Origin of the sequence: Ornithinibacillus jepli (genome assembly GCF_047228935.1) — a bacterium.
Lineage (GTDB): Bacteria > Bacillota > Bacilli > Bacillales > Amphibacillaceae > Ornithinibacillus.
Window position 1 is genome coordinate 576528 of record NZ_JBFEGG010000002.1, and the last position, 115343, is coordinate 691870.

Consider the following 115343-nt stretch of genomic DNA (forward strand, 5'->3'; position numbering starts at 1 on the left):
TTAGACATTTTGCATCACCTTCTCACGTTCATCTCCAACATACTCACGCCTGGTTTTATCTAAACCAAAGATACCACCAGTATGTAGTAAACCATTTGCTAATTCTTTATATCTTTTTAATTTGGGCTCAATTAACTCAACGGAACGTAACCTTCCGGATTTTTTGTATACTCCAATATCAGCTTCCATTTTAGATATCTGTTCTTGGTAATAGTCGAGAAACGTCTTGTCAACGTGAAAACTTCGGCAGTTGTTTTTAATACAGGGTGGTTCTAATGTCTGTTCAAGAAAATCACAATGAAGTTTAGGGCTTTTTACACAAAACCCATGATCTAAACGAATGGAGTCCATGTTATGACGTATCCATTCCAGTTCAACTCCGTTTTCTTCAGCCTGTTGAGCTAAATTAGCGACAATAACTTCTCCATGTGTATCTAGTCTTACTGCGCCAATATCGCGAGCCTTTTCCCATTCATCACGGAGTGTTTGATCATGAATTTGGGCATAGACTAACGTCATTTCAGGACTGGCATGAGCCATCAGTTTTTGAACATGAAGAATATTCATTCCGTTATTAATCAAATTAACACCGTAACGGTGTCGGAACGCATGATTTTTAAACCAATAAATTTCTCCATCTTTGTCCTTAATATTACATCTGTTAGCTAGTTTATTAAGGTTCAACTTAATGGAATCTTGCGATATGGGATTACCCATCCTTTTCCCTTTAAGTGTTGGAAACAAATATTTCTTAGGGTTCGTGTCCAAAGTTGATCTCTTTTTTGTAAGTTCTTGCTGCGCTAGGACCACATTTGCAATTTCCTCTGAAATAGGAACTTTATGATTTTTATAACTTACTTTTCTTTGATCTCCGATAATCCACCAGCCATCTTCTTGATTTACTAAGCAGTCAATTTTAAGTGATAAAACGTCACTTATTCGAAAACCTGTAGCTTCCATTAGAAGAATTATAGGTATATGATCTGAGGAAAGTTGGTTAATATGGTAAATTAACTGTTCCCATACTTCATCCGGGATATATTTAATTTCACCAGCTTTTGCTCTTTTCTTTTTAGGGATATCTTCAATTGACAATAGTGAAATTACTGACTTTGTCGGAGCTTCTTCCCATTCGAATTTCTGTATGTATGAGATAAACGTTTTAAGGTCTATTAAAAAACGATTTACATAATTGTGATCTGGATTAATTAAATATTTTCCCTTTTTAATAGTGGAATGTCGCAAGTATTCAATGTACTCCTCAATATCCATTCTGGATAGCTGGTTTAATTCTTTCCACTCAGGATGTTTACCCTTCAAAAAGGTGAAGAAAAACGAAAGTCTATTTAAATAACATATTGCTGTAGAAAAGCTAATGGATTGCTGAACAACTAGGCGAGTCTTTATATATTTTTTAAATAATTGTCTATAAGGTTGTGGAACCTTCGAAAAGTCTAATGAATATCTACTAATTGTATTGTTATAATTAATATTCAATTTTCGTACATCCCAACAATCCTTGTCTGTTTCATCACGTTCATCATAAAGCTGATAATAAAATTCATAAACTTGAAGAAAGAGTCTAATATACAAAGATGGTTGGACTGTTGGTGACAACCATGGTGATGACTTTTTCCGGTGTACAATTTCAACTGATTTTCCATTCTCTACAAGAAATGTTCGATATTCTGTTAGAAACTTTTCCTTCTGTATATCAATAATAGAATCTAAATTGGCATAGTATCGAGAGATGAATTCTGTAAAAATTTTAAGACATGGAGAATAATGCATGAAAGCATAGGTAATCGAAATCCTTGTCTCCTTTAATCCCTTATAAAAATAGTATTTTAATTCATTTTTCAATCTAAGATTGTGTACCTTATCAAAAATCAATTTTCTATTCCAATCATAATGTTTATCCAGGATGGGACATTCTTGTACATTCCATACATCATTTGCCCAATATCCATGTAATGGTTCATTTATCTGTTCCAGATGGTGGGGAAGGGGTTTTATTTTCAATGTACTCTGTGTCATTATTTATCTCTTCTTCCTATTTTTTTGTTTGATTGAGCTTGTTCCCAGCTTCCACGTATGGTTTCATCGGATGCATGGATATAAGTCTGTATCGTTGTTTGAACGTGTGCATGCCCTAATAATCTCTGTATGATGGCAATATCTACTCCTGCTTCATGTAACTCTGTGGCATATGTATGCCGAAGCATATGAGGGGTAAAATCTATTCCTGTTTTTTTCTTCATCCGTTTAATTAAAGAACGTACAGAACCATCAGTCATTGGTTTACCACGATTTGGTCCAGTTAAGGTGATAAACACATAATTGCTATCAATTTCGTAAGAATGAAAGTCTATTAGATAATCTTGAAAGAGATTCATAGTCTCAATAGATACATAGACTTTTCGTTTTTCTCCATCGGATGTTTTGGATCTCCTAACCGAAATAGCATTTTTACCAATATCAAAATCCTCTACCCACAGAGAAAGGGCCTCTCCAATACGTAATCCACCTTCATATAAAATACGGAACAATAATTCATCCCGTATATTGCTGCAAGCATTATGAATTACTTGTAATTGGTTTTTATTTAACGTTTTAACTGTACGCTTTGGCTCCTTAACTTTTAAAATGTTTTTATCATAAGAATTCCCTTTTGTAATGTGATGGAGGAAGGGTTTAAACGTCCTAAAACGCCCTGGGGCCTGCTTTTTTAATTGATTATTTACATTTCCCACGTAATCCTCATTACGAGTCAAATAGTCATAGAATCCTATGACACAAGTTATGATGGTATTGACTGTTCTTTCTGATCGTTTAGCTAAGGTTTCTTCAAAGTAAATGACTTTTGTAGATTGATCGGGAATTCTCAGCCAACCGATGAATTGAGCCAAGATATCAAGGTTCACTTCTTGATATCTTAACCGACTTTCCTCTAGGAATTGAAAATAAAGCTTTAGATGGTAACAGTATGACTTTAGTGTATTTTCAGCTTTTCCAATGTTATCTAAATACTTTATATACTTTGCAACCGGTATGACCGGATAGCCTCTCTTATCAATTAACAGATATCTTTTCTTCTCTTGAATGAGAACTTCTTGTACTTTCAACATTCCACCCCCTAATTCGTAAGATACTATATATTCATAAATTTAATAGTACAAATAATAATTCTTTAATGAAATATAAAAGAAGTAGTTACTATCGCAAGATACGTTAATAACTACTTCTAATACTAGTACAATTAAGGCTGGTTATACGGATCAAGTATTCGGATTAACTAATTTGTTAGGATTTCGATTTGCCCCAAGACTACGAGACCTTGCAGATTCAAAACTTTATTCATTTGAAAAGCCAGACCAATATCCAGAAATGGAGAAGTTGCTTCGTGGAAGAATTAACACCAAGATCATTCAGGAAAATTATGATGATGTATTAAGGTTGGCACATTCCATTCGTAAAGGAACGGTCTCTGCTTCTCTCATTATGGGGAAATTAGGTTCTTATTCTCGTCAAAATAGCCTTGCTACTACATTAAGAGAGATGGGGCGCATAGATAAAACCTTGTTTATATTAGATTATATTTCTAGCGAAACATTGCGTCGACGAATTCAACGTGGATTAAATAAAGGAGAAGCTATGAATGCATTGGCGCGAGCTATTTTTTTGGGAAACATGGGGAACTTAGAGAAAGAGCATTACAAGATCAATTACAGCGTGCCAGCGCCTTAAACCTCATTATTAATGCTATTAGTATTTGGAATACCGTATATCTATCACAAGCAATTGAACATTTTAAAACTACAGGAAAGTATCAAGAGGAATTGCTCCCACACATATCACCATTAGGATGGGAACATATAAACTTTCTAGGAGAATATTCATTTATACCTGAGATTTTGAGCTCAATACATTCCCTACGTCCACTTAGGATATAAAAAGACCCTAATTTTTCTGCTTAGCGTAGAAAAATTAGGGTCATCATATCCAAAAAATGTCTTAGCGTATAATATCCGCGTTTTGTCGGCAGTACCCCTATTAGAAAATGTTGCAATATAAGTATTAAATTTCTTATTAACATCCTTGAATCTTGATACATAAAGAACACCGTTTGAGAACAAACGGTGTATAAACTTATTCATCAATAGTATCTGGATCTGTTGCGTCTTCAGGATCTTCAATTGATTCTTCTGTATCAGGGGTGACATTATGTTCATCAATAGTATCTGGATCTGTTGCGTCGATTGGATCTTCAATTGGTTCTTCTGTATCAGGGGTGACATTATGTTGATCAATAGTATCTGAATCTGTTGCGTCGATAGGATCTTCAATTGGTTCCTCTGTCCCTGGAGTTACATCCTCCGGTGGTGGATTATTATCGTCATCTCCATTATTACACCCTAATAACAAGAAAATTGAAAGAAAAACCGTTGATAAAAGTTTCATCCACTTAAGATTCATCTTACCGCCGCCCTTTCGATTGTTGTAAATTCTAAATTATTTTCTAAGTTGGTTAACAACTAACCAACCTTTTGTCTCGCATAACTATTGTTGTTTTACCTTGAGTTTATTCTTCTTGAACACGTGTTCTTTTATTGTATTACATTACCTCTATATGGATCTTGACTTTGCATGTAGTTAGAAAATTGCTGAACCGATTGTTGAATAGTTTGTTGAGTTTCTTTTTCCAAACCGTACCATCCGTTTTTAAACATTAAGTTATATATATTGCGGTGACAGTCTTCTGTTTCTTGGGAAACAGACGCTATTGTACGATACAACGATTCATGGCTAGCTTCTTTTAATGCAGTCGAGTATGAGGAAGATATATATTTTTCCGTAGTTAAGGCATCGTTTAGAAAATCTCTATCGTTCATTTGCGGCGTCTTAGGGACTGGTGTTTCAGGATTTTTAATCCTGTTTGGAGTATTATTTTCCACAATAGTTTCCTCCTTATTGATTCATATTTTGTGAAGGTTGAGTTACATACTGTTGCATCTGTTGAAGCAGCTGTTGATAGTGTCGATCATGCATTTGTCCAGCTTGTTCAAGTGCTGCTCTTACTTCGGGATTTTGGCATTGTTGAGCGAAAAAATGCATTTTCTTCATCGCAAGTAAATTCCAGCTTAACATATCGTTTACATAGAGATGATCCTTTGTTGACATTATTTCAGGCGGTTGTGTCATTAAAGCTTGTGCTTGTTGATTATTCATACCCGTCTGCATTTGTTGCATGATGTTTCCTCCTTGTTAACAATGTTGTAATCACATGGGTAGATTGCCACACAGTGGTCAAAAATATGCAGGTTTTTAGACTAGTTTTAAAGACCCCCCCACCTTTAGATAGTATTTGTGGCTAAACTAAATACTAATTTATTCTATTCCAGACCCTGTTTAAATCTAAGGGGACATAGACTTTATCACCATGAATTTCCTTATGTATGATAGGATTGGTAAAACTTTGATCTAAATAATTTTCAATTATTTTCTTATGTCTAGCTCGTGGTTTTGTTCCTAAAATATTTTCAGTATAGTCCTTGTACATTACTAATGTATACCTCGCTTTTTTTCACCATTTTCTTGTTTATTGAAAAAATATTAATAAGACAAACAAATTGTAAAATACTCCATTGACAAGTCCTTCACTGTGTTTGAAAAGGAATTCCCCTTTATTCGGATAAAATGCAATGTAACAATTTCCAAGACACCTAGTAACTACGAATAAATTTTCTGTATTTTAATCCGTTTATTTATAACTTAATTGTCCATTTTCACTATCCTCCTCTCATCGCTTTTTCTTACATGTGTTTCTTTTCCAAAAGCAGTGGAAAATTACATATCTAAATATTTAAATATTTAAAGTCTGATAAAATTCAATGAATAAAAATCTTTTTATACAGCAATATAATAAAGGTCAAAATAAAATATAGGAGGCGTTATTCATGACAGTGATCAGTGACGTTAAAACAGCTCTAGCAGGGTTAAAAAGTGCACAAGCTAGCTTTGAAACATTTGCTCTTAGTACAGATAATGAACAAGCGAAGCAACTCTATCAAGATGCGGCTAAACAAACTCAATCTGTAGTAGACAGCATTGCACCACGCGTTCAACAAATTGAACAAGAAGAACCTCAATACAAACAATAATCTTAATGCGACACAAAAGGATGGGTCGATATTGATCAACCTTTTGTGTGATTTTGAATGGATAAAATATGAGGTGATTTCATGAAAGGTAACATAACTAAATTAAAAATTTTGCTTTTATTACTAATCATCATCGGAATAGGTTCAGGATGTAACGAAAACCAGAATCAAATGGGTTATAACAATAAAGATTTGAGTATTTCACAAGTACATACAAGCAAGCCATTCGATCAATCTATCGCTAACCAGGCTAAAGAAAAGATGATTACTAAGGATGAAATTACGGATGTAAGGGCTGTGAATACAGATAAGGAGCTTTTAGTAGCGATAAAGGTAGAAAATTTCAATCGTTTTCGATTAAAAACTATCGAGAAGACAGTAAAATCTGACCTAGAAAAAATATATCCGAATCATAAAGTCGTCGTTTCGTCGGATAAAAAAATGTTCTGGGAACTCGAAAAAATAGAACAAAGACTGCAAAAAAACAATACGAATAAGAAAAGCTTAAAAAAGGATTTGAAAAAACTTAAAAGTCTTATAAAGGAAAAAACGTAAAGAAAGAGGAAGGATCGAGCTATGTCAAATAATCAAAAGAAACAGCTAACCCCAGTCCAACAGGAATACCAAGAATTACAAAAACAACGTGAAATAAAAAGACCGGTTGTAACAAATTGTATAAAAGCCTTTCTAACAGGTGGTCTCATCTGTCTTATTGGTCAGCTTATTCAAGACTTTTACATCTATTATTTTGATTTCACAGAGCAAACGGCCGGAAATCCGACGGTAGGTACTTTAATTTTTATTACGATGCTTCTTACCGGTTTTGGAGTATATGATCGAATGGCCCAATTTGGGGGAGCAGGGACAGCTGTACCCGTAACTGGTTTTGGTAATGCGGTCATATCACCTGCCATTGAACATCGAACCGAAGGATTTGTACTGGGCGTAGGCGGCAATATGTTTAAACTAGCCGGTTCTGTCATTTTATTTGGTGTGTTTTCTGCTTTTGTCATTGCCTTAATTAAAACAATTTTAATCAGATGGGGTGGTTTATAATGCTTGCAGGTCATCGTACATGGGTTTTCGAACAAAAGCCTGTGATTATTTCCACTGGAACAGTAGGTGGACCATTTGAAGCAGATGGAGCTATATCGGAAGATTTTGATCTTCTTCATGCCGATTTATGGCTCGGACAGGATTCCTATGAAAAAGCACATAAAGTTTTTTTTGAAGAAGCTTGTCAAAAGGCAATGGAAAAAGGAGAAATACAAAAGGAACAGGTTCAGTTTCTTCTCGCAGGGGACTTGATCAATCAGATTACTCCCACAAGTTTCGCTAGTCGAACCATTGGAGCTCCTTATTTTGGTTTATTTGGTGCTTGTTCTACCTCTATGGAAGGATTGGCTCTAGGTGCTTATATTATTAATACAAAGGGGGCTAAATATATATTAACAGGGGCTTCGAGTCATAACACAGCTGTTGAAAAACAGTTTCGTTATCCGACAGAATATGGAGGACAAAAACCACCTACTGCACAATGGACGGTTACTGGTGCTGGTGCGGCCCTTTTAAGTGATTCTGGGGATGGACCGAGTGTCACTTCTGCTACGATAGGCCGTGTGATTGATATGGGACTGACCGATCCATTTAATATGGGAGGGGCTATGGCACCAGCTGCTGTTGATACGATTGAAGCGCATTTAACGGAAAGAAACATTGATTCCTCTTATTATGATTTAATCGTCACTGGGGATCTTGGCAAGATAGGGCGTGAAGTTTCCCTTGATTTATTTAAAAAGCATGGAACTTCCATTAGTGAAGGACAATTCCAAGATTGTGGACTTATGATTTATCGGAAAGGACAACCAGTCCTCGCAGGGGCAAGTGGGGCGGGGTGTTCAGCAACAGTAGTCTATGGTCATTTATTAAATCGCATGAAAAAAGGCGAATTTAAAAGAATGTTAGTAGTGGCCACTGGTGCTTTATTATCACCTCTTTCTTTCCAGCAAAATGATACGATTCCTTGTATCGCTCATGCGGTATCGATTGAATACGGAGGTGAACAATCATTATGACCTACTTTTGGGCTTTTACCGTAGGTGGTTTGATTTGTGTCATTGGGCAAATTTTGTTTGATGTGTTTAAACTAACTCCGGGACATACGTTAAGTACCCTTGTAGTAGTGGGGGCCATTTTAGATGGGTTTGGATTATATGAACCCTTGATTGACTTTGCTGGTGCAGGAGCTACCGTACCCATTACAAGTTTTGGAAATTCCCTTGTACATGGGGCTATGCAAGAAGCCGAAAAACACGGGTTAGTTGGTGTACTCACAGGGATATTCGAAGTAACAAGTTCCGGTATTTCAGCTGCCATTATTTTTGGAATGCTGGGAGCTTTGATTTTTAAACCTAAGGGATAAGGAGGATGTAATATGACCGTAGGATCGGATGTAAAACAATGTCTTGCCAGTTTAAAAGGTGTGGAAGCTAGTCTATCCAGTTTAGCCATACGGACACAAGACAACGAATCCAAGAAAACTTTACATGAAACGATGATGGTAGTAAACGAACTAGTGACAGATTTGAAAAAAAGAGTTGGAGAATTGGAACGAGAAGAATTTCAGTACAAAGGTTTTTAAAAGATGTAATTTTTATAGGAGGTGTTAAGTAGTGCCTGAATGGTTAGATATTGCAGTACGTTCAATCTTCTTTGTTGTTGTTTTATTTTTAATTACAAAATTATTAGGAAAGAGACAAATATCTGAATTATCTTTCTTTGAATATGTCACCGGTATTTCCATTGGAAGTATAGGTGCTGAAGTTGCTATGGGACTTGAACGGAACATTTTTCACGGTATTATTGGAATTTTCATCTTTGCAGCAATACCCTTTTTATCTGGTTTGCTTTCCTTAAAAAGTAAAAAGTTCCATGATTTTGTAGAAGGAACAGGAACTGTCTTTATAAAAGATGGGAAAATCATGGAAGATAATTTAAAAAAGGAAAGATACACGACAGATGAATTATTAGAATTACTTCGTAAGAAGGATGTTTATCAGGTGTCTGATGTAGAATTCGCTGTATTAGAGGCAACAGGGGATTTATCCGTCATGTTAAAGAAAGAAAATCAACCATTAACAGCAAAGGATCTAAACTTGACGGTTGCTTCAATTAAAGAGCCTCAGACTGTCATTATGGATGGTGTGATCATGGATGAACCACTTGCGACGATTGGACGAAGCCGTGCTTGGTTACACACTGAATTAGAAAAACTTGGTGTAACGGTAGAAAATGTTTTTCTTGGACAAGTTAATTCCTATGGAGAGTTAACAGTTGACCTGTTTGACGATCAATTACAAGTCGCATCTCCTCAAGAAAGACCTTTAATTCTTTCGACAATGAAAAAATGCCAAGCAGACTTAGAGTTGTTTGCTCTTGGAACCGAATCAAAAGAAGCTAAGCAAATGTATAGTAAAAATAGTGAAAAACTACAAGAAGCTATTGATAAAGTGATGCCTATTTTAAAAGGATAATGGTTTATTTCGCTATCTTGGATGATCTTAAGACACATAACAAAAAAGTAGTACCATTTTTTTATATAATATCATTTAGTCGAATCTTGAAAATAAAATCTTTGGAAAAATATTTTTTTTAAATTGATTAGAGGGTGCTTAAAATATTAAAACATTACTGGTTAACTTTCTCTGTTAATTTTTGCCGTATAGTCAAAGAGATGAACATCCTTAGTCTGACTTCAGACTAAGGTGATTTTCCCTAAGAGATGTTAGAAGTGTCTAATTTTTTAGTTAAATTAATTTTTATATATATATTGTTTTTATTGTAGCCATAAAAATTTTAGGGAAATCAGCCCTAGCACAACTTACCCCTCACGATTTTGGAGCGATTCTATTTTTATCTTATTTAGCATTTGGGTCCATTAAAGTAAATGGAGTAACAGAGGGGATTATTGGAACCATTGTTATAACGGGCGTTCACTTAGTTATATCAAAATTAAGTTTATTAAATTGGTTAAACCCTTTTATTATAGGAAAACCGACTATTTTAGTTAAACATGGAAAAATTGTATATAAAAATTTAAGGAAAAATAGATATCCTTTATCTGAGCTGTTGTCAAGTTTAAGAACAGCAAGATATCCAGATATTCAAGATATTGAATATGCGATTTTGGAAGCAACAGGTGAAATCAGCATTTTACCAAGGAAAGAATTAGTTCCTGTTACTCCAAAGGATTTACATATGAAAGTAGAATACCATGGATTCCCAATAGCTGTTGTAATTGAAGGGAAAGTTCAGAAGCGTAATTTAAAATTAATCAACAAGAATGAAGAGTGGCTTAAGCAAGAACTAAAGGCAAAGGGATATCATCAAATTAAAGATATATTTTACGCTTCTGTTAGAATACCGACCATTCACTAAACATTAACACATTTGATATTAGCGACTAATCTTAAAACGATTTCCCCTCCCTATATTAATCCTAGATAAACGGTTTTAGATAAATATGGTTTTCTTAGTACAGTACCTTATCAAACTATCAAGTTCTAAGTATTTTTGAAGAAAGATGAGAAACCAAATGCATCATTATAACTTTTTCCATACTATGGGGATATAAAGAGTGAAACTTTGAGTGTGGTTGTTGTTTAATAATTAATTTTCTTTCCCGAAAAAACAGTCAAATGCCTAAAAGGCTAATGCTATAATAGAGTTTTCCATTAATCTAATAAAAATCAAATTGATCCGAAATAATTAAAAAGCCGATTTTTCCTTGACATAAAAGGAGAATCGGCTTTTTACTAGTTATCCCTATTACTCATCTTTATTATCCCTATCGCCTATATCTTCTGCATCTTCTATTGGATCTTCTGGATCTGGATCATTATCATTTTCATCATCTTTAAACATGTTATCATCTTCGTCAACACCGGGTGCATCTTCAAGATCTGCATTATCATCATTCGTATCACCGTTTTCAATAACATTATTGTTATCCTCTGGTGGTGGATTCTGATCATTATTGTTACAACCGACTATTAACATGGTAGATAAAATTGCAACGGCTAGTATAAGAAACCATTTTTTGTTCATGGATGTCCTCCTTTCATGATTTAGTATTATGTTTAAAACTATAAATAGTATCATTCCCTATAAATGTTAAATTATGATCGCTTTTAACAAGTAATTAGGCTAGAAAATTTAAGCATTACAGCCAATCGAATAGAGAAGTAGATAATTTCACTGAATTCATTTTTTCATGTCAAGCGTTTAGAAAAGGATATGGGTGATAAACCAATTTAGGCGAAATGTAGGTAAATACCTATCCCTATGACAATTGCGGAACATATTATGGTTTAAGTTTTTCAAAGAAGGAATTTAAGGGGATGTTTTTTTTGAAGAGGAACATGGGAATGTGTATTTCTTGTGAAGATTATTTCTGGAAAAGTCAACTTTCAATGTTACCAAGTGGTTCATTTCTTCTTAATAAATGGTACTGTCCACAATGTTATCCTAAAGCCTTAGAAGAATATACTAGAATTTATTGGGGTAACGCCTGAATCACTGATATGCCTCCTTAAAAATTTAGGGAAAATATCTAATTCCGAGACCATGGTTAAATTTATAGATGAAATTTATAAAAAGAATAAAAGTTAAAAGGAGAGTTGTTTCTTTTGAAAGTTAAAGGGAGATGTTCCTGTTGTAAAATTCTGTTGCAAAACGATCTGACGTGCCTTAACGAAAAATACTGTTCTAAATGCTTTATAGAATTCCTAAAAATATATTTCAAGCTAAAAAGGGAAGCTTAGAATAATGAAAATAAATGATATATGAAGACAAATTCAAAAAAACTGCCCATTTTCAAAATCGCTCTAAAGGGTCGCCAACTATCACAAATTTAACGCCAACTTAAATATAGATGACGAAAATTCCTCCCTAACACGTTCATAAAGGGAGGTTATTTTAATAATACTTTATCTTTTTATTTAAATTCAGCATGGAACTTTAGTTTTATAACTTCTAAAAGTCAAAAAATTAAACGAGATGCAGGACAAATCACTATTTGTAAAGAAGTCTATGAAAACGAACAAATACTTGGTGTAGTCTTTATGGTTTTATTGGAAGGATTATCTTGATCCTAATACAGAATATGCTTTTAACATTCAAATACAATAACTAAATCAAAAAAAGTTGATTTACTGAAATTACTTCTTATTTTTAAGTGAAATCTTAATTGCTATTGCACTACTTACCTCATTGAATTCAATTAAGAAAAGGTGCTTTTTTCGCACCCGATAGCACAATAGGTGATTGTTTTTTAGATCACCTTTTCACACATATTGAACAATCTATACATTCTATATATATAAACCAATCATTGCTGAAATGACGCCTACTGTAATAGAGGTAATGACATATATAGTGCTAATTTAATTTTGTTTGATTGTATTAGAGTTATAGTTTCGTACCCAAAAGTTGAGAATGTTGTAAATGCACCACAAAAACCTACACCAGCAAAAACTCATGTTTCTTCTAACATCCATCCTTGTTTGCGTTTCATCTCTATCCACACTCGTTCCGACATATCACCTCGTCTTTTAACGTTAAGCTCAATTCTGAATTAGAAATCTCTCTTTTCTTATTTTCAGTTGTTTCTTTTCCATAGACAGTGAACTTAAATTAAACAATGATAACACTATGACTGGAATTATATTAAAACGTTTCATCTGAATCTCCTCTGATTTTACAAAGGTTATTTTCCCCTACTATCACTGAATATGTTGGTTGTTAATTATTCAGACTTCTGCCCGTTAGTTTAGGAGTAATTCCTTCACATAGTAATTAAAAGAGGAGCAAGAAGACAGTTTTTCTAAATTCCTTTCAGAATTTGTTTATCACATTCCCTGTATTACAGGTTTTCTGTAAATTATGTATAACTGTAAATACAGGAGGAAGTTTTTATAATCATAAAATTAGTGCTTAGTGTTAGGGATTTTTCATCCTCATAGTTAGTTACAACTTTACCTCTGAGTTTTTGCTTTAAAATAAGACATTTCATTATCCGCCATCATAAATAATGACGAAGTATCTTTACAGTTATACCCACTTACGTTTTCAACTGTAATTATGTATAACTGTATGTACAGCTATACATAATTACATCTCTTGTATTTTAAATACTTCTTAATTGCCTTTTCCAACAATATCTATCATGGTAGTGCCGTTTATAGCAGCATGATTACAATCCCTTTTAAAAAGATCTGCATCCAATTCAAAAGTGACTTTTTTCCCATTTTATTTCTCTGTAGATACATCTTTCTGTAAACCTGTATTTATGAAATCATTATCGTTTTTTATACTTCTTAACTATATAAAGTTTTTAGCGATTCTATAGATCTGGTCTTATAATAAAAACAAAATCCTAATTCTTCTCTCACTAAAAACTCTGTGTACTGTACCCATTCATCTGGAGTTCTACCCAAAATAAGTTGATTGCCCGGGTTACCGCCTTATTCAGCAGCCATTGCATCTGCTTTTGTTTGATGTATCGTTCCAAATGGATGTTCTGGAGGTGCATAAATGCTAGACAACTTTAATGGCTCATTTCCAGTGTTTGTTAAATTATGCCACGTACCAGCAGGAACCATAATAGCATAATCTTCAGAAACCCTTCTTTCATAGTTCAAATTATTTTCTGTGATCCCCATTTGAACAAGACCCTGACCTTCTTCAATGCGTAGAAACTGATCCACATCTGGGTGAACTTCTAAACCAATGTCCTCCCCGACACCAATACTCATTAATGTAACCTGTAAATTATTTCCAGTCCATATCGCTGTGCGAAAGGTACGATTTCTTTCCGCAGCTTCTTTTATATTTATTACAAATGGCTGTTTCCCTAAGTCTTTAAATTCTATATTTTCTGCTCTTTCTCCTATGTGCATAGGTTGATACAAACTCTCCATATTTGTTGCTTGTGGATAGTTCCAATATATAGGATGTTGGCAAACATAGGGCATTGGAACATTTACAAAGTTATGCGGATACATATAGGGGGAATAATACATATTTCTCACTCCTAAATTATAGTTAAAGTATCCTATGCACAATACCCAAGAAATGTGCACATTAATAAAATAGAAGGGTATATTTTGGATTTTCCAACGATTCATACCAATTTCTGGGATGGTGTTATCGCTGTGCCTGCTATCATAATAATGACTCAATGTTTAAAAGTTTTCCCTATACCTCGTCAATATTTCCCTACAATAGCTAGTATTTTAGGTTTTCTAATATCGATTACCCTTAATAGCGTTGGCGTATATTTTCTAAGTGAATAAAATCGTTTTTGCAGTAAGTCTATATAATCAAAGTCGGCAGGGCGTGCAAGCTCCTGAGCTTCTTCGACCGAAGAGACAAAAGAATTCCATTCGATAACGGATTCTAAAACCTCAAAAACGTCTAATTTTTCCTTTTTTGCTTTGATTAAAGCTTGTCCGATGTTCGTAAAGTGTATAACTTTCTCATTCAGCTTTTTACCGTTTTGTTTCTGAATTTCCTCTTGAGCCTTACGGCCTTTTGATAACAGACTAAGTATTTGTCTATCATGAATTTCAAAAGCTTTATCCGTTAACTCTTGAGTAAGATGTAATAAATAGACAGTTAATATCGAATATCGCTTATTTTCTTGAAAGTCACGGAATGCATATGGCTCATATCTTGAGCCTAAGCGAGATAGTTGTAACAGGCGATTGCGATGCAAATGACTAATTTGTACCGTTTCTAATTCCATTCCTCGTATGTATTCGAGTCGTTCTATTACTTTTAGAAATGTTTCGGGTGAAGGATGACCCGGTGGTTCCTTTAACCAACCCAATATCGTTTTATTGGATTCGGATGGATGCTGCGAAGTAATGATCTCTTCAAGCTTTCCTTTTTGTTCATTTGTAAGAGATTGACTAACAGTATTAAACAGTTTCTTTTCAGCCATTGTCCTTGCCTCCCACACCATTCTTTCAAGTGTAGTAATAGCAGGCAGTATGATTTTGTTTTTTCTTAGAAAATCTATACATTCATGTAGTAGATGTATGGCATCGCCATTTTCAAAAGCTAATTGATGAAGATGCTTAAGTGCTATTCGATATTCTCTTAGAGTAAAAGTTACAAAGTCGTATTCACTTCGAAGTTCTTTCAAATGATCCCAAAGTGTATTTTCTCTTTGAGGATAAAGACTAATCGAAGATGGAGTGGCACCGATTTGTTTCGATATATAATGTATGACTGATTCCGGGATGCTTTTGATATGAGTGTATGGCCAACCGGGATACCGAAGAACAGCTAATTGAACAGCAAACCCTAAACGGTTTTCTTCTCTCCTTCGCTTATTAACTATTTCTAAATCCCGTTTGGAAAAAGTGAAGTAGGTCCCCAATATCCATTCATCTTCAGGGATTTGCATAAAATCCTGCCTCTGTTCCAGTGTAAGCAATTCTCTACCTCTCGCAATTTTCATTCAGTATCATCCCATTTCCATAATTATTCAGTTAATTAGTTCAATTATATATCAATAGAGTGTACTCTATTGATACAAGTATAGTAGACTGATAAAATCATAGTTAAGAGTGTCTCATAAGACTTGTCTCAAAAACGAGGTGAAATTTTGCAGAAAATCGGTTATGTACGCGTCAGTTCGACTAGCCAAGATCCTTCAAGGCAATTTTGGCAATTGAACGAAATTGGAATGGATATTATTTATGAAGAAAAAATTTCAGGAGCCACAAAAGATCGTGAACAACTTCAAAAAATGTTAGAGGATTTACAGGAAGGTGACATTATTTATGTTACAGATTTAACTCGGATCACTCGAAGTTCTCAAGATTTATTTGAATTGATTGATTTAATACGAAATAAAAAGGCAAGCTTAAAATCACTTAAGGATACATGGCTAGATTTATCAGAAGATAATCCATATAGCCCAATTCTTAATTACGGTAATGGCTGGTGTTAACCAATTAGAGCGAGACCTTATTCGTATGCGTCAGCGTGAAGGAATTGAGCTCGCAAAGAAAGAAGGGAAGTTTAAAGGACGGTTAAAGAAATATCATAAAAATCACGCAGGAATGAATTATGCAGTAAAGCTATATAAAGAAGGAAATATGACTGTTTTCACAAATTCATTAACCCCGATTACATTTGACTTGTAAAGTTTTTAACCAAAAACTATCCCCATAATAAGTTTATAGGATAGTTTAATAATGTTAACTAGAGTGTTTAAAATATTCAATATAACATGTTTGTTTATCCTTAGAAAAGGAGTGGTAAACAATGAACCTATCTACGAGGATTTTATGACTGCCTTTCCATTCTAGTATCTGCTCTTGTACTTGTACCAAGTGTCTGGATCTTATCCTCAATACGTTCTAATAACCTTAATTTATCGCAGGTTAAGGGGCAGTAAAAATCAGGAAACACCTATTTCATTTATAGAAAATGAGATTGTAAATAATAACTTATTTTATAAGAGAAACCACTTTAATTATCCAGCTCTTTCTTACTCAAACTATTGGCTCCCAATTAATGGGATCATGTCAACACCAATATTGCTTTCCATGGAGGACATTCTTCAATTACCTTCAAAAACAATACTAGCTGTCCTTGAATGTTCAGGGGATAAACGTAACCTTTTCGAACCTAAAGTATTTGGAGAACAATGGGAAAAGGTGCTATAAGCCAAGGCTATTGGAAGGGTGTACCGTTACGAACCCTGCTGGAACTTTCCGGGATAAGGGAAGGATCAAAAGAAATTGTCGTAGAAGGATATGATTTTGGAGAAAGAACCGATCTAAATGAGGTTTTTACCTACGCTAGAAGTCAGCCTATAGAGAAGGCTATCCATCCTGATACCATTATTGCCTATGAATATAATAACCAGCCAATTCCGTTTAAACATGGTTATCCACTAAGATTAATTGTTCCACAGTGGTATGCAATGGCGTCTGTTAAATGGATAAAGCAGATTAGTGTTATTGATTCTAATTTTAAAGGACCATTTCAAACAATCGATTATGTGTATTATCCTGATAAAGAAAATAATAAAGATGCCTACCCTGTTACTACAATAAATGTAAACTCGACGATTCAAAAGCCTTTAGATAAGGAGACTTTAAATAATGGTAAGCATTTGATTAAAGGGATTCCTTGGACAGGTAAAGGCTTTATTACAAAGTTGGAGATAAGTATCGACGGTGGATTACTTGGCTAAATGCAATGTTAGAGTCAGCTAAAAATGCTGGTTATGGGTGGCAATCTTGGTCTTATGAGTGGACTGTACTGGACAAAGGTGAATATAAGATTATGACAAAAGCTACTGATTCTTATGATAGAACTCAACCAACCCTACCTTTCTGGAATAGAAAAGGTTACGGTTATAATGCAATTGATGAAATTTAAGATTGAATAGAAAGCTAAATAAAGAAGAGAATGTTGTATAGAATACCTAGTCCAGACCTAAATGTAAATCATTCGGATAATGCGACTGTCTTAAGGTGTACAGCATGCACACTTGATTAACTTACCTTTATTTAAGGCAGAAAGAAAAACAAGCCATTGTAATTATGATTAATTACAGTGGCTCTTTATTAAAGTTTACATATTGCTTTTTAAACGTTTTAAAATACGATAGTAATCATCCAAATCAATCCCTGGAGCGAATTGCTCTGGAAGTTCTGGAAAATCGGGTACAGGCGCACCTTCAGGCATTCCGTCAATTACATGCAGCCTTTCACCTGTTTCTGGGTTTGCACCTTTCCATATTTGGTTGATATCACGATAATCCGCTTCTCCCCATGTATACAACACATTGTACAATCCTTGATCCATAAACTTTTTGGCATAATCAAACTTATTATTATCCAAACTTGGAACTGGAAGCATTTTACCCACATCCACACCTGTAGCTACTTCTAGTGCTTTTGCATAGGCAATAATATGAGTCCCACCTCTGACAAGCAAGTATCCGGTCATCTCTAAGGCAGTCGGATGGGTCGTCATTTCATACACACGCATTTTGTGGTTTCTAGCACCGATTTCCAATAAATAATTGGCGAGTAGATCTTCAACGAGCGTTCCACTGTTATTTACATACGACCCATTCCACGGTCTTCCCATCCCGTCACCTGGAAAAGCTGTTTGAGCAGTGGTTGTAAAATGTGTAGAATAACGGGCATCCTTTCCATTTTGCAGTGGGGCGGTATCAGGATTGCCAGGAATGGTATTGCCAATCGAAAGCAGATTAATTGCATTCGCTACTAATTCAACATGGCCAAATTCCTCCGCTGTAATACTTGCAATTAAATCATAAAAGGGCTTTAGCTTTTTTTTACCGCGGAAATTAAAGGATTGAAACATGTAATTGTTTAAGGTGGACATCTCACCGAATTTTCCACCCATTAATTCTTGTACAGCTGCAGCAGCATTCATATCGCCATGTTCTGGATATGGTAACTCAATGGCAATTTTATTCACGCGTTTCATCATAAGCTTTACACCTCCATCCGTAAACAATAATCATTTTCATCATATGTTGGATGGAGCTTGGCTTATTCTCACATCGTCGAATGAAACCAAATTATTTGTGCTGTACGTACATAGAATGGTGTCCCGCCCATCATGATGACGATATGATCAGGCATGACCTCTCGTAATACACCTCGTACAGAGCCGTGGGTCGTTTGAACAGCAAGGGATTGATTGTGAAGTCCCATTAAAGCTTGATAAACATATGGATCACTAAGTTTCCATTTTTCACTCATTTTCAACACACTCCTTTTCATGAAGCCCATAGCAGTATATGCAAGGAAGTAAAAATGTGCATTTGTCCAATTGGAATGTTGGTTTTCGGATTTATTCAGACATCCATTCTTTCATTAGAAAAATAAACCCAGATTCTGAATCCAAAATAAAAACACCTATGAAATAGTGTCAGGGCGTTTCAATCTTAATAATCACCAATTACTGTGTGGCTGGGGCTATAAACTTCCTGATTTGATACTCAATATCCTTCTTAAACTAACGGTGGCACCCGTTACTTTAAGTGTAACTGTTCACAAACTTACTTTATTATAGATTTTTCCAATTCATTTTTATGTGTTATAATCGTTATAATCGTTATAATCGTTATAATAATTATAATAAGGATGTGATCTTTTGGAGCAATTCGAAAGAAAAGTTACGAAGGTTGGAAATAGTTTTGGAATTACTCTTCCTCATGAGTTACTTAAACAAGTTGGCTTAGCACATGGTGACGATGTTCAGGTTGAAGTTAAGGATGGGAAAATTGTTTTGAGAAAAAAAGAGCAGGTAACACTTCCTAAAGGCGTTGATACAGAATTCATGGATATTTTAAATGATGTCATTAATGAGCATGACAAAGCGTTTAAAGGGTTAGTGAACAGATAATGAATGACGTCATCTATCTCAAAACGAACCAGGTGATTGCTATTAATACAGTACAAATTCGTCAGCCTTACATAAAAAACACAATATTTAACTCAATAAACGCAACCACTTGTTCAATAAGAAAAACTATTTTTTAATGCTTTTGTATATTAAAAACCCTACCCCAGAAATTACTGTAAAATTATCAAGATTAGTATCAATTCAGGTACTTCCACCATAATCACCCCCATTATCTAATTTTGAACTATGATAATTTTCACATATATTGTAGCTATATGAAGTGTGATAAATCACAAATCCTTACTTCACTAAAGCACCCCGTTAGTTGAACTATTAACCATCAAAGTTGTCTTCAAAGGATTCTTCCCACAAAATGATACCATTTTTATCAAGAGCTTCGATTTTTATCGTTTCAGGTTCATTAGAAGTCGATTCTTTCACAAATATACTATACCAAGCAGAATGGTTATCGTTGATTTTTAAAATATCAGCTTCATAAACTCTGTAACCCTGTTTTACCTGAACCTTTTCAATTTGATTATTAGTTATCGAACCACCAAATAAAATATAACTTGAATAACTAACTTGTTCCCAGTTAAATCCATCTTTAGGGTTCAATGAATTTAGCTTTATATTTCCATCAAAGCTCGGTTTCTTTGAGGATACCATTAAATGATTTCCTATCTCATCTTTATAAAAGACGGAGATTTTATTCTCTTCAAGCTTCTTATGAAGAATTTCCGTTGATTCGGGATGCGGAAGAAAATTACTTAGTAGGTTGGATTCAAGAATATTCTTTTTCATTTCGAACATTTCTTGCTTCAAGTTCTCGTTTTCATAGTGAATATTTAGGTAATCACTATGTAATTCGCTGTACATTTCTTCTAACATATTTAGTTCTTCTTCGTCTGATAAATCTGGAATTACATCTTCACTTTCAGCAGGTTCAATAAAATAAGTCGCTGAAACAAAGAAGGCAATAATGAAAATAATCAAAATCACATTTTTATTTATCCTCATTTCTTCTTCTCCTTAGTTAAAATCATAGTTCTCTCTAAATTGCTTGTGCTTGTTATTTAATATATTCAACAAAAAAGGTGCTTCTCCTTCTTTAAGAAAAGCACCCGATATTCATTTGTATCAATATGCCTTGTTGCACAATCCTGCCCCTTTAGTTTAAGAACATTTCTTCACAATCTATCCACATCTTACCACAGCATTTAGCAAATTTAGATTATTTGCTAGAAAATTTTAAATAAATAGCGAAGGGGGAATCAGCTCGAAAAAAATTAAACAGCACCCTATTGTCGCGCGCATGCAACAATAAGGTGCTGTTTCTATATTTGCTCCTCACACAGTCTTTTTCCTTAAAACAATGTTTAATTGCTCTGAACTTAACAACATCACCAAAATATACACAACCATAAAAATCGGGAAAATCATGATCGTTGTATGAGATGCAATCAAGCCAATAATAGGAGGCATAAACGTGCTACCGGTATATGCCACCGCCATTTGATACCCCATAATGTTTTGCGACTGCGCTTTACCAAAGCGAGTTGGTGTTTCATGTAACATACATGGAAAAATCGGTGCTAACCCAAATCCAATTATAATAAAACCGACTAGCGAGAATGTAGTTGGCAATGGTAACACTAGAAGTACAGCACCAACTAGAGCTATCATTTGTCCTAATCTAATCAGCATGCGGTTACTCAATTTAAACGTAACAAAACCAGTTAAAAATCTCCCCACCGTTAATCCTGCCCAATAGAAGGACACCCACTTTGCAGCAGTTGCCGCGGACAAGTCCTTTACATTGACGAGATAACTACTTCCCCAAAGCCCGACCGTTGCTTCCACCCCGCAATAAAATAGAAAGGACAACAGCGCTAGCTTCACGCCTTTTATTTTCAATGGCTTTACCTGCTTTGTTTTTGAAGTAGCTTCCTCATGGATTTCTTCCGTTCTTTCATTTATCCCACGCTTTTTCGCTACACTTTTCCAAAGTGGTATGGAGACTAACAAGATAGCCGCTAATGCGAACTGGATTCCTGCAATGGTGAAATAACCACTTCTCCATGCATCCTGTCCTACCATAAACTGGGCCATAATAATCGGACCAAAGGTTGCTCCTACACCCCAAAAACTATGTAACCAACTCATATGGTGTGCCTTATAATGTAACGCTACATAATTATTTAATGCAGAATCAACAGCCCCTCCGCCCAATCCAAGAGGGATGGAAAGTACAACCAACCAAACAATCGACGGTGCAAAATAAAACCCAAGTAAAGCACTAGCCGTCATGAGGACACTCACAAAGGTTACCTTTGCTGTTCCAAATCGTGTAATGACTCTGCCACTAACTAAACTAGAAATTATAGTACCACCCGAAATGGTCATAAAAAGTAATCCGGCTGTCTCAAGAGGAACCCCAAAGTCCGGTTGCATCACGGGCCAAGCTGCTCCTAATAGCGAATCCGGTAACCCTAAACTAATAAAAGCCAAATAAATAATAATTAAAAGTAATAGCGTCATGTTTAACTCTCCCCTTCACTTATTAAACATCTTTAATAAGTTGTTAAAAATAGCAGCATCCATATTTGTTGAATGCCTACGGTTATCTACTACTTTTCTCATCGATCATGACATCGATACAACGTGTTTGTAATCCAAATAAATAGTCTTGTTCCCAATCACTCATCTGAAACTCTGGAAGATGCTCGGATGGGATATACTTTGCACTTATCGCCTTAATTTTTTCTATTGTAGATTGGTTCACATCGTCTTTACAAAATATAAAAACATGAGGATTAATAATCGCAACAAACGACGCTACTAATCTACTAACCGCATCAATCTCATCATCCTCAACCATTTCTTTATTCCGTCGGTTCCCCTTATTTAACGCTTGTTGGAAGTTTCGATTATCATATTGCGGAATGTACTGAACTTCTCCCGAGAAAAACGTGCTTCCACGAACAACATCACCATTTAACATAATTCCCGCACCAGGTCCATTTTGGCCAGAATACAGGTATACAAGGGACTCTTCCTTCATTTTTCTATTATGGTAATATCCAAGAACAGCTGCATTCATATCGTTTTCCACTGCGACAGGAATCGAAAAATGCTCCTCATAGAAATGTTTCAGATCGATATTTTGAAACGCATCGTATCCCGGTATATGAAAAATCCGTCCACTATCAACGGCACCAGGTACCCCGATCGCCATAGCACTGATTTTAGGATTGGCAGCTACTAATGTCTCGATGTAATTCGTTAATGATTTCAAATCGCCATCTTCTAATACACTAGCAAATTTTCCTTGCTCCTTTATTTCTCCCAAACTATTAAAAATCGTATAACTTGTCTCGGACTTCTCTAAGAAAATGGCAAGGCCAAGCATATATTCAGGATTGTACCTATATCGCTTTGCTCTTCTGCCACCACTTGATTCATCTAGACCAACAGAAATAATTTCCCCGTCCTTCTCCATCTGAGCTAAGAACTTACTTATGGTTGGGAAACTAACATTCAATTTATCACTTAGTTCTACTTTGGTCGTACTTCCAAAATCTAAAAGAGTTGTACGGATACCTCGTAGAATTATATTTTTCATAGACTTTGGACTCGCCGAATTTTCATTCACTTAGCTCACCACCTAACCACTTATTAAATTACTTTAATAAGTTATGATGAAAATATACCATATTTAATTTTTCGTGCCAACAACAAGTTTTAACGCGAACATATATTCTTGTTTTTCTACTAGATTTAGTTTATAATCAATTATAGAAATTTCAGAAAAAGTGGTGTCATAATGAAATCTGTAAGTCATGAAGATATGTTATTTGAAGAATTGTATCAGGTTGTTCGTGCCCGCTTTCATGTTGAACTGCGTCATGTGGAACAGATAAAGCGTGGCTGGCTAAATAGGAAATGGAAAATAGAGACCCATGAAGGGACATATCTTCTCAAGCAGTATAATCAAGACCGGCTAAAAAAATATTCGATTGACGAGCTGCATCATGTGTTTTCGGAGCAAAACCGCCTACATAGTCTCGGCTTCCCTTGTCCAAAAATCTTTTCCGATGAAGATGAGGTTTTCTTTGAGACACTTAGTGGAGAACGATTTATTATGATGGAATTTTGCTCGGGTCAATTGATGAAGCCAGGGAAGCTAACGGATGAGCAGATGTTCCAGTTAGGATACTATACGGGGAAGATGCATGCCTTTTTGAATGATGGTAAGACTCCTACTAAAAAGAATCCGATGTTTGTGCCACCCTCGAAAGACGAGCGTATGGGTTATTGGAAAAAGGTATTGAACGAAGTGTCTCTTGCTGGGAAATATGAGTTGTCACCAATCATAGAAAAACAACTTCAGTTAATGGAAGTATTTCAGATGGATCAGCTGAACTTAAAAAGCGTTGGTTGGGCGCATCGTGACTTGTGGGTAGATAATATGTTATTCCAAGAAAATCAGCTATCGGCGATACTCGATTTTGACCGATTAAATTATGACCATCTCCTGTTAGACGTCGGGAGAGCGATTATTTCTGGTGCATTGGATGGCGACTCGCTGCATGTGAAAGGTATTAAATCCTTTGTCCAAGGTTATAGTCTTTTCCGTCCAACTGGTGAGAAATTTATCGCAGATGCATTAAAACTTTTATGGTATTTAGAAAGTGAATGGTGGTTGGATGTTCAAATGGATCAACGTAAAGGACCACCGATTCGGTTTGTTCAGGAAATGATTTGGCTGTCCGAGCATTTATTGGAGTTATGTTAGCAGGCACCTAGATTTTACATTTCCCGGGAAATATCGACAATATATTGTCGAATTAGGAGAGGAAGATTAATATGTACAAATTTTTTCAGTATAACTGGCAAGTACGAGATGAATGGTTGGCTTGGTGTGAGCAGCTCCCTAAGGAAGAATTGTTAAAGGAGCGAGTCGGGGGACAGAAAAATATTCTTCATACGTTATTACATATTATCGATGTGGAATATAGTTGGGTGCGGGCTATTCAGGGGAAAGAAGATATTCCTTTTGATTTCCGATCTTATACAGAATTGGAACGAGTGAAAGAAATATCTCGTGAGTATCGAGAAGAGATTCAGGAATTTCTTCAACGTAATGATGCGTCTTCTGGTGATTGGTCCGTTACGGCACCTTGGATGGAAGGAAGTAGGTTTACGAAGGACGAGATTCTCCATCATATTATTGCCCATGAGATACACCATATTGGGCAATTATCGATTTGGGCAAGAGAGTTAGGATTAGACCCAGTATCAGCTAACGTAATATTTAGGGGACTGTTTTAAGAGGGGGATTCATTTGATCATTACAACTAGTGATGGCGTAAACTTATTTATTGAAAAAGAGGGTTCTGGATTTCCTTGTATTTATTTACATGGCGGACCTGGATATTGGAGTAAGTCATTTCAGCATTTTGTAGGGAAGTCACTTGAGGAAGATTTAGAGATGATTTATTTAGATCAACGAGGATGTGGACGTTCTAGCTTAGCGGCTAATCGGGATTATTCGTTAGAACGACTACTTGAGGATTTGGAAGAAGTACGTGTGCAGCTTAAGATTAAAGAGTGGTATGTGATGGGGCATTCCTTTGGTGCTTTATTAGCAGTTAACTATGCCAATAGCCATCCGAAGAGTGTAAAAGGTTTAATGTTATCCAATGGTACATTAGATATGAAGGAATCTTTTACTCATCAGGTTTTGCAGGGTAGGAAACTGTTAGGAATGGATGAATTGGAGCCACCGGGCAATAACGTTCCGGAGCTTGTTGATTCTTTCTTTTTCACTGCTCTGCAATTAATGGAGAAAAATTTATTTTATCAGCTTCAATTTACATCACTTGCTGATAAGGAAAAGATGGATGCCATTGATGAGGAGTTAGAGTCACAGCCAGATTTTCAGCAGTATATTTTTTCAAACGAAGAATATTTTCAAGACTTCAGAAGTTTAACTTCTTCTATCACAAAACCTGTGTTAGTATTGTCCGGGAAATACGACGATGCGATTGGGCCTGATCATCAAGAAGCCTTTCATTTCGAGAATGCAACCTACATCCAACTTGATAGTGGGCATCATCCTTATGTAGATTGTTCATATGAATTTCAAAAGGCTGTTTTAGACTTTATTCGGGGATAATAAAAAAAGAAGATTTGCCACTAAAATAGCAAATCTTCTCCCCCTTAATGCATTTGTACCTTATGCAAATTCGCAAAGACACCATTTCTTCTAATTAATTCTTCATGTGTGCCTTCTTCTTCAATCCCTTTTTTCGTTACGACCATAATGCGATCCGCATTTCGAATCGTCGCAAGTCTATGGGCAATAACTAGTGTTGTTCTGTCTTTTGCCAAATCATTTAATGCTTCCTGAATAATCATTTCCGTCTCGGTATCTAATGCAGAAGTTGCTTCATCTAGAATGAGAATTGGCGGGTTCTTTAAGAACATACGCGCAATCGCAATCCGTTGCTTTTGTCCACCGGATAATTTCAGCCCACGTTCTCCAACCTGTGTTTCATACCCGTCCGGCAATTCATTAATAAACTCTTCTAAATGGGCTCTTCTCGCTGCTTGTCTGATTTCTTCTTCTGTTGCATCTAACTTACCATAAGCGATATTTTCTCGAAGTGTTCCGGTAAATAGGAATACATCCTGCTGTACAATACCAATATTTTCCCGTAAAGAACGCTTCGTCATATCGCGAATATCCATACCATCAATCGTAATTTGTCCACTATCCACATCATAGAAGCGTGGAATTAGTGATGAAATGGTCGTTTTCCCAGCACCAGATGGACCAACAAAAGCTACCGTCTCTCCAGCATTAATATTGAAGCTCATCGCTTTTACGACTGGACCTTGCGTTTTTTCATATCCAAACGTTACTTTATGGAAAGAAATATAGCCTTGTAATTTGTTAACCGGCTTTGCATCTTTTCTATCCTGTACATCTGGCTCTGTATCGAGAATTTCTGTAAATCGCTTAAATCCAGCCATTCCCTTCGGATACAATTCTAATAGCGCACTAATTTTATTAATCGGATTAAACAAGACATTAGTAAATAGGATAAAACTTACTAACTCCCCATGTGTCATCCGACCATTAAACGTTAACCAAGCACCATATACTAAAACAATTAACACGATTAATCGCATCATCATGTAAATATTAGAATGAACGAACGCCATAATTTTATATGCACCGACTTTTGCTTTTCTAAAATTGTAGTTATCTTTTGTAAAACGTTTCATTTCATAATCTTCATTTGTAAAAGATTGCACGACACGAACACCGGATACGGAGTCTTCTACACGTCCATTAACTTCCGCAATCTCTTCATACATTGATTTCCAAGCCTGATTCATTTTGATATTACTGTATGTAATTAACCAAATTAGGATTGGTACGATAATCAGAATGATGACCGTTAGCTGGAAATTAATATTAAACATTAATGCAAATGCCCCAACGAATGTCATCAGTGCAATAAATAAATCCTCTGGTCCGTGGTGAGCGAATTCCCCGATATCAAATAGATCATTCGTAATTCTACTCATAATATGACCCGTTTTTGTATTATCAAAAAAGCGGAAGGATTGTCTTTGTACATGGTGGAATAAGTCCTGGCGCATATCGGTTTCAATATTTACTCCAAGCTTATGTCCCCAATATGTAACAATATATTGCATAAACGTACTCAGTAAATAGACCGCTAATAACGAGATACTTACTAGTACAATTAAATTCCAATTTTGCGAAGGGAGTAATCTATCGATAAACTCCTGTACCGCAATCGGAAAAGCTAGTTCTAATATCGCTACAAATACCGCACAGGTAAAGTCAATAATAAAAAGCCTTTTATGAGGCTTATAATAGGAGAAAAAACGTCTTAGCATAAGTTGCACTTCCTTCTGTCTAAAAATAAACACTATAAACTCAGCGTTTCTCAATTATATCTCTTTTTATACTATACATTTGATTGTTTGCGAAGGAAAATTTTATGATTAGAATTTTTTAAGAAATTAATTTTTTCCCATAGCTTGTCAATATTGTCCATTCTTCTGCATACATATAAATGAACAAAATTCAGCCAGTAGGAGGAGATTCCCATTAGACTGAACATGAATATGGCAACGTGGCTTTGTTATGCGGTTGGGTATGTGTTTATTACTTCTGGAGTTATAAAATTGATAGACACGGATTTTCGAGCGGCATTTTATTCATTTGGTATTCCGTCTCATCAAACAACTTTATTATTGGTAGCACTCGTTGAAATTGGATGTGGTGCATTAATTGCATGTGGAATGTATGTAAGAAAGGCAACTATTCCGTTAATCGTCATTATGATTGGCGCCTTATACTTTTCCAAACTTCCTTATCTCGTAAATGAAGGCATTCTCACCTTTTTATTCCAATCAAGATTAGATATTGTCATGATTATTCTTTTACTTCAATTATACAAGCATGTTCCTGGGAAAAAATTTTAAAGGAAATTCAGATATTAACAGATAATCAACGTACTTTTTATAAGTTATACACATTTTTATCCACATATGCACAAATGTTCGCAGATATTTTGTGTTTTCGATTCAACTCGACACAAAATATAGATTCAAGTCTTACTTATATACACAATTTGTGAATAACTTTTGGGAATTGGGGATAAGTTGTGAGTCTTTCTACTTTCATACAATGTACTCAGTGTGAATAACTGGCATCCTGATAAGCCTACGCGACATCAAAATGCCAGTTTTTTCATATTATCGTTGCACATCCAGTACTAATGTTGTATTCTTGCGCTCCCCATCACGGTAATATGTGATCTCAATTTCATCACCAATTTCCTTTTCCTGATATAATATCTTTCGCAAATCAATCATATTCATAATCTCTTTCCCATCAAGATGGGTTATCACATCAAGTCTATCTAGCCCAGCAAGTGCAGCAGGCGAACGCTCCTCTATACTCCACACGTACACACCACCATTAACGTCATTCGGTAAGTTCAATGTCTCTGCCCACTCTAAGCGTGGAATCTCATCTAGTGAATAAATCTCCACACCTAGATAAGGTCTTCTCACTTGGCCTGTTTTCTCTAGCTCATCAATAATTGGTCTTGCGGTATCAATCGGAATAGAAAACCCAATCCCCTCAACCGCTTCCTCATTAATTTTCATTGAGTTAATCCCAATCAGCTGTGCATCCATATTAATCAATGCACCACCACTGTTCCCTGGATTAATCGCTGCATCTGTCTGGATAACCTCTGCCTGCCAATCTGCCCGTCCGTCCAAATTATAATCCTGGGGAATTGTCCGCTGCAAACCACTCACAATCCCTTGCGTCACGGAACCCGAAAACATATGCCCAAGTGGATTCCCAATCGCAATAACTGGCTCGCCAACCTTTAAGCTCTCCGTAGACCCCATTTCAATCGTTCGGTCCACTTTTTCCCCATCAATTCTTAGTACAGCTAGGTCCGAAAACAAATCATTACCAAGTAACTCTGCCTCGAGCACTGTATCATCATTGAGAAGCACTTCGATATCATCCGCCCCCTCAATAACATGATGATTCGTGACAACATACGCGTAGCGGGAATCTTTTTTATAAATAACACCAGATCCAGTCCCCGCTTCACTCTCCTGCTGCTGCTCAAAGAAATCACCCCGATGTTGCAGATTCGTGATCCCAACAACCGTAGGAGAAACAACTTCAACCACCTCCGTTATACGGGTGGAAATATCTAATGAAACAAGCTGTTCCTCGGCACTTTTTTGATTCGTTACATCTGAATTAATCGCTGTACCCATCTCTTTTACTCTCGGCACCGCTATCGCCATAACCAAAACCCCAATAACAACACCTAAAAATAATGGCAACCAGCTATTTCTCCTTTTCCGATGCGGATTCGGAGGATAATGTTCATTATAATACCCCATAAAAAAAGCTCCTTTATACAGCATAATTACAGCAAAAGCTACTTATATTATGTTCTCTTTAAAGGAGATTAAACATTAGGTTTAACATTGCATTTCCGGTGAAAATGTAATAGATTTTTTAATAGAAAGGATGTGGAATATGGAATATAAAACTAGATCCGTACCAAAGGAACTGCAGATATTAGAGGTCTTACATACACGAATGGAATTACAGGAACATGATAGGCAGAGGTATCTCAGTTTAAAAAAAGGATTAGAAGGGGAATTGCTATTTGATAGTCACACGAGACAATTGAATTTGGATTGCCTAGTAATAAATGATCTTCTGCTTCAAATAAACAACATTACGTTTCAAATTGATACTTTGCTTATTGCTGATGCTATCTACTTTTATGAAATTAAAAACTTCGAAGGGGATTTTTACCTTAAAGATAATAGACTCTATAATAACTTAAACTTCGAATTGAATAATCCTCTAACACAATTAACAAGAACTGAATCGCTCCTTAGACAGTTGTTGCAAAGCCTAGGAATAAACACCAACATTCATTCCTTCGTAGTTTTTATCAACCCGGAATTCACTCTATTCCAAGCCCCTATTGATAAGCCGATAATTCTCCCAACACAAATTAACCGTTACATGAAACGGTTAAATTCTCTTAACTCCAAAATAACTCAGAAGCATAAAACACTAGCAAATAAATTAATCTCATTGCACTTAGAACAGTCCCCATATACTAAATTACCTGACTATACCTATGAACATTTAAAAAAGGGCATAGTATGTCATATCTGTAAGTCATTTGATATTAATGTTGAAGGAAGAAGTTGTATTTGTGGAAAATGTGGTAATACACAACTTGTTACTGAAACTGTATTGAGGAGTGTTGAGGAATTTAAACTGCTGTTTCCTGAAGAAAAGATAACAACTAGGGGAATTCATGAATGGTGTAGGATATTCTCTAAGAAACGGATATCAAGAATTTTAAATAGTCATTTTAAATCGATCGGTATCAATAGGTGGGTGTATTTTGAGTAGGCGTTTCCTAGTTCCACGCTATTGGAATTTGTCATTAACTTTTTGTTGATTTTGACCAATAGATTCCTACTATTGAACGTTTCTTTGTCGTTTATCTTCAGGTTGTCCAATAGTTCTCCTCTATTGGACTTTTCTTTCTCTTGTATCTTCATTTTGTCTTTTACAGCTACTATATTAGACAATACCTCATCATTTCTCTCCATTTTGTCCATTACAGCTCCCCTATTAGACAATACCTCATCATTTCTTTCCACTTTGTCCATTACAGCTCCCCTATTAGACAATACCTCATCATTTCTCTCCACTTTGTCCATTATAGCTTTCCTATTAGACAATATCTCAATATTGCTCTCCATTTTGTCCATTATAGCTTTCCTATTAGACAATATCTCAATATTGCTCTTCATTTTGTCCATTACAGCTCTTCTATTGGACACATAACTCTCATTTTTCTCTACTTTGTCCATAACAGCTCCGCTATTGGACAATTCTCCATCAATTATCCTCATTTTGTCCAATAGCCCCCCTTCTCAACCCAACAAAAAAAGAACGACCCCACAGTCGCTCTTCCTCAAACCCCCCGGTTACCCAACCTCATACATCAAAGTTGGAGCCCCTGGGTCGGTATCATATAAATCTACCTCTATGCCGCGTTCTACAAGTATATTCCCTACTGACATGCGGGCGAGGTCCTTCATGTTGTTGTCTTTACTTAAGTGTGCTAGGTAGATCCGTTTCGTATTGTTATCGATTATATCGGTCAAAGCAAGTCCACAGTCTTCGTTGGAGACGTGGCCGGAGTCGCCTAGGATACGGCGTTTGACGCTCCATGGATAACGGCCCATGCGGAGCATGCCGACGTCGTGGTTTGCTTCAAAGATGTAGGCGTCCGCACCTTCGACGGTTTTCTTGATTCGTTCGGATACGTAGCCTAGATCCGTCACGAGTGCTACCTTCTTTCCGCCGTTTCGGAAGACGTAAAACATTGGCTCTGCAGCATCATGGGATACTCCGAATGATTCTACATCAATGTCGCCAAAGGTCTTTACTTCCTCCATATTAAAAGTAAACTTTTGATCTAATCCAATCTTTCCGATGGAGTTTTCCATTGCTTTCCACGTTTTTTCATTTGCATAGATTGGTAGATTATATTTACGTGCCAGGATTCCTAGCCCCTTGATATGATCACTATGCTCATGGGTCACTAGGATTCCGGATAACTCAGATGGAGATACTTGAACCTCACTAAACAGCTTGTCCATTTGTTTTCCGCTAAGGCCAGCATCAACTAAAAGTTTCTCTTTATCTGATTCTATATAAAACGCATTCCCCGTACTCCCGGATGCCAGGACGCTAAAACGTAATGCCATGATGATTCACTCCGATTGCTCAAGTTTGCTAGACAATAGGTCTAGCATGTTCTGTTTAAATTCTTCATTATCTCTAATTAAAATCGTGTTATCTACAATAGTGTTTAATGCATTATCAAGAAAATCATGATTTTCTGGTATAACTTTTCGTTCAAAGCCATCTACTAAACGGGTGCGGTCATCATTAATAGTAATTTTCCACGTAGGAACAAGTACTTGGCGTCCGCTCTCTAATGGGAAAAAGTTATGATAACCTAGTTTTACTTCTGTTACTGTATCATTTGTATAGAGTAAGTTATTGTTATACAGTTCCTTAATCGCTGATAAAGGCTTTTCTAATACTTCCTCTTCGTTAATTACTTCGAGATCTCCTAAAACCGTCTGTGTATACCCGACTACTTCATTTGCATCATTTAAGTAAACTAGGAGCATTCCGTTCTGATTATAGTAAATTGGTCTTTCATTCTTCTTCTGGAAAAATACAAGAATATTCCGTTCCATATCCCAATATTCAAAAGTATATTCATTTCCTAAGTATACCGCACTTGTAAGCAGTTGTGCTATATCATCACTAGTAGCATTTTCTGGAATAGCAAATGGTTCTTCCAGTAGGGAATTAATATAACGATCACCTACGACTATAATTTCCTGGTTTTCACGAGATGTAATTTCTTCTATTTCTTCTTTATTAAATGTTTTTGGTTCAATCGCCATTAAGGACTCATTCGGTACTGTATTAGGTAAATCTTCTGGTATGGATATATTTTCTACTTCTAAAAACCGTTGTTCTTCCTCTATAGCCGAACTATCTAGAGTACCTATATCATCTTGCTTTTGCACGACTAGAACCAGCAAATATATGTCAAGAAGTAAGAAGGAAAGGATAAATAATGTTTTTATTTGACCCCATTGCATCCTAGCTCACTCCTTTATTAGGCAATTTTTCTTCTGTTTGAAATTGTTGCCATCGGTTATTCACCTTAATGTACCATTCCGGTGTTAGGTTAATAACATAGTTATTTGTTTCATCTATTTGGAGGCTTAATCGATAGCCAATTCGAATATCTTGTATATCACTTACTTTATAGGTATAGTCTCCACTCTTTAATTTATCGATAACTTCATTACCTGGAGGAATGTCATATTGAACACTACCTGCAAAATCTAACTTATATAATGGCTGTCTATGCTCGATTAGTTCATTATTAGCGAATCGCTGTTCAATTACCGATAAATTATCTAAATTAAACACCGGGTAGCCTTTATAATGCATTAAATATTGTATTTCATTGCTCGTTGTGTTGACCTGTTCTAGCTGATAATCATGTGTCCACCCTTTAAATCCATTAATAGTAGTAATACTTCTATCAATAATATCTAAAATTGTCATCGGACTCCGAACCACATTTTGTGCCATAATATATTCCATATTCATTTTTGTTTCTCCGCCAAATACTTGCATGGATCTTGGACCATCTTGATACCAAAGAATCTGATCTGCTGTCACATTCTCAATTACGGAGGACGGGTCTGGAAATAACGCATTTTTAAGTACGGTATAAGGTAATTCATTAAACCGTAATGTGTACTTACGCATTTCAGTCGGTTGGATTGGAACATAAACTGGATACTCACTAGGCTCTAGCATGACATACTCTTCTAGACCATTTAACTCTCTAATAATACTATCTACAAGCTCATATTTTTGTGTATTATTCACATCTGCACTAAGTTGCTGCTTTCCATCAACAGTAAGGAAAATAAAGGTCATGGATTTATCTGATTCATCCATCGTTATATATACCCGTTGAAAATATAAATTTTCTGGCACGATATAACTATCTTGATTATTAATCGTAAATAAACTTGGAATGATTTCCATTGGTAATTTAACCGGGAATATCATTTCCACTAAATTTTTGTCTCCTACATTTGGTCTCCCATTTGCGTCACTAACACGGAAATTATACAGTACCCATGAAGTCATATCCTCATATAAATTAATTTTATCTTCTGGGTTGGCAAAACCGAAATAGTTATCTCGCCATTTCTTAAAAATAATATGACTAGGCTGAACTAACGTTTTTCTTGTTTCTTCTGTACCACCAAGATTTAACTCACTAGGATCTAGTAAGTGTTCTTCCTCTAATGTTTCATTATTCGGGGTATGACTCCATAGGCTATAAGTCAAAATGAGGCTAATCCCTACTAAAATTGCTAACGCATATGTTTTAAGAAGTTCTATATTCATTAATTATTCCTCCGCTTCTTACCCATCAGCGGGAGTGTAAATATAACCGTCGTTCCTTTGCCTTCTTTACTTTTCGCCCATATTTTCCCGTGGTGTGCTTCGACTAATTCTTTTGAGATGGCAAGACCAAGTCCTGTTCCTCCTAGTTTTCTAGTCCTTGCTTTATCAATTCGGTAGAAACGTTCAAAGATTTTCTCTAGTTTATCATACGCGATTCCCATACCCTCATCGGTAATGGAAACCATGATTTGATGTCTCTGTTTAATGACACGACACGTAACAGTTCCACCCTCTGGTGAATATTTAATCGCATTTGAAATAATATTATCAATAACCTGAATTAATTTATCTTGGTCAATCCAAACATACAGCTTCTCATTCGGTAATTCACGAACAAATTCAATATGCTCTGGTGCGTTCATTTCAAAGCGGTCAATAACATGATGGAATAATGCAACAAAATCAGACCGTTCTTTTAACAGCTGTTGTTCCTTATTATCCATCTTAGAAAGCTGCAGTAAGTCATTAACCATTCTAATCATACGCTCGGTCTCGTTTTGGGTAACTTCTAAAAATCTCGGCGCAATCGCTTCATTTTTCCACTCTCCATCCATTAAAGCCTCAATATAGCTTTTCATTGTGGTAAGTGGTGTGCGTAATTCATGTGATACGTTGGAAACAAACTCCCTACGTTCTTGTTCGATTTTTTCCTGTTCGGTTACATCACTTATAACGGTAATAAAGCCTGTAATTTCATCATCGTCGTCCGTTACAGTCGAGAAGTTAGCACGGATTAGGAAAATTTCATTATCATCACTAAAATCAATAATCATCGACCCATTTTCCGGTAGCTCCGGTAAATCGATTTCTTTATCATCGAACTTTAGTACATCCATAATGAACTCGCCATAAATTTCTTCTGGGTTTACACCAAGAAGAATTCCTGCAGGTTCATTCATTAACACAACTGCACCCGTTTCATCCGTCGCGATTACTCCGTCAGACATATTTTCAATAACCGAATTTAACTTCCTTGTCTCTTCTTCTGTTTTCGCATAGGAATGTTTTAGCTGATCATTTAAATCATTAAACGCAATCGCCAGTTGTCCGATTTCATCTGCTCCGTAAACATTAACCTTTTGCGTAAAATCTCCCTTACCCATTATTTGTGCTTGTCTACGCATTTCCATAATTGGCTTTGTAATAGCTCTTGCTACTAAAATCCCTAATATGGCAGAAACGACAATGGCTATCATAGTACCATTATAAAAAATTTGATTAATTTTCTCTAACTGGTCATATATGTTTTGATACGGTGCTTCCAAATAAATAACACCAACGACATTTCCATTATGATTAACAAGTGGTGTGGATTGAATGTATAAGAGATTATCATCTGAATCCTCAACTTTTTGAATCCGTTCTTCTCCTATGACAATTGTTTTATTTATAACATCTCTTGTATCCTTTTTACCGATTTTGTCATGATCACTATAATTATTAGTTGCTAAAACCTTGCCTTGACCATCGACTACGATTAAATCCCATGAACTATCTGTATTAATATCTCGAATAATCCCTTGTACATCTTCTTGAAGTGTTGTTTCATCCTCTTCTGTTCGTTCCTTACTAAAGGCATCTTCTAGATAGTGACTTAACACTTCAATTCTTCCATTGATGGACGTTTCAAAATTACTGGTTAATTCCTTTTCCAATGACGAAGTAAAGTATGAACCAATAATTTGTATCGCTAGTAAAATTAAAAGAATATAAATTAGCGTTAATTTTAATTGTATCGAGCGAAAAAAGCCGACTTTATGCATAGAACCTACTCCTGATCAGGATTACGTAAATAATATCCAACTCCACGACGTGTTACAATCCACATTGGGTTACTTGGATTTTCTTCAATTTTTTCTCTTAGCCTTCTTACTGTAACGTCAACGGTTCTAACATCACCAAAATAGTCATAACCCCATACCGTTTCTAGCAAATGTTCACGTGTCATCACTTGGCCGATATGTCGAGCTAAGTAATGTAACAATTCAAATTCTCGGTGGGTTAATTCAATCTCCTTACCATCTCGTGAGACCGTATAGGCATCTGGGTGAATTGTTAAAGAGCCAATTGTAATATCCTTATTTTCTCTCGTTGCATCATCCGGTACATGTTGTTGTCTTCTTAGATTCGCCTTTACACGTGCAATTAACTCTCTGTTACTAAATGGCTTTGTAACATAGTCATCTGCGCCCATTTCAAGACCTAATACTTTATCAATTTCAGAATCTTTCGCTGTTAGCATAATAATAGGCATCGTTTTCGTCTTTCTAATTTCGCGGCAAACTTCATTACCATCTTTATTCGGTAACATAATGTCTAATAAGATTAAATCTGGATTTTCCGATTCTGCTAATTTAATTGCCTCGTCTCCATCATTAGCGACAACAACTTCATAACCTTCTTTTTCTAAATTAAATTTCAATATATCCGCAATCGGTTGTTCATCATCTACAACTAAAATTTTCTGTGCCATCATAACACATCCTTTTTTTATATTTTAAGTTTATATATATTCGAATGAAGCCTTTAATTTTAAGTGTATATCCTATATTTTAACTTACTTTTTCCTAAATGTCTTGTTCCTAAAGACGGATTAGAGCGGACTGGCTTGTATACATCTTATAAAAATTGAATTACTCCTGTTCCTGTAGAAAAACATCCCTACTAAAAAAACTGACTCACAATAGTCATCATGAGTCAGCTTTTTCTATGTTAATTTAAATAATTTAATGGATTTTGTAATGCACCATTCTTATAGACTTCAAAGTGTAAATGCACCCCTGTTGAATTTCCAGTCGAGCCCATTACACCAATCTGTTGACCTTTTTGAACGACTTGTCCAACTTTTACATTGATTGAAGACAAATGTGCGTAAATGGTCTTCATTCCATTATTATGATTAATTTCAATCTTATTCCCAAAGCTACCTTGATAACCGGCGAATACGACTGTTCCATTATCAGCAGCTAAAATCGAGCGGTTAGACGGACCAGCAATATCAATTCCTTTATGGTACGATCCCCAGCGGTATCCAACATGACTGGAAATATATCCACCAACTGCTGGCCAGCTTAAGTTTCCTGTACCTCGAGACGGGATTACTTTTGTACCTTTAACAATTACTTTATTAACAGCTTCTTTGGTAACTTCCTCTTCTAACACATCACGATTAGTGACTTTACCATTTCGAATCTCTACAGCATAATGAACAACTTTCTCACCGTCAGAACCTTGTTGCTTAACCTTTTGATCACCTTTGAATAAATCGTCTGATTCTACTATCTCGGTTTCATAGTTGATCTCTTCTTTTTTCTTTTCTTCTTTTTTCACAACTACATCTACAAATGGTTTTAATTCTGTTACATTTACTTCTTGTCCAATTTGGATAAGCGTATCTTCCTTAATGGAAGGGTTTAACTCTAGCAAAGTTTCTAAGGACAGATCGTATTTAGAGGCGATTGACCCTAATACTTCACCCTCTTGAACCGTATGTTTTTCCTCTTTAAGGGTGCCTTTTTCTAGTAACTTTAGACCGTCTGCTACAGTTAAAACTTCTTTCGGATTAACTTTTTTCGTAGAATATGAAACATCCTTTGATAACGCAACGTCTAATATAATAGATTCGCCAACTGCAATGTCTGCTGGTTCAAAAGGAGTATCAACGATTTGGGGACCGTTAGACTCTTCTACAGTAGACTTTGCGGATTCTATTAATTCTAGTGTTTCTTTATCAATATACTTTAATTTATAATCTTCAATGACCTTTTTAGCGTCCATTTCATCTTCAAAATATCCAACGACTTCATCACCAATTGAAAGCTCGACAGCATCTGCTTTCACAGTTAGATTCTCTTCTAAATATTTCGTGATAGCGTCATTGTGATATGTAGGATTAAATACTAACTCTGAAACGAATTTAACATTTTCTCCTATATCTAGGTCAATATCCTCATATTTTCCTTGTGCTTGTTGAAGTTTCTCATTTATGATCTCTTCCACAATTTGTTGGTCACTCACTTGACCGATATGCTTCCCATTTACATAAACATGGTGTACTTTGCCTACATTAGTGGATTCCTCTGCAAAGACTATTCCCGTTAGTAGTACGGATATAATCCCAGTACCAATAATGGCTCTCTTAAGCAGACTATTTTTCTGCTTAATTTGCTTTTCTTTTCCCGAGAACACGCGATTCCCCCCTATTACTATATGAATATATATATTTATCTACTTTTTTTATAGATTAAAAGACCTATGTTTACCCTTTATTAATCTATCATAATTTTAATAGGGTGGGAACAACATCCGCCCTTTTGTAAACAAATTGTATAATTAGCTACATAATTTTCTAAAATCATTGTATTTTCATCCGATATTATGTTGAAAATGGCGTGTTTTTCCCAAAAATATACATTTTGTTTACATTTGTGTAACATTATGTAATATATTTTCGAGTGGTGCGATTATAATGAAGCGAACAGAAAGAGGTTGTCATTGCTTTTTTTTAGGTGGGTTGTGTAAATAAATTCATGAGCGTGGTTATCATCATACTTTTTACCGGTTTTAAGTGAAAAAACATGCTCACGACGTTTTTTCGTTAATTACTAGCAAACATGATGATGAGCAAGCCTCTCATAGTATTTTTTCATATACTTAAAGATCATCATGACCGACCAATTTATACAAAAAAATGAGAGCATATCAGCTCTCATCTTTTATTAATTTCCATAAACCCCACGTACTAAGTTCGTTTGTGTTCTATCTGGCCCTACGGAGAAGATAGATAACGGGATTTGAGTTAGTTGGGCAATTCGTTCTAAATAATGACGGGCATTGGCAGGAAGCTCGTGTAAGCTTTTTACATTCGTAATATCCTCTGTCCAACCAGGCATTTCTTCATAAACTGGTTCACATTCCGCTAATACTTTCAGGCTAGCAGGGAATTCTTCCATAATCTCGCCCTTATATTTATAAGCGACACAAATCTTCAATGTCTCAATTCCAGTTAATACGTCAATAGAGTTTAACGATAAATCCGTAATTCCACTTACTCTTCTAGCATGGCGAACAACGACACTATCGAACCAACCAACACGGCGTGGTCTTCCAGTAGTGGTCCCATACTCGCGGCCAACTTCACGAATTTGATTACCAATTTCATCATGTAGTTCTGTTGGGAATGGACCATCACCTACTCGGGTTGTGTAAGCTTTTGAGACACCGACGACATGCTTAATTTTCGTAGGTCCAACACCTGAACCAATCGTTACTCCTCCAGCAATCGGGTTAGAAGATGTAACAAATGGGTAGGTTCCTTGGTCGATATCTAGCATTACCCCTTGGGCACCTTCAAATAACACGCGACGCCCTTCATCAAGCGCATCATTTAAGACAACAGACGTATCACATACGTATTTTGCCATTTGTTGTCCATACTCATAATACTCTTCTAGAATATCTTCAACTTTTAATGGCTCCACTTCGTATACTTTTTCAAATAGACGATTTTTTTCTCTTAAGTTTTGCTCTAGTTTTTCATGGAAAGTATCTTTATCTAAAAGATCGGCAATACGGATTCCAGAACGTGCTGCTTTATCCATATATGCTGGTCCGATTCCTTTTTTCGTTGTACCGATTTTATTGATACCTTTTTCTTCTTCTTGCAAAATATCTAATTTTAAATGATATGGCAAAATAACATGAGCACGATTGGAAATTCTTAAATTGTCAGTTGAAACATTTCTCTCATGTAAATAAGCAATCTCTTCTACAAACGCTTTTGGATCAATAACCATACCGTTACCTAATACACAAATCTTCTCTTTAAAAAAGATTCCGGATGGGATTAGGTGAAGCTTATACGTAATTCCATCAAATTTAATCGTATGGCCAGCGTTGTTACCACCTTGATAACGAGCAACAACTTCTGCGTTTTGTGATAAATAATCTGTGATTTTTCCTTTTCCTTCGTCACCCCATTGGGTTCCGACTACTACTACTGAGGACATAGCGCACCTCCATGATTTATACACATTATATGTGTTTTGTTTAATTCCATTGGTTAGTGTACCAGTGATTTGATAAATAGTCAATGTAAACACGAATGATAGTTTAGTTTGATAATTTATTGTTCGGTAATTTGTAATACAATTATTGTTTTGGTGGGTTTTATGGCAGGTGTTAGTTATAGTTTAACTCTTTAGGTTGGGAATATCCGTTAATTTTCAAGATACTAGAAATCTTGGTAAGTGCATCTAACCCGCTCCCGGAAATATACTTCGCTTTCCATGGGCGGCTGGTGAGCCCCTCAGAGCTAAAGCTCTTTTCGGGTCTCTCCGATGCCTATCCTCCCATAGGAGTCTCCGTATATTTCCGGGAGCTCGTATAGTTTAATATCTTTTTTAGTTATCCATCTTATCAATGACTCTCCTTATAATTTCATAATCATCTATTTCTATTAAATTAACTCTAATAACTACATACAAAGTCCCCCCTATCACCTCAAAACAAAAAAACAGCCCATAATAGGCTGTTATGCATGAATTGGTTCTGGTGGGATATCGCTTGATTGGTAGCGATGGTCCAGGTCTACGAATTTATTATATTCTTTTACAAATGCAAGTTCTACGGTTCCTACTGGGCCGTTACGTTGTTTTGCAAGAATGATTTCAATAATATTTTGTTTCTCTGTTTCTTTATCATAGTAATCATCACGGTATAGGAAGCCTACAATATCGGCATCCTGCTCGATACTTCCTGATTCACGAAGGTCAGACATCATTGGACGTTTGTCCTGACGTTGTTCCACCCCACGAGAAAGCTGTGATAGTGCAATTAATGGCACATTTAATTCACGAGCTAGTCCTTTTAAAGAACGGGAAATCTCTGAAACTTCTTGTTGACGGTTTTCACCTGGTTTACCACTACCTTGAATGAGCTGTAGGTAGTCGATTAAAATCATACCTAGACCATGTTCTTGCTTTAGACGGCGACACTTAGAACGGATTTCACTTACGCGGATACCTGGTGTATCATCAATAAAAATACCAGCATTCGATAAACTACCCATTGCCATCGTCAGCTTGCTCCAGTCATCTGGCTCTAACTTACCATTACGAAGACGGGTTGCATCAATATTACCTTCCGCACATAAAATACGTTGTACGAGCTGATCTGCTCCCATCTCCAAACTAAAGATCGCAACATTTTCATTCGTGTTTACTGCAACATTTTGCGCAATATTTAAGGCAAAGGCCGTTTTACCAACCGAAGGACGGGCCGCAACGATAATTAAATCATTGCGCTGGAAACCGGATGTCATTTTATCTAAGTCACGGTAACCAGTTGGAATCCCAGTAACATCTGCCTTACTACGATGTAGCATTTCAATTTTATCGTACACGTCAATTAATACATCTTTAATTTGCTTAAAGCTTCCAGTATTCTTACGTCCAGAAACCTCTAGAATACTTTTTTCCGCTTCATTTAGAACGTCCTCAACCTCATCCTCACGTGCAAAGGTTGTCGTCACAATATCGGTTGCTGTTCTGATTAGACGACGAAGGACAGCTTTTTCTTCTACGATTTTTGCATAATATTCAATGTTTGCTGCTGTTGGGACACTTTCTGCCAGCTGTGTTAAATAGGTAACTCCACCTGCTTCTTCTAGTTGCTGACTATTGGAAAGAGCAGTAGTCACCGTAACTAAATCAATCGGTTCCCCTCTGTCAGAAAGCTTTAACATGATTTCAAATATTCGTTGGTGACTTGCTCGGTAAAAGTCACCTGGCAAAAGTAGCTCAGATGCCGTTGAAAATGCTTCTGGTTCAAGAAAGATAGCGCCAATTACAGCTTGTTCTGCTTCAATATTATGTGGTGGAGTTCTATCATTCCATTCACTCATAATTAGTTTCCTCCTTTAACCGTAGCACTTGTACCTTACTGTTCAACAACATGTACTTTAACCGTCCCTGTCACTTCAGGGTGAAGTTTAATCGGTACATTTGTATAACCTAAAGCACGAATTGGGTTTTCTAATTCGATCTTACGTTTATCTATTTTAATGCCATGTTTTTTGTTTAGTACATCCGCAATTTGTTTGCTTGTAATGGAGCCAAACAGTCTTCCACCATCGCCTGATTTAGCTTCTAATTTCACTTCTAAGCTTTCTAGTTTGGTTTTTAATTGTTCCGCTTCTTCTTTTTCCTCTTGCTCTAGTTGTTTTGTTTTACGCTTTTGTGCTTCTAACGCTTTTAAATTACCAGGGGTTGCTTCCTCGGCAAGATTGTTTTTTAGTAAGAAGTTTCTTGCATAACCATCGGATACATTTTTAATTTCACCTTTTTTCCCTTTACCTTTAACGTCTTGTAGAAAAATTACTCTCATTCTACTTCGCTCCCCTCGTAGTATTCATCTAATATATCTTTTAAACGTGATTCTGCTTCTTCAATTGTTGTATTTTCTAATTGGGTAGCAGCATTCGTCAAATGCCCTCCACCATTCATCTGTTCCATAATAATCTGGACATTAATTTCACCTAATGAACGAGCACTAATACCGATTTTTCCATCACTACGCTCCGCGATAACGAATGATGCGGAAATTCCCGTCATCGTGAGTAACGTATCTGCGGTTTGCGCAATTAATACCGGTCCATGGACATCATTTGGATCTGCCTTTGTAATCGCAATGGAATTACGATAAATTTCAGTTCGTTCTATTAATTTACTACGCTTCACATATAAATCCAAGTCTTCTTTTAAGAACTGTTGAACAAGCACAGTGTCCGCACCCTTCGCACGCAGATACGATGCGGCATCAAATGTTCTTGAACCAGTACGTAATGTAAAGCTCTTCGTATCCACCGTGATACCGGCAAGAAGCGCTGTCGCCTCCAGCATTTTAAGCTTTTCTCCTTTAGGCTGGTACTCTAGTAATTCGGTAACCAATTCCGCCGTAGAGGACGCATATGGCTCCATATACACTAATGTTGGATTATCAATAAATTCCTCGGCACGTCTATGATGGTCAATGACCACTTTATATTCCGACCTACTTAATAAACGTTTACTTACAACCATTGACGGCTTATGCGTATCTACAATTACAATTAAACTTCTACTTGTAATGAGATCCTCCGCCGTATCCGGATCAACAAAATGCTCCCATAATTTCGGCTCTGCTTTAATGGCGGAAACTAAACGATTTACTCCTGTACTTACATCTTCCGGATCAAATACGATATAGCCATCCACACCATTTGTTTGGGCAATATTTAATATTCCAATCGCAGAACCTATCGAGTCCATATCTGGCGCTTGGTGCCCCATAATAATGACCCGGTCACTCGCTTTAACAAGATCCCTTAACGCATGGGAAATGACCCTTGCTCTGACACGCGTTCGTTTTTCCATTGGGTTCGTTTTTCCACCATAGAAACGGACTTTACCAGAATCGTCCTTAATCGCAACCTGATCACCACCGCGACCAAGTGCAAGGTCTAAACTAGATTGTGCTAATGTCCCTAACTCCGGTAATGGTGCGTTACCTACCCCTACACCAATACTTAATGTGATTGGAATATCTAACTCGGAATTAAGCTCATGCATTTCATCTAATATATCGAATTTCGTTTGTTCTAACTGTTTTAAAATCTCTTTCGTACCGACAGCTAAGAAGCGGTCTTGAGAAGTTCTCTTCAAATATAAGCCATTATCATGTGACCATTGATTTAAAAAGGCAGTCACTTCCGAATTTAGCTGACTTTTAATCGTATCGTCCATGTTTTGCGTAATTTCATCGTAATTATCGAGAAAAATAATAAATAATACCGTTTGCTCATTTTGATATAACGTTTCAAGCTCTGCTTGTTCCGTACGGTCAAACAAATAGATTAATCGTTCCTCCCTACGGATAATTGCTTGAAATTCAAATTCATCAAGTTTAATACGAACTTCATCATTATTTTCTTTAATCATCGGTATCAATTCTTCTGAAATAGCATTTAATGACTCGCCAACGATCGTATCCTCTTCGGCAAATTGATTCATATATTGGTTCGTCCACTCAACCGTATATTCATCACTATATAAAATAATCCCGATTGGCATTTCTAGTAATGCCTCTTCTCCTACCTTTTTAACTCGGTAGGATAACGTGGAGATATATTGCTCTGTCTCATCGGATAATTTTCTTTCAATCTGGATGGTATAATAAAACGACACAACTAAAAGTACTGTCATAATAATTCCAAGGATCCATTCATAATACCAAATGACCCCAAGGAGGATGACAGATACAGCATAAATTAGCCATAAATGCTTACTAAGCTTTGGTCGTTTCAACTTATCTGACATGTTAAATTCAGCTCCTATTAATGAGCGCTAGTATAGTACATAACTCCTATTTTACCATACGATCTCTAAGTCCAAACCCTAAATCAATTATACCTAAGATTCGTACTAATGGAAGCAGGAATGGTGCAAAGAAGATAGTTAATACCATCACTACGATTGGGATGGCAATCGATATATTTTTACGATGGGAAATAAAGAAGATAAATGACAGTCCTTGAATTGCCATTAATAATCCCGTAAGCATGATTACATTTTGTAACGCGATATATATACCGTTTGGCTCTTCTTGGAAAAGCGTTATAATCATTGCTAATAAATAGATCCATAATATAGAGACCGGAAAACGTAAATTTCGAAACTTTGGAAACCGTAACTTCTGTTTATCGATTTTGTTTATTACTTTATAACTAATCCACTGATTTAGGATAGCAAGTAAAATTGCAATTACTACGATAAACACCGGCACTAACTGTTTAAACAGTTCAATTTGTTGTTCTATTATACTAAACTCTTCTTCAACCTCTTGCCCCATTCCAAATTGCTCAACCATATCCTTCATCTGTATCAGTAATTCATCGGTTTGTTGACTGAATTCATCTAATAAGTTGATGTCTAGAACATAAAAAATAAATAATAAGGAAAATACGATTCCGACCGCATACCCAATTGTCCCTCTAGCCCATGTTTCATATGGAGCAAGTTCCCGATGGATACTTGAACCTATTACAATTCCACCAAGTCCTGCAAGTACCGCTGCAGGAGCCGCATAAATGGTTGCAATAAGAATCGATAGTAAAAATGCAGCTACAAACATAAGCAACGAAGGCTTCCAATCGTATTTTGCTGCGTAAATAATAAACGGAACTGCTAATACTAGCATTGAAATTAGACCTAGTACCGGAACAAAGATTGTTACCAATAACAGAACAATGTAACATACAGTAAATAGTGCTCCATCTACTAGCTGTTTTGAATAGTTCATTTAGATGCACCTCATAATTCATGAAGAAAGTTTATTATAATATGATAACATGTTTAATTGCGTATTTGGTATTAGATTGAGCGATTATTGAGGACATGGATGGAGTAGTAGAAGAAATGTCAGTAATTGTTCAAGCTTTATATGACAACTTCCATTATAATATAAAGGAAATGATATTTAAAGGATTGAAAAAAATGGTTTTTTGGAAAACATTTCTACTTAGTATTAAATTGCCTTCCAAACAGGCAGTGTTTAAATTAAATCGAATTGCAATGGACATTACGGTTTTTTATATGTTTATCTTGTTGTTTATCGTTTCTATTCCCTCATTAATCAATCAACTAACAAGTTCAACAGGGATAGGCTCTGACATGAACATCGTATTTAAGCTTATTTACTTTTTTATATTCTATTATTTACCACTAACCATTATGGTTTTTTTGTTTATTACATTTTTATCGTATGTGTTTACGTGGATTGCAAAACTAATGCACCGAAAATTAAAACTGCAAGTAATATGGAAGATGGTCGCCTACACGGCTTCTATTCCGTTTATTTTGTACACCGTAGTTGCTTTGCTTTATTCGATTTCCGATAGTTATTTATTGTATTCGTTAGTTTGGACTATTTTACTATTATTTAAAATAATTATGGTTTATCCGAGGAGAAAATCACAATAAAATTAAATCCCCCACTTGGTAATATTCCTTATTGTCTATGCTGATCTTAGTTTTAAAGTAATAAGTTTCATAAAAATAGAGAGGCTGTCATCAAAAGTAAAACCTTTGTTGACAGCCTCTTCTTATTCATTACTCAGCCACATATGGTAATAAAGCCATTTGACGAGCGCGTTTAATTGCAATTGTAAGTTTACGTTGATATTTTGCAGAAGTTCCAGTTACACGACGAGGAAGAATTTTTCCACGTTCAGAAATGAAACGCTTTAGAAGATCAACGTCTTTATAGTCGATGTGTGTAATACCGTTAGCTGTGAAATAACACACTTTACGGCGTTTACCACCACGTCCACGACGAGCTGCTGCCATGCGAAACCCTCCCTTTTAATTAAAATAGTTTTTATTTAAACGTATTATTTTAGAATGGTAAATCATCATCAGAAATATCAATTGGTTCACCATTATCTTTAAATGGATCTTCTTCATATTGATTCTGATTCTGGTTTCTATTTTGGTTCTGATTTTGTTGGAATCCTGGTGAATAAGAGTCTTGTCCTCCACGTCCTTGCCCTTGGGAAGAACCTTTAGATTCTAAGAACTGTACACTATCAGCCACAACCTCTGTGATATATACCATTTTTCCATCCTGACCTTCAAAAGAACGAGTTTGAATTCGTCCATCCACACCGATTAAGCTACCTTTTTTCATGTAGTTAGCTAATGTTTCTGCAGGTCTTCTCCAAATTACACAGTTAATGAAATCTGCTTCTCTATTTCCTTGTTGGTTGGAAAAAGGGCGATTTACTGCAACTGTAAAATTGGCAACTGCAACTCCATTTGGTGTATAACGTAAATCAGGATCCTTCGTTAACCTGCCGACAAGTACGACACGATTTAACATCAGAACCACTCCTTATTATTATTCATCTATACGAACTGCAATGTGACGAATAATGTCTTCAGAAAACTTAGCTAAACGATCAAATTCATTAACTGATTTTTCATCGCCAGAGAAGTTAATTAAAACATAATATCCATCACGGAAGTCGTTGATTTCATATGCAAGGCGTTTTTTGCCTTTTTCTTCAACTTTTTCGATCTCCGCGCCATTATCAGTTAAGATACCATTGAAACGCTCGATTAAAGCTTTTTGCGCTTCCTCTTCCATGTCTGGGCGGATGATGTACATGATTTCATATTTTCTCATCCGTTACACCTCCTTTTGGTCTTAGCGGCCCTTATCTGTGGAAAGTAAACTTTCGCAATAAGAGCAAGGAGTAATCTTAATTTCATTACTCACAATAGTGTATTATAGCAAATTTCATATGAAATAACAAGTCTTCGATAGAATCCTTTTTTACGTTATATTTTGCCTTCTGGCCGAATCCGTGGCCGGAATACACTTCGCTTTCCGTGGGCGGCTGGTGAGCCTCCTCGGAGCTAAAGCTCCTGTGGGGTCTCACCTATGCCTGTCCTCCCACAGGAGTCTCCGTGTATTCCGGCCACTCAGTGCATAAAGATTAACTAACTACCACTTAACAAATATATAGCAAAATAACAATTACACATTAAATCTGAAGTGGATTACGTCTCCGTCTTTTACGATGTATTCTTTTCCTTCTAGGCGGACTTTTCCTTTTTCGCGGGCTACTCCCATGGAGCCTGCTTCTACTAGGTCTTCGTAGGATACGGTTTCTGCTCGGATAAAGCCTCGTTCAAAGTCACTATGAATGATTCCTGCTGCTTGTGGTGCTTTCATGCCTTTACGGAATGTCCAGGCGCGTACTTCTTGTTCACCTGCTGTAAAGTATGTTGCAAGTCCTAATAAGCTGTACGATGCTTTAATTAGCTTATCTAGGCCTGATTCCGTGATGCCTAGTTCTTCTAAAAACATTTCTTTTTCTTCTTGATCAAGCTCAGAAATTTCTTCTTCAATTCTTGCACAAATCACAATAACTTCTGCATCTTCATTTTTTGCATATTCTTTAACCTTTTGAACATTGGGGTTTGATTCAGGGTCTGCAACTTCATCTTCCCCAACATTCGCAACATAAAGCATTGGCTTACTAGTTAACAAATGTAGCCCTTTTACAATTTTTTGTTGTTCATCAGTAAATTCAATCGCACGTGCAGGTCTTTCTTCTTCCAAACCTGTTTTTAATTTCGAAAGGACTTCAAATTCAACTAGTGCATCTTTATCCTTTTGTTTTGCTAGTTTTTCTACACGTTGGTACCGTTTGTTCACGGTTTCTAAGTCTGCTAGAATAAGCTCCAAATTAATAATTTCAATATCATCAATTGGATCAACTTTACCAGATACATGTGTAATGTTTTCATCAACAAAACAACGAACAACCTGACATATCGCATCTACCTGGCGAATGTGTGATAGGAACTGGTTTCCTAACCCTTCCCCTTTACTTGCACCCTTTACAATTCCTGCAATATCGGTAAATTCAAATGTTGTTGGAACAGTTTTCTTCGGGTTTACTAATTCAGTCAATTTATTTAAGCGCTCGTCAGGTACTTCCACCATGCCTACATTCGGATCGATGGTAGCAAACGGATAGTTTGCAGCTTCTGCTCCTGCTTGGGTAATTGCATTAAATAATGTAGACTTTCCGACGTTTGGAAGTCCGACGATTCCTGCTGTTAAAGCCATTCAATTCCACTCCTTAAGGATTCCATTCATATAGAACGCGTTCAATAGTTCAATTATAGTTTTACACCTAAAAAAAGACAAGTTGGTAAAACACAAAAATAGGCCTCAAGATGAAGCCTATTTTTGCGTTCTTACCCTATTAATTTATGTTTTCTCTATTTATCTAGGAATTAATTTACCATTTTCTTGAAATTTAGTCCATTAAAAAGCTTTTAATTTTCTGCCTTTTCTAGGACTTTTTTAAGCTTCTTCGTAAACTCTCTCCGCGGAATCATAACACTATGTTCGCAGCCCATACATTTTATCCGAATATCCATCCCCATTCGAATGATTTTCCAGCGATTTTCGCCACATGGGTGGGGCTTTTTCATTTGTACAACATCATGTAATTGAAATTCCTTATCCACCATTTGTACTTCCCCTCATACCGTAATTATTTTTTAAAAAATCAATTAGTTTTCTTTTTATCCCACAACGGAAATAGTAATAATCTAGTTAATACATATAAGTTCAATAGTCCGTATAATGGATATAAAATGCCAATCAACGTTGAAAAACCAAACGTTGTTAATGGTATCATTGTAGCTAAAATTAACACAACTAGCAACCAAAATGGCAGTTTAAAATACCCATTTAACCGAGTCGTTAACCCTAGTACACCAGAAGCTGCCGTAGTAAATATAGCAAACCATAATAGAATCGTCATAAATAATACCATATAGAATGGATAATTACTTAAAATCGCAAACAGCGGAATTTCGTATACTAATATTTGTTCGGAAATTTGAATTAAACTATTATTATACACGTATGTAACCACACCAAGCGTCAGCCCACTTCCAATACTAGCAATCCATATTTCTTTTTTAGAAGCCATTTTATTCCCTACTGCTCCTAGCACTGCAATTAATGGTAATATGTTTAATGCTGTAAAAGGAAAAGCAGACGCCCAGTTAAATTGCTCATGCCAATGGGAGAATAAATGAAGCTTTTGATCAAAGGTAAAAGTAAGTAATACGTATAATAATCCAATGATTAATATTGGTAAGATCACTTGGTTAATAGATAATAAGCCTGTTATGTCTTTTGAAAACAACACAACTAACGTAATTGCAATAAATAAAATTCCCACCCAATATGGAAGATTAAACGCCTGTCCAGTTGCACCGCTCCCTGATAACATGACCACCGTTGTCGTAAATAAGTATAAAAATATCATGACATCATAAACCGGTGACAGCTTCTCCCCTACAATTACCTTTAACACTGGTCTGTACTCGGTTGATTTCTTCCGATAACTAATGGACATAATTACGAAGCATGATATCGAGAAAAATATAACAAATAACACAATAGCCAGTCCACTTCCATGGCCAAAAAACTCCCATAATTCTCTTCCTGATGCATATCCTGCACCAATGGTTGTCCCAATTATTAGAAACATCCATTTAAATCCTGACTTCCACATCTCTTCTCCCCCAATATGTAGCTTGTTCAATTGTAATCCGCACGTAGATACTTAATTTCTTACCATGGGAATTTTATACACGAACACATGTATAAAATAAAAATCTAATCCGTATACTAATAACAATATGTATGTGGAGGAGAACCTATGAATCTAAAGAGTCGTTTATCGCAAAAAAATGAAACAATTCGGATGTTACATACAGACCCAAACCTGATGCATTCTATGAGTGAACAGATCGTATCCTGGTTTCCAAAAATACCAAAAGAATATGTCATAGTCTGTGTCGGAACAGACCGTTCAACCGGTGACGCATTAGGGCCATTAACAGGCACCTATTTAATGGATAAAAAGTTAAAGCATATGACCGTTTACGGTACCCTACATGATCCAGTCCATGCAACAAATCTTGAGGATTACCTTTCATTAATTAATAAACAACATAAAAATGCTTTTATTATTGCGATTGATGCGTGTTTAGGGAAAACGAGCTCCGTTGGACAAATCATTGCTTGTGAGGGAGCTTTAAAGCCAGGTGCAGCCTTAAACAAACCTCTTCCTCCTGTCGGTGATATTCATATAACTGGAGTCGTAAATATTAGTGGATTTATGGAATACTCCGTGTTGCAAAACACTCGACTTTCCATTGTGCTAGAAATGGCGAAAAAAATCGCAAACGTCATCGATCACATCGACCAACAACTAACCGCAAGCTACGTAACACCAGCCGTGTTATCACAGCGTGCTAGGAAAGAGCCTATTTAATATTATGAACGCAAAAAAATCCTTATCACAAAATAGTGATAGGATTTTTTATTTATGATTAATGCTATTTAATTACATAGCTATGAGTAGAAGTAATAGAATTAAAACATCTGATAGATATAATAGATTACCCCTACCGTAATAATAGAAGGTAATAGATTCCCAATCCTAATTTGCACAACCTTCAACATATTAAGCCCTATTGCGACAATTAATAACCCACCAACTGCCGTCAATTCTACAATTAAACCATTTAAAAAGTAATCCGGAACCCAACGTTCAATTTGTGTCGCAAGTAGTGCGATCGCTCCTTGATATAAAACAACCGGAATAACCGATAATACAACCCCAATTCCTAACGTCGTCGTCAATACAAGCGCAACAAAACCATCTAGAATTCCTTTTGTAATTAATACTTCATGGTCTCCTCTAATCCCACTATCTAACGCACCGATAATCGCCATCGCACCGACGATAAAGATTAATGACGCGGTAACAAATCCTTGGGAAACCGACCCTTGATTAGATTTCGTTTTAAATTTGCTTCCTATCCAATTTCCAAACTGATTTAGTTTCTCTTCTACATTAAGAAGCTCTCCTATAATAGCCCCTGATAACAAGCTTAATAATACAACAATGATAATTTCTGTTGAAAACGCCATTTGTAGTCCAATTAACATGATTGCTAAAGCAATCCCATGCATGACTGTTTCCTTATAACGCTCGGGAATTTTAGTAAATACTAACCCTAATAAACTTCCAATGATAATTAACGCACCATTAACTAACGTACCGAATAATGCCATAATATGTACCCTCTCTCTCCTGCTGTAAGCTCTACTATTCTAGTCTTTTCTAAAATGTTTCACGTGAAACATTGACACGTGTTCTATATAATACTATGTAGTTTATCCAATTGTCTATATAAAAAAGACTGGAGATCCACGATCTCTCAGTCTAATCATATAGAAACTTTTATCCTTCTAAAACCTCAATAATTCTATCTAAATCATCATCAGTATAAAACTCAATTTCGATTTTACCTTTTCGTTTACCACGTTGAATGCTAACTGCTGTGCCTAATCTATCACGCAATACAGTTTCACGTTCTTGCAGAAAAATATCCTTCTTTGGCTTCACTTTTTTCTTAACAGGTTTTTCATTAAGCGCGATGATTAGTTTTTCAACTTGTCTCACGTTTAACTTTTCACTTCGAATCTTCGTGACTAGAGGTAAAATTTTATCTTTATCTTTTAATCCAAGAAGGGCGCGACCATGTCCCATTGAAAGCTCGCCATTGTTAATATATGCAATTACTTGGTCAGGAAGCCCTAATAACCTTACCATATTAGCAATATGAGAGCGGCTTTTCCCCAATCGTTTCGACAACTCTTCTTGGGTAATATTTAATTCCTTCATTAAGTTCGCATAAGCTTGTCCTTCTTCAACTGGTGATAAATCCTCACGCTGAAGGTTTTCAAGTAATGCTAGCTCCATCATTTTTTCATCGGTTAATTCTTTTACGATTGCAGGGACTTCCGTTAGTCCAGCTTCTTTTGCAGCTCGGAAACGCCTTTCCCCTACTACGATTTCAAAACCTTTAATGCTTTTACGAACAATTAAAGGCTGAATAATGCCGAATTCTAGGATGGATTCTTTTAATTCCTCAATTGCATCGGTATCAAAAGTCTTTCTTGGCTGATAAGGATTTGGTCTACACTCCTTAATCGGCAATTGTTGAACAACATCATCATCTTTTTCCTTTATTTCTGGAAAAAATGCATCTAGTCCTCTACCCAACCCTCGTGCCATTAGCCATCACTTCCTTCGCTAATTCAAGATATACTTCTGCACCTTTAGACTTCGGATCATATGAAATGATCGGTAATCCATGACTCGGCGCTTCACCTAATCGTACATTTCTTGGAATAATAGAATTATAGACTTTATCTTGGAAGTATTTCTTCACTTCTTCAATGACTTGAATGCCCAAGTTAGTTCTAGCATCAAGCATCGTTAGAAGAACTCCTTCTATCATTAAATCTTTGTTGAGATGCTTTTGAACTAGACGAATTGTATTTAACAACTGGCTTAGTCCTTCTAATGCATAATATTCGCATTGAACTGGAATTAATACGGTATCCGATGAAGTTAAAGCATTTAAAGTTAGGAGTCCAAGTGAAGGTGGACAATCAATAATAATGTAATCGTATTGATCTCTGATTTCCTCTAAAGCTTTTTTAAGTCTTATTTCACGGGAAATGGTTGGTACTAATTCTATTTCTGCACCTGCTAGTTGAATCGTTGCAGGGATAATATCTAGGTTTTCAACACTAGTTGGGACACATACTTCACGAGCTGATAAGTCCTCTACTAGTACATTGTATACACATTTATCCATATCTGCTTTATTTATTCCAACCCCACTGGTTGCGTTACCTTGTGGATCTATGTCTACTAACAACACTTTGTTCCCTAAGTAAGCTAAGCAGGCACTTAGATTTACTGATGAAGTCGTTTTTCCAACGCCACCTTTTTGGTTGGCGATAGACATAATCTTCCCCATATTTTCACCTACCTAAAACAATATACTTTTTATTTTATCACTTTTTTTGAGTTAGGGACTATTATTTTTAATAATTTTATTGGAAATGGTAGATTTAATCCTATTTTACTAGTTTTCTTGAATAAAAAAATCTTTCTATCGGGGTCCGTAGCTGGTATATACTTCGCTTTTACTTCCAGCACAGGGGCGACATCTGCTCGAAACTACCTCGCAGTGTCTACCTTGCCGCGGGGGGCTGGTGAGCCAGGCAACTACTTGAGTAAACTTCTTTAATGCCTTGCCCCGAGGAAGCATACTGCGAAGAGTTACAAGTAGACGCAGAGGCATCTCACTGCGGGGTCTCACCGATACCCATGCTCCTGCTGGAGTCTCCGTATATACCAGCTGCTCAGAGTAGTTACCCTTTCAACACTTCCCTCTTTTAATAGACTATAACCATCAAAAAAATCCCCATCTTTTTTGATGGGGATGTAGATTATTTCTTCTTCGGGATTTTAATGGTGATTTGGTAGTAGTCTTCTAGGTCTTGTTCGTCGGATTCGATGTTGATTCCGGTGTCGGATACCATGTTTAGGGATTGTCTTATCGTGTTCATGGCGATTCGGATATCTTTATTGATTCCTTTTAGCTTTGGTTTTCTTTTCTTAGGTTTTTCCTTTGTGTTGTTAATGTTTTCTATACGTTCTTCTGTTTGCTTTACATTTAAATCATGCTCGATGATTTCCTGCAGAAGTTTTAGTTGTAACTCTTCTTCTTTCAGCTTAATTAATGCTCTAGCATGTCGCTCGGTAATGTGTTTTTGTAGTAATGCTTCCTGTACCTGTTCCGGTAGTTTAAGCAGTCTTAGTTTATTTGCTATAGTAGACTGATTTTTCCCTAAACGTTGCGCTAACGCCTCTTGTGTTAGCCCTTGAAGCTCTAATAGCTTAGCATATGCTACTGCTTCTTCAATTACAGTTAGTTCCTCACGTTGTAGGTTCTCAATTAGAGCAACGGAAGCAGTTTGCGTATCATTCATATCACGAATAATAGCAGAAACATTTTCCCAACCTAGTGACTGTACCGCTCTCCAGCGACGTTCACCAGCAATAATTTCATAGCTATCTGTATCTATTTTTCGAACAACAATAGGCTGAATGATCCCGTGTGTATTAATTGTTTTTGCTAATTCTTCTATTTTCTCTTCATTAAATACCGATCTTGGTTGATACCTATTCGGCTGAATATGATTGACAGGAATTTGTATTACTTCATCAGGGTGAAAGCTTTCTTCCTCTACTACTACTTCATTTTCTTTCTCACCAATGCCAAATATGCGGTTAAATGGACTTACCATCATCAGACACCACCTTTATCTTAATAAGATAGATTAATAGTTTTGCCTCTATTATCTATGAATCTCTCTATTTATATATAAAATGTTTCACGTGAAACATTATAGCCTGATATGTAAAAACGGTCTCACCTATCTACTATCGAAACCTATTCTAGTTTACCATAGAATGGACGTTAAGCCTATTTTATCACAATCCGATGTGCTTGGACATGTATGAATATCGATTCGACAAAAAAACAGGAAAAATGATGATTTCCTGTTTTTTTAGCACTATTCAATTGGCTCTTTATTTGGTGTCCCAGGCTTACGTGGGTATTTCTTAGGTGTCTGTCTTTTCTTTGAAATAACCACTATAGAACGTTCACTATTTTCTTCTGGCAATGTAAAGGTATGAGTTGAGGCAATCTCTCCGCCTAATACTTCAATCGCCTTTTTTCCACTTTGTAGTTCATCATTTGCCTGTGCACCTTTCATCGCTATAAAGACACCATTCTTTTTCGCTAGTGGAATACATAATTCACTTAAAACAGACATCCTCGCAACGGCTCTTGCCATTACCGTATCAAAGGACTCTCTAAACTTAGCATTTTTTCCGAAGGTTTCTGCCCTATCGTGATAAAACGCGACATTGGTTAACTCTAGTTGTGTAGCTAAATGATTTAGAAAGCCGATCCTTTTCTGCAAGGAGTCCACAATCGTTACTTTTATATGTGGGAAGCAAATTTTTAAAGGGATACTCGGAAATCCTGCTCCAGCTCCAACATCACAAATAGACTGATCCTTCGTGAAATCATGGTAGAAGGCTGCCGAAATGGAATCATAAAAATGCTTTAAGTATACATCTTCTTCTGCCGTTAGTGCTGTTAAGTTAATTTTTTCATTCCATTCTACTAATGTTTCAAAATAGATACGGAACTGTTCCAACTGTCTATCGGTTAATTCTATACCCTTTTTCTCTAACTCAGCTCGGAATTGAGTTGGATTCATTTATTCAAACTCCTTTATTGTTCTTATGTATAACAGGGCCAGACCCCTAATAGATAAGGTCTGACCCTAAAAGTCATCTAATTAGCTACTTTTGCAATTTTACCTTGCTCAATGTAAACGAGTAGAATCGAAATATCTGCTGGGTTAACACCTGAAATACGAGATGCCTGACCAACGGATAGTGGACGAACCATTTTTAGCTTTTGTCTTGCTTCTGTTGCCAGACCGCTAATCGCATCGTAATCAAGATCATCTGGAATTTTCTTATCTTCCATCTTCTTCATACGTTCCACTTGCTCTTTTGCCTTTTTAATATAGCCTTCATACTTGATTTGAATTTCTACTTGTTCTTTTACATCAGCTGGTAGGGATTCATTTGATTCAATGACAGAATCAATTAAATCATAGTTTAACTCTGGGCGCTTCAGTAAGTCATAAGCTTTCATCGGCTCTTTCAGTGGTGTTGCATTAGCTCCCTCTAGCATAGTTTGCACTTCAGGAGTTGGTTTAATCGTAATTTTACGAAGACGATTTTTTTCTTCTTCTACTTGTTGTTTCTTTAATTCGAATTGCTTATAACGTTCTTCTGAAATTAACCCTATTTCGTAACCTATATCTGTTAAGCGTAAATCTGCATTATCATGACGTAATAATAGACGGTATTCCGCACGTGATGTTAATAGACGATAAGGCTCTTTTGTACCTTTTGTCACTAAATCATCAATTAAAACACCGATATAAGCTTGAGAGCGATCTAGGATTACTGGTTCTTTTCCGAGTACTTTTGCTGCCGCATTAATACCCGCCATAATTCCTTGAGCAGCTGCTTCTTCATAACCAGAAGTACCATTGATTTGACCCGCTGTATATAGACCAGGAATCTTTTTAAGCTCTAATGTCGGCCATAGCTGTGTAGGCACAACTGCATCATACTCAATCGCATAACCAGGACGCATCATTTCTGCTTTTTCTAATCCTGGAATTGAGCGAAGAATTTCATGTTGAACAGACTCTGGTAACGAAGTAGAAAGTCCTTGGACATATACTTCTTCTGTATCTCTTCCTTCTGGCTCTAAGAAGATTTGGTGACGTGGTTTATCATTGAAACGCACGATTTTATCTTCAATAGAAGGACAATAACGAGGTCCAGTACCACGTTTTGCACCAGAATACATCGCAGAAAGTCCTAAATTGTCATTAATTACTTTGTGCGTAAATTCATTTGTATACGTTAACCAGCAAGGGATTTGATCCGTAATAAACTCAGTTGTCTCATATGAGAATCCTTGAGGCTTATCATCCCCTGGTTGAATTTCGGTTTTAGAGTAATCAATCGTATGACTGTTTACACGTGGTGGTGTACCGGTTTTGAATCGAGTTAATTCAATTCCTAGTTGTTCTAGATTCTCAGAAAGTTTAATAGAAGGACGTTGGTTGTTTGGTCCACTTTCATATTCTAAATCTCCCATTAACACTTTTCCACGCATGAATGTACCAGTTGTAATAATAACCGTTTCTGCTCGGTAAGCTGCACCGGTTTCGGTCATTACTCCTTTACATACACCGTCTTCTACAATTAGTTCGTCAACCATGCCTTGACGAATGGTAAGATTCTCTTGATTTTCTAAAGTTTGTTTCATTTCTTTTATATAAATTGGTTTATCTGCTTGAGCACGTAATGCTTGAACTGCAGGGCCTTTTCCTGTGTTTAGCATACGCATTTGAATATAGCTTTTATCAATGGTTTTTGCCATTTGTCCGCCAAGTGCATCGATTTCTCGTACGACGATACCTTTTGCTGGTCCACCAACTGATGGGTTACATGGCATAAAAGCGATCATATCAAGGTTTAGGGTTAGCATTAGTGTTTTGGCGCCCATTTTTGCTGCTGCAAGGGCTGCTTCTACACCAGCATGACCTGCGCCGACAACAATCGTATCATATTGCCCTGCGTTATATACCATAGCTTTTCATCCTTTCGTTGTTTTAAAATAATTATTTTGTTTATAGTGAGAAATATAATATAGATCCTTTCACTGAGCGGTCCGAAAACACGGAGACTCCAGTGGGAGGATAGGCATCGGTGAGACCCCACAGGAGCGATAGCTCCGAGGAGGCTCACCACCAGCCGCCCACGGCAAGGTAGACACTGCGAGGTTTTTTCGAGCAGATGTCGCCCCTGTACTGGAAGTGAAAGCGAAGTGTATTCGGACCGCGGGTACGGCTATAGAACTCTGTATTTTCTATACTTTATTTCCCTAAACAGAATTGGGAGAATAACTGGTCGATTAGACTATCACTAGCGGTGTCGCCGATGATTTCGCCTAGGAACTCCCATGTTCTAGTTACGTCTATTTGTACGATGTCTAGTGGCATTCCCATTTCTAAGGAATTCATTGCGTCTTCTAATGCTTGTTTTGCCTGTCTTAATAGCTGAATATGTCTTACGTTTGATACATAGGTTAAATCACCTGTATCAATGTCCCCAGCAAAGAAAGAAGAGGCAATGGCTGATTCTAATTGATCAATTCCTTCTTCTTTTAATAAGGAAGTCGTAACGATTTTTTTATCGCCAACCATTTCTTTCACTTGATCCATATTTAGCTTTTGCTCAAGGTCTGTTTTATTGACTATTACAATATATTCAAGTCCTTGAACCGCTTCAAATAATCGTAAATCTTCCTCAGATAACACTTCATTATAATTTAAAACAAATAAAATAAGATCCGCATCTTTTAACGCTTGACGTGAACGCTCTACACCAATTCGTTCTACAATATCTTCTGTATCTCGAATTCCAGCTGTATCGACCAAACGTAACGGAATACCTCGTACATTCACATATTCCTCGATGATATCTCTTGTTGTACCTGGAATATCCGTAACAATTGCTTTATTCTCTTGTACTAATGCATTTAGTAAGGAGGATTTTCCAACGTTTGGACGACCAATAATGGCAGTTGCAATTCCCTCACGAAGGATTTTCCCTTGTTTCGCTACACTTAGTAGCTCTTCAATCTCCGCATGCACTTCTTTTGTTTTTTGTCGCATCATTTCATGTGACATTTCTTCTACATCATCATATTCTGGATAATCGATATTCACCTCAACATGGGCAACAGTTTCCAGTAAAGATTGACGGTATTTTTTAATTAAAGCAGATAAACGTCCATCCATTTGCTTTAACGCCACATTCATCGCTTTATCCGTCTTCGCACGAATCAAATCCATCACCGCTTCCGCCTGTGATAAATCGATACGTCCATTTAAAAAGGCACGTTTGGTAAATTCACCTGGATCTGCTAAACGTGCACCTTGTGATAATACAATTTCTAACACACGATTAACCGACACGAGACCACCGTGACAATTTATTTCTACTACATCTTCACGGGTAAAAGTTTTCGGTCCACGCATAATCGTTACCATTACTTCTTCCGCAACTTCATTCGTTTCTGGATCGATTATTTTACCATAATGAATCGTATGGGAATCTACTTTACTTAAATCTTTCCCTTTATAAACCTTCGACGTTATTTCTATCGCATCTGGACCACTTAATCGAACAATCGATATCGCACCCTCACCAATCGGGGTAGAAATTGCCGTAATCGTATCCGTCTCAAACATTCTTTTCACCTCCACTATCATTTTTCATCTATATAAAACCACATATTTTTATCCACATTTTTTAGCAACGGATTTTTTACCGTCACTAACTTAATAGAATAACACATCTGAACATAAAAATAAACTTATCCACAAGAATAAATTTATTTCCATTTTTTCTGAAGTTATTCACATGTGGATAAGTTTATTTAAGGAAACTATTTTAGTTATACACAAAAAAATATCTAGAAACAAAAAACAAGCATGAATGCACATGCCTGTTCCATACTAATTATCTAAATCCTCACCCTTATAACTCTTCAATTCTCCTTGTTCATCCAACTGATCAATTTGTCCGTCTATTGTACCTTCCGTATATGCATCTGTTGCTTGTTCATGTGTCATGGCTAACCCTTTTTCCGTTTCATTACTGCTTTGGTAACCTGATACATCATAATATTTCTCTGCAACTTCCTTCGAATTATTTAGTTCTTTTTTATCTTTACCCATCAAATCTTCCTTTCCTTTAATGTACTCGTTTGCAAATGTCCTCGAGATCCGCAAGTAGACTTTGTATATCCCTATCCTGTAACAAAATCGGGATTTGATCATTTACCGTAATATAGCAAGAATCCTTTTGCTCACTTAAATATGAAACCATTTTAACTAATTGATCTAAGGATAACGATGACGCAGTGGAAATCGTTTTTACCTGGGTTAAGTAAAAACTTTTTTGATCAATTTCTCCTTGGAATATTGCCCCGTTAAACTGCTCCACCGCACATCCTCCTCTTTGCTCGAACATTATTCTTTAGTATGGAACGGATTAGAGAAAACATACATGAGAAAATAGCCACTTTGCCCATAAAAAAACATACTAAGAAACGTAATCTTAGTATGTTCTGAACTAAATGGTTATGTGTCATTTCACAATGCTTTAATATTCTCCTTTAATGACAAAAAACGAACCTCGAATTGTTCCTGCTAGTTTTGACTTTTGCCTCGCAAACTTAAACTTCCCTTCTAATTCTTTCGGAACTTCCATCCCCTCCGAAAGCTTAAAACCGACAGCCCGCTTCTTCGGATCATCTACCGTATACATGACGTTTACTGCAAGACCATCTTCATAAAAAACATAGGCAAATTGGATGTTTTCCACTTGAAAACGTGAGGTTTCTATAGGTTTTGCACTAAATTCAATATCACGTTCTTCCTTCAAAATTCGGTTCACATAATCGATTGTTTCCTGACTCTCACTAGCTGGTACAACCGTAAAATCATGCTGATATTTATTCTTAAAATATCGCGCTTCATTTGCCCGTAATCCAGCAAGAGCTTCCACTACAGGGGAAGATTCTAAACTAACTGTAGATACATTTTTAAAATCAACAATATAAGCCATTTCCATACCTCCTCAAAGATACTATTTCCTTACAACCGGAATCCACATTTCACCATAAACCACTCCGTCACTTTTCCCCATCTCTACTACTGCATTCGGTCCACCAACATAGGCAACTTCTTTTGCTTCTTGTAATGCCTGGCCGAAAGCAATTCCAGTAACGGTATTACTCAATTCCTCTGGAGTATTCCCTTCTCCTTTTACTACTACATACTCACCCTTCGGAAATTGAATCAGTCTAGCTTCTTCTGGTGCTGGAGCTTCTGTCATCACGCCAACATAATACATCATCTTGTTATTTACCGCTTCATTTACTGTAAAAACGTAATCATTAATAGCAATCTCTTTTAAAGCATCAAGGCGACCGTCTTCACTAAATTGGTTCCAGAAGTCTGCTTTTTCTTTGTTGATTCCCATATAGTCTGTGTAGTCACTCTTAAGCTCTGTTCCAAACCCTAATACCGTAAACCCATCTTTTTCTTCTAAAACATAATTTCCCATTTTCAAAACCTACCTTTTTATAATTTTATCAACTGACTTGTATCCATCACTTGATATGTCTATAATAATTTTAAATCATGTCAAAAAGTGACACTGTTTAGGTGTTACCATGAAAAATTTGAACAGATCCGTTCTTATTACGAAAAAAGGAGTGCTAATCAAATTACGATCTGCACTCCTAAGTAAGTTAAGTTATTTAATTTATTTCTGATCCTTAAGGTTTAATGACAACATGACGATGTGGTTCTACCCCATCTGAGTATGTGGAAACCTCACTATTATTCTGTAATACACTATGAATAATTTTTCTTTCATAAGCAGGCATCGGCTCAAGGGCAACTTTTTTATTGATACGCTTTGCTTTATCTGCCATACGAAGTGCTAGTGATTCAAGTGTTTCCTGGCGGCGGGATCGATAGCCTTCAGCATCTATCGTCACTGTATAATACTTATTACCTTCTTTATTTACGACTAAATGAGTTAAATACTGCAACGCATTTAATGTTTGACCACGTTTTCCAATTAAAAGGGCAATTTTCTCCCCACTTAAATCAAATGTTACATGGTTATCTTCTACAGTAGTCGTAACCTCTACATCTACATTCATATTTTTTACAACATCAAGGATGAATTTCTCTGCTTCTTGAATTGGGTTTTTCGCAATACTTACCTTTACAATGGCGCGCTTTGCACCAAATAGGCCAAGAATTCCTTTTTTACCTTCATCAATAATATTAACCTCAACTTGGTCCCTAGATGTGTTTAACTGCACTAAAGCTGATTGGACCGCTTCATCGACTGTTTGTCCAGTGGCAGTTACTTCTCTCACTTTTTGTCTCCCCCAGTATTCGTATCCTTCATCATCGGCTTACGAATGAAAATGGTTTGTGCAATCATAAATAAGTTACCGATTACCCAGTAAAGTGCAAGGGCAGCTGGGAACATAAATGCAAACACTGTAATCATAATCGGCATCATATAAAGCATGACCGTCATTTGTGGATTACCTGCTGCAGGGCTCCCTGCCATCATTAACTTCTGCTGCAAGAATGTTGTAATACCTGCGATAAATGGAAGAATCAAATCCTTCTCATCCAATGGGAACCAAAGGAATGAGTGACCATCAATCGCCTCTGTTCGCATAATAGCGTGATAAATACCAAGTAAAATCGGCATTTGGATGAAAATTGGTAAACATCCTGCAAGTGGATTAACCCCATGCTTTTGGAATAATGCCATCGTTTCTTGTTGTAACTTTTGCTGAGTATTGGCATCTTTAGAACTATATTTTGCTTGTAACTCTTTTAATGCCGGTTGAATATCTTGCATTGCTTTTGAACTTTTTAATTGCTTTATATTTAGTGGAAGTAATAATGTACGAATAATTACCGTCACTAAAATAATTGCTAAACCATAATTTTCATTAAATGCATCGGCAAAATACATAATTAACCATGATAACGGATAAACGAAATATGTATTCCAAATTCCTTCACTTTCTTCTGTAATTGGTTGATCAATTTCCGTACAACCAGATAATAGTGCAACCAATCCAATAAGTATTGCTATTAAAAATAACTTCTTTCGCAACTTCTGCTCCTCCTAACTAGTCCAACAAAAAATCGCTTACATTAAGCATTGACTTGTCTATCACATATTTTACAATAAACATGCATTAGATTCTATTCATATCTTATACTTTATCTTCTCTTTAATAGTCTTTCCTTCGACAATAAATGCGTTAAGCTTTTCTTTACCTCAAAAAAATTCATATCTTTCGTAGGCTGCCTTGCAATAATAATGATATCTAAAGAAGAATCGATATCTTTTTCTAACTCATGGAATGCTTGACGTAAATAGCGTTTAATTCGATTACGTAACACTGCATTGCCAACTTTTTTCCCTACGGATAAGCCAACTCGAAAATGCTCTTGATCTTTTTTCTTCATATAATAGATAACTAATTGTCGATTCGCAAAGGACTTACCTCGCTTAAAAATCGTTTGGAAGTCGTTATTATCCTTCACTCGGTATTCTTTCTTCATCACTCATCACCTAACTAAGAAAACCCAATTGACCATTTTCTATGTAAAAAAAGCAGGTGGTCTTTTATCCATTTTGAACCACTGCTTTCAAGTTTATTCTATACAGCTAGTAATTTCCACTTTTCCTACGACAGTTTTTCTATTTTCTGCCGTAAAAAAGACCACTGACATTTCAGTGGCCTATGCAGATAATACTTTTCTTCCTTTACGACGACGACGAGCTAAAACTTTACGTCCGTTTTTAGTGCTCATACGTGCGCGAAAGCCATGTACCTTTTTACGCTTACGGTTATTTGGTTGAAACGTTCTTTTCATTTATGTTGCACCTCCCCGAGGGATCTTATTTCCATAAAAATTTATAATCCAATAGACATCCATGCAATTATACTGAAAAAAAACATCAACGTCAACTTTGATTTTAAGAAAAACTTACATTGTTTATCTATTTATTGAATACAGCTTTTTACCATACACAGATTGAAAACCATTTTTTTTACTTTCTATCAAGTAAAAACATTTATCCACACACCTTGTTTATTGTTTTTATTTTATTTTTTTATATCCACAACATTTGTCGACAAGATAATCACAAAATATGGTGGTGTGTATAAAAAATGTCTACAACCGATGGATATTGTGGATAAGTGTCGAAAAACCGTTGCAGAACTAGTTCTTTTTTGATATTATAGATGTGTTTTAACATGTTAATAAGTATCTCTCTATAAAAACTTATTCACAATTTGTGGATATCCTGTGGACAATTATTAACAGTCTGTTTTTAATTTTATCCACATAATTTTTTAATCTGCGAATAACTCATTTCAATACTTATTAAATATACCATTAATTATCCACAAGCGTTCTTAACTATTTTCTTTATAGTTAGTATAAAAAAATATAATAGATTCCTACCTTTCCATCTTTATGCAACCTATTCTTCATATATGCCAAAAAGATAGAGAGAGGTTTTTTATTCTTTATTTAGGCTAATCTATTATCGTAATTGAAAGGGGGGAATGAGTTGGAAAATATCCATGATCTATGGAAAGCCACTCTTGAAAAGATAGAGGAAAAAATTAGTAAACCAAGCTTTGACACTTGGCTGAAAGATACAAAAGCGGAAAATTTAGAAGGAAATACCCTTACCATATCGGCTCCAAATGAATTTGCAAGAGATTGGTTAGAGGAACAATACTCCCAGCTAATTCAAAAAGTGTTACTAGAAGTAACAGGATCCAAACTAAATCTTAAACTTATTGTACTTGATACCGTAATTGAAGATGACATCAAGCCTAAACCGAAGACAAAGCCAACTGTTCATGATACCCATGACGGAAAAACGATGTTAAATCCGAAGTATACCTTTGATACATTTGTCATTGGTTCTGGTAACCGTTTTGCCCATGCTGCATCGTTAGCAGTAGCGGAAGCACCTGCAAAGGCTTATAATCCTCTATTTATCTATGGAGGCGTTGGATTAGGTAAAACACACCTTATGCATGCGATCGGGCATTATGTATTAGAACACAATAAAAACGCAAAAGTCGTTTACCTATCTTCAGAGAAATTTACAAATGAATTTATTGACGCCATTATGGAAAACAAAACGGCTAACTTCCGCAATAAATATCGGAATGTTGATGTTTTACTCATTGACGATATCCAGTTTATTGCTGGAAAAGAGTCTACTCAGGAAGAATTCTTCCATACATTTAATGCGTTACATGAAGAAAATAAACAAATTATTATTTCAAGTGATCGCCCGCCGAAAGAAATACCAACACTGGAAGATCGCCTTCGCTCTCGTTTTGAATGGGGTCTAATAACAGACATTACACCACCTGACCTAGAAACGAGAATTGCTATTTTAACGAAAAAAGCAAAAGCAGAAGGTTTAGATATACCAAACGAGGTTATGTTGTACATTGCCAATCAAATAGATACGAATATTCGTGAGCTTGAAGGGGCATTAATTCGTGTTGTTGCCTATTCCTCACTTGTTAATCAAGATATAGATGCAGCGTTAGCAGCTGATGCACTAAAAGATATTATTCCGAATAGCAAACCACGTGTCATTACGATTCCTGCCATCATGGAAGTAGTTGGAGAGAAGTATAATGTGAAAAAAGACGACTTCCTTGCTAAAAAGCGTACGAAGTCTATTGCTTTTCCACGTCAAATTGCGATGTATTTATCTCGAGAGCTAACTGATTATTCCTTACCGAAGATTGGGGAAGAATTTGGTGGACGTGATCATACAACCGTTATTCACGCACACGAAAAAATTAATAGCATGCTCGAAAAAGATTCGCTTTTCGCAAAAGAAATCGAAGAAATTAAACAGCAGTTACATTCACTTTAATCTCTTTTTTATGTTAATACCGTGGATAACCGGTACTAACTTACGAACAGTTTATACACATGTGGATAACTATGTTTCATATAGGGTTAAATCGGTTATCCACATAATCACAGCCCCTATTACTATTATTACTATATTTTTATAAAAAAAATAAATATATAAACACCGCCCATTGGAGGATTTATTTATGAAATTTACGATTCAGCGTGATCAATTAATCGATAGTGTTCAAGATGTAATGAAAGCTATATCTTCTAGAACAGCAATTCCAATTTTAACGGGAATGAAAATGGAAGTGAAACAGCATGGTATTACGTTAACAGGAAGTGATTCTGATATTTCGATTGAATCTTATATTCCTGCTGAAGAAGATGGCATTGTAAATGTTGAAGATATTGAAGAAGGTAGTATCGTGTTACACGCAAAATACTTCCCAGATATCGTACGTAAATTACCAGAACAACACGTAGAAATTGAAGCGGATGAAAACTTAAAAGTAACCATTCGTTCCGGTAAAGCAGAATATAACTTAAATGGACAAGATGCAGAAGAGTATCCGCAGCTACCTAAGCTACAAACAGATGATAGCTTTGAACTTCCAACTGATCTGTTAAAAAGCTTAATTAAACAAACTGTATTTGCGGTATCATCTATGGAAACGAGACCGATTTTAACTGGTGTTAAATTATCGTTAGTAGATAACAAATTATCTTTCACAGCAACAGATAGTCACCGCTTAGCTTCAAGAGAAGTTCCAGTTAGCTCAACAAATGTTCAATTTGAAAGCATTGTTGTACCTGGAAAAAGCTTAAATGAATTAAATAAAATATTAGATGAATCAGAAGAAACGGTAGAAATTAGTGTAACAAACAATCAAATTCTATTTAGAACAAAACACTTAAACTTCTTATCTAGAATTCTAGATGGAAACTACCCAGAAACTTCTAGATTAATCCCAGAACAAAGCAAAACTATTCTTCATGTGAAAACAAAAGATTTAATTAGTAGTATTGATCGTGCTTCTTTACTTGCTCGTGAAGAACGAAATAATGTGGTAAAACTGACAACATTAGATCAGAATATCGTAGAAATTACGAGTAATTCACCAGAAGTTGGACATGTTTCGGAAGAACTTTCCGTGCAATCGATCGAAGGAGAAGAATTAAAAATTTCCTTTAGCTCGAAATATATGCTGGATGCATTAAAAGTAATGGAAGTTGATGAGGTGAAAATTGATTTTACTGGCGCAATGAGACCATTCATCATCCGCCCAGTCAACGACCCATCCATGCTACAGCTGATCTTACCTGTTAGAACTTATTAACATGTGGATAAGTAGATTTTAATTTATATCACATGCATAGTCCGCGGCAAGAATAGACTACGCTCAGTGCTATAAATTATGGATTCTTTTCTTTAAAATATAATTTTATTAAAAATCTCTAACAGTTTGTATAAAGCAATCAACTTTATCAGCTCCGGAAATATACGTAGACTCCAGCGGGAGGAAAGGCATCGGTGAGACCCCACAGCTCGGAACGAGCGAGGAGGCTCACCAGCCGCCCGCGGAAAGCGAAGTATATTTCCGGAGCGGGGGTAGAACAGCTAATCTTAATCATAGAATAAATAAAAAAAGCTTTTATCACTAAAAATGAGTGATAAAAGCTTTTTTTTATGCACTTAAGAGGCATTTTTAAGGCTATATAAACGTTTTACAGGTAATTTAAGGGGTCATACCTTTCCTTATAGCAAAAACTTTAGTAAAATAGGAATAAGCGATAATTTCAAATATCAACAGAAGCTGGTGATTACATTGCATACACAAATTGAAATTAATACGGAATATATCACCCTTGGCCAATTTATCAAACTAACCAATATTTTAGAATCTGGTGGTATGGTAAAAGCCTTTTTACAGGACGTGGGTGCCATTGTAAATGGTGAATTAGAACATCGCCGCGGAAGAAAACTTTACCCGGATGATGTCGTGGAAATTGAAGGTGCTGGATCTTTTATCGTTGTCCAAAAAGATTAGTTCCTAAATGAGGAATATACATGCATATTGAAGAGTTAACCTTAACTAATTATCGAAACTATCCAAAACTTGAGCTTACATTTGCTGATAAAGTGAATGTCATCATTGGTGAAAATGCTCAAGGGAAAACGAACCTAATGGAAGCTATTTACCTTCTAGCATTTACGAAATCCCACAGAACGCCAAAAGAAAAAGAATTAATCCGTTGGGACGAAGATTATGCTAAAATAGAGGGTAGAGTAAAAAAACGAAATCAATCGATTCCACTTGAAATCGTAATCTCTGCAAAAGGTAAAAAAGCGAAATTAAATCATTTAGAACAAAGAAGATTAAGTGATTATATTGGTAACTTAAACGTCGTCATGTTTGCACCTGAAGATTTAACACTCGTAAAAGGACCTCCACAAATACGTAGAAGATTTATCGATATGGAACTCGGGCAGATTCAACCGCGTTATATCTATCATCTAGGGCATTTTCAAAAAGTACTAAAACAGCGAAATCATTTGTTAAAGCAAATGCAGAAAAATAGAAGTATGAATCGGGTCATGCTGGATGTTCTAACCGAACAATTAATTGAGCATGCTAGTACGATTTTAGAACGTCGTTTTGCCTTTATTGATTTACTCCGGAAATGGGCAAAGCCGATTCATCATGGTATAAGCCATGAGTTAGAAGAACTTGAGATTGTTTATGCCCCGTCGATAGAAGTATTAGAAACAGCATCTAAGGAGAAAATAGAAAGTAGTTATCGAGAGAAATTTAACCAAATTATAGAAAAAGAGATTGAACGAGGAACTACACTATCAGGACCACATCGGGATGATATTGTTTTTTATGTAAATGGAAAAAATGTCCAAACCTATGGGTCACAAGGTCAGCAGCGGACAACCGCTTTGTCTTTAAAGCTTGCTGAAATCGATCTTATTTTCAGTGAAGTAGGAGAATATCCAATCCTCCTCCTAGATGATGTCTTAAGTGAATTAGATGATTTTAGACAATCACATCTTTTAAATACGATTCAAGGTAAGGTTCAAACCTTCGTATCGACGACAAGTGTTGATGGTATTCATCATGAAACCTTGGAAAAAGCAGATATTTTCAGAGTCCATAACGGAAGCGTCACCACCTAAAGAAACGTATATGGTGACTTTTTGGGGGAGTAAAATTTGTTTATTCATATTGGAAATGGCAATGTTATTCGGTCAAAAGATATCGTCTCCATCGTTGACCATAATATTATTTCATCATCCACCATCATGGACGAGATGATGACAGCGAACAAGGAAGAAATCCTTGGGCCTAAAGTTGGTGCCAAGTCAGTCGTTATTACGAATAATCAGTTGTATTTCAGTACATTGTCAGTTGCAACCTTAAAGAAACGGGCAAGTATGATTTCAACAATTAGTAAATTAGACGATTATTCAGAGGATCTAGAGCTTGAATAATTAGAATGTAGGTGGAAAAGGCAATGGAAGAAAAAGTAAATGCAGAACAGTCATATAATGCCGATCAGATACAGGTATTAGAAGGTTTAGAAGCAGTTCGTAAAAGACCAGGGATGTATATCGGGTCTACAAGTGAAAAAGGTCTTCATCACTTAGTTTGGGAAATCGTGGATAACAGTATCGACGAAGCACTTGCAGGCTATTGTGATCATATTCAAATTATTATCGAAGAGGATAACAGTATTACCGTAAAAGATAATGGCCGTGGTATTCCGGTTGATATTCAAAAGAAAACGGGTAAACCAGCAGTTGAAGTAATCATGACTGTACTCCATGCCGGTGGTAAATTCGGCGGTGGCGGATACAAAGTATCTGGTGGACTACATGGTGTTGGTGCGTCAGTAGTAAACGCCCTATCAACGAATTTAGAAGTATATGTTCATCGTGATGGTAAAATCCACTTTATGGGATTTGAACGTGGTGTGCCAACTGGTGAGTTAAAAGTAGTTGGAGAAACGGATTATACAGGAACTACTACTCACTTTAAGCCAGACCCTGAAATCTTTACCGAAACTACAACGTATGATTTAGATACTCTCTTACAACGTGTTCGTGAATTAGCATTTTTAAATAAAGGAATTCGCATCTCGATTGAAGATAAACGTACTGGTGAAGAGGCAAAATCATTCCATTACGAAGGCGGAATTAGTGAATACGTCGAGTATATTAACCGCAATAAAGAAGTACTTCATGAGCCTTTCTATGCAGAAGGGGAAGACCAAGGAATCAGCGTGGAAGTAGCGATTCAATATAACGAAGGCTTTACAAGTAACATTTACTCATTTGCGAATAATATTCACACGTATGAAGGTGGAACACACGAGTCAGGATTTAAGACAGGTTTAACCCGTGTGATTAATGATTATGCTCGTAAAAGTGGTCTAATGAAAGAAAATGAGGCGAATTTAACTGGTGATGATGTACGTGAAGGAATTACCGCTATCGTATCAGTTAAACACCCGGATCCACAGTTTGAAGGACAAACCAAAACAAAACTAGGAAACAGTGAAGTTCGTGCGATTACCGATTCGGTATTCAGTGAGCTATTTTCTAAGTTTTTACTAGAAAATCCTTCGGTTGGTAAAACAATCGTAGAAAAAGGTTTAATGGCTTCTCGTGCCCGTGCTGCTGCGAAAAAAGCACGTGATTTAACGAGAAGAAAAAGTGCGCTAGAGATTTCCAATCTACCAGGTAAACTGGCAGACTGCTCATCTAAAGATGCTTCAATTAGTGAATTATACATCGTTGAGGGTGACTCAGCGGGTGGTTCTGCGAAGCAAGGTAGAGATAGACATTTCCAGGCGATTTTACCGCTAAGAGGTAAAATTTTGAACGTAGAAAAAGCACGTTTAGACCGTATTTTATCTAACCTGGAAGTACGTTCGATGATTACTGCAATGGGAACCGGTATTGGTGATGATTTTGATATTACAAAAGCACGTTACCAAAAGATTGTCATTATGACCGATGCCGATGTTGATGGTGCACATATACGAACATTACTATTAACATTCTTCTATCGTTTTATGCGTCCATTAATCGAGCATGGCTATATTTACATTGCTCAACCACCTCTTTACAAGGTACAGCAAGGAAAAGCAGTTCACTATGCGTATAACGATGCTGAGCTAGATAGAATTTTAAATGAATTACCAGATATACCAAAACCAGGTATCCAACGTTACAAAGGTCTTGGAGAAATGAATGCGGAACAGCTTTGGGAAACAACGATGGACCCAGAAAACCGTACGTTATTACAAGTAGAATTAAAAGACGCGATCGATGCCGATCAAGTTTTTGATATGTTGATGGGGGATAAAGTAGAACCCCGTCGTCAATTCATCGAAGAAAATGCACAATATGTGAAAAACTTGGATATTTAAATTTACTAATTTGAAATAAGGGAACCGGTAGAATCGGTTTCCAAAAATGTTTGAACGATTAGTTTGTCCAGACATTATCAGGAGGTTTTAAATCGATGGCGGATCAAGAACGTCAAAGTGTAAAAGAAATTAATATTAGCCAAGAAGTACGGACATCCTTCTTAGATTACGCGATGAGTGTAATCGTCTCCCGTGCATTACCAGATGTACGCGATGGAATGAAGCCTGTACATCGAAGAATATTATATGCAATGAATGATTTAGGTATGCATTCGGATAAAGCGTATAAAAAGTCAGCCCGTATCGTTGGAGAAGTTATCGGGAAGTACCACCCACACGGTGACTCTGCCGTTTACGAAGCAATGGTACGTATGGCACAGCCGTTTAGTTATCGTAATCCATTAGTCGATGGACACGGAAACTTTGGTTCTGTTGATGGTGATTCTGCAGCTGCCATGCGTTACACCGAAGCAAGAATGTCTAAAATTTCGATGGAATTACTACGAGATATTAATAAAGACACGATTGATTATCAAGATAACTATGATGGCTCAGAGCGTGAACCAGTAGTCTTCCCTGCCCGTTTCCCGAACCTTTTAGTGAACGGTGCATCTGGGATTGCCGTTGGGATGGCAACAAATATTCCGCCACATAATTTAGGAGAAACCATTGATGCTGTTTTAGCTGTTAGTAAAGATCCTGATATTTCGATTGATGAGATTATGGAGAATCATTTACCAGGTCCAGACTTCCCTACTGCTGGGATTATTTTAGGACGTAGTGGTATTCGTAGAGCCTATGAAACTGGTAAAGGTTCTATTACCGTTCGTGCGAAGGTAGAAATTGAGGAACAAGCTAATGGTAAATCAACCATACTTGTAACCGAACTACCGTACCAAGTGAACAAAGCAAAACTAATCGAAAAAATTGCCGAACTAGTTCGAGATAAACGTATTGAAGGTATTACAGACCTTCGCGATGAGTCAGACCGTAATGGTATGCGTATCGTGATGGAATTACGTCGTGATGTAAATGCTAATGTTTTATTAAACAATCTTTATAAATACACAGCATTACAAACTACTTTTGGTGTGAATACATTAGCTCTAGTAAACGGTATTCCTAAAGTATTGAATATTAAAGAATGTCTCCATCATTACTTAGACCACCAAAAAGTTATCATTAGACGCCGTACGGAATTTGAATTACGAAAGGCAGAAGCAAGAGCACACATTCTAGAAGGTCTACGTATAGCCTTAGATCACTTGGATGAAGTAATTGCCCTTATCCGTAATTCGAAAACAGCGGATATCGCGCGTGAAGGCTTAATGACACGTTTTAAATTATCCGAAAAACAAGCACAAGCAATCCTAGATATGAGATTGCAACGCCTAACTGGTTTAGAGCGTGAAAAGATTGAAAATGAATATACTGATTTACAAAAACTAATCGAAGAATTAAAAGGCGTATTAGCTGATGAGGAAAAGGTTTTAGAAATTATTCGTGAAGAATTAACCGAAATTAAAGAGAAATATGGTGATGAACGCCGCACAGAAATTACGGTTGGCGGAGCTGATTTCTTTGAAGATGAAGATTTAATTCCAGAAGAAAATATCGTCATTACCTTAACCCATAAAGGCTATATTAAACGTCTTCCATCTTCCACATATCGCGTGCAAAAACGTGGTGGACGAGGTATCCAAGGAATGGGTACGAATGAGGATGATTTCGTAGAGCATCTTGTTTCTACTTCTACTCATGACACGATTCTATTCTTTACGAATAAAGGAAAAGTGTACAAAGTAAAAGGATACGAGATTCCAGAATACAGCCGTACTGCGAAAGGGTTACCAATTATTAACCTTCTTCAAATTGAAAAAGAAGAATGGATTAATGCGGTTATCTCTGTGAATGAATTCAGTGAGGACTTGAATTTCTTCTTCACGACAAAACAAGGTATCTCCAAGCGTACGAGCTTGTCTCAATTCGCCAATATTCGTAAAGGCGGACTTATAGCTCTAGGATTACGTGATGATGACGAACTTATCTCTGTTCGTTTAACAGACGGTACGAAGGATATTATGATTGCAACGAAGAATGGTTACTTGATTCGTTTCCCAGAAGAACAAGTAAGATTAATGGGAAGAACTGCAACCGGTGTTCGTGGTATCTCCTTACGTGATGACGATGAAGTAGTATCGATGGAGATTTTAGAAGATGGCTTACAAATTTTACACGTTACGAATAAAGGTATCGGTAAACGTACGCCAGAAGATCAATATCGTATTACGAAACGTGGTGGTAAAGGTATTTTCACCGCAAAAGTCTCAGAAGATACCGGTTATATCGTATCCGTACAAGCTGTAACAGGTGAAGAAGATATTATGCTTATAACAGCAGCTGGCGTACTAATCCGTATCCCAGTAGAAGGCATCTCTCAAACCGGAAGAAACACACGAGGCGTCCGCCTAATCCGCCTACAAGAAGGCGAAGAAGTAGCAACCGTCGCAAAAATCGACCGCGAAGATGAAGAAGAAGAACTAGAACAAGATCTAGAAACTCCAAACGGAGAAGAAGTAAACGAAACAACAGAAAATGATATAGACGAATAGTAGTCTTTAATTGAGGTTGGGATATAGCTAGATAATCCGAATTTAGTACTTTACTAGCGCAGTGCATTTCTGGAAGCGGGGTAGATGCTGTAACAATCGGGTCTATGCTTGGGACATTTTTATCCCAGCCTCTATTAATAAAAGGGAGGGAATAACATGCGTGTTTCACCATCTCAATTAGTTCCAGGATGTATCCTATTACGAGACGTCAATGGAAAAACAAACCGCCCAATAATTCCAAAAAACACCGAACTAACAGAAAAACATATCACTGTCTTACATAAATTTTTGGTCGAACATGTAGATGTTTCGAATTTATTGAACAATGGTGCACCATTTAAGCCCGACTCTATCGACGAAAAAACAGAATCACCTGAATCAGAATCAACAACCATTAATTTCCTTCAGCTACCCTTTAAAGAACATTATCTTTACGTAGTGAACGAATACAAAAAGCTATTTAAATCCTGGAGAAACAAAAAAACGATTGAAAGTTTAGCTGTACGGAACCTTATTTTACCTTTACTTGACCGAATGGATGAAATAGGTTCAGAAGTATATACACTCCATCAATATGCTAATAAAAAAGATTATTTCTATCATCATAGTGTCTCCGTATCCGTACTTAGCGCCTATTTAGGGAAAAAGATGGGTTATCAAAAAGGAGAATGGCTCCAAATCGGATTAGCAGGTCTTTTAAGTGATGTAGGAATGGTGAAGTTAGGTGACTTTGCTTTTAACAAGGAAGGTGTCTTAACGAACGAGGAGAAGTTAGAGATACGAAATCACCCTACCTATTCGTATCGAATGGTGGAACACATCTCTTCTATACCATATGCCGTTAAACTAGCAGTTTTACAGCATCATGAACGTAAAGATGGAAGCGGTTATCCTTTAGGGCTATCACAGGATAAAATTCACGGGTTTGCAAGAATTATTGCAGTCTGTGATATGTACCATGCAATGACAAGTGATCGTATTTACCGTGAGAAACAATCACCATTTAAAGTAATTGAAGAGCTCCAAAAGGATCAATTTAGTAAGCTAGATCCAAGAGTTGTGCAAGTGTTTGTTGACGCAATCGCTAATTTTTCCATCGGAACGAAGGTTGTCCTATCCAATGATCAAGTAGGAGAAATCGTCTTTATTGATCAAAAACAACCAACTAGACCAATTGTCCGTTTAGATAACGGAGAAATAATTACATTAAGCAATCATCATAATTTGCATATTAAAGAAATTGTATAGAGGGACTACATGCCCTCTATTTTTTTGTATAAATATTTCCCAATTAAGATAGGTATCTTTTTTTGTGTAATATCTAAAAAGCTTGATATAAATGGGTAATCAGCATCTGGCTTCGTTGCTAGTAACTCCCCCCACCACTCTGCTTCATAGCGGGATAACATACTAAGATTATATAAAAGCAAATAATGCACCATGATTTCAGATATGGGAAAGAAAAGATTTCGATCAGTGGGCATATATATGATATGATTCAAGTCCATTGGAAAAGGACTTACCGTTTGTATGAAAGGCTCAGATAAATGTAGCTTTAAACAATCCTTCTCCTCTATCGTCTCTTTTATCGGTAAATATGCCGTTAACCGTTTTACGATAGCATTTTCCGTCATATAGTAGTCATCACAAATCGACTTTGGAATGTGGAGTGTATCATCCCCTACTTTCCCAATTCTAATTAGGCTTTTTTCCTCTTCTAATTCGAAATACGAGATTAGTTCGGGAATTAAACTAAACAGAGACCGCATTGTCATTTTTTCAAATGGTAGTTTAGTAATTCCGAATAAATGTTGAGAAAAGTACGGGAATAATCCTTTATGCTGAAGCTTCACCTCATCTTCTAAAAAGCTATAGTCTTTCTTTTTCCGCTTTCTAGCAGATACTCCATGAGCCAAAACCGATGTTGATTCTGGATAATCCGGCCGTTTTGTTAGTAGACATGCTTTTAATAGATGGGCCATCCCATAAAAAAACATGACAGGCTTTAAAACCGTATCAAGTTTCTCACCAGCACGATAATATTCTCTTCCGTGATGTAAGCAATACATAAAAACATTACAATTCTCATAGCTCTTTCTATCACAATCGACATCTTCTAATTGTTGATAGCACTGGTATAAATATTTCTGAGCTGTTTGTTGTGATTGTAAATACGTATAAAACGAATTAATATCTTCTAAAAACCGCATAAATACGTCCTCTTTTTTTGATAGAAAAATTTGAAAATATGAACATTTAATTACCAGAGATTGTATATTGAAATTATTCTTATGTTCCAGTATTGTATATAACAATAGATATACGTATTAGTTTTTCCTAAAGATAGATTTTATATTCTTTTACCTTAGTTCCTGATTAATAAATGAGGAGGATTAATATGAGAAAGGATAAGTTTGCGAAAGAAGGATTAACGTTTGACGATGTATTATTAATACCGGCTAAGTCCGAAGTTCTACCTCGCGAAGTTGATGTCAGTACTATCTTAAGCCCGAACTTAAAATTAAATGCTCCATTAATTAGTGCAGGGATGGACACGGTTACGGAAGCAACAATGGCAATTGCGATGGCAAGACAGGGTGGTTTAGGAATCATTCATAAAAACATGTCTATCGAAGAACAAGCGGAACAAGTAGATCGAGTCAAACGTTCGGAAAGTGGCGTTATTACGAATCCATTCTTTTTAACACCGGACCATCAAGTGTTTGACGCAGAACATTTAATGGGTAAATATAGAATCTCTGGTGTACCAGTTGTAAATAACGAACAGGAACAGAAGCTTGTAGGTATTATTACGAATCGTGATTTACGTTTTATTCAAGATTATTCAATTAAAATTTCTGAAGTCATGACTAGCGAAAATTTAGTGACGGCACCAGTTGGTACGACACTAGATGAAGCGGGAAACATTCTCCAACAGTATAAGATAGAGAAATTACCGTTAGTGGATGAAGATGGCATTCTGAAAGGCTTAATTACCATTAAAGATATTGAAAAAGTGATTGAATTTCCAAATGCTGCAAAAGATGCCCAAGGGAGATTATTAGTTGGTGCAGCTGTTGGGGTAACAGGAGATTCGATGAAGCGGATTGAATCATTAGTAAATGCTGGTGTTGATGTTGTAGTCGTAGATACAGCTCATGGGCATTCGCAAGGTGTATTAGACCAAGTAAGAAGAATTCGCGAAGCTTATCCAGAACTAGATATTATTGCAGGAAATGTCGCAACGGCAGAAGCTACAAAATCTTTAATCGAAGCTGGCGCAACCATCGTAAAAGTAGGAATTGGACCAGGTTCTATTTGTACGACTAGAGTAGTAGCAGGTGTTGGTGTACCACAGATTACTGCAGTTTATGATTGTGCAGAAGCGGCAGCAGAATACGGCATTCCTGTCATTGCAGATGGCGGAATTAAATATTCTGGAGATATTACCAAAGCCATCGCAGCCGGAGCACATGCTGTCATGCTTGGTAGTATGTTTGCAGGAGTATCGGAAAGTCCTGGTGAAACCGAAATTTATCAAGGCAGAAGATACAAAGTTTATCGTGGAATGGGCTCAGTTGGCGCGATGAAAGCTGGTTCTAAAGATCGTTACTTCCAAGAATCATCTGATGCGAAAAAGCTTGTTCCAGAAGGTATCGAAGGAAGAGTTGCCTACAAAGGACCTCTAGCAGATACAGTCCATCAATTAATCGGTGGTTTACGTTCAGGAATGGGATATTGTGGAACGCCAACAATAGACCAACTAAGAACAGAAGGACAATTCATTCGCATAACAAACGCCGGCTTACAAGAAAGCCATCCACACGACGTCCAAATTACGAAAGAAGCACCGAATTATTCTTTAAAAGGATAATTCATATAATAGATTAAGTTGAAACACATGAAAAAACCGAACTAATTTTATTCCTTCTGTAGAATTTGAATTAGTTCGGTTTTTTGCTTGTGGTGGATTTAGAATTATTTGAATGGCCACTCCATCGTATCAACCATAGTGAAATTCTAATAAAAACAATGACAAATATAGCTTGTCGTGTATTATCCAGTAAATCAAAAGGGGCATTTCTTATAGAATCAATGATCGTGTAGGAAATGAATAGCAAAATAAACCCCCCTATAAGAATTAGTAATTCCCGTACTACTTTATTTTTCATAGAATCCCCCTTCAAATTCTCTACAAATACAATATATATATAATTAAATTTGGATTTTATAAAGGAACACAACTGAAAAGTGATACCTATAAGTAAATTTGACTAATTACGACACAAAACCAAGATCAGAGTTTTTCTAACCCCTATTTTATGATAAAATACAAAAGGTGTTCTATAAAAATACAAGCATTTCATTACAGGGTGGAGGTTACCAAAGTGAAACAGATCTATTCCAAACTATTTATGATGTTTCTCGTTGTCTTAATCGCAACAACATCATTTATGTCACAACCTATGAATACACAAGCACAAGAATTAGAATTAGATGCTGAATCAGCTATTTTAGTTGATGCGGAGACGGGAAAAGTACTATATGCCAAAAGCCCTGACATTGCACTTCCACCAGCAAGTATGACCAAGATGATGACAGAATATCTTGTTTTGGAAGCAATTGAAAACGGGGAAATTACTTGGGAAACAACAACACAAATTAGTGATTATGCATATAGCATTTCTGCCAACCCTGAGTTTTCAGGAATTGGATTAACACAAGATAAAAGTTATACCGTAAAAGAATTATATGAAGCAATGGCTATCTTTTCCGATAATGGAACAACGATTGCTCTTGCAGAACTAATTTCAGGTTCTGAAGGTGAATTTGTAAAACGTATGAACCAAAAGGCTGAGGAAATGGGTCTTCCAGATTATCAATTCGTAAACTCAACGGGACTAGACAATAGTTCACTAGGTGATAATTATCCAGAAGGAACAGATCCGAATGGGACAGACTTGCTTTCTGCTCGTTCTTTAGCTTTGTTAGCATATAACTTAATTAATGAATTTCCACATGCACTTGAAATTTCAAGTCGTATTGAGGATGATTTTGAAGGCTATACTGTTGAAAATTTAAACTGGATGTTGCCACATGAAGCATCTTATTTACAACAGTTTTATTATGAAGGAATTGACGGCCTAAAAACGGGTTATACAGGTCTTGCTGGTTATACGTTTACTGGTACAGCTGAACGTAATGGCAATCGATTAATCACGGTTGTCATGCGGACAGACAGTAAGGAAGCTCGTTTTGAACAAACAGCCAAGTTAATGGATTATGGCTTCAGTCAATTCGAAAAGAAAGATCTATTTGCTGCGGGATATCAGCTTGAAGGAAAAGAGTCTATTCCAGTAGCGAAAGGAAAAGAAGATACAGTAGATATTTCTATCAAAGAAGGTATTTCTCTTCCAGTAAAAAGTGGCGATGAAGAGCTTTATAGCTTGGAATATAGTATTGATAAAGACTTATTAAATGAAGATGGTAATTTGATAGCCCCAATTAAAAAGGGCGATAAAATTGGTACTGCAAAACTAGTTTATACTGGTGAAAATGATTACGGCTATATCTTTAATGCTGATAATTTAACTGTTGATATTGTTGCGGAAAAGACGGTAGAAAAAGCAAATTGGTTCATGCTAACATTAGGTGCAATCGGTGATTTCTTCAGCGGAATCTTTTCTTCTATCGTGGATACAGTTAAAGGTTGGTTTTCTTAAAAAATAGTGAGGCTATAACAAAAATATTTTAGTCAATCGAGTAACCAAACATAGTGCACCTACCACGCACCGGAAATATACTACGCTTTCCGCGGGCGGCTGGTGAGCCTCCTCGTGCTTTCGCACTGCGGGGTCTCACCGATGCCTTTCCTCCCGCAGGAGTCTCCGTATATTTCCGGTGCTGGTAAGGTGCATTATTCAGCTTTATACCTGAACTATTTAGTTAAATCCCACCTCTTTTTTTGAATTATAACTATAATTCCATTGTCATAAATACACTATTTGGGTCCTCTTCGTAATCGGCAAAAGGATCACAATAAAGAAACCCAAAGCTTCTGTACAGTCTTCTAGCGGGTTCAAAGGCATCCATGGAGCCAGTTTCTAAGCTAAGACGCTTATATCCGCGTTGCCTAGCTTCTACTATAATATGTTCCAAGATTCGCTTAGCAACTCCCTTTCTCAAATGTAGCGAGGATGTCCGCATAGATTTAATTTCACCATGCCCTCTATCAATTTCTTTAAGAGCACCACACCCTACTAGTTCATCTTGCTCCCAAGCACTCCAACAAGTAATTTCAGGCTTTCGTAGTCGATTAATATCGAGTGCATGAATACTCTCTGGTGGTGATATGTTAGCCATCTCCCGTAGATGTCCTTCGATTAACTCGATCACTTTCGGGTTTGTTAAGTCATCCAGTACAATTTTCAAATGAACCCCTCCCCTTATTTACTTTTTATATAGCCACACTCTACCCTCAAAGTAAATATGTTTTATGTATAGTAGTCTACATATCGTAAAAAATAGTTAGTAGACTAAGGATAAAAACTTGCACTTTACACAAAAATTAGCTAATATATTGATTAACTAAAACATGAGTTTGAAAAGTGATGATAGGAAATAGTAACAGTATTATTTTCTCAAGAGAGTCGATGGTTGGTGTGAATCGATGTAAATCTACTGTGAATCCATCCTGGAACTGGTTTACCGAACGAACAGTAAGTAAACCCGGTTACGTGCCGTTAACACGAATGAGCCGGAAGAGATTTCTCTTCAACAAGGGTGGCAACGCGGGAATATCAACTCTCGTCCCTATTATTGGGATGAGGGTTTTTTTGTATTTAAAAATAAGGAGGAATTTACCATGTTAGATATGAAGTATTTACGCAATCATTTTGAAGAAGTAAAAGCAAAACTACAACATCGCGGTGAAGATTTATCGGAATTAGATCGCTTTGGCGAATTAGACGAACGTCGTCGTGAATTAATTACGAAAACAGAAGCTTTAAAAGCACAGCGTAATGAGGTTACGAAGCAAATTTCTCAGCTGAAAAAGGAAAAGAAAGATGCGGATGAAGCCATTAAAGAAATGCGCCAGGTTGGCGATCAAATTAAAGAATATGATGATGAATTAAGAGAAATTGAAGAAACATTAAATACAATCATGTTATCGATTCCAAATATCCCACATGAAAGTGTTCCAGTTGGTGAAGATGAAGATGATAATATTGAAGCTCGCACATGGGGAGAGGTACCAGCATTTAATTTTGAAGCACAGGCCCATTGGGATGTTGCAACAAATCTAGATATTATTGACTTTGAACGTGCTGGAAAAGTGACCGGTAGCCGTTTTGTATTCTATAAAGGCCTTGGTGCTAGATTAGAGCGTGCTTTATGGAGCTTTATGATGGATTTACATGCTGATGAGCATGGCTATGTAGAGATGCTACCACCAACGATTGTAAATCGTGCAAGCATGACTGGTACAGGACAGCTTCCAAAGTTTGAGGAGGATGCGTTTAAATTAGAAGGTTGGGATTATTTCATGGTACCAACTGCTGAAGTACCAGTTACGAACTATCATCGTGAAGAAATTTTAAGTGTCGAAGATTTACCTACGAAATATGTAGCATTTAGTGGAAGCTTCCGTTCAGAGGCGGGTTCTGCTGGCCGTGATACACGTGGCTTAATCCGTCAGCACCAATTTAATAAAGTAGAATTAGTGCAATTTGTTAAGCCTGAGGACTCTTACGAAGCGTTAGAGGAATTAACAGGACATGCGGAAAAAGTATTACAGCTACTTCAATTACCATACCGCGTGATGAGCATGTGTACAGGTGACTTAGGATTTACAGCTGCAAAGAAATACGATATTGAAGTGTGGATTCCAAGCCAAAACACGTATCGTGAAATCTCTTCTTGCTCTAACTTTGAAGATTTCCAAGCAAGACGTGCAGGAATTCGTTTCCGAAGAGAACCGAACGGCAAACCAGAATTCGTACACACCCTAAACGGCTCAGGCCTAGCCATCGGCCGCACCGTAGCAGCCATCCTAGAAAACAACCAACAACCAGACGGCACCGTCAAAGTACCAGAAGTACTAGTGCCATATATGGGTGGAGTGGAGTTTATTAAGTAAAGTTTTTATGTTATTAGTTAGTGTGCTAGTCAAATAGGAATTAGGATAAAATTTATTGCTATGAGTGGCGGGAATACACGTAGACTCCAGCGGGAGGAAAGGCATCGGTAAGACCCCGCAGTGCGATAGCACGAGGAGGCTTACCAGCCGCCCGCGGCAAGGTAGACACTGCGAGGTAGTTTCGAGCAGATGTCGCCCCTGTGCTGAAAGTAAAAGCGAAGTGTATTCCCGCCACGGACATGGCATGAGAACTATAGGACAGGCAACAATAAAAATTATCTCTCAAATAAGAAAAGTTTTATATTTAAATACCGACAAAAAAACGCATAAATCGTGTTGACATTAAATTTTAAATCATGTATATTAATATTTGTTGCCACGGAGGTATACCCAAGTCTGGCTGAAGGGATCGGTCTTGAAAACCGACAGGCGGGTCAAACCGCGCGGGGGTTCGAATCCCTCTACCTCCTCCATTTTTAAACAAGCGCATAAATATTGGAGATATAGAAAACCACTACATTGTAGTGGTTTTTTTACGTCTTTATACTATTTGCCCTCACTCATAAACGACTCCAACAAAGCCATCGGAATATGATACTGACCTTTATCATCCGCATGAAGTAACGCTTCCTCATCAGCCTCATCTTCCTTTAGCTGATTAATCTCATGATGAAGCTTCTCCATCCGATAATCTAATTCAGATGCAACAGTCGCCGTGGACTTTAACTCTTCTGTTAAATGTTCAGGGACATTTTTATTATACTTATAAAAAATCTTATGCTCTAAGCTCGCCCAGAAATCCATCGCAACCGTTCTAATTTGGATTTCAACAAATACCTCTTTCACTTGGTCCGATAAGAATACAGGTATTGTTACGATCAAATGTAAGCTCTGATAACCATTTGGCTTTGGATTTTTAATATAATCCTTCACTTCAACTACTGTTATGTCCTGTTGATTTTGTAAAAGCTCACTAACCTTATATATATCGGATATGAAGGAACAAACTATACGGATTCCTGCAATATCACGAAGTTTGCTTTCAATTGCTTCCAGATTAAAGTCGATATTTTTTCTAGCAATTTTTTTTAAAATACTTTCAGGAGACTTTAATCTCGTTTTCGTATGCTCAATTGGATTATAGTCGTGTATATACTGAAATTCCTCTTGTAATATGTCTATTTTCGTATTAATTTCATCGAGACCGAATTTGTATAGCATAATAAAACGAGTTAATTCTTTTCGAATCTCTTTGATATTTTGTAGTTTTACATCTGTACGCAAGGTATGTCTTCCTTTCTAACAAGATACTTCTATTATACAGCAATTCCATCATTTACCCGGTTGCTAAAGTAGGAGAATTTTTTTCCAATAAAAAAATGATACATCACCTTCATGTATCATTTTCATTATCTTATTTAATTAATTCTCTCGTTTCCCAACGTCTTGATTGTTGAATGAAATGACCAATCTTCTCTAATATTGGTTCAATAGAAGTATCATCATCCATTAAATCATAATCAGAAATGTTAATTCTTAAGATCGGACAAGCATTAAAGTTATTAATCCAGTTTTCATAGCGATTGTACATTTCTTCCCAATACGTAATTGGTGTGCTCTTTTCCATTTCACGTCCGCGTTCTTTGATTCGTTTTAGAACTTCATCAAAAGAACCCTCCAAGTAGATTAGTAAATCTGGATGTGGAAAATATGGTGTCATGACCATGGATTCGAATAGACTTGTATATGTTTCATAGTCTGTTTTAGACATCGTGCCATTTTCATAATGCATTTTCGCAAAAATTCCAGTATCCTCATAGATAGAACGGTCTTGAATAAAGCCGCCACCATATTCAAATATTTTCTTTTGCTCCTTAAAGCGCTCAGCTAAGAAGTAGATTTGTAAATGGAAGCTCCAACGTTCAAAGTCCGCATAGAACTTTTCTAAATACGGATTCGTATCTACTTTCTCAAATGACGTTTTGAAGTTTAATGCATTAGCTAATGCTTTTGTCATCGTAGACTTCCCTACCCCAACCGTACCAGCAATGGTAATAATACTATCATTTGGGATATGGTATTTTTCTCGTAAATTCATAGTGAAATCTCCTTATTATTTAGATATCATTTCAAAAGAGGTTAATTGCTTCTGTACCTGCTCAATTATCGAATGTAAATCAGCGTCATTCTTAACGAAGTCTATATCATCTCCGTTTATTCGGATAACTGGAATTTCTGGATGTAACACTTCAAATTCATTCATATATGCCTCATAATCTTCTGCGAGCTGTGCTAAATAGGATGCTTTAATATTTTGCTCGATTTCTCTACCTCGCATCTGAATCCGGTTTAAAATCGTATCGAGACTAGCATGTAAATAAATTAACATATTTGGAACAGGCATATCTGCTGTTAAGATGTGATAAATCTTCTCGTACTTATGAAACTTATCTGCTTGTAGTGTACGCTTCGCGAAGATCATATTTTTCGATATATGATAGTCTGAAACAACAGGCTTTTGTTTTGTTAAATATTTTTTATCTATATCTTCTAATTGTTTAAATCGATTGCAGAGAAAGAACATTTCTGTTTGGAAGCTCCACTCATCGATATCATCATAAAATTTACCTAGAAATGGATTTTCTTCTACAATTTCTTTTAATAAATAGAAGTTAAAGTGATCTGATAGCCGTTTAGCTAACGATGTTTTACCAATACCAATTGGCCCTTCAATTGCGATAAATGGGACCTCTGTCATTCTAGTTCCCCCAATCAAATGAAATACTGACAGATATCTTTTAATTTTATCATACTACGAATTTGCTATCTAGACTGTATTTGGAGGTTTGTAAAGTAATATTTGGTATATCGTTTAAGTTTTAGTACTTTGAATTTGGCCCCTTGTTTTGTATAATAATGATTATTCCTTAACTATTTGCCCTCGTAGCTCAGGGGATAGAGCATCGGTTTCCTAAACCGTGTGTCGCAGGTTCGAATCCTGCCGTGGGCGTCTTAGTAATTATTGAAAAGAAAACTCATTCCTTAAGGTAACGGGTTCGGATACGGGAGGGAAATTAGTTAATACCACAGTAAATTTCCGTTCAATTTGCACCAAATTGGTATACAAAATAACAATCAATTCCTCTTTATAGCAGGTATGCTTTTAGGATTGGTTGTTTGGATGTTACAAAAGAACAATAACCGGTTGAAGAATGTTTCCGAACTTATTATTAGGGCTTTACAAGTAGTTTCACTAATTATGATTATAGTAGGTTTTACAATAGCTTATTTAGACATTGTTAAAATTGGGATATATATATTCATTCTAACATTTGCAGTATTTTTGGTGCGAAAAACATTTTTATATATTCAAACTAAAAACTAACTTTCAATATTGGGTGCTTGAGTTGAATAGAAAGTTATAACGAAACGCTCTTAGAGTATTATTGCAAAGAGCGTTTTTTACTTTCCAATTAGGTTGCAAATTATAATGGGATCATTACAGCCCCATAAGCAATTTATTAACGGGGTTTGGCTTTGAATGTTTGTTTATGGCTATGAAATTAATCACAGTAAATTCAGATAACTTCAACCCTTACCTATTCGTATGAAGAACATTTGAATAGTATGAATCAATGAATGATAAGCTAAATTTAACATCAAGAATTAACAGACATCAAGCCCTGCATCTATTTGCAGGGCTAATTTGTTTTAATTTTCTCAGATTGTTACTGTTTTGGAATACCTGGAGGATAATAATAAGGAGGAACCTTTATATAACCTCGTTTTCTCATAACAACCTTTAACGAAGAACCAAATTTCATCTTTTCCAACATACAATGAGTAAATAGTAAACCGACATCATTTCTTATAGATTGACTTGCTGCTGTTGCACAATGAACTACTGCTGTGACTGTTTTTATGCTTAAGCCGTTCATTAGTTCGTCATCTGTCATTTTTGTTCCCAGCGGAACTGCGTTTGGATCTGAATTCGGTCTTTGCTCACTTGTCGGTGGTAGGGAAATCCCTTCTTTTTTCAATAAATCTTTAAATCGTTTCCCCTGTGAATCACATTGTTTTAAGCTTTGCTCTAACATTTCTTTCACTTTATCATCATTGGTCGAATTGAGACCGATTTGAATGAATATAGTTGCTTCATCCATTAGTGCGAGGTACATCCAACAACTCATCACTTCTCCTACATGAAGAGGGTTTTTAGGTTCATTGTCCAACTGCATTTGTAAATAATCTTTTATTGCTTCAAAAATAGTTGTCATTCTTACACCACCCAATAAATGCTTGATCTCTACAATTTTTGGCAATTTTATACAAAAAAATACCTATTAAATGTTGTACTTATATATGACAGTCCTTTCTTGTACGATGCTTTCACTAACATCTACCATAAAAAAATAAATTTTGTTTATGAGGTAATAGATTAGATAACTTCAATACTGGGGTATAAAAGAGAGATGAGATTTTACATATGAAATTGAAAATACGTCTAACAGCATGAAATAATACTTTTAGGTATTTTTCAAAATTTTTATCTCATGTGAATTAGTACACTTAAAGTAAAGGGTGCTTTACTTGAAAAGGTGATCTATTAAAATCGCCTTTTTATTATATTTAAAATTCTTCATTTGTTTTTGGAATATTATGTTAGTATTGATGTTGAAGTTATTCTGCTAACAGGGCAGTTTAGTGGAAGAAGCGAGCTAAATTTATAAGAAAGATAGGTGATAAAATGGAACAAAAAAACATAGAAATATTATTAAACAAAGTATTTTATTTCGTCTCTCTATTTTAGTGATGTTGCTTTTAAATGTTGTTTACGTATCAATTGAACTTTATAAATCTAATATTAGTAAACCTTTATTAGCTAAATCTGAAGTTACACAAGTAGAATTTGCTAAAATTGAAACACTTACAAATTACGCAATAACAATTGAGACTGCATTCATCACTTTGACAATCGGGTCTATAGTATTTATGTTTCTTAAAAAGAATAGACCAAAGATAAAAAGTTCCAACCTCTTTCTACTTACTTTTCTAATGTTATTATTAGTATTGAATATGGTTATAGCTTGGATATTTGATGCACCAATCGGTAATATTACACAACTATTATTCATTCCTATAATTATTGTGTTTGTGGTATATATTTATTTAGTTATTAGAAATACCTCTCGTAGATTTGTAGTAGAGGGGGATTTTTAAGTAAAGGGTGCTTTAGTTGAAGAAAGAATTAAAAACAAATTAAATTATGTAAGGACGATTATTCTATTATTTAGATAATCGTCTTTTTTTCTGCGCAAAATCCGCACATTTTTAGCAAGTATATGAACAAAGGAAATAGCGTAAAATTAGCAAGCGTCTAATAGTTATTAAACACTTGCTAATTTGCCTACCAATATCTATGTTGATTTCATTAAACACTAGTACAATCCTTTAAATATCAACGAAAATAGAAAAGTTAATAATGTGCTGATAACTTCTCTATAAGTGATGTTAATTATAATTTTCTCTCCCTTAACCGAACCCGTTATCCTTAAGGAGTTTTTTTTTATTTTCACATTTATTTTTATAAATGTAATCTATTGAAATACAGGTGGTGAAGTACATATCTTTTGTGGTAAATAAAGACAATCGCTCCTTAATTGATGTATACTAAAACTACTAGAGACATATTTAATAGTTTTTAATTTATAGATATCGAGGTGGGTAACATGTTCGTTGCAATTATTCTATTAGTTGTATTTGCTATATTAGTATTTTTAGTTTCCTTCCGAGTGAAAAAGTTTGATGCCCAGGCAAGCTATGATGAATTAAGCACTCGACAAACCGTGGAATTTTATAAAATCAATAAGCGATTAATGGTATTAGAAGAAGAATTGATGGTGGAATATAAAGAATGAGAGATTTTTTACGAGGGACAACATTTGGAGTATTACTAGCTACTGGGATCTTAGCGTTTGTCTATTATACGACTCCTAAAGAAGTTATCGTTACGGAAAATACGGAGAATGAATACTCGACCGACTCTGCTATCGCATATCTAGAACAGCAAGGTTATAAGGTTGCGAAGAAAGATGTAGTAGAACAAGATGTATCCGAAGAAGAAAACGAATCTACAGACCCGGAAGAAGTAGAGGAACAAGAAGATACTGTGGAAGAGGAAGCGGAAGAATCTACAGAGGAAACCGTTAAAGCATATCAACTCGTTATTGAAAGTGGCATGTCTTCCGTTACGGTTTCGAATCTACTTTATGAAAACGGGATTGTTGATGATGCAAGAGCGTTCGATAGCTATTTAGTAAATCATGGCTATCAAAGCGTAATTCGTCCAGGTACATATGATGTGAATGAACAAATGAGTTATGAAGAAATTGCGATACAAATTACAAATTAATAAAGCTGGTAGAATCTCCTCTTCCATTTTGGGAAGAGGTTTTTTCTTGTTTTAATTGATAAAAAATTCTATTAAATTAGGATTAAATACTTTAAAAAATTCACAAAATGTTCTAAAATACTAATAAACATTTTAAATTTTTCATAATTTAAGAAATGTAATCGGTTCCAAAATTTTGAAGATGAGGTGAAAAGGATGGATATGCAACGTGTACCTGCTAGAGAAGGAAACTACAATTTAAAGAACTATGATGAATTACGAGCAACCTTCCAATGGGAAGATGCGCATAAGCACTTTACTTGGAATGAAACAGGGAAGGTAAATATTGCGTACGAAGCAATTGACCGACATGCAGAAGATCCGAATAAAAAAGATAAAGTGGCGCTTCTATATTCTGCGCCAGGAAGAGAAGAATCCTTAACCTTTTCCGAAATTAGTAAGCAAAGTAATCAATTCGCCAACGTCTTAAAAAAATACGATATTCAAAAGGGTGATCGTGTATTTCTATTCATGCCGAGAAGCCCGGAATTTTATGTTAGCTTCTTTGGTATCTTAAAGGTTGGTGCGATTGCTGGTCCGTTATTTGAAGCGTTCATGGAACAGGCTGTACGTGACCGTCTTCAAGATAGTTCAGCAAGAGTACTCATTACGACACCTGATTTATTAGAACGTGTCCCACAAGAAGATTTGCCAGACTTAGAGAAAATTGTCTTAGTTGGTAATCGCAGTGAGGCATCCGATAAGTATATTGATTTTTATGAAGAAATGGAAGTAGCTAGTGATAGCTTTGACATCGAATGGGTAGATTTAGAGGACGGCATGTTAATCCATTATACATCTGGTTCAACTGGAAAGCCTAAAGGGGTTTACCATGTACATAATGCGATGATTCAGCATTATAAAACTGGTGAATGGGTGCTTGATTTGAAAGAGGATGATGTATACTGGTGTACAGCTGACCCAGGCTGGGTAACCGGTACAAGTTATGGTGTGTTTGCGCCATGGTTACATGGAGTTACGAATGTTATTCGTGGAGGTCGTTTCACACCGGAAGATTGGTATGAAACATTGGAGAAAAATAATGTAACCGTCTGGTATACGGCTCCTACTGCATTACGTATGTTAGTAAGTGCTGGAGAAGACTTAGTGAAAAAATATGACTTCTCTTCTCTTCGTCATATTATGAGTGTTGGAGAACCGCTAAATCCTGAAGTGGTAACTTGGGGACTGAAAGCATTTGATTTACGTATTCATGATACATGGTGGATGACCGAAACGGGTGCACAGTTAATCGTGAATATTCCATCTGAAGAAATTCGTCCTGGTTCTATGGGTAAACCAATTCCAGGTGTTGAAGCATCGATCGTGGATAATGAAGGAAATGAAATCCCGCCGAATCAAATGGGTAACCTGGCAATTAAAGCTGGCTGGCCGTCAATGATGCGTGCGATATGGAATAATCCGAGCAAATATGATAGCTATTTTGTGAATGGTTGGTATGTATCAGGCGATAGTGCATACCGTGATGAAGATGGCTACTTCTGGTTCCAAGGCCGCCTAGATGATGTCATTAACACATCAGGTGAGCGTGTAGGACCATTTGAAGTAGAAAGCAAATTAATCGAGCATCCAGCTGTCGCAGAAGCGGGTGTTATTGGAAAACCTGATCCACAGCGCGGGGAGATTATTAAAGCGTTTATTACACTAAATCCAGGATATCAGGAGTCTGATGAATTACTAGAAGATATCCGTCAATTTGTTAAAACGGGATTAAGTGCCCATGCTGCACCACGTGAAATTGAAGTACGAGATTCGATTCCAAAGACCCGAAGCGGAAAAATTATGCGCCGACTTCTCAAATCTTGGGAATTAGGTTTGCCAACTGGTGATACGTCTACATTAGAATCATAAAAAATAGCCCTCCAGTTCAATCTAGCTGGAGGGCTTTCCTCTTATTCAGGTTTATAGATAAAATAATCAAAATCAGCATGTTTCCTTCTGCCAGATGTATCCTGACAATGCATTCCGACAAATGCCCCGGTGAAGAATCCCCCACCTTGAATATAATCATCTGATAGCTTGTAAGATTCAAAGGATAGTGGGATTTTTACCCATGTTTCCCCGTCAAAGGAATAGGAATACGCATAAAGATGGGTGTTCACATCAACCTTTAGATAAACATATTCCACATGATCAGGAATTTTAATTTCATTCCCCTTCAATGGCTGCCCAAAAGTGAAATTATCACATGTAACGATATCAAGAATGCGACCTTTTTTCTCGTTCCATGTTACGGTTAATGTTGTCCAGTTTTGTGTGTTGTAATAGTTTACTAGCCCTGCTGCTTGTTGGAATGTATCCGGGTTAAATGCAACTTTCGTCTCAGCGGTAAAATTAAAATGTTGCCATCTTCTTGCGATAAAGCTTTGGGTAAATTTTGATGTAAGTGACTCTCTACCGTATAGACGTAAATGACCAGGATTATCTTTCAATGAAGCAATCTCTTCCCCTAAAGGAATCCGTAAGCTTTGAAAATGTAAATTCAATGAATCAGAATGAAAATCATCTTTTTCCTCATAATCTGGTTCCCACTCTACTTCTGGAATATTCGGCCCTTCGATTTCTAAAGCTGGTTGATTACCACCAACAACGTATGGCCAATCATCACGCCATTCTAGCCGCTGAATTGCCGTTTCGCGACCTAGTGGACAGAATCCTCTTGGATCTAATAATGGTTGCCCGTCTCTCGGTAACGGGCGTCCGGTTAAATGGACTAAAAACCATTCATCCGTATGAGTATGTACCATGGATGCATGCCCTGCCTTTTGCAGCGGATTTCTCGGATACATAAACGATGTAATAAGTGGGTTTTCTGGATGTACTTCATATGGTCCCCATAAATCTTTAGAACGTGCTATCGTTGCTTGATGGTCATATTTTGTTCCACCTTCAGCGGTTAATAAGTAGTAATAGCCATTCACTTTGTAAAGGTGTGGTGCTTCGGTTAATTTAATATCTGTTCCTTTAAATATCACTTTAGATGGACCTATTAGCTTTTGTTGTTCCACACTATATTCCTGTAATACAATGCCGTAAAAATTATGATTACCTACGCGATGATCCCAAACCATATTTACAAAATACTTTCTTCCATCGTCATCATGGAATAAAGAGGGATCAAACCCAGAGCTATTCATATGAATCGGTTCGGACCATTCGCCGTCAATAGTTTCACAGGTTACTAGATAATTATGACAATCTTTCCACTGTCCTTCTGTTACTTTCACATCGGTATAGATGAGCCAGAATTTCCCGTCACTATAGGATAGAGCAGGTGCCCAAATGCCACCTGAGTCCGGGTTTCCCATCATGTTTAGCTGGCTTAGTCTATTTAGTGGTCTAGATACTAGTTTCCAATTTTTTAAGTCTTTCGAATGGTAGATTCCGACCCCTGGAAACCATTCAAATGTGGAAACAGCAATGTAATAATCTTCGCCAGCACGGCAAATACTTGGATCTGGATTAAATCCGGTTAAAATTGGGTTTTTAATGGTAGTCATTGTTTTTGCCTCCTTTAAAATTGAATGCGTTTACATTTATGGTTAAAATTATCAAATAAATCTAGTTGGTAGATGGTGGCCGCAGTCCGTATACACTCTGCTTTCACTTCCAGTACAGGGGCGACATCTGCTCGAAACTACCTCGCAGTGTCTACCTTGCCGTGGGCGGCTGGGGAGCCCCTCAGAGCTAAAGCTCATTTCGGGTCTCTCCTATGCCTATCCTCCCATAGGAGTCTCCGTGTATACGGGCTGCTCAGTGCAACCACCTTTTTATCTCAGAGAAAAAGCAACAATTTTTATAGTGATAATTTTATAAATAAGTGTTAAATCGTAAGCAAAAATTTCTCTACGGAGAATGCTGCGATTCCTAGGGCTGTGGAGTGGGTTGATAGTTCGGAAAAATTGATATCTAGGTTTTGTTGTTGGAACCATAATGTTTGGCTCTTAATTCGGTTCATTAAAGGCTCCATTAACCAATCTTTTGCATCGGCCATTCGATTTCCGATGATGACTAATTCAGGATTAAAGATATTCGAAATATTATTAATCCCAACCCCAAGGTAATCCCCTATTTGATGGAATAAAGCAATAGCCTCAGAATTACCTTCCTTCGCAAGTGTGATGAGACTCTCTAGTGTATGTTCTCGGTTATTTGGAATTGCTAAGCCTTTGTCTTGGGCATTTTTCACTAATGCTTTTTCTGAAGCATACAATTCCCAGCAGCCTTCATTTCCGCAACCACACTTCATTCCGTCCATCTCAATCGTCATATGACCTAATTCACCACTGAAGCCATTGCTCCCCTTATATAACTCGCCATTTAGAATGAGACCGACACCAATTCCAATCCCCACACTTACATAGATAATATGGTGATAATCTTTTCCAGCTCCAAATTTCTTTTCCCCATATGATCCGGCATTTGCTTCGTTTTCAATGATAACAGGTAAGGAATACTTTTCTTCCATAATGGAAAGTAAATCAACATTTCTCCAACCAAGGTTAGGAGCAAGCAATATCTCCCCACTTTTACTTACCGTACCTGGTACACCAATACCGATGCCGATAATTCCATATGGGCTTGGTGGTGCATGTTCAATCAAGTAATCGACCATTTGGAATAATTCATCTAGTATTTCTTCATAGGATAATTGGTTAAATTTCACTTGTTTTTCTAGACAAATATTTCCTTCCAAATCCGTCAGTACCCCAAGTAGATAGTTAACGCCTAGATCAAGCCCAATCGAATAACCTGCTAATTGGTTAAATAAAAGCATGACCGGCCTTCTTCCACCACTGGATTCCCCAGGTCCTGATTCATGGATTAATTTTTCTTCTAATAGATCGCTTACAAGTGATGAAACAGTTCCTTTGTTTAAGCCAGTTACGTTCGCAATGGATGCTCTTGATATGGGATAGTTCGTGCGTATTGTTTCCAATACTAGTGATTTATTCTCTTTTTTTACTTCATGCTGATTCCATGTTTTATTCTTAATCATTTTCAGTACCACTTTCTATTGATTGTTATTACTGTAAGTATAGCATGTTATAATTCCATTATAAACTTAGTTTATCCACTAGACAAACAAATTGTTTTTTGATATTCTTTATGTAAGCTTAGTGATAAGGCTAAATATTTTTAAAATTTAGGGGGTTTAGTGATGAAAGGAAAGAAAGCGATTACATTATTAGTTAGCTTATTATCAGTCATCCTCTTGCTAGCAGCATGTGGTGACAATGGTGCATCAAGCTCTAATGGTGATTCAAAAGTAATTAAGTTTATGCATCTATGGCCAGAGGGCAGCTCGAAAACACATAATGAAATTGTGAACGAAATCATCGCAGATTTTGAAGATGAAAACCCAGGAGTAACAGTTGAATTAGAAGTATTAAGTAATGAACAGTACAAGGATAAAATTCAAGTATTATCTACATCGGATGAATTACCAGATGTCGGGATGACTTGGGCAGCTGGTTATTTGGAACCATATGTAAACGGTAACAAATTTGCGCCATTAGATGATTTGCTAGAAGGTGATCTAGCGGACAGCTTTGTATCTGGTACCGCTGAGGCTTACGCTATTGATGGAAAAACGTACGGTTTACCGTTAGAACTGAACATTGCAACGATCTTCTATAATAAGCAGATTTTTGACCAATATGGTTTAGAAGAGCCGAGTACGTTAGAAGAACTAGAAACGATTATTCAAACTTTAAATGACAATGGAGTAGCTCCAATTGCACTTGGGAATAAAGACCGTTGGACAGGTTCTTTATGGTATATGTATTTAGCTGACCGAATTGGTGGAGCAGACGTATTAACGAATGCCATCAATCGCACAGGTACATTCGAGGATCCAGCATTAGTTCAAGCGGCAGAAGAAGTACAAAACTTAGTAAACATGGATGCCTTCGTAAAAGGATTTAATGGCTTAGCCGATGAAGAAGCAAAAAGTATGTTTATGAACGAGCAGGCAGCAATGTATTTAATTGCTACATGGGATTTACCGAACTACACAACAAATGAAGATGTTCCACAGGAATTCAGAGATTCTGTTGGTTATTTCCATTTCCCTACAGTTGATGGAAAAGGTGACACGAATAGTTTTGTAGGTGGTCCAGGAGTAGGATTATTCGTATCGGAAAACTCTGATGTAAAAGAGGAAGCAAAAGATTTCGTTTCTTTCTTCGTTCAACAATGGGGTGAAAAATCCGTTACCCAAGCAGGTGTAATTCCAGCAACAAAACTGGATACAGCTTCATTAGAATTACCTCAAATGTATGTAGACGTATTAGAGGACCTAAACTCAGCAAGTAATCTAACACTATTTGCTGACGTACAAATGAGCCCAGACGCAGCACAAGTTCACCTAGACATGATCCAAGCAATATTCGGAAACGAAGTAACACCAGAAGAGTTCACTAAAGCACACGAAGACGCATTAGCAGCAGAGGAATAGAATATTTATTCTTCTATAAGTCTAGTAATAAAGAGAAAAGAGGCATGAAGAGATTAGAAGATAGAGGATTATATCTGAATTCAAAAAACGTTATTAGCTCGGGAAATATACGGAGACGCAAGCGGGGAGGATAGGCATCGGTGAGGCCCCGAGTATGCACCTGCGTCTGCTAGTAATGCTACGCAGCAGGTTTCCTCGGTGCAAGGCTACAGAGAAGATTATTCAAGTAGCAGCCTGGCTCACCAGCCGCCCACGGCAAAGAAGACACAGCGAGGTTCTTTCGAGCTGATGTCGTACTTGTACTGTGAGGTGCAAAGAAGACACTGCGAGGTCTTTTCGAGCAGATGTCGCACTTGTACTAGATGTGAAAGCGCAGTATATTTCCCGAGCGGGTTAGGTGCACTATCTTAAGTAGTAATTCGGATTTAATTTAACTCTTTTATCTAAGCCTCTTTTCCATCTTTAACGATATGGGGTTGAAGGAAATGAACAAAGTCATGTCCAACAAATGGATAATTGCATTTTACGTTCTTCCCGCACTCCTATTAATAACCATCCTCATTTTCATCCCATTAATCCTAACCGGTTACTATGGGCTATTTAAATGGGACGGAATAGGAGAAATGAATTTTATTGGGCTACAAAACTATATTAACGCCCTGCAAGACATAAAATTCTGGGACAGTGCATGGCATTCATTTTTATTAGCAATATTTTCTACACTTAGTTTAGCGATCTATCTAATGATATCGCTCATATTAGCATCCAAAATAAAGGGTGCGAGCTTACTCAGGAAAATTTACCTGATCCCAATGCTTTTATCATCCGTTGCGATTGCTCAGCTTTGGATCAAAGTATTTAATCCAACAAATGGAATGTTAAACCATATCCTAATGTTTATTGGAATCGAAAATCCTCCTGCATGGTTGGCAGACACGTCCATCGTGTTATATGCCATCTTTGTCCCGATTTTATGGCAATATGCAGGTTTCTATATTTTGATTTATTACGCAGCATTGAAAAACATCCCTGAATCCATAGTGGAAGCAGCTAGGATTGACGGTGCTTCTCCGATACAGATTGCTTTTCGAATCAAACTACCATTAATTATGGGTGTGATAAAGGTAACCATTGTGTTAGCCGTAGTTGGTTCCCTAAAGTATTTCGATTTGATCTATGTTATGACAGGTGGAGGACCGAATGGGGCTAGTGAGGTTATGGCATCGTATATGTATAAATTAGCCTTCTCTAGTAACAATTTTGGTTATGGTAGTGCAATTGGATTTTTACTCCTTATCATTACATTGATTGTTACGGTTGTGATTCGGAAAGTAACAGCATCGAAAGAAGAAATTCAATATTAAGGGGTGTGTCTGATGAAACGTATTGGCTATTTTATTTTGTATATCTGTTTAGGGATTGTCGCCGTTTTTCAGATATTCCCGATCATTTGGTTATTCCTATTTTCATTAAAAGATAATCGGGAAATCTTTTCTGGATCTCCGTTTGCATTGCCGCAAGAGTTCCGGTGGGAGAATTATTTAAAGGTATGGGAAAGCGGTATTGGTACTTACTTCTGGAATAGTTTATGGATTACGGCAGTTGCCATTGTCTTCACCGTTCTATTCGCGTCCATGGCCACGTTCGCGATTACGAGGATGAAATGGAAGTTTAGTAAACTTGTTTTAGGCTTGTTTATGATTGGGCTTATGATTCCGATACATTCAGCGATTATTCCACTATTTAGTATGTTTTTAAATGTAAACTTAATCGATAATCCATGGTCGATTGTCATTACGTATACAACGTATAATCTTCCAATTACAATCATGATTTTACTAGGTTTTTATTACACGCTTCCAAGAGAAATTGAAGAAGCAGCTATTATTGATGGAAGCTCGATCAACCGAATGTTTTTCCAAATCATATTACCAATGACCGCACCAGTTATATCAACAATCGTCATCATTAATATGATCTACAACTGGAATGAATTTGTATTTGTAAATACGTTTATTAGTTCGGATACGTATAAAACCCTTACAGTCGGCATTCAAAACTTTATTGGACAATATATGACAGACTGGGGTGCAATAGGAGCAACCCTAATCATTAGCGTATTACCAATTCTATTAGCGTTTATTTTCTTTAGTAACAAAGTAGTAGAAGGAATTTCAGCAAGTGCTGTGAAGGGGTAAGTGAGGCTTTAATTAAAATAACGAGTGATGCCGAAAAAATGAAACAGCACTAATAGCTCCGGAAATATACGGAGACTCCAGCGGGAGGAAAGGCATAGGTGAGACCCCGGTGATGCCCCTGCGTCTGCAAGTAAAGCTACGCAGCAGGCTTCCTCGGGGCAAGGCAGCGACGAAGCTTACTCAAGTAGAAGCCTGGCTCACCAGCAGCCCGCGGTAAAGAAGACACTGCGAGGTTCTTTCGAGCAGATGTCGCACTTGTACTGGAAGTGAAAGCGTAGTATATTTCCGGAGCGGGGTATGTGCACTGATATTACGAATCTATCTTTTTCCGCTCTACTCTCTGAAAAGCATGATACGAAAGCCACATCGTAATAAAAGCATATGTACTTGCACCAAAGATAAAATATAGTGCCGGTGCAAGGCTCATCATTAAGTAAATCGAAACTAAACAAACCAGCATCAGAAAACTATGTAACGGATGAATAAGCATAATAAGAAATGCATTTTTCATCAAAGGAAACAACTTTAAATCGTAATGCACAAAAGCAGGGAACAAATAAAAAAGATAGATTAGAAACAAAAACATAAACGAAAACAATGGGATTGATAACCATAAATAAGATTCATCTTGAATCGATTGGATAAATAAAAAGTCTATTCCAATTATGGCCATAACGAACGTAATTATAATACCTAGTTTATTACTATTGATAAATTCACGTTTATAGAAATTCCAAAAAGATGTAAAAACCGGAATATCGTGCTTCCCTTTTAACCACTCTCGTATGATGGTAAACATTGCAATAGTAGAAGGGTATAGCCCGAATATAATTCCACCTAATAGCGTGAATAAAATCCATAATAAATTAACAAAAGCAAATCTAGTAATCCATTCTAATATGATATAAATCGTGGAGCTTGTATATTTCATAAATGAAACCTCCTCTAAGGCTACCCTTAGAATGCTTTACGAGTGAATGTGCAACACACTTAGTATATCGAATAGATAAACGAAGGTATATATCTATTTTAAAAGCTTTGAAGATTAATATCCAATACTAGGAGGTAATAACATGTCTAATTTTCCAACAATCCATAACATTACGTATGAAGGACCAACATCTAAAAACCCTTATGCGTTTAAATTTTATAACCCCGAAGAAAAAATCGGTGGCCGTACAATGGAAGAATACTTACGCTTTGCGGTAGCGTATTGGCACACTTTCACTGAAGATTTATCCGATCCATTCGGTGTCGGTACGGCAAGTAGACCTTGGGATAAGTTTTCTGGTCTTGATTTAGCGAAGGCTCGAGTAGAAGCAGCATTTGAGTTTTTTGAAAAACTAGGCGTTCCGTATTTTTGTTTCCACGATGTGGATATTGCACCAGAAGGAGATACATTACGAGAATCCAATCAAAACCTAGACACAATTGTCGCAATGATCAAGGATTATATGAAGGATAGCAAAACAAAATTACTATGGAACACAGTTAATAATTTCACCCATCCACGTTTTGTCCATGGGGCGGCATCTTCTAATAATGCTGACGTTTTTGCTTATGCTGCTGCAAAAGTAAAGAAAGGCTTGGAGATTGGGAAGGAATTAGGTGCGGAAAATTATGTGTTCTGGGGTGGACGTGAAGGCTATGAAACACTTCTGAATACGGACATGAAGCTTGAATTAGATAACTTAGGACGCTTCTTCCATATGGCAGTGGATTATGCGAAAGAAATTGGCTTTGATGGACAGTTTCTAATTGAACCTAAGCCGAAAGAGCCAACATCGCATCAATATGATTTTGATGTTGCAAGTGGTTATGCATTTTTACAGCACTATGGATTACAAGAGCATTTCAAATTCAATATCGAAGCAAACCATGCAACACTTGCTGGTCATACATTCGAGCATGAGCTTCGATATGCACGAGTGAATGGCATGTTAGGATCCGTTGATGCGAATCAAGGTCATCCATTACTAGGCTGGGATACGGATGAATTTCCATCAGACTTATATTCTACAACATTAGCAATGTATGAAATTATTAAAAATGGTGGGCTAGGTCGTGGCGGACTGAACTTTGATGCGAAGGTGCGTCGTGGATCGTTTACTCCAGAAGATTTATTCCATGCCCATATTGTAGGAATGGATAGCTTTGCGGTAGGACTTAAAGTTGCCCAGCAATTAGTGGATGATAAGGTGTTAGACGATTTTATTGAAGAACGTTATAGTAGTTTTACTGAAGGAATCGGCCTTGATATTGTGGAAGGCAGAGCTGACTTCCATAAATTAGAGGAGCATGCCTTAGCCCTAACGGATATTAACCATACTTCCGGTCGAACTGAATTCATTAAGGCTACGATTAACCAATATTTATTAAGAGCATTTGCAGATTAAACTTGTTTCCCACTGGTCGTTCGCTCCAGTGGGAATTAACTTAGGTGAGGTGCTACGATGAAATATGTCATTGGCGTGGACTTAGGAACGAGTGCGGTGAAAATGTTACTCGTGAATCAAAACGGAGCGGTTATCCAAGAAGTGTCTAAAGGATATCCGTTAATTCAAGAAAAGTCAGGCTATAGTGAACAAAATCCAGAAGATTGGGTTGTTCAAACGGTTGCGGGATTAAAGGAGTTAATAAAGGGATTTGACGGAAATCCTGATGATATAGAAGGGATTAGTTTCTCTGGCCAAATGCATGGTTTAGTATTATTAGATCAAGAGCTGAATGTGCTAAGAAACGCGATTCTTTGGAATGATACACGAACAACGGTTGAATGTCAGGAAATTTATCATGTCGTTGGTGAAGAACGATTGCTTCACATAACAAAAAACCCAGCATTAGAGGGATTTACATTACCGAAAATACTTTGGGTGAAAAAGCATGAGCCAGAAATTTTCGAGAAGGCGGAAAGGTTTGTTCTCCCGAAGGATTATGTTCGGTATAGGCTCACCGGTATGTTACATATGGAATACTCAGATGCAGCAGGAACATTATTACTAAATGTGAGTGAGAAACAGTGGAGCAAGGAAATTTGTGAACTGTTTGGACTTAAACAGAGTCTTTGTCCGCCTTTAGTTGAATCCCATGAAAAAGTAGGGACTATACAAGAGGAGGTTGCGGGTGAAACAGGACTTTCTGCTTCAACCGCAGTGTTTGCAGGTGGAGCAGATAATGCTTGTGGAGCAATTGGTGCAGGGATTTTAGAAGACGGGAAAACATTATGTAGTATTGGAACTTCTGGTGTTGTCCTTTCTTATGAGCCGAATCGTGATAAAGATTATGGCGGGAAAGTACATTACTTTAATCATGCCGTTGCAGATGCTTACTACACTATGGGAGTGACACTTGCCGCGGGGTATAGCTTAACATGGTTTAAAGATGTTTTTGCCGCTGATGAACCGTTTGAAGCGCTTCTAGAAGATGTAGGCTCTGTTGATATTGGTTCAGGGGGGCTATTATTTACTCCGTATTTAGTTGGGGAAAGAACTCCTTATGCTGATGCGAATATTCGAGCGAGCTTCATTGGTATGGACAGCTCACATGAGCGGAAGCACTTTGTTCGGGCTGTATTAGAAGGAATCACGTTATCCTTAAATGAATCCATTGCTATCTTTAGAAAAAATGGTAAAAACATTGATACAGTCATTTCAATCGGAGGCGGTGCAAAAAGTGAAACATGGCTCCAAATCCAGGCAGATATTTTCAATGCTCAAATCGTTCGGCTTAATAGTGAACAAGGCCCAGGGATGGGAGCTGCAATGCTCGCTGCATATGGCTGTGGTTGGTTTGAATCATTAAAAGCGTGTGCGGATCAATTTTTACAAGTAGATAAAACATTTACACCAATTCCTGAAAATGTTGTGAAATATCAAGAATTGTATCGAATTTATAAAGATATATATTCGACGACAAAAGATACGAATCATCAGTTAGCTGCGTTTCGTAAGTAAGATGAAGAGTTGCGGGTGAAAAGAATATTTTTTAAAATTACAATAATAGCGAGGGTGCAAGCACCTTCGCTATGTTGGATTTCAATCATTGGAGGAGAAAACATGGGAACAACTATGTTTTTAGGTGCCTTTACCATTTGTTTCTGTATTAGTTCCGTACTTAATCTATTGTTCAAGATGAATAAGAAACGAGATTGGTTGATAACATTACTACTTAGTTTAGTATTAGCGTTAATTTTTACCCCATTTATGATGGGAGGTAGCTTGTTTTAGCTTACTGTAACTTTTCTGCAGAAATTAGTAAAAACATCGGTCTGCGGAGTTCATCCTGCATACTAGGATCACGTTTTAACATTTCTTCAGAAGGAGTGGGTTCCTTCACTTCTTTTATCTGGAAGCCACTCGTAAGTAAGTCATTCATATAGGTCGAAAAAGTTCGATGATATTTTACTACATTCTCCGTTAAGAATGATGTTTCCCTTAAACCTTCTAATTGGTAATGATCAACAGCCCAATGCAGGCGGTTCCCACTGTCATCGTAATACCAATCTTGTTCATTTCGAGAAGTAAAAATAGGATGTTCAACAGAAAATACAAATGCTCCCCCAGGTTTTAGGCAGTGGTACACTTTATTACAAATTTCTTTAAAGGACTTAATATAGTGAAAAGCTAACGAACTAATTACTACATCGAATTGCGAACCTGAAAAGTTGATGTCTTCAATTGGCATTTCCATGTACGAGATTGCAGGGTCATCCGTTAAGTCTCGAGCTTTTTGAAGCATTTTAGTCGATATATCAACGCCAATAACAGAGCTTGCATGCTGTTCACGCGCATAACGGCAATGCCAACCGAAGCCACATCCTAAATCCAGTACATGTTTATTTTGCAAATCAGGTATCATATCTTTCAATACATGCCATTCACCAGCAGCCTCAAGCCCTTGAACGGATCGTGGCATTTTTTCATATGCAGAAAAGAATTTCGTATCATCGTATTTATTTTGTTTCATAAACTTTAATCTCCTACAATTTAAGGTAATTTATAGAAAGTCTAATTCCAAAGGCAATTTTGTACTAACTTCATAAAGTTTATCAAATTCCCAATATCGCCCCACTGCCCCATCTCCAAAGTTTTGTATAAAAAACCTAGTTCATCAAAATATCTTTAAGTATTGCTGTATCCTCCTTATTTAAGAACCCATAGCCCTCATCTTCTTTATCACTAATGATGGTTGCATGACCATCGCTCTCGAACCATATCCGATATTCATAAAGTCTTTCAGGCATATCTTCTTCGATGGTATAAAATAAGGTAACCCACACGTCTTCTATTCGAGACATGGATGGTTGTATAGATGGGCCCCAATTAATTTGCTGGAAAATTCTTTTGAGCTCTGTAATTGTTTCTTCTTCCGTAATGATAGCAGGATCTTCGTAGTTTCCTTCTGGAGTACTCTTTTGTACGTCAATCCTTGTTAAGTTATCATAATCTTGACCTGAACAAGCTGAAATCAATGTGACAAACAAAATCAATACTATAACCATCATACTCCATTGTAATTTCAAACTAATTCCCCCCTCTATATAAAGATGATTATGAACAAAAAAATGTTTCTTACATCTTTTCCCCTAAACTTAATTCATTAATGTCCCAAACTTAAAAACAGTCTGTTCCTGATATCTTTCATCAGCATTCAAGAGAATGGAAGGGAATCCATCGTGATGTAATGATGCAGGTGAGCTTTGGGTTTCGAAGCATACACCTAGATAATTCTTTGACATCCCCTCGTTTAGCAAGGCATTAGAACCTAAGTTATTGGAGGTATACATAACCATGCCCGGTTGGGTAGTTTTCATTTTAAGTACCCGACCGCTAACCGGCTCTGTTGCAACTACAGCGTACGGTTTTTTCTGGTCAAATATAAAATAATGATCATAGCCATTCCCAACGATGTTATGCTGATCCATCGTACTATGAATGCCACTCGCAAGTGCTCTCCCAGAACGAAAATCGAATGTAGAATTGGTAACATCAAGAATATCGCCAGTTGGGAGTAGCCTTGCATCTAATTGCGCAAATCGGCTACTATCCATTGTCACATGGTGCTGATGAATCGTCTCCTTCAAATCACCACTTAAATTAAAGTAAGTATGATTCGTTAAGGTAAGTACGGTTGTTTTATCCGTTGTAGCGGAATAATTTATGATAAGCTCGTCTTCATTGGTTAGGGTGTAAGTAACCGTTATGTTAACATTACCAGGATATCCGTTTTCTCCATCCTTACTAAAATAAGACAACTTCAATCCAAGCTTATCCTCTTCTTCAAATGGATCTGCATTCCAGATTACTTTATGTAGCCCGGTATTTCCGCCATGTAAATGATTAGGCCCTTCATTTGCTTTTAATCGATACGTCTTTCCGTCTAATACAAATTCTGCGTTTTGAATTCTCCCAGCAACTCGTCCTATCAGTGCACCAAAGTAGTTGGGGTCATGTTGATAATCCAACATATTTTTATATCCTAAGACAATATTTCCCACCCTGCCCTCTTTATCCGGAGTGAGGATTTTAGTCAAAATACCCCCGAAATTTAAAACTTCTACGGTTACTCCATTTATATTAGTTAATGTGAACACTTTCCAGTTATTCTGGAGTTGTTTTGTCTTTATCTTCACGTTCTCTGCTCCTTATCTGCAATATTCTGTAAGTTGATTGTATCACATAGAAAATGGAATAGTCTGACGGTAAAACAAAAAAAGAATCGCACAGAATAGGTACTGCACGATTCTTCCCTAAACCCTTATTCAGACTTTGAAATCGTAAAGTTATCCTGAAGCAGCAACCAATTTTGCGGAAATGCTAGGCCAAGCTTCCAGTAACTAATTCCCCGTAACCCAAGTTCCTTTATTAAATCAAACTTAGCTTGAATCGAACGGGCATCTTCAAACCAGACTTCATGCTCATTTCCTTCCTCATCCCAGTAATTAAAATGTGGTGCTTGAGCAGTGGTGTCATACTCGATTGAAGCGTTATACTGGCGAGCTAAAGCAATGGCCTGTTGAGGGCTAACTGCCCGAGCATATTCACCACCAGGTTCAAATGGTAGGGTCCAGTCATATCCATATAAATTTTGCCCTAATAAAATCTTTTCCGGTGGCATTTCGGTTAGAGCATATTCTACTACTCTTCGGACTTGATCAATTGGTGATACGGCCATCGGAGGTCCACCACTATATCCCCATTCATACGTCATAAGCACCACAAAGTCTGCAACGGATCCGTGGGCACCATAATCATGAGCCTCATACCACGCTCCCTCTTGCTCTGCACTTGTTTTTGGTGCAAGAGCTGTAGACATTAATAGTCCTTCCTGGGAGAGACGTTCCCTGGCCCTTGATAAAAAGGTACTATAGGCATCCCGGTCTTCTGGTGGTAAAAATTCAAAGTCAAAATGTACATCGGTAAAGCCAACTTGTTGAGCGGTGTTTACAATATTATCTAGTAACGTATTCTGAACTGCTTGAACCGTTACGATAATATGGCCAAGTTCCGCGCTAAAGGCACCTTCTTCTAAGTTCGTTACAACCATCATTAAACTAGCATTGTTTTCATCAGCAATTTCTTTGAAATAATTAAGTGGTGGGGCGTTTAAACTGCCATCTCGGTTTACCTGATAGCTAAATGGAGCTAGGTAGGTTAAATATGGAGTGTGCTTTCTAGCGGCATTTTCTAATGCTTGCGATACAGTACCACCAGTCGGTTCGATGTAAGCATTCGCGATAATCTCAGGTCGCGGTCCTTGTGGAATATATAATCGTAAACCTACGGGCAGGACGCCATTTACCGGAATATTATTAACACGAGCAAGTTCCTGATAACTCATCCCAAATCGCCCAGCAATCGTATAGAGGCTATCTCCAGGTTGGACGAAATAAAACTGACCAACAATCGGAATAACTAAAGCTTGCCCGACTACGAGCTCATTCGGAGCGTCTAATTCATTTGCATTAACAAGCGCATCGACGGTAGAGCCGTATGTACTTGCAATTGTATATAAAGAATCACCTGGCGAGACAACATGAATTTGCATAATCTCCCTCCTTAAAGTCCATAAATGTACCTATATTCCACTTTATGAAGGGAGCATGTACGTTATGCTTTTAGATAGGGTCAATATTCGCTTTCATCACGGAATTCATTAAGTATAAGGCATAATCATTTCCTTGCTTGTTCTCCGATGCCGTGCAATTTTTCGGAATATGCATAGAAAATTGATACATATACGCATCCTTTGTGGTAAAAAGCACACATATATCCCCAGCTATTCCAGCAATCATTAAATGTTTTTTCCCTAAATCACGAAGCAGCGACAATAATGGTGTTTGAAAAAAGGCAGAATGCTGTGGTTTAATGAGGAAGTAATCATTCGGTTTTGGTTTTAGTTGTTGGATAATATGTTCATTTGCCTCATTCATACAATATTTTATAATCGTATCTGGATTAGATTGCCAAAGTCGGTAATGATCATTTACATAAATAATCGGAAGTTTGTGCTCTTCTGCAAGCTGTCTTAGTTTTACTATATTTGGTAAAATCTCTTCCGTATTAGCAAGAAGCTTTTCTCCACCGTCAAACTTGAAATCATTGATTAAATCAATAAATAAGATGGCAGTGCTGTTTAGATTATCAAACAAATGAACACCTCCTTATACTGATGAGTCTTTATTATGGTTAAAATAAAAATAGATTATTCCATGAGAGTTGTGAACAGATGAACGATGAATTTTATATGAATTTAGCAATAGAAGAAGCGAAGAAAGCACAGGAAAAACATGAAGTACCGATTGGAGCAGTCATCGTTTTCCAGGATGAAGTAATTGCAACCGGGTACAATGTAAGAGAACTATCACAACAGACATTATCCCATGCTGAATTAATCGCGATACAAGAGGCAAATAAAAAGATTGGAAGCTGGCGATTAGAAGATTGTACACTGTACGTCACACTTGAGCCTTGTCCCATGTGTGCAGGGGCAATTGTGCAATCTAGAATAAAGCGAGTCGTTTACGGTGCAAAAGATCCGAAAGCGGGATGTGCAGGGACGTTAATGAATTTATTGGATGAGAAACGGTTTAATCATCAAGTAGAAATAACCTCAGGAATCCTAGAGAAGGCGTGCAGTGAACTGCTTACTAGCTTCTTTAAAATGCTGCGGGCTAAAAGAAAACAATCCTCTTCCAAATAATCTCATACACGAGTCCATTGATTTTTTCTCTCAACATGTTATAATGGATATTACCGTGCTAGGCGGGGAGGTAGCGGTGCCCTGTACTCGCAATCCGCTGTAGCGAGGCTGAATTCCCATCACGAGGTGAGTGACCGTGTGGTCTGCCTCAAGGGATTGGTGTTGACGTTTAGGTCCTGCGCAACAGGAACCCACGAACCCTGTCAGGTCCGGAAGGAAGCAGCAGTAAGTGGTCATTCCTGTGTGCCGTGGGGTTACCTAAACTGAGCCATGAACTTGAGTAACGCATGGGGTCACTTCATCGACGGTGGGTGCACGGCATACATATGAGTTTAAAGCCTCTTGTATCAAACAAGGGGCTTTGTCGTACCTCAATACATTAATCCTCATTAAATACTTCTAGTTACAATGGATTCGATTTCTTTTTTCATAATCATTCACATTCCATCTTAAAATCGGTATAATTAGGTAGAAATCATAGAGGGGAATCAATTATGAGCTATCAAGCATTGTATCGCGTATGGCGCCCTAGAACTTTCGGGGACGTTGTAGGCCAAAGCCACATAACGAGAACACTACAGAATGCTATTGTTCAGCAGAAGTTTTCACATGCTTATTTGTTTTCCGGTCCACGTGGAACTGGTAAAACAAGTGCGGCTAAAATTTTTGCGAAAACCATTAACTGTGAGCGTGCTCCGGTAAAAGAGCCTTGTAATGAATGTGCAGCATGTCGTGGCATTCAAGATGGTGCTATTTCCGATGTAATCGAAATTGATGCTGCTTCTAATACGAGCGTTGATGATATTAGGGAAATACGTGATAACGTAAAATATGCTTCTAGTGTTGTCCCATATAAAGTGTACATTATTGATGAGGTCCATATGATTTCTGTCAATGCGTTTAATGCATTGCTGAAAACATTAGAAGAACCTCCAAAGCATGTCGTATTTATACTAGCAACAACAGAACCGCATAAAATACCACTAACGATTATTTCCAGATGTCAGCGCTTTGACTTCAAACCGATTTCCAATCAAGCTATCGTGGAACGGATGCAAACGATATTGGATGCAGAAGGCGTTACCGTCGCCAAAGAAGCACTAGATGCAGTAGCATTAGCTGCTGAAGGTGGAATGCGTGATGCGCTGAGTATTCTAGATCAAGCAATTTCCTATAGCGAGGAACGGGTAGAATTAGAAGATGTACTGGCGGTTACCGGTGGGGTCTCCCAAAAGATTCTAACCGATATCGTAGCGGCAATGCAGGAGAAGAATGTGCAATCTGCATTAAAAATGTTAGATGAACTCATTCAAAACGGGAAAGACCCAGCTCGATTTGTCTATGATATCATATATTTTTTACGAGACTTATTACTCTACAGAAGTGCTCCGACGCTAGAGGGAATCCTAGAAAGAGCGATTATTGACGATGACTTTAAACAGTTAGCAGAAGTAATCTCAGAACCGTGGATTCAACACGCGATTATACAATTAAATCAAACACAGCAAGAAATGAAATGGTCAAACAATCCAAAAGTGTTTATTGAGATTGCCATTATTACGATTTCGAATCGTTATGAAGAAAAGGCTGATTCAGCCGACTCAGCTTCTTCAGAGGCTGTCATGCAGTTAACGCAAAAGTTAGCAAATCTTGAAAAAGAAATTGCGAACCTAAAGGAGGCACCACCTCAAGGAAACGTGGTGCAACAACAACAGCCTGAAAAGAGAAGAACACAATCAAGTAAATCGAAAAACAGCTACAAAGTTCCGTACGAAAGAATTCGCAACGTATTAAAAGAAGCAGAAAAGCCAGCACTGAAGGAAGTACAAACTGTTTGGGCAAACTTTTTAAACAAATTAAAAACAACAAGCGCACCTGCCCATGCGACGATACAAGATTCCAAACCAGCTGCAGCTTCTGACACATCATTAGTCGTAGCATTCAAATACGAAATACACTGTTCACTATTCCTAGATAACCGTGAACTAGTAGAATCCGTACTGACAAGCGTACTAAACAAACAACTAACCATTATTCCAATCCCGAATAATGACTGGCAAGAACTAAGAACCGAATTCATCAAAAATCAAGAACCAACCAACGACCAACCCAACACCGAACCCATCATCGACGAAGCAAGAAAACTATTCGGAGATGATTTGATAGAGGTGCATGATTGATAATTAATAAACAAGTTTTATTTTGAAAAGATTTGTTTAGAGGACTAAAACTGAGTTTACGCTCTAAGTGGCGAGAATATACGGAGACTCCAGCGGGAGGAAAGGCATCGGTAAGACCCCGATAGATGCCCCTGCGTCTGCAAGTATCGCTTCGCGGTAGGCTTCCTCGGGGCAAGGCAGCAAGGAAGTTTACTCAAGTAGAAGCCTGGCTTACCAGCCGCCCGCGGAAAGCGTAGTATATTCTCGCCACGGACTAGGCAAGAAAACAATCAAATTTTTGAATATCAAAGGAGGCGTTTTCCATGAAAGGTATGGGAAATATGGGCAACATGATGAAACAAATGCAAAAAATGCAAAAGAAAATGATGCAAGCACAAGAAGAACTATTCGAAATGGAATTTGAAGCAACAGCAGGTGGCGGAATGGTAACCATCAAAGCCAACGGCAAAAAAGAAATCATAGACGTTCAAATTAAAGAAGAAGTAGTCGATCCAGACGACATCGAAATGCTACAAGATCTAATCCTTGCTGCAACAAACGAAGTCATCAAACAAGTAGACGACAAAACAAACGAAACAATGGGTCAATTTACCAAAGGGTTAAACATGCCAGGCATGTTCTAATCTAGGAGGAAACTTCATGTATTATCCGGAACCAATTTCAAAGCTGATTGACAGCTTTACAAAATTGCCAGGTATTGGGCCAAAAACGGCTGTTCGACTGGCTTTTTTTGTGTTAAATATGAAAGATGATGATGTACTTGAATTTGCAAATTCACTCGTCAATGCTAAACGAGAATTAACACATTGCTCTATTTGTGGACATATTACTGACCAAGATCCATGCAGCATATGCTCTGACACAACTAGAGATAATTCCATTATTTGCGTCGTTCAAGATCCAAAAGACGTCATCGCAATGGAAAAAATGAAAGAATTCCATGGAAAATATCATGTACTTCACGGTGCCATCTCACCAATGGATGGAATTGGTCCGGAAGACATAAATGTTCCAGATTTGTTAAATCGTTTACAAGATGAAGAAGTGAATGAAATTATTTTGGCGACAAATCCTAATATCGAGGGAGAAGCCACTGCCATGTACATTTCGCGTTTAGTAAAACCTTCAGGAATCCGCACAACAAGAATTGCACACGGATTACCGGTTGGTGGCGATTTAGAATATGCAGATGAAGTCACATTATCAAAAGCTTTAGAGGGTAGGAGAGAACTGTAAAGTTAGGTGACACTTGTGGGAAGAAAGAAGAAAAAGCAAAAGCGAGAGGTTGATGAGCTTTTACTAGATGCTATCTTCTCCATCGAACGTGAGTGGAAACAAGTTAAATCCATAGTTGGTCGTTCCATAGAACCATCGTTTGATGGGAGTAGCACAGAAAAATTAGCTCAATCCAAGTATCTATTTTTATTAAGGGAAGCAAAGCACCGTAAGATTAGCGCAATACGATATAGCAAATAAGGTAGAAACAACTACAGGTTTGAACTAGTAATATGAGAAGCACATATACTGCCTTTTCCCTGAGTATAACAGGGGAAAGGCAGTATAAATTTAAGAGTGACCATATATAGTTGTAATTTTTGAACAGCAATTCTCATTTAGCATCAAGTTTAATTTATCTATTTTACTAATTCTTCAGGATCCTTCCTATAGGAATATTGTTTGCAAATGTGTTGAGACAAACGGTGTTTCTCTCCCTGTCTATACCACCTTATCCAAGTTGTAATTTGAGACTTAATGCGTATCCCAATCTTATTCTAAGACAACTTCAATTCCATTACTTCTTTTTTAATTTCTTCTGAATAGATTTTTCCTCTGCATTAAAGGTGTAAGCGCGACTCAGGGTGGTTATTTAAGGGGTACGATTGAATCTAAAGTAGCAGGAATTGTAGCAGGAAGTGACCATATTTACGCAAAATACGGTCATAATAAAATAGCAGGCTCCTTAGGTATAAGTTTTTGGGGATTTGGAAGTATTAGTATTACTGGCTCATCTTATGATGAGATGGGAGCTTCTAAACTGTTTTATTACTAGACCGGGAGTCTAAATTCATGTAAAAACCATATGCTTAGACAGGTATGGTTTTTTATTTACTTATTCAAAATTAATCCTTACCCCCTCACTTTGAAACAAGTAGGTGAATAATCAAATATTAGGTCAATCAATTTTTAACAAGAAATGCCCTGGTCATTGATATGATTAACTATAGTCTGAATTATGATTATGTTACTTTTGAGATACTTTTTATATTTATTTGTTATACTCTTATTTTACAAGGTAAAATGTAATTCGATAGAAAAATTGAACAAAAGGAGGTAAGGATATGGAAAAGGTTAAAATCTTCTTATTATCTGTTATCACACTTATTCTATTATATATTGCTTTTATGATTACGGCCTTAGTATAGGATAGATGTAGGGATTTAGATATTTACAAATATATTTTTAAAACATAATCAGTTCTTTTTTCACGTCCCTAATCATATTTACTAATATAAGGGACAAGTTAAAGGAGTTGATGTTAGTGAATCCGACAATCGTTATTTCCATCATGGTTGGGGTTATCGTACTATTACTTGTTGTTGGGACTTCATTTAAGCCGATGCGTTTTCTTGTACAAGGAACGGTTAAATTAGGCATTGGGATTTTATTTTTATTCTTTTTTAATGTAATTGGTGGTTCATTTGGGTTACATATTCCGATTAATTTATTTACTGCAATTGTTTCGGGATTCTTAGGGTTATTTGGAGTTGCGTCTCTTGCAGCAATCCATATGCTTATCCTTCCTTAATTAAAAGTTTCAAAGATTTATAGTATAGCTTCCGTTAAACATGGACAAACTAATTACTAGTTTAACGGAGGTGGGGAAAATGGAAGAAAGAATAGTAGAATTTAAACATTGTGGAATTTGCGAGGAAGAAAAGGTGCGCGGCATACATGTCTACAATATGTTTATTTGCACCGAGTGTGAATATAATATGATTCATACCGAACCTCGTGAGGAAAAGTATAATTATTACTTACAAAAACTAAAAAATATTAACCAACCTACACTATTTTCATAGAATGTAAAACAGGTCTTTGCATATTCTCTTGCAAAGGCTTTTTTGTTATGATATTAGTATTAGTTCTCGAAAGGAAAATAAAAATGAACCAACAAGAGATGCCATTACTTAAGCATTTGATAAAATTTAGCAAACAAAAGCCAATATCCTTTCACGTTCCAGGGCATAAAAGCGGTGAAATCTTACCGGAAATAGCAAAACCGTATTTTCAATCGATGTTACCTATTGATTTAACAGAACTAACTGGACTAGATGACTTACATGCCCCACAAGGTGTAATCGCACAAGCTCAATTACTTGCTGCAGATTATTTTGGTGCGGATCATACATTTTTCTTAGTAGGCGGCAGTACTGCAGGGAACATTGCGATGATCCTTTCAACGTGTACACCAGGTGATAAAATCATTGTGCAGCGTAATAGCCATAAATCGATTATGAATGGACTAGAGCTTAGTGGTGCAAAGCCAATTTTTGTTAGTCCGGAATATGATGAAAAGGTCCATCGTTATACAGCGCCAAGTTTCCAAACCATTCAGCAAGCTATTTTACACCATCCAGATGCGAAAGCAGTTGTTTTAACGTATCCGGATTATTTTGGAAATACATACAATATCAAAAAGATGATTGATTTTGCCCATGAGTACAATATTCCGGTATTAGTGGATGAAGCACATGGGGTTCACTTTTCGATTGGGGAGCCTTTTCCTAAGTCAGCACTAGCGTTAGGTGCTGATGTTGTCGTTCAGTCTGCGCATAAAATGGCACCTGCAATGACGATGGCTTCGCTTTTACATGTTAAATCAAACTATGTAACAAAGGAAAAGGTCGCGCATTACTTACAGGTAATCCAGTCAAGTAGCCCGTCTTATCCATTAATGGCTTCTCTTGATATAGCGAGGCATTTTCTAGCCAATCTATCTCGAGAAGATGTTAACGAAATAATCACTAGTGCTACTATACTTCGGGATATTTTTGAACGTGGAGGGCTTTGGAACGTAATACAAAGTCATGATCCTTTAAAGCTTACGTTACATGTTAAGGAAGGATTATCTGGGTTTGAAGTAGCTAAGATGTTTGAGGAGCATCATGTTTATCCAGAGCTTGCGACAGAAAAACAAGTGCTGTTCATTCATGGCTTAAAGGAGTTTGAACGTTTTTCAGAAATAGAGAAAATCGTAAATTCCATGAACGAACGATATAAATATAAGCCAAATCATGCTACAATAGACTTAGATGATTTATTTCCAGAACCCATAAATGGACTAGCTTTAAGCTATCATGACATGTTCCATTTACCAAAGAAGCAGGTTCTATTGAAAGAGGCAATCGGTATGATTGCGGCAGAAGCGATTATTCCTTATCCGCCCGGTATTCCAGTAATATTAAAGGGTGAGCGAATTTTAGAGGAACAGGTTAGGCTAATTCAGCATTTAATACAGCAAGGAGCAACCATACAGCACCAGGATATCGAACAAGGTATACAGGTTTTTATTGGTAATTAAAGGAGAAGAAAAATTTGAGTGGTTATTTTATAACGTTTGAAGGTGGCGAAGGGGCAGGAAAAACTTCTATTCTTCACGCTTTAGCAGAAAAGCTACAACAGTTAGGATATGATGTGGTCACAACACGTGAACCAGGTGGTATTGATATTGCAGAGAAAATCCGCCATATTATTCTTAATCCGTTACATACGGCAATGGATGGAAGAACAGAGGCGCTACTATATGCAGCAGCTAGAAGACAACATTTAGTAGAAAAGGTTTTCCCCGCACTAAAAGAGGGAAAAATTGTACTATGTGATCGTTTTATTGATAGCAGTTTAGCATACCAAGGTTATGCAAGAGGACTTGGGATTGATGAAGTATTTACGATTAATCAATTTGCGATACAAGATGCAATGCCGGATTTAACTCTATTCTTTGATATTGAACCTAGTAAGGGGTTAGAAAGAATATCAGTAAATAAGGATAGAGAGCGCAATCGGTTAGATTTAGAAAACATAGATTTTCATGAAAAAGTTTATGAAGCCTATCAATTATTAATAAAACGATTCCCAGAAAGAATTCACGTTATTAATGCAGATCAGACGATGAACAAAGTGGAAGAAGACAGCCTATCATTAATAACCCAGTATTTAAATACAATAGAGTAAAGGGGGTTAGCATATGAAGTTAATCATGGCAGTTATCCAGGATAAGGATTCCAATCGATTAACAGATGCACTTGGAAAAAGTAATTATAAGTCTACAAAGCTTGCAACAACTGGTGGATTTTTAAAAGAAGGAAATACAACGTTAATTATCGGTTGTGAAGATGAGTATGTAGATGATGTGTTGCAAATCATTAAAGACAACTGCTCGCAACGTGAACAGATGGTAGCACCGATTTCACCAATGGGTGGAAATGCAGATTCTTATATTCCTAGACCTGTTAAAGTTGAGGTTGGCGGAGCAACCGTGTTTGTTTTACCGATTGAATCTTTTTTTCAATTTTAAAGTAGACTGTGGAAAGGGGCTGGGCTAATGAAGATAAGTCAGGAAATATTAAAGCAAGTCGATACTTCGCAAAAAAATGTTCGTACAATGAAGCAAAATCAACCTTCCTTTGAATCGCTGGTTCAGTCCCAAGCCCAAAAAATGCAAGCCTCTGAATTGCAGAGGTTAATGAGTGATATTACGGTTCAAGGGGATCGTTTAGCGCGATTTCGATCTTTTAAGGATTTGGTGAAGTTTAAGCGGCTTATTAAGCGGTTTTTAGAGGAAGCGGTTTCGAATGGGTTGGATTTGCAGAAGTCGCTAAGTTTTAGTTATACGGGTAGTAGCCGGAATTTGACGTTGGTTAAGGCGATTGATGAGAAGTTGATGGAGTTAACGGAAGAGATTATGAGTCAGGAAAAGAAGTCGGTGGATTTGTTGGGTTTGATTGGGGAGATTAAGGGTCTGCTGATTAACATATATACTTGATTTTTGGTTGTTGTGCTAGATCCGCGGTCCGAATACACTTCGCTTTTACTTCCAGCACAGGGGCGACATCTGCTCGAGACTACCTCGCAGTGTCTACCTTGCCGTGGGCGGCTGGTGAGCCTCCTCGGGGCTAAAGCTCCTGTGGGGTCTCACCGATGCCTATCCTCCCACAGGAGTCTTCGTGTATTCGGACCGCTCACAGCAACAACTATATTTGGGTTTTCAATACGCAACCCATTATCATAAATCATTTTTATAATTTTATATGAAATACTATGAAATAAATGGACGAGTTGTGAGGAAGGTTTTTTATGGAGACGTGGTCTGAGGTGGCTGTGGTTCAGCCGATGGTGTGTAGGGTTATTACGAATAGTATTGAGAAGGGCCGGATTTCGCATGCTTATTTACTTCAGGGTGCGCGTGGGACGGGGAAGGAAGCAATTGCGGTGTTGATTGCGAAGGTCTTGTTCTGTAAAAATAAATCTGGTGTTAATCCTTGTTTAGCCTGCACCGATTGTAAGCGAATTGATTCGCATAATCATCCTGATGTCCATTG

At 36.8% G+C, this 115343-nt stretch carries 112 protein-coding genes, 2 tRNA genes, 1 other RNA gene, 5 pseudogenes and 1 other annotated feature (2 of these 121 cut by a window edge); of the genes and pseudogenes, 56 read left to right on the forward strand and 64 right to left on the reverse strand.

Translation table 11 applies throughout. The annotated features are described in order from the left end of the window. A protein-coding gene (locus AB1K81_RS10970; protein ID WP_061794293.1) for a DUF6262 family protein crosses the window boundary here: on the reverse strand, window positions 1-8 show its 5' end (the start). The gene continues 376 nt to the left of window position 1, outside the view; only the first 8 of its 384 coding nucleotides appear in the window; it begins with the start codon at window positions 6-8; its stop codon lies off the left edge, out of view. Continuing rightward, window positions 1-2037, reverse strand: a complete 2037-nt coding sequence (locus AB1K81_RS10975; protein ID WP_412976696.1) for a tyrosine-type recombinase/integrase — start codon at window positions 2035-2037, stop codon at window positions 1-3. The genes AB1K81_RS10970 and AB1K81_RS10975 overlap by 8 nt, the downstream gene beginning before the upstream one ends. After that, a complete protein-coding gene (locus AB1K81_RS10980; protein ID WP_061794291.1) occupies window positions 2037-3128 on the reverse strand; it encodes a tyrosine-type recombinase/integrase in 1092 nt (363 codons plus the stop codon). The genes AB1K81_RS10975 and AB1K81_RS10980 overlap by 1 nt, the downstream gene beginning before the upstream one ends. Before the next feature lie 127 nt (window positions 3129-3255). Here AB1K81_RS10980 and AB1K81_RS10985 point away from each other — a divergent pair. Continuing rightward, window positions 3256-3953: pseudogene (locus AB1K81_RS10985) on the forward strand (Tn3 family transposase); the annotation flags it as partial. A gap of 196 nt (window positions 3954-4149) precedes the next feature. Here the strand turns inward: AB1K81_RS10985 and AB1K81_RS10990 are convergent. The 3 genes from AB1K81_RS10990 to AB1K81_RS11000 form a co-directional block, all read right to left on the reverse strand. Continuing rightward, entirely contained in the window at window positions 4150-4476 is a 327-nt protein-coding gene (locus AB1K81_RS10990; RefSeq protein WP_009336493.1) for a hypothetical protein, read from the reverse strand. Between the two features lie 131 nt (window positions 4477-4607). Beyond that, entirely contained in the window at window positions 4608-4955 is a 348-nt protein-coding gene (locus AB1K81_RS10995; protein ID WP_412976697.1) for a spore coat protein, read from the reverse strand. 13 nt (window positions 4956-4968) lie between these two features. Then, window positions 4969-5241, reverse strand: coding sequence for a hypothetical protein (locus AB1K81_RS11000; protein ID WP_034298115.1), 273 nt, complete (start codon window positions 5239-5241; stop codon window positions 4969-4971). 716 nt (window positions 5242-5957) lie between these two features. Here AB1K81_RS11000 and AB1K81_RS11005 point away from each other — a divergent pair. The 8 genes from AB1K81_RS11005 to AB1K81_RS11040 all read left to right on the forward strand — a co-directional run bounded on the left by AB1K81_RS11005 (window position 5958) and on the right by AB1K81_RS11040 (window position 10598). Continuing rightward, window positions 5958-6161 carry a DUF1657 domain-containing protein gene (locus tag AB1K81_RS11005; protein ID WP_091776065.1) on the forward strand — a complete coding sequence of 68 codons (204 nt, stop codon included), beginning with the start codon at window positions 5958-5960 and terminating at the stop codon, window positions 6159-6161. 81 nt (window positions 6162-6242) lie between these two features. Continuing rightward, entirely contained in the window at window positions 6243-6716 is a 474-nt protein-coding gene (locus tag AB1K81_RS11010) for a YhcN/YlaJ family sporulation lipoprotein (RefSeq protein ID WP_144521956.1), read from the forward strand. Window positions 6717-6737: 21 nt separating this feature from the next. Beyond that, the gene (gene spoVAC / locus AB1K81_RS11015) at window positions 6738-7217 is read left to right on the forward strand and encodes a stage V sporulation protein AC (RefSeq protein WP_144521957.1); all 480 of its coding nucleotides are present in this window, start codon (window positions 6738-6740) and stop codon (window positions 7215-7217) included. Continuing rightward, window positions 7217-8236, forward strand: coding sequence for a stage V sporulation protein AD (spoVAD, locus tag AB1K81_RS11020; RefSeq protein ID WP_144521959.1), 1020 nt, complete (start codon window positions 7217-7219; stop codon window positions 8234-8236). The genes spoVAC and spoVAD overlap by 1 nt, the downstream gene beginning before the upstream one ends. Further along, window positions 8233-8583, forward strand: coding sequence for a stage V sporulation protein AE (gene spoVAE, locus AB1K81_RS11025; protein WP_144521961.1), 351 nt, complete (start codon window positions 8233-8235; stop codon window positions 8581-8583). The genes spoVAD and spoVAE overlap by 4 nt, the downstream gene beginning before the upstream one ends. 12 nt (window positions 8584-8595) lie before the next feature. Then, entirely contained in the window at window positions 8596-8802 is a 207-nt protein-coding gene (locus tag AB1K81_RS11030; protein WP_120377811.1) for a DUF1657 domain-containing protein, read from the forward strand. A gap of 31 nt (window positions 8803-8833) precedes the next feature. Next, on the forward strand, window positions 8834-9694 hold the full coding sequence (locus AB1K81_RS11035; RefSeq protein ID WP_412976698.1) for a DUF421 domain-containing protein: 861 nt from the start codon (window positions 8834-8836) through the stop codon (window positions 9692-9694). A gap of 277 nt (window positions 9695-9971) precedes the next feature. Beyond that, the gene (locus tag AB1K81_RS11040; RefSeq protein WP_144521965.1) at window positions 9972-10598 is read left to right on the forward strand and encodes a DUF421 domain-containing protein; all 627 of its coding nucleotides are present in this window, start codon (window positions 9972-9974) and stop codon (window positions 10596-10598) included. Window positions 10599-10988: 390 nt separating this feature from the next. Here the strand turns inward: AB1K81_RS11040 and AB1K81_RS11045 are convergent, their stop codons facing one another. The 4 genes and pseudogenes from AB1K81_RS11045 to AB1K81_RS11060 form a co-directional block, all read right to left on the reverse strand. After that, entirely contained in the window at window positions 10989-11267 is a 279-nt protein-coding gene (locus tag AB1K81_RS11045; RefSeq protein ID WP_144521967.1) for a hypothetical protein, read from the reverse strand. Between the two features lie 1300 nt (window positions 11268-12567). After that, window positions 12568-12645, reverse strand: a pseudogene (locus tag AB1K81_RS11050) (hypothetical protein); the annotation flags it as partial. A gap of 1039 nt (window positions 12646-13684) precedes the next feature. After that, window positions 13685-14242 carry a cupin domain-containing protein gene (locus tag AB1K81_RS11055; RefSeq protein WP_412976699.1) on the reverse strand — a complete coding sequence of 186 codons (558 nt, stop codon included), beginning with the start codon at window positions 14240-14242 and terminating at the stop codon, window positions 13685-13687. Between the two features lie 212 nt (window positions 14243-14454). Then, window positions 14455-15687 (reverse strand): annotated as a pseudogene (locus AB1K81_RS11060) (DUF4158 domain-containing protein); the annotation flags it as partial. 147 nt (window positions 15688-15834) lie between these two features. Here AB1K81_RS11060 and AB1K81_RS11065 point away from each other — a divergent pair. The 4 genes and pseudogenes from AB1K81_RS11065 to AB1K81_RS11080 all read left to right on the forward strand — a co-directional run bounded on the left by AB1K81_RS11065 (window position 15835) and on the right by AB1K81_RS11080 (window position 17624). After that, window positions 15835-16378 (forward strand): annotated as a pseudogene (locus AB1K81_RS11065) (recombinase family protein). Between the two features lie 381 nt (window positions 16379-16759). Next, window positions 16760-17160: pseudogene (locus tag AB1K81_RS11070) on the forward strand (molybdopterin-dependent oxidoreductase); the annotation flags it as partial. 3 nt (window positions 17161-17163) lie between these two features. Beyond that, on the forward strand, window positions 17164-17436 hold the full coding sequence (locus tag AB1K81_RS11075) for a molybdopterin-binding protein (RefSeq protein WP_412976862.1): 273 nt from the start codon (window positions 17164-17166) through the stop codon (window positions 17434-17436). A 5-nt stretch (window positions 17437-17441) separates the two neighbouring features. After that, window positions 17442-17624: a hypothetical protein gene (locus AB1K81_RS11080; RefSeq protein WP_250620307.1), complete on the forward strand. Its 183-nt coding sequence runs from the start codon at window positions 17442-17444 to the stop codon at window positions 17622-17624. 195 nt (window positions 17625-17819) lie between these two features. On the opposite strand, the gene AB1K81_RS11085 is transcribed toward AB1K81_RS11080, so the two are convergent. Continuing rightward, the gene (locus AB1K81_RS11085) at window positions 17820-18710 is read right to left on the reverse strand and encodes a manganese catalase family protein (protein WP_041054396.1); all 891 of its coding nucleotides are present in this window, start codon (window positions 18708-18710) and stop codon (window positions 17820-17822) included. A gap of 68 nt (window positions 18711-18778) precedes the next feature. After that, entirely contained in the window at window positions 18779-18985 is a 207-nt protein-coding gene (locus AB1K81_RS11090; RefSeq protein ID WP_412976700.1) for a YuzF family protein, read from the reverse strand. Window positions 18986-19379: 394 nt separating this feature from the next. Between AB1K81_RS11090 and AB1K81_RS11095 the strand changes: the two genes are divergently transcribed. Further along, window positions 19380-19631 (forward strand): AbrB/MazE/SpoVT family DNA-binding domain-containing protein, encoded by a 252-nt coding sequence (locus AB1K81_RS11095; protein WP_091775512.1) that lies wholly within the window; start codon window positions 19380-19382, stop codon window positions 19629-19631. Window positions 19632-19964: 333 nt separating this feature from the next. Here the strand turns inward: AB1K81_RS11095 and AB1K81_RS11100 are convergent, their stop codons facing one another. From AB1K81_RS11100 to AB1K81_RS11110, 3 genes are all read right to left on the reverse strand, one after another. Continuing rightward, window positions 19965-20651, reverse strand: a complete 687-nt coding sequence (locus AB1K81_RS11100) for a hypothetical protein (RefSeq protein ID WP_412976701.1) — start codon at window positions 20649-20651, stop codon at window positions 19965-19967. A 330-nt stretch (window positions 20652-20981) separates the two neighbouring features. Further along, entirely contained in the window at window positions 20982-22172 is a 1191-nt protein-coding gene (locus AB1K81_RS11105) for an MFS transporter (protein WP_412976702.1), read from the reverse strand. An 82-nt stretch (window positions 22173-22254) separates the two neighbouring features. Further along, on the reverse strand, window positions 22255-23286 hold the full coding sequence (locus AB1K81_RS11110; RefSeq protein WP_412976703.1) for an ROK family transcriptional regulator: 1032 nt from the start codon (window positions 23284-23286) through the stop codon (window positions 22255-22257). A 171-nt stretch (window positions 23287-23457) separates the two neighbouring features. Between AB1K81_RS11110 and AB1K81_RS11115 the strand changes: the two genes are divergently transcribed. From AB1K81_RS11115 to AB1K81_RS11125, 3 genes are all read left to right on the forward strand, one after another. After that, complete coding sequence (locus AB1K81_RS11115; protein ID WP_412976704.1) at window positions 23458-24429, forward strand: phosphotransferase; 972 nt, start codon at window positions 23458-23460, stop codon at window positions 24427-24429. Between the two features lie 71 nt (window positions 24430-24500). Further along, window positions 24501-24965, forward strand: a complete 465-nt coding sequence (locus AB1K81_RS11120) for a DinB family protein (RefSeq protein ID WP_412976705.1) — start codon at window positions 24501-24503, stop codon at window positions 24963-24965. 13 nt (window positions 24966-24978) lie between these two features. Continuing rightward, a complete protein-coding gene (locus AB1K81_RS11125; protein ID WP_412976706.1) occupies window positions 24979-25812 on the forward strand; it encodes an alpha/beta fold hydrolase in 834 nt (277 codons plus the stop codon). A gap of 44 nt (window positions 25813-25856) precedes the next feature. Here AB1K81_RS11125 and AB1K81_RS11130 read toward each other — a convergent pair whose 3' ends face one another. Continuing rightward, window positions 25857-27572: an ABC transporter ATP-binding protein gene (locus AB1K81_RS11130; protein WP_412976707.1), complete on the reverse strand. Its 1716-nt coding sequence runs from the start codon at window positions 27570-27572 to the stop codon at window positions 25857-25859. A 231-nt stretch (window positions 27573-27803) separates the two neighbouring features. Between AB1K81_RS11130 and AB1K81_RS11135 the strand changes: the two genes are divergently transcribed. Continuing rightward, window positions 27804-28163 carry a DoxX family protein gene (locus AB1K81_RS11135; protein ID WP_412976863.1) on the forward strand — a complete coding sequence of 120 codons (360 nt, stop codon included), beginning with the start codon at window positions 27804-27806 and terminating at the stop codon, window positions 28161-28163. A 273-nt stretch (window positions 28164-28436) separates the two neighbouring features. On the opposite strand, the gene AB1K81_RS11140 is transcribed toward AB1K81_RS11135, so the two are convergent. Then, complete coding sequence (locus AB1K81_RS11140; RefSeq protein WP_412976708.1) at window positions 28437-29618, reverse strand: S1C family serine protease; 1182 nt, start codon at window positions 29616-29618, stop codon at window positions 28437-28439. A gap of 139 nt (window positions 29619-29757) precedes the next feature. Here AB1K81_RS11140 and AB1K81_RS11145 point away from each other — a divergent pair, with 139 nt between their 5' ends. Continuing rightward, complete coding sequence (locus tag AB1K81_RS11145) at window positions 29758-30657, forward strand: nuclease-related domain-containing protein (protein WP_412976709.1); 900 nt, start codon at window positions 29758-29760, stop codon at window positions 30655-30657. Here the strand turns inward: AB1K81_RS11145 and AB1K81_RS11150 are convergent. From AB1K81_RS11150 to AB1K81_RS11205, 12 genes are all read right to left on the reverse strand, one after another. Continuing rightward, complete coding sequence (locus tag AB1K81_RS11150; RefSeq protein ID WP_412976710.1) at window positions 30612-31166, reverse strand: hypothetical protein; 555 nt, start codon at window positions 31164-31166, stop codon at window positions 30612-30614. The genes AB1K81_RS11145 and AB1K81_RS11150 overlap by 46 nt on opposite strands. A 75-nt stretch (window positions 31167-31241) precedes the next feature. Then, window positions 31242-32027 carry an MBL fold metallo-hydrolase gene (locus AB1K81_RS11155; protein WP_412976711.1) on the reverse strand — a complete coding sequence of 262 codons (786 nt, stop codon included), beginning with the start codon at window positions 32025-32027 and terminating at the stop codon, window positions 31242-31244. Between the two features lie 6 nt (window positions 32028-32033). Then, entirely contained in the window at window positions 32034-32942 is a 909-nt protein-coding gene (locus AB1K81_RS11160) for a two-component system regulatory protein YycI (RefSeq protein WP_412976712.1), read from the reverse strand. Window position 32943: 1 nt separating this feature from the next. Further along, a complete protein-coding gene (locus tag AB1K81_RS11165) occupies window positions 32944-34278 on the reverse strand; it encodes a YycH family regulatory protein (RefSeq protein WP_412976713.1) in 1335 nt (444 codons plus the stop codon). Further along, window positions 34278-36101, reverse strand: coding sequence for a cell wall metabolism sensor histidine kinase WalK (gene walK, locus AB1K81_RS11170; protein ID WP_412976714.1), 1824 nt, complete (start codon window positions 36099-36101; stop codon window positions 34278-34280). Before walK ends, AB1K81_RS11165 begins: the two co-directional genes overlap by 1 nt. Before the next feature lie 5 nt (window positions 36102-36106). Next, on the reverse strand, window positions 36107-36811 hold the full coding sequence (yycF, locus tag AB1K81_RS11175; RefSeq protein ID WP_412976715.1) for a response regulator YycF: 705 nt from the start codon (window positions 36809-36811) through the stop codon (window positions 36107-36109). A 239-nt stretch (window positions 36812-37050) separates the two neighbouring features. After that, a complete protein-coding gene (locus AB1K81_RS11180; protein WP_412976716.1) occupies window positions 37051-38526 on the reverse strand; it encodes a peptidoglycan DD-metalloendopeptidase family protein in 1476 nt (491 codons plus the stop codon). A 530-nt stretch (window positions 38527-39056) separates the two neighbouring features. Further along, entirely contained in the window at window positions 39057-40346 is a 1290-nt protein-coding gene (locus AB1K81_RS11185; protein WP_412976717.1) for an adenylosuccinate synthase, read from the reverse strand. A gap of 524 nt (window positions 40347-40870) precedes the next feature. Next, entirely contained in the window at window positions 40871-42241 is a 1371-nt protein-coding gene (gene dnaB / locus AB1K81_RS11190; protein WP_412976718.1) for a replicative DNA helicase, read from the reverse strand. Between the two features lie 35 nt (window positions 42242-42276). Beyond that, entirely contained in the window at window positions 42277-42723 is a 447-nt protein-coding gene (gene rplI, locus AB1K81_RS11195) for a 50S ribosomal protein L9 (RefSeq protein ID WP_412976719.1), read from the reverse strand. Then, window positions 42720-44693 (reverse strand): DHH family phosphoesterase, encoded by a 1974-nt coding sequence (locus tag AB1K81_RS11200; RefSeq protein WP_412976720.1) that lies wholly within the window; start codon window positions 44691-44693, stop codon window positions 42720-42722. Before AB1K81_RS11200 ends, rplI begins: the two co-directional genes overlap by 4 nt. A 46-nt stretch (window positions 44694-44739) precedes the next feature. After that, a complete protein-coding gene (locus AB1K81_RS11205; RefSeq protein WP_412976721.1) occupies window positions 44740-45675 on the reverse strand; it encodes a YybS family protein in 936 nt (311 codons plus the stop codon). A 95-nt stretch (window positions 45676-45770) separates the two neighbouring features. Between AB1K81_RS11205 and AB1K81_RS11210 the strand changes: the two genes are divergently transcribed. Continuing rightward, on the forward strand, window positions 45771-46355 hold the full coding sequence (locus AB1K81_RS11210; RefSeq protein ID WP_412976722.1) for a hypothetical protein: 585 nt from the start codon (window positions 45771-45773) through the stop codon (window positions 46353-46355). A gap of 129 nt (window positions 46356-46484) precedes the next feature. On the opposite strand, the gene rpsR is transcribed toward AB1K81_RS11210, so the two are convergent. The 6 genes from rpsR to AB1K81_RS11240 form a co-directional block, all read right to left on the reverse strand. Then, window positions 46485-46721 carry a 30S ribosomal protein S18 gene (gene rpsR, locus AB1K81_RS11215; RefSeq protein WP_412976723.1) on the reverse strand — a complete coding sequence of 79 codons (237 nt, stop codon included), beginning with the start codon at window positions 46719-46721 and terminating at the stop codon, window positions 46485-46487. A 49-nt stretch (window positions 46722-46770) separates the two neighbouring features. Then, window positions 46771-47253, reverse strand: a complete 483-nt coding sequence (ssb, locus tag AB1K81_RS11220) for a single-stranded DNA-binding protein (protein ID WP_412976724.1) — start codon at window positions 47251-47253, stop codon at window positions 46771-46773. A gap of 18 nt (window positions 47254-47271) precedes the next feature. Beyond that, entirely contained in the window at window positions 47272-47559 is a 288-nt protein-coding gene (gene rpsF / locus AB1K81_RS11225; protein WP_412976725.1) for a 30S ribosomal protein S6, read from the reverse strand. 354 nt (window positions 47560-47913) lie between these two features. After that, on the reverse strand, window positions 47914-49014 hold the full coding sequence (gene ychF, locus AB1K81_RS11230; protein WP_412976726.1) for a redox-regulated ATPase YchF: 1101 nt from the start codon (window positions 49012-49014) through the stop codon (window positions 47914-47916). Window positions 49015-49226: 212 nt separating this feature from the next. Next, window positions 49227-49424 (reverse strand): DUF951 domain-containing protein, encoded by a 198-nt coding sequence (locus AB1K81_RS11235; protein WP_412976727.1) that lies wholly within the window; start codon window positions 49422-49424, stop codon window positions 49227-49229. Window positions 49425-49462: 38 nt separating this feature from the next. Beyond that, window positions 49463-50482 (reverse strand): YkvI family membrane protein, encoded by a 1020-nt coding sequence (locus AB1K81_RS11240; protein WP_412976728.1) that lies wholly within the window; start codon window positions 50480-50482, stop codon window positions 49463-49465. Between the two features lie 147 nt (window positions 50483-50629). Here AB1K81_RS11240 and yyaC point away from each other — a divergent pair, with 147 nt between their 5' ends. Next, window positions 50630-51247 carry a spore protease YyaC gene (gene yyaC / locus AB1K81_RS11245; protein ID WP_412976729.1) on the forward strand — a complete coding sequence of 206 codons (618 nt, stop codon included), beginning with the start codon at window positions 50630-50632 and terminating at the stop codon, window positions 51245-51247. Between the two features lie 101 nt (window positions 51248-51348). On the opposite strand, the gene AB1K81_RS11250 is transcribed toward yyaC, so the two are convergent. The 15 genes from AB1K81_RS11250 to rpmH form a co-directional block, all read right to left on the reverse strand. Continuing rightward, entirely contained in the window at window positions 51349-52053 is a 705-nt protein-coding gene (locus AB1K81_RS11250) for a DUF554 domain-containing protein (protein WP_412976730.1), read from the reverse strand. 169 nt (window positions 52054-52222) lie between these two features. Further along, window positions 52223-53059: a ParB/RepB/Spo0J family partition protein gene (locus tag AB1K81_RS11255; RefSeq protein WP_412976731.1), complete on the reverse strand. Its 837-nt coding sequence runs from the start codon at window positions 53057-53059 to the stop codon at window positions 52223-52225. Then, window positions 53040-53813 carry a ParA family protein gene (locus AB1K81_RS11260; RefSeq protein ID WP_412976732.1) on the reverse strand — a complete coding sequence of 258 codons (774 nt, stop codon included), beginning with the start codon at window positions 53811-53813 and terminating at the stop codon, window positions 53040-53042. Before AB1K81_RS11260 ends, AB1K81_RS11255 begins: the two co-directional genes overlap by 20 nt. A 475-nt stretch (window positions 53814-54288) precedes the next feature. Continuing rightward, window positions 54289-55149 carry a nucleoid occlusion protein gene (gene noc / locus AB1K81_RS11265; RefSeq protein ID WP_412976864.1) on the reverse strand — a complete coding sequence of 287 codons (861 nt, stop codon included), beginning with the start codon at window positions 55147-55149 and terminating at the stop codon, window positions 54289-54291. Window positions 55150-55419: 270 nt separating this feature from the next. Next, window positions 55420-56136 (reverse strand): 16S rRNA (guanine(527)-N(7))-methyltransferase RsmG, encoded by a 717-nt coding sequence (gene rsmG, locus AB1K81_RS11270; protein WP_412976733.1) that lies wholly within the window; start codon window positions 56134-56136, stop codon window positions 55420-55422. A gap of 77 nt (window positions 56137-56213) precedes the next feature. Further along, the gene (gene mnmG, locus AB1K81_RS11275) at window positions 56214-58100 is read right to left on the reverse strand and encodes a tRNA uridine-5-carboxymethylaminomethyl(34) synthesis enzyme MnmG (protein ID WP_412976734.1); all 1887 of its coding nucleotides are present in this window, start codon (window positions 58098-58100) and stop codon (window positions 56214-56216) included. 286 nt (window positions 58101-58386) lie between these two features. After that, on the reverse strand, window positions 58387-59766 hold the full coding sequence (gene mnmE / locus AB1K81_RS11280; protein ID WP_412976735.1) for a tRNA uridine-5-carboxymethylaminomethyl(34) synthesis GTPase MnmE: 1380 nt from the start codon (window positions 59764-59766) through the stop codon (window positions 58387-58389). Window positions 59767-60033: 267 nt separating this feature from the next. Beyond that, window positions 60034-60255 carry a YozQ family protein gene (locus tag AB1K81_RS11285; RefSeq protein WP_412976736.1) on the reverse strand — a complete coding sequence of 74 codons (222 nt, stop codon included), beginning with the start codon at window positions 60253-60255 and terminating at the stop codon, window positions 60034-60036. Between the two features lie 16 nt (window positions 60256-60271). Further along, on the reverse strand, window positions 60272-60523 hold the full coding sequence (locus AB1K81_RS11290) for a hypothetical protein (RefSeq protein ID WP_412976737.1): 252 nt from the start codon (window positions 60521-60523) through the stop codon (window positions 60272-60274). 159 nt (window positions 60524-60682) lie between these two features. Continuing rightward, window positions 60683-61147, reverse strand: coding sequence for a DUF8821 family protein (locus AB1K81_RS11295; RefSeq protein WP_412976738.1), 465 nt, complete (start codon window positions 61145-61147; stop codon window positions 60683-60685). A 21-nt stretch (window positions 61148-61168) separates the two neighbouring features. Continuing rightward, the gene (locus tag AB1K81_RS11300; protein WP_412976739.1) at window positions 61169-61648 is read right to left on the reverse strand and encodes a GyrI-like domain-containing protein; all 480 of its coding nucleotides are present in this window, start codon (window positions 61646-61648) and stop codon (window positions 61169-61171) included. Window positions 61649-61862: 214 nt separating this feature from the next. Next, complete coding sequence (gene jag / locus AB1K81_RS11305) at window positions 61863-62477, reverse strand: RNA-binding cell elongation regulator Jag/EloR (RefSeq protein WP_412976740.1); 615 nt, start codon at window positions 62475-62477, stop codon at window positions 61863-61865. Next, window positions 62474-63238, reverse strand: coding sequence for a YidC family membrane integrase SpoIIIJ (spoIIIJ, locus tag AB1K81_RS11310; RefSeq protein WP_412976741.1), 765 nt, complete (start codon window positions 63236-63238; stop codon window positions 62474-62476). Before spoIIIJ ends, jag begins: the two co-directional genes overlap by 4 nt. Before the next feature lie 110 nt (window positions 63239-63348). Further along, the gene (rnpA, locus tag AB1K81_RS11315; RefSeq protein WP_412976742.1) at window positions 63349-63693 is read right to left on the reverse strand and encodes a ribonuclease P protein component; all 345 of its coding nucleotides are present in this window, start codon (window positions 63691-63693) and stop codon (window positions 63349-63351) included. 180 nt (window positions 63694-63873) lie between these two features. Further along, window positions 63874-64008, reverse strand: coding sequence for a 50S ribosomal protein L34 (gene rpmH, locus AB1K81_RS11320; protein WP_010094630.1), 135 nt, complete (start codon window positions 64006-64008; stop codon window positions 63874-63876). Between the two features lie 706 nt (window positions 64009-64714). On the opposite strand from rpmH, the gene dnaA reads away from it, so the two are divergent. The 8 genes from dnaA to AB1K81_RS11360 all read left to right on the forward strand — a co-directional run bounded on the left by dnaA (window position 64715) and on the right by AB1K81_RS11360 (window position 75341). Further along, window positions 64715-66055, forward strand: a complete 1341-nt coding sequence (dnaA, locus tag AB1K81_RS11325; protein ID WP_412976743.1) for a chromosomal replication initiator protein DnaA — start codon at window positions 64715-64717, stop codon at window positions 66053-66055. A 187-nt stretch (window positions 66056-66242) separates the two neighbouring features. Beyond that, window positions 66243-67379, forward strand: a complete 1137-nt coding sequence (dnaN, locus tag AB1K81_RS11330) for a DNA polymerase III subunit beta (protein WP_412976744.1) — start codon at window positions 66243-66245, stop codon at window positions 67377-67379. A gap of 489 nt (window positions 67380-67868) precedes the next feature. Next, window positions 67869-68090 carry a S4 domain-containing protein YaaA gene (gene yaaA, locus AB1K81_RS11335; RefSeq protein WP_412976745.1) on the forward strand — a complete coding sequence of 74 codons (222 nt, stop codon included), beginning with the start codon at window positions 67869-67871 and terminating at the stop codon, window positions 68088-68090. A gap of 20 nt (window positions 68091-68110) precedes the next feature. Then, the gene (gene recF, locus AB1K81_RS11340) at window positions 68111-69223 is read left to right on the forward strand and encodes a DNA replication/repair protein RecF (RefSeq protein WP_412976746.1); all 1113 of its coding nucleotides are present in this window, start codon (window positions 68111-68113) and stop codon (window positions 69221-69223) included. Between the two features lie 36 nt (window positions 69224-69259). Further along, window positions 69260-69538, forward strand: a complete 279-nt coding sequence (gene remB / locus AB1K81_RS11345; protein ID WP_412976747.1) for an extracellular matrix regulator RemB — start codon at window positions 69260-69262, stop codon at window positions 69536-69538. A 23-nt stretch (window positions 69539-69561) separates the two neighbouring features. Next, window positions 69562-71481, forward strand: coding sequence for a DNA topoisomerase (ATP-hydrolyzing) subunit B (gene gyrB, locus AB1K81_RS11350; RefSeq protein ID WP_412976748.1), 1920 nt, complete (start codon window positions 69562-69564; stop codon window positions 71479-71481). A gap of 95 nt (window positions 71482-71576) precedes the next feature. Continuing rightward, window positions 71577-74093 (forward strand): DNA gyrase subunit A, encoded by a 2517-nt coding sequence (gene gyrA / locus AB1K81_RS11355; protein ID WP_412976749.1) that lies wholly within the window; start codon window positions 71577-71579, stop codon window positions 74091-74093. Window positions 74094-74249: 156 nt separating this feature from the next. After that, entirely contained in the window at window positions 74250-75341 is a 1092-nt protein-coding gene (locus AB1K81_RS11360) for an HD-GYP domain-containing protein (protein ID WP_412976750.1), read from the forward strand. A gap of 5 nt (window positions 75342-75346) precedes the next feature. Here AB1K81_RS11360 and AB1K81_RS11365 read toward each other — a convergent pair whose 3' ends face one another. Then, window positions 75347-76303 (reverse strand): YaaC family protein, encoded by a 957-nt coding sequence (locus AB1K81_RS11365; protein WP_412976751.1) that lies wholly within the window; start codon window positions 76301-76303, stop codon window positions 75347-75349. A 188-nt stretch (window positions 76304-76491) separates the two neighbouring features. Here AB1K81_RS11365 and guaB point away from each other — a divergent pair, with 188 nt between their 5' ends. Together guaB and AB1K81_RS11375 are read left to right on the forward strand one after the other, a co-directional pair. Next, window positions 76492-77967, forward strand: a complete 1476-nt coding sequence (guaB, locus tag AB1K81_RS11370) for an IMP dehydrogenase (protein ID WP_412976752.1) — start codon at window positions 76492-76494, stop codon at window positions 77965-77967. Between the two features lie 514 nt (window positions 77968-78481). Next, window positions 78482-79816 (forward strand): D-alanyl-D-alanine carboxypeptidase family protein, encoded by a 1335-nt coding sequence (locus tag AB1K81_RS11375; RefSeq protein ID WP_412976753.1) that lies wholly within the window; start codon window positions 78482-78484, stop codon window positions 79814-79816. 253 nt (window positions 79817-80069) lie between these two features. Here the strand turns inward: AB1K81_RS11375 and AB1K81_RS11380 are convergent, their stop codons facing one another. Beyond that, a complete protein-coding gene (locus AB1K81_RS11380) occupies window positions 80070-80525 on the reverse strand; it encodes a GNAT family N-acetyltransferase (protein ID WP_412976754.1) in 456 nt (151 codons plus the stop codon). 170 nt (window positions 80526-80695) lie between these two features. Next, window positions 80696-80911: a binding site (T-box leader), on the forward strand. A gap of 47 nt (window positions 80912-80958) precedes the next feature. Between AB1K81_RS11380 and serS the strand changes: the two genes are divergently transcribed. Next, window positions 80959-82233, forward strand: a complete 1275-nt coding sequence (gene serS / locus AB1K81_RS11385) for a serine--tRNA ligase (RefSeq protein ID WP_412976755.1) — start codon at window positions 80959-80961, stop codon at window positions 82231-82233. 380 nt (window positions 82234-82613) lie between these two features. After that, window positions 82614-82706 (forward strand) — tRNA-Ser (locus tag AB1K81_RS11390). Window positions 82707-82779: 73 nt separating this feature from the next. Here the strand turns inward: AB1K81_RS11390 and AB1K81_RS11395 are convergent. The 3 genes from AB1K81_RS11395 to AB1K81_RS11405 form a co-directional block, all read right to left on the reverse strand. Further along, window positions 82780-83517, reverse strand: a complete 738-nt coding sequence (locus AB1K81_RS11395; protein ID WP_412976756.1) for a GTP pyrophosphokinase — start codon at window positions 83515-83517, stop codon at window positions 82780-82782. Between the two features lie 130 nt (window positions 83518-83647). Then, window positions 83648-84331 carry a deoxynucleoside kinase gene (locus AB1K81_RS11400; protein WP_412976757.1) on the reverse strand — a complete coding sequence of 228 codons (684 nt, stop codon included), beginning with the start codon at window positions 84329-84331 and terminating at the stop codon, window positions 83648-83650. A gap of 15 nt (window positions 84332-84346) precedes the next feature. Further along, on the reverse strand, window positions 84347-84991 hold the full coding sequence (locus AB1K81_RS11405) for a deoxynucleoside kinase (RefSeq protein WP_412976758.1): 645 nt from the start codon (window positions 84989-84991) through the stop codon (window positions 84347-84349). A 179-nt stretch (window positions 84992-85170) separates the two neighbouring features. On the opposite strand from AB1K81_RS11405, the gene AB1K81_RS11410 reads away from it, so the two are divergent. Continuing rightward, window positions 85171-85243: transfer RNA gene (locus AB1K81_RS11410), tRNA-Arg, on the forward strand. Between the two features lie 718 nt (window positions 85244-85961). Here the strand turns inward: AB1K81_RS11410 and AB1K81_RS11415 are convergent. After that, entirely contained in the window at window positions 85962-86510 is a 549-nt protein-coding gene (locus tag AB1K81_RS11415; RefSeq protein ID WP_412976759.1) for a DUF3231 family protein, read from the reverse strand. A 1452-nt stretch (window positions 86511-87962) separates the two neighbouring features. Here AB1K81_RS11415 and AB1K81_RS11420 point away from each other — a divergent pair. The 3 genes from AB1K81_RS11420 (at window position 87963) to acsA (ending at window position 90556) form a co-directional block, all read left to right on the forward strand. Then, window positions 87963-88151, forward strand: a complete 189-nt coding sequence (locus AB1K81_RS11420) for a hypothetical protein (RefSeq protein ID WP_412976760.1) — start codon at window positions 87963-87965, stop codon at window positions 88149-88151. Then, window positions 88148-88645 (forward strand): hypothetical protein, encoded by a 498-nt coding sequence (locus tag AB1K81_RS11425; RefSeq protein WP_412976761.1) that lies wholly within the window; start codon window positions 88148-88150, stop codon window positions 88643-88645. The genes AB1K81_RS11420 and AB1K81_RS11425 overlap by 4 nt, the downstream gene beginning before the upstream one ends. A gap of 195 nt (window positions 88646-88840) precedes the next feature. Continuing rightward, window positions 88841-90556, forward strand: a complete 1716-nt coding sequence (gene acsA, locus AB1K81_RS11430; RefSeq protein WP_412976762.1) for an acetate--CoA ligase — start codon at window positions 88841-88843, stop codon at window positions 90554-90556. Window positions 90557-90597: 41 nt separating this feature from the next. Here the strand turns inward: acsA and AB1K81_RS11435 are convergent, their stop codons facing one another. Together AB1K81_RS11435 and AB1K81_RS11440 are read right to left on the reverse strand one after the other, a co-directional pair. Further along, the gene (locus tag AB1K81_RS11435; RefSeq protein WP_412976763.1) at window positions 90598-92205 is read right to left on the reverse strand and encodes a glycoside hydrolase family 43 protein; all 1608 of its coding nucleotides are present in this window, start codon (window positions 92203-92205) and stop codon (window positions 90598-90600) included. Window positions 92206-92528: 323 nt separating this feature from the next. Beyond that, window positions 92529-93704, reverse strand: a complete 1176-nt coding sequence (locus tag AB1K81_RS11440; protein ID WP_412976764.1) for an ROK family transcriptional regulator — start codon at window positions 93702-93704, stop codon at window positions 92529-92531. Between the two features lie 162 nt (window positions 93705-93866). Here AB1K81_RS11440 and AB1K81_RS11445 point away from each other — a divergent pair, with 162 nt between their 5' ends. The 3 genes from AB1K81_RS11445 to AB1K81_RS11455 all read left to right on the forward strand — a co-directional run bounded on the left by AB1K81_RS11445 (window position 93867) and on the right by AB1K81_RS11455 (window position 97363). Next, window positions 93867-95165: an extracellular solute-binding protein gene (locus AB1K81_RS11445; RefSeq protein WP_412976765.1), complete on the forward strand. Its 1299-nt coding sequence runs from the start codon at window positions 93867-93869 to the stop codon at window positions 95163-95165. 485 nt (window positions 95166-95650) lie between these two features. Continuing rightward, complete coding sequence (locus AB1K81_RS11450; RefSeq protein ID WP_412976766.1) at window positions 95651-96529, forward strand: carbohydrate ABC transporter permease; 879 nt, start codon at window positions 95651-95653, stop codon at window positions 96527-96529. A gap of 12 nt (window positions 96530-96541) precedes the next feature. Next, window positions 96542-97363, forward strand: a complete 822-nt coding sequence (locus tag AB1K81_RS11455; protein ID WP_412976767.1) for a carbohydrate ABC transporter permease — start codon at window positions 96542-96544, stop codon at window positions 97361-97363. Between the two features lie 310 nt (window positions 97364-97673). On the opposite strand, the gene AB1K81_RS11460 is transcribed toward AB1K81_RS11455, so the two are convergent. After that, window positions 97674-98294 (reverse strand): YesL family protein, encoded by a 621-nt coding sequence (locus AB1K81_RS11460; RefSeq protein WP_412976768.1) that lies wholly within the window; start codon window positions 98292-98294, stop codon window positions 97674-97676. Window positions 98295-98436: 142 nt separating this feature from the next. Between AB1K81_RS11460 and xylA the strand changes: the two genes are divergently transcribed. The 3 genes from xylA to AB1K81_RS11475 all read left to right on the forward strand — a co-directional run bounded on the left by xylA (window position 98437) and on the right by AB1K81_RS11475 (window position 101589). Beyond that, complete coding sequence (xylA, locus tag AB1K81_RS11465; RefSeq protein WP_412976769.1) at window positions 98437-99759, forward strand: xylose isomerase; 1323 nt, start codon at window positions 98437-98439, stop codon at window positions 99757-99759. A 57-nt stretch (window positions 99760-99816) separates the two neighbouring features. Next, window positions 99817-101316: a xylulokinase gene (gene xylB / locus AB1K81_RS11470; RefSeq protein WP_412976770.1), complete on the forward strand. Its 1500-nt coding sequence runs from the start codon at window positions 99817-99819 to the stop codon at window positions 101314-101316. 102 nt (window positions 101317-101418) lie between these two features. Further along, entirely contained in the window at window positions 101419-101589 is a 171-nt protein-coding gene (locus AB1K81_RS11475) for a hypothetical protein (RefSeq protein WP_412976771.1), read from the forward strand. Window position 101590: 1 nt separating this feature from the next. Here AB1K81_RS11475 and AB1K81_RS11480 read toward each other — a convergent pair whose 3' ends face one another. The 5 genes from AB1K81_RS11480 to AB1K81_RS11500 form a co-directional block, all read right to left on the reverse strand. Beyond that, window positions 101591-102328 carry a class I SAM-dependent methyltransferase gene (locus AB1K81_RS11480; protein WP_412976772.1) on the reverse strand — a complete coding sequence of 246 codons (738 nt, stop codon included), beginning with the start codon at window positions 102326-102328 and terminating at the stop codon, window positions 101591-101593. Between the two features lie 136 nt (window positions 102329-102464). Continuing rightward, window positions 102465-102884 (reverse strand): hypothetical protein, encoded by a 420-nt coding sequence (locus AB1K81_RS11485; RefSeq protein WP_412976773.1) that lies wholly within the window; start codon window positions 102882-102884, stop codon window positions 102465-102467. Between the two features lie 69 nt (window positions 102885-102953). Beyond that, window positions 102954-103994 (reverse strand): aldose epimerase family protein, encoded by a 1041-nt coding sequence (locus AB1K81_RS11490; protein ID WP_412976774.1) that lies wholly within the window; start codon window positions 103992-103994, stop codon window positions 102954-102956. Between the two features lie 125 nt (window positions 103995-104119). Beyond that, entirely contained in the window at window positions 104120-105409 is a 1290-nt protein-coding gene (locus AB1K81_RS11495) for a glycoside hydrolase family 18 protein (protein WP_412976775.1), read from the reverse strand. A gap of 70 nt (window positions 105410-105479) precedes the next feature. Next, on the reverse strand, window positions 105480-106013 hold the full coding sequence (locus tag AB1K81_RS11500; RefSeq protein ID WP_412976776.1) for a cysteine hydrolase family protein: 534 nt from the start codon (window positions 106011-106013) through the stop codon (window positions 105480-105482). A gap of 77 nt (window positions 106014-106090) precedes the next feature. Here AB1K81_RS11500 and tadA point away from each other — a divergent pair, with 77 nt between their 5' ends. The 13 genes from tadA to holB all read left to right on the forward strand — a co-directional run. Beyond that, a complete protein-coding gene (tadA, locus tag AB1K81_RS11505; RefSeq protein ID WP_412976777.1) occupies window positions 106091-106564 on the forward strand; it encodes a tRNA adenosine(34) deaminase TadA in 474 nt (157 codons plus the stop codon). 53 nt (window positions 106565-106617) lie between these two features. After that, window positions 106618-106883: signal recognition particle sRNA large type (ffs, locus tag AB1K81_RS11510), an RNA gene on the forward strand. A gap of 175 nt (window positions 106884-107058) precedes the next feature. Then, window positions 107059-108744, forward strand: a complete 1686-nt coding sequence (dnaX, locus tag AB1K81_RS11515; RefSeq protein ID WP_412976778.1) for a DNA polymerase III subunit gamma/tau — start codon at window positions 107059-107061, stop codon at window positions 108742-108744. Between the two features lie 302 nt (window positions 108745-109046). After that, window positions 109047-109367, forward strand: coding sequence for a YbaB/EbfC family nucleoid-associated protein (locus AB1K81_RS11520; RefSeq protein ID WP_412976779.1), 321 nt, complete (start codon window positions 109047-109049; stop codon window positions 109365-109367). Between the two features lie 16 nt (window positions 109368-109383). Continuing rightward, the gene (gene recR, locus AB1K81_RS11525) at window positions 109384-109980 is read left to right on the forward strand and encodes a recombination mediator RecR (RefSeq protein ID WP_412976780.1); all 597 of its coding nucleotides are present in this window, start codon (window positions 109384-109386) and stop codon (window positions 109978-109980) included. A 15-nt stretch (window positions 109981-109995) separates the two neighbouring features. After that, on the forward strand, window positions 109996-110220 hold the full coding sequence (locus tag AB1K81_RS11530) for a YaaL family protein (RefSeq protein ID WP_412976781.1): 225 nt from the start codon (window positions 109996-109998) through the stop codon (window positions 110218-110220). 1063 nt (window positions 110221-111283) lie between these two features. Then, the gene (locus AB1K81_RS11535; RefSeq protein WP_412976782.1) at window positions 111284-111550 is read left to right on the forward strand and encodes a pro-sigmaK processing inhibitor BofA family protein; all 267 of its coding nucleotides are present in this window, start codon (window positions 111284-111286) and stop codon (window positions 111548-111550) included. Between the two features lie 79 nt (window positions 111551-111629). Next, the gene (locus AB1K81_RS11540; RefSeq protein WP_412976783.1) at window positions 111630-111824 is read left to right on the forward strand and encodes a sigma factor G inhibitor Gin; all 195 of its coding nucleotides are present in this window, start codon (window positions 111630-111632) and stop codon (window positions 111822-111824) included. Between the two features lie 83 nt (window positions 111825-111907). Further along, window positions 111908-113326: an aminotransferase class I/II-fold pyridoxal phosphate-dependent enzyme gene (locus AB1K81_RS11545; RefSeq protein ID WP_412976784.1), complete on the forward strand. Its 1419-nt coding sequence runs from the start codon at window positions 111908-111910 to the stop codon at window positions 113324-113326. 14 nt (window positions 113327-113340) lie between these two features. Then, the gene (gene tmk / locus AB1K81_RS11550; RefSeq protein ID WP_412976785.1) at window positions 113341-113976 is read left to right on the forward strand and encodes a dTMP kinase; all 636 of its coding nucleotides are present in this window, start codon (window positions 113341-113343) and stop codon (window positions 113974-113976) included. Between the two features lie 13 nt (window positions 113977-113989). After that, entirely contained in the window at window positions 113990-114319 is a 330-nt protein-coding gene (locus AB1K81_RS11555; protein WP_412976786.1) for a cyclic di-AMP receptor DarA, read from the forward strand. A 27-nt stretch (window positions 114320-114346) separates the two neighbouring features. After that, window positions 114347-114787, forward strand: coding sequence for a YaaR family protein (locus tag AB1K81_RS11560; RefSeq protein WP_412976787.1), 441 nt, complete (start codon window positions 114347-114349; stop codon window positions 114785-114787). A 311-nt stretch (window positions 114788-115098) separates the two neighbouring features. Next, window positions 115099-115343 carry the 5' end (the start) of a DNA polymerase III subunit delta' gene (holB, locus tag AB1K81_RS11565; protein ID WP_412976788.1) on the forward strand. Its footprint extends 742 nt past the window's final position, so 245 of the gene's 987 nt are visible here — the first part of the coding sequence; its start codon is at window positions 115099-115101; its stop codon lies beyond the right edge, outside the window.

Bases quoted from the DNA above. Each gene is read 5' to 3' on its own strand.
- AB1K81_RS10975 (WP_412976696.1), bottom strand. From the start codon at position 2,037: ATGACACAGAGTACATTGAAAATAAAACCCCTTCCCCACCATCTGGAA.
- AB1K81_RS10980 (WP_061794291.1), bottom strand. From the start codon at position 3,128: ATGTTGAAAGTACAAGAAGTTCTCATTCAAGAGAAGAAAAGATATCTG.
- AB1K81_RS10990 (WP_009336493.1), bottom strand. From the start codon at position 4,476: ATGAATCTTAAGTGGATGAAACTTTTATCAACGGTTTTTCTTTCAATT.
- AB1K81_RS11000 (WP_034298115.1), bottom strand. From the start codon at position 5,241: ATGCAGACGGGTATGAATAATCAACAAGCACAAGCTTTAATGACACAA.
- AB1K81_RS11005 (WP_091776065.1), top strand. From the start codon at position 5,958: ATGACAGTGATCAGTGACGTTAAAACAGCTCTAGCAGGGTTAAAAAGT.
- AB1K81_RS11010 (WP_144521956.1), top strand. From the start codon at position 6,243: ATGAAAGGTAACATAACTAAATTAAAAATTTTGCTTTTATTACTAATC.
- spoVAC (WP_144521957.1), top strand. From the start codon at position 6,738: ATGTCAAATAATCAAAAGAAACAGCTAACCCCAGTCCAACAGGAATAC.
- spoVAD (WP_144521959.1), top strand. From the start codon at position 7,217: ATGCTTGCAGGTCATCGTACATGGGTTTTCGAACAAAAGCCTGTGATT.
- spoVAE (WP_144521961.1), top strand. From the start codon at position 8,233: ATGACCTACTTTTGGGCTTTTACCGTAGGTGGTTTGATTTGTGTCATT.
- AB1K81_RS11030 (WP_120377811.1), top strand. From the start codon at position 8,596: ATGACCGTAGGATCGGATGTAAAACAATGTCTTGCCAGTTTAAAAGGT.
- AB1K81_RS11045 (WP_144521967.1), bottom strand. From the start codon at position 11,267: ATGAACAAAAAATGGTTTCTTATACTAGCCGTTGCAATTTTATCTACC.
- AB1K81_RS11055 (WP_412976699.1), bottom strand. From the start codon at position 14,242: ATGTATTATTCCCCCTATATGTATCCGCATAACTTTGTAAATGTTCCA.
- AB1K81_RS11075 (WP_412976862.1), top strand. From the start codon at position 17,164: ATGGCGTCTGTTAAATGGATAAAGCAGATTAGTGTTATTGATTCTAAT.
- AB1K81_RS11080 (WP_250620307.1), top strand. From the start codon at position 17,442: ATGTTAGAGTCAGCTAAAAATGCTGGTTATGGGTGGCAATCTTGGTCT.
- AB1K81_RS11085 (WP_041054396.1), bottom strand. From the start codon at position 18,710: ATGATGAAACGCGTGAATAAAATTGCCATTGAGTTACCATATCCAGAA.
- AB1K81_RS11090 (WP_412976700.1), bottom strand. From the start codon at position 18,985: ATGAGTGAAAAATGGAAACTTAGTGATCCATATGTTTATCAAGCTTTA.
- AB1K81_RS11100 (WP_412976701.1), bottom strand. From the start codon at position 20,651: ATGAGGATAAATAAAAATGTGATTTTGATTATTTTCATTATTGCCTTC.
- AB1K81_RS11105 (WP_412976702.1), bottom strand. From the start codon at position 22,172: ATGACGCTATTACTTTTAATTATTATTTATTTGGCTTTTATTAGTTTA.
- AB1K81_RS11115 (WP_412976704.1), top strand. From the start codon at position 23,458: ATGAAATCTGTAAGTCATGAAGATATGTTATTTGAAGAATTGTATCAG.
- AB1K81_RS11120 (WP_412976705.1), top strand. From the start codon at position 24,501: ATGTACAAATTTTTTCAGTATAACTGGCAAGTACGAGATGAATGGTTG.
- AB1K81_RS11130 (WP_412976707.1), bottom strand. From the start codon at position 27,572: ATGCTAAGACGTTTTTTCTCCTATTATAAGCCTCATAAAAGGCTTTTT.
- AB1K81_RS11135 (WP_412976863.1), top strand. From the start codon at position 27,804: ATGGCAACGTGGCTTTGTTATGCGGTTGGGTATGTGTTTATTACTTCT.
- AB1K81_RS11140 (WP_412976708.1), bottom strand. From the start codon at position 29,618: ATGGGGTATTATAATGAACATTATCCTCCGAATCCGCATCGGAAAAGG.
- AB1K81_RS11145 (WP_412976709.1), top strand. From the start codon at position 29,758: ATGGAATATAAAACTAGATCCGTACCAAAGGAACTGCAGATATTAGAG.
- AB1K81_RS11150 (WP_412976710.1), bottom strand. From the start codon at position 31,166: ATGAGGATAATTGATGGAGAATTGTCCAATAGCGGAGCTGTTATGGAC.
- AB1K81_RS11155 (WP_412976711.1), bottom strand. From the start codon at position 32,027: ATGGCATTACGTTTTAGCGTCCTGGCATCCGGGAGTACGGGGAATGCG.
- AB1K81_RS11160 (WP_412976712.1), bottom strand. From the start codon at position 32,942: ATGCAATGGGGTCAAATAAAAACATTATTTATCCTTTCCTTCTTACTT.
- AB1K81_RS11165 (WP_412976713.1), bottom strand. From the start codon at position 34,278: ATGAATATAGAACTTCTTAAAACATATGCGTTAGCAATTTTAGTAGGG.
- walK (WP_412976714.1), bottom strand. From the start codon at position 36,101: ATGCATAAAGTCGGCTTTTTTCGCTCGATACAATTAAAATTAACGCTA.
- yycF (WP_412976715.1), bottom strand. From the start codon at position 36,811: ATGGCACAGAAAATTTTAGTTGTAGATGATGAACAACCGATTGCGGAT.
- AB1K81_RS11185 (WP_412976717.1), bottom strand. From the start codon at position 40,346: ATGTCCTCAGTAGTAGTAGTCGGAACCCAATGGGGTGACGAAGGAAAA.
- dnaB (WP_412976718.1), bottom strand. From the start codon at position 42,241: ATGAGTGAATGGAATGATAGAACTCCACCACATAATATTGAAGCAGAA.
- rplI (WP_412976719.1), bottom strand. From the start codon at position 42,723: ATGAGAGTAATTTTTCTACAAGACGTTAAAGGTAAAGGGAAAAAAGGT.
- AB1K81_RS11200 (WP_412976720.1), bottom strand. From the start codon at position 44,693: ATGTCAGATAAGTTGAAACGACCAAAGCTTAGTAAGCATTTATGGCTA.
- AB1K81_RS11205 (WP_412976721.1), bottom strand. From the start codon at position 45,675: ATGAACTATTCAAAACAGCTAGTAGATGGAGCACTATTTACTGTATGT.
- AB1K81_RS11210 (WP_412976722.1), top strand. From the start codon at position 45,771: ATGGATGGAGTAGTAGAAGAAATGTCAGTAATTGTTCAAGCTTTATAT.
- rpsR (WP_412976723.1), bottom strand. From the start codon at position 46,721: ATGGCAGCAGCTCGTCGTGGACGTGGTGGTAAACGCCGTAAAGTGTGT.
- ssb (WP_412976724.1), bottom strand. From the start codon at position 47,253: ATGTTAAATCGTGTCGTACTTGTCGGCAGGTTAACGAAGGATCCTGAT.
- rpsF (WP_412976725.1), bottom strand. From the start codon at position 47,559: ATGAGAAAATATGAAATCATGTACATCATCCGCCCAGACATGGAAGAG.
- ychF (WP_412976726.1), bottom strand. From the start codon at position 49,014: ATGGCTTTAACAGCAGGAATCGTCGGACTTCCAAACGTCGGAAAGTCT.
- AB1K81_RS11235 (WP_412976727.1), bottom strand. From the start codon at position 49,424: ATGGTGGATAAGGAATTTCAATTACATGATGTTGTACAAATGAAAAAG.
- AB1K81_RS11240 (WP_412976728.1), bottom strand. From the start codon at position 50,482: ATGTGGAAGTCAGGATTTAAATGGATGTTTCTAATAATTGGGACAACC.
- yyaC (WP_412976729.1), top strand. From the start codon at position 50,630: ATGAATCTAAAGAGTCGTTTATCGCAAAAAAATGAAACAATTCGGATG.
- AB1K81_RS11250 (WP_412976730.1), bottom strand. From the start codon at position 52,053: ATGGCATTATTCGGTACGTTAGTTAATGGTGCGTTAATTATCATTGGA.
- AB1K81_RS11255 (WP_412976731.1), bottom strand. From the start codon at position 53,059: ATGGCACGAGGGTTGGGTAGAGGACTAGATGCATTTTTTCCAGAAATA.
- AB1K81_RS11260 (WP_412976732.1), bottom strand. From the start codon at position 53,813: ATGGGGAAGATTATGTCTATCGCCAACCAAAAAGGTGGCGTTGGAAAA.
- noc (WP_412976864.1), bottom strand. From the start codon at position 55,149: ATGGTAAGTCCATTTAACCGCATATTTGGCATTGGTGAGAAAGAAAAT.
- rsmG (WP_412976733.1), bottom strand. From the start codon at position 56,136: ATGAATCCAACTCAATTCCGAGCTGAGTTAGAGAAAAAGGGTATAGAA.
- mnmG (WP_412976734.1), bottom strand. From the start codon at position 58,100: ATGGTATATAACGCAGGGCAATATGATACGATTGTTGTCGGCGCAGGT.
- mnmE (WP_412976735.1), bottom strand. From the start codon at position 59,766: ATGTTTGAGACGGATACGATTACGGCAATTTCTACCCCGATTGGTGAG.
- AB1K81_RS11285 (WP_412976736.1), bottom strand. From the start codon at position 60,255: ATGGGTAAAGATAAAAAAGAACTAAATAATTCGAAGGAAGTTGCAGAG.
- AB1K81_RS11295 (WP_412976738.1), bottom strand. From the start codon at position 61,147: ATGGCTTATATTGTTGATTTTAAAAATGTATCTACAGTTAGTTTAGAA.
- AB1K81_RS11300 (WP_412976739.1), bottom strand. From the start codon at position 61,648: ATGGGAAATTATGTTTTAGAAGAAAAAGATGGGTTTACGGTATTAGGG.
- rnpA (WP_412976742.1), bottom strand. From the start codon at position 63,693: ATGAAGAAAGAATACCGAGTGAAGGATAATAACGACTTCCAAACGATT.
- rpmH (WP_010094630.1), bottom strand. From the start codon at position 64,008: ATGAAAAGAACGTTTCAACCAAATAACCGTAAGCGTAAAAAGGTACAT.
- dnaN (WP_412976744.1), top strand. From the start codon at position 66,243: ATGAAATTTACGATTCAGCGTGATCAATTAATCGATAGTGTTCAAGAT.
- recF (WP_412976746.1), top strand. From the start codon at position 68,111: ATGCATATTGAAGAGTTAACCTTAACTAATTATCGAAACTATCCAAAA.
- gyrB (WP_412976748.1), top strand. From the start codon at position 69,562: ATGGAAGAAAAAGTAAATGCAGAACAGTCATATAATGCCGATCAGATA.
- gyrA (WP_412976749.1), top strand. From the start codon at position 71,577: ATGGCGGATCAAGAACGTCAAAGTGTAAAAGAAATTAATATTAGCCAA.
- AB1K81_RS11360 (WP_412976750.1), top strand. From the start codon at position 74,250: ATGCGTGTTTCACCATCTCAATTAGTTCCAGGATGTATCCTATTACGA.
- AB1K81_RS11365 (WP_412976751.1), bottom strand. From the start codon at position 76,303: ATGCGGTTTTTAGAAGATATTAATTCGTTTTATACGTATTTACAATCA.
- guaB (WP_412976752.1), top strand. From the start codon at position 76,492: ATGAGAAAGGATAAGTTTGCGAAAGAAGGATTAACGTTTGACGATGTA.
- serS (WP_412976755.1), top strand. From the start codon at position 80,959: ATGTTAGATATGAAGTATTTACGCAATCATTTTGAAGAAGTAAAAGCA.
- AB1K81_RS11400 (WP_412976757.1), bottom strand. From the start codon at position 84,331: ATGAATTTACGAGAAAAATACCATATCCCAAATGATAGTATTATTACC.
- AB1K81_RS11405 (WP_412976758.1), bottom strand. From the start codon at position 84,991: ATGACAGAGGTCCCATTTATCGCAATTGAAGGGCCAATTGGTATTGGT.
- AB1K81_RS11415 (WP_412976759.1), bottom strand. From the start codon at position 86,510: ATGACAACTATTTTTGAAGCAATAAAAGATTATTTACAAATGCAGTTG.
- AB1K81_RS11420 (WP_412976760.1), top strand. From the start codon at position 87,963: ATGTTCGTTGCAATTATTCTATTAGTTGTATTTGCTATATTAGTATTT.
- AB1K81_RS11425 (WP_412976761.1), top strand. From the start codon at position 88,148: ATGAGAGATTTTTTACGAGGGACAACATTTGGAGTATTACTAGCTACT.
- acsA (WP_412976762.1), top strand. From the start codon at position 88,841: ATGGATATGCAACGTGTACCTGCTAGAGAAGGAAACTACAATTTAAAG.
- AB1K81_RS11435 (WP_412976763.1), bottom strand. From the start codon at position 92,205: ATGACTACCATTAAAAACCCAATTTTAACCGGATTTAATCCAGATCCA.
- AB1K81_RS11440 (WP_412976764.1), bottom strand. From the start codon at position 93,704: ATGATTAAGAATAAAACATGGAATCAGCATGAAGTAAAAAAAGAGAAT.
- AB1K81_RS11445 (WP_412976765.1), top strand. From the start codon at position 93,867: ATGAAAGGAAAGAAAGCGATTACATTATTAGTTAGCTTATTATCAGTC.
- AB1K81_RS11450 (WP_412976766.1), top strand. From the start codon at position 95,651: ATGAACAAAGTCATGTCCAACAAATGGATAATTGCATTTTACGTTCTT.
- AB1K81_RS11455 (WP_412976767.1), top strand. From the start codon at position 96,542: ATGAAACGTATTGGCTATTTTATTTTGTATATCTGTTTAGGGATTGTC.
- AB1K81_RS11460 (WP_412976768.1), bottom strand. From the start codon at position 98,294: ATGAAATATACAAGCTCCACGATTTATATCATATTAGAATGGATTACT.
- xylA (WP_412976769.1), top strand. From the start codon at position 98,437: ATGTCTAATTTTCCAACAATCCATAACATTACGTATGAAGGACCAACA.
- xylB (WP_412976770.1), top strand. From the start codon at position 99,817: ATGAAATATGTCATTGGCGTGGACTTAGGAACGAGTGCGGTGAAAATG.
- AB1K81_RS11475 (WP_412976771.1), top strand. From the start codon at position 101,419: ATGGGAACAACTATGTTTTTAGGTGCCTTTACCATTTGTTTCTGTATT.
- AB1K81_RS11480 (WP_412976772.1), bottom strand. From the start codon at position 102,328: ATGAAACAAAATAAATACGATGATACGAAATTCTTTTCTGCATATGAA.
- AB1K81_RS11495 (WP_412976775.1), bottom strand. From the start codon at position 105,409: ATGCAAATTCATGTTGTCTCGCCAGGTGATTCTTTATATACAATTGCA.
- tadA (WP_412976777.1), top strand. From the start codon at position 106,091: ATGAACGATGAATTTTATATGAATTTAGCAATAGAAGAAGCGAAGAAA.
- dnaX (WP_412976778.1), top strand. From the start codon at position 107,059: ATGAGCTATCAAGCATTGTATCGCGTATGGCGCCCTAGAACTTTCGGG.
- AB1K81_RS11520 (WP_412976779.1), top strand. From the start codon at position 109,047: ATGAAAGGTATGGGAAATATGGGCAACATGATGAAACAAATGCAAAAA.
- recR (WP_412976780.1), top strand. From the start codon at position 109,384: ATGTATTATCCGGAACCAATTTCAAAGCTGATTGACAGCTTTACAAAA.
- AB1K81_RS11540 (WP_412976783.1), top strand. From the start codon at position 111,630: ATGGAAGAAAGAATAGTAGAATTTAAACATTGTGGAATTTGCGAGGAA.
- AB1K81_RS11545 (WP_412976784.1), top strand. From the start codon at position 111,908: ATGAACCAACAAGAGATGCCATTACTTAAGCATTTGATAAAATTTAGC.
- AB1K81_RS11555 (WP_412976786.1), top strand. From the start codon at position 113,990: ATGAAGTTAATCATGGCAGTTATCCAGGATAAGGATTCCAATCGATTA.
- AB1K81_RS11560 (WP_412976787.1), top strand. From the start codon at position 114,347: ATGAAGATAAGTCAGGAAATATTAAAGCAAGTCGATACTTCGCAAAAA.